This window comes from Brucella sp. (assembly GCF_032066345.1).
Classification (GTDB): Bacteria; Pseudomonadota; Alphaproteobacteria; order Rhizobiales; family Rhizobiaceae; genus Brucella; species Brucella pseudogrignonensis.
The window spans coordinates 57,672-173,014 of the sequence record NZ_DAMBKZ010000008.1 but is presented as its reverse complement, the minus strand read 5'-3'; the positions used below and the strand labels follow the sequence as shown (position 1 = coordinate 173,014).

Here is a 115,343-nt window from a genome sequence, read left to right as displayed (position 1 = left end):
TGGAAATCAAGGCCGCTGATGCCCGGCAAACGGACGTCGAGGAGAATGCAGCCGGGTCTTTCCATTCGTGATTGATCCGGGAATTTGGCCATGAAGGCTGCGGCTGTTTCAAATGCTTCCGCATCAAACTGCATGGATAAAAACAGATCGGCCAGCGATTCCCGCATCGACGGATCGTCATCGATGATGAAGACCACCGGCTTGTCGTTTGGTTGCTTTTGGGGCTTGCGTATCTCAGGCATCCTGCACTTCCCAATTGATCGGCAGGCGCATTTCAAATTCCGCGCCACCTGTTTCGTGGTTGGTCCCGGTCAGGGTTCCACCGCTTGCTTCAACCGTGCTGCGGCAGATCGAAAGCCCCATGCCCATACCGGAAGCCTTGGTTGTATGAAACGGCATGAACAGCCGTTTGAGCGTATCCTGATCTATTCCCGGTCCGCTGTCACGAATGCTAATTACGGCATGGTCATTGTCGGTGCGTCCGATGGTGATCACAATTGAACGCGAACGGGTTCTGGATGCTTCCATCGCTTGAATGGCGTTGGTCACAAGATTGATAATCACTTGCTGAAGCTCAATCCGCACGCCCTCAATCACGGGCGAACGCCAGTTCTGTGCCATGCGTACCTGCGTGCTGCTGCGTTGCAGCTCATGTTCCATGAGCGCAATGGTTTCGCGAACCAACATGGTGAGATCGATGGATTCCACCCGCCGCTTGGCCTGGCTCAGCATATTGCGCGTGTTCTGGATAATCTCGCTTGCGCGGTCACTGTCGCGAATGATCCGTTCCGCAGAGCGTCGCACGGCGGTCAGGTCCGGCGGATCGCGGTCGAGCCAGCGCAGCACTGTCTGCGCATTGAGCATGATGGCGCCAAGCGGCTGGTTGAGTTCATGGGCAAGCGAGGCAGACAAGGCACCGACGGTTGCGGCCCGCGAGGCTTTGGTCAGTTCGGCTTGTGCTTCCACCAGCGCCTTCTGCGCCAGTTCACGCTGAGTAATATCGACCATACTCAGCACAACGCGATTGAAAGCAGCAGGATCGCTCGGGAAGCTAATGCTCAGCAGCGCCAGCCGTTCTTCACCACTTTGGGTGTGAAACTCGACTTTGTTCTCAAAATAGCGCTGTTCATCGAGCAGCGCTTGCAACACATGCACGAATTGGTCATCGCGTGGAACGAAGAGACTGCCAAGTCGATGCGCCTGCCCCAGATCAACCCCTAAAAGTTCATAGGCTGCTTCATTGGCTGCGACCGTATCGGTCATGCCAATGCATTTATGGACGAAATCCGGATGCGTGCGGGCGTAGTCTTCGATGTCAGTGATGCCTTGCGTCTTCAACTGAATCAGATGCTGGCGAAGCCGTGAATAATCGCGCTCGCAAAGGGCAACGCGAGTGCGGTCAAAAATCGAGCGATAGCGCGCTTCGCTATCTTTGAGCGCTGCGTGGGAGGCGAGCAATTCCTGCTGCCCCATTTTGTTTCTCAGAATGAGAACCGCTGTGACCACAACTGCAGCAACAGCGACTGCCAGTCGAATGGTTGTCTGGAAATCCGGCTCCGGCCCATGGGTCGCATAATAGGATGTGATGGTGAGGATGAAGCAGCCAATGCCGCTCAGGATAATGCCTGTGCGCCCTGTTACTTCGGCTGCCAGCAGCAGCACAATGGCGTAGAGAACGGCAATAGCGCCTTCAATATCGGTGAAGGTATCGACGTAAAAGACAGCAAGCGCCAGCGCCAGTGCGACAAAGCCGACCGCCAGTTCACTGCCTCGCTTATGCACGCCCTCTGCATATTTAGACATCGTTTGTCGTTCCCCAGATTCGACTGCGCGAAACCATAGAGCAATTTAAGTGGTTGCGAACCTATACCTAGGTTTGGGTCCCAACTCTGCTCGCCAATAGACCTAAGTATCTGAACACTATCCGTTCATCTGATTGAGCTGCCTTGCTGCGCTGCCTAACCTTGGAGCGCATTGAAGCTGCAAAGGAGTTCGATCATGCCCGGCGATAATCCCTCACACGCACTCGCTGCAGGCACTGTTGCGCCTGCGTTCACTTTACCTGCAACGGCGGATCAGACGGTATCGCTCAGCGATCTGCGTGGCGCTCCGGTGATACTCGCATTTTACCCGGCTGACTGGAGTCCGGTCTGCAGCGATCAGATGGGACTTTATAACGAAATTCTGCCGGAATTTCACCATGCGAAGGCGCAGCTGCTCGGCATATCGGTAGATGGTGTGTGGTGCCATGCCGCCTTTGAAGCAGAGCGCAAATTGCATTTCCCGCTTCTCGCAGATTTTGAACCCAAGGGTGAAGTCGCCCGGAGCTATGGCGTCTATCGCCAAAAGGATGGCGTGGCAGAGCGTGCGCTGTTCGTCATCGATGCCGATGGCATTATCCGATGGAGCTATGTTTCTCCGCTGGGCATCAACCCTGGCGCCGATGGCATTCTTGAAGCCCTCGACATGCTTGAGGCCAAACCAACCACTAAGGAGCTGCAATCATGAGCAAGTTGAGCATTCCGGTTAGTAAACAGGATCACATCCAGGGATATGAGACAGCCGCTGTAACCCTTGTCGAATATGGCGACTATGAATGCCCATATTGCGGCGAAGCTTATTACGTTCTCAAAGCAGCGCAGCAGGCAATGGGTGAGGATCTCCGCTTCGTGTTCCGTAATTTCCCGCTTGCCGAAATGCATCCCCATGCGCTTCACGCAGCGGAATTTGCTGAAATGGCCGCTACACAAGGCCTGTTCTGGCAAGCCCATGATCTTCTTTACAAAAACCAAAGCGCGCTGACCGATCATGATCTTCACGAATATGCGACAGCTCTCGGCATAGCGCCAGTAACCCTCGCAACCGCCTTCGACGGTCGTTTTCAGGAGCGCATTGAAACAGATTTTCGCGGTGGATTGCGAAGCGGCGTCAATGGCACACCCACGCTTTTCATCAACGGCACGCGATATGACGGTCCGCGCGACGCAGCAAGTCTGGTTACTGTCCTGCGAGAAGTGAAGGATTTGCTTGTCTGAAATCATGACTGATAGATGCATAATCGCCTCGGGGACCAGCGCCCCGAAGCTTCATCTTTCTAAGGTAGGATATCCGTCTTTGCCGTTCTGATATTTGGCTCTTCTGGCTTCATGTAAAGAGCTCTGTCGCCGCCAACTTCAAGCATCAAACTCCGCTCAATTGCGGCCACATAATCCGCAGATGACGCGACCTGCAAACGCCTGCCCGATCCCTGATCATGGAGGACATCTTTCCGCACTGTAATGATGTTGGTTATATCGGCATTTGTGTGGGAAATATTCGCCGGACCACCATCATAAGTCGATACATTTACAATGAGCCTGTTCGCACTCCATGTGACCATTTTCACATCAGCCAAAGCCGCATTGATTGCCGTCAGCATTGTGCCGGCCTCGCCCTTAATACCGTCATAGCGATAAAGTGCTATCGCTGTAGCCGCAGCTTCAGCATCGCCTTCATCGCAGATGCGCGTCCATGGCAGAACAGATTCAGACTGGCTGTCACCCGACCACTCGATATAGGCAATTGCCACACACTGGTTCGGGCCGCTGGTCATAACGCGGTGCAAAGAACGCAGTGCCGCCATATGCCCCTCGCGCACCATCTGGACGTCATCGACATCTGGCAACGATGACCGATCGACAGCAAAGACAACAGCTGCATCAACTCTGTCCGACGGTAAAGCCTCACCCGCGAGTGCCTTCTCGTTCGGAAACAAAAGCGACCCCAGCAATAGCACCAGAACTGAGATCAGAACTGACCGCCCGTCTTCACCAAAATTTGCGTATTTGCCAAACATGGTCGCCGCCCCGTTTTACCGCCGACGATCCGTCAGCGGATTGGAGGGGACCATATTCTCCTGATGCAACTGCTAAAATACGACAGGTGCCGTATTTCATGCTGCCCGCCTAGTTGGTAGCTTTTGGTCAACAGCAGCACATGCGCTTACATTCAAGCAAGCCATTGCTTGAATGGCGGTTCTGGCAGTTGGGGTGGCTTCTGCCAGAGCCGCGACCGCAATATTATGCCGAAGGCAATCCAAGACGCACCGCATAGGCCGTCAGCTCGGCACTGCTATGGAGATCGAGTTTGCGCATGAGGTTTTCGCGATGCTTGCGGGCGGTGAAAACGCTGATACCGAGCCTGTCCGCTATTTCCCGTGTCGTCGTACCCTTTGGGATCAATGCCAAAAACTGCAGCTCACGTCTTGTAAGCGGCACGGGCGACAAGACATCGATATTGGGTTCAGGCTCATGGCCACTCGGACGGTTGATCGCGGCACCAATATGAGTTGCGCCATTGCTGTGACCGTTTTTCAGATTGGTGATGGTGGCAAGCAATTCGCTCGGATCGCCATCTTTCGTCAGATAACCATTGGCACCAGCATCAAGTGCTGCACGGATCGAGCGGGATTCACTGTTTGCAGACAGAATGAGAATTTTCAACTTTGGATAGGTCGTTCGCAATTGTTCTATGAACTGAAAGCTGTGAAATCCCGGCATACCAAGATCAAGCAAGACCATATCGCAAGGCGTCTGAGCCAGAAGCCCCAACAAAGAAGAACAATCACCGACCTCTCCAACCACAACTGTTTCGCTTAAAGTAGAAAGAAGTAGTTTAAGTCCCTCGCGGACGATATTGTGATCGTCAGCCAAGATTACCCGGTAGTTTTCCCTCATCGATAAGATGCCCCTCAAGCCCAAAAGCGAATACAGGATAGCATTATGGTGGCATTAGCGCTCTCTGAAAAACACAAAAAATCTATGAGAGTTAATCCAATAGACGAGACGCGGATCAAGCAGGCGCTGATTAATACGCTCTACAAACATTCGGCGGGCGTGCTGCTGACCAATATCTTCGTGCCGATCCCCTCGCTTCTGATATTCTGGGGCAAAGTGCCCAATGTGTGGCTCATTGCATGGTGTGTTTCGGTTTATTTGCTGACAATCCTTCGCATGATCGTCACCCGTGCGTTTTTCCGCCATCCGAAAACACCGGACAGCTATCTGAAATGGGCCTGGACAGCGGCTGGCTTCTCGTGGCTATCGGGTATGAACTGGGGACTACTGGGTTTGATCGGTTTTCTCTCGGGCGAACCACACCTTCTTTCCTTCGCAATGATCGTCATGACTGGTCTGACCTGTGGGTCCGTACCCACTTCGTCGGCATTTCTTCCGGTCCTCGTCGGATCGCTGTTCACAACCGTTCTGCCAAGCACGATCTATTGCCTCATGAGTGAGGGTGAGATTTACAACGCCTATCTGTTTTTGATTGCCTGTCTGGTTATCATCAACGTGCATCATGGACGTGTGACCCACCGGGATCTGGCCGAAACAATCCGATTGCGCTTTGAAAATGAGACGCTCGTTGATCAGCTCAAAAGTGAACGGGACAGAGTGGCAGCTGCCGATCGCGCAAAGACGCGCTTCCTCGCAGCTGCAAGTCACGATCTCCGGCAGCCGGTACATGCACTTGGCCTCTTCAATTCGACCCTGGCAGCACTCGCAGGCAGAGGAAATGTCAATGGCGCCGACGCCGCTAATATTGCTGGAAAGATCAGAAACGTCGTCGCCAATCTAAGCTATCTGCTCAACGCATTGCTCGATGTTTCACGCCTCGACGCTCAGATTGTGACACCCAATCGCGAAACCATCTCGATTGGCGAATTACAGGATAATCTTCGCAGCGAATTTGCGGGCCTTGCCGAAAGCAAAGGTCTTCGATGGAGAATGGTCCGATGTGACCTTCATACAGACAGCGACCCCATGATGCTGCGGCAGATAATAGCCAATCTGATCGCCAACGCCATTCGCTACACGACAAGCGGAGGCATACTCTTTGGCTGTCGTCTCAGAGGCAGCAATATCGAAATTCAGGTCTATGACACCGGGCTCGGTATCGCCGAAAACCAGCACGAAACAGTGTTTGAAGAATTCGTGCAGCTGCATAATCCTGAACGCGACCGCGACAAAGGACTGGGACTCGGCCTGTCAATTGTGAAACGCACAGCAGAGCTGCTCAACCATCCGATCCGGCTTTGCTCGCAACCCGGCAAAGGATCGATGTTTTCAATCGTCGTACCGCTTGTCGTTGACCAGCGCCAACCGAAGAAGCCTGCCAGAAGCCCGCTTCAGACGGGTGGAAACATTTTCATTATTGATGATGAAAGCACCGTCCTTGATGCACTCACGGGGCTTGTCGACGTTTGGGGGTACCGAGCCTATGCGGGGCGCAACGCTGACGAAACATATGCCGCCTGGCTGGCCGATAAAACAGCGAAACCCTCTCAAACTGACCTTGTCATCGTGGATTATCGCCTTGAAGGCGGCATGATAGGAACACAGGCCGCACGCAGATTGTTCGATAAGATTGGATACGAGCTGCCAGTGATCATCCTCACAGGCGATACATCGCCTGAAAGGCTGCGTGAAGCCTCCGCGAGCGGTTATATGCTGCTTCATAAGCCGATTGATCCCGCCGAATTGCTGCAGGCTATCCAGAAGCCGGTATAAAACAGCGTTCTTTCAACCTTTAATCCGTGAGACTGCTCTATCGCACGAAAAATAATCAGAGCCTGGCTTGAAACCGCAAAATCGTTTCCTAAGTGATAGCCAGTGGACCGGGCCCCTCTGGCGGTTTTTCCAAACCGTGATGTCGGCCACTTCGAGCAAGCTCGAGGTCAGCCCGGTAAACCCCAGCCGACCTTGTTAGATTTGAACAGAGGTCGGATATGGAAATCTTTACTTCACTCTTCATGGGAACACCGGTCTGGATGTGGCTGGTGTTTATCGGCATCGTTCTGGCTTTGCTGGTGCTCGATCTTGGCGTCTTCAACAAGGAAGACCATGAGATCGAAATCGGTGAAAGCCTGAAAATGTCGGCTTTCTACATCACACTCGGACTGGCCTTTTCCGGCTTTGTCTGGTGGCAGATGAGCAGCGAGGCCACGGCGCAATATCTCACCGCATTCGTGGTCGAGAAAACGCTGGCTCTCGACAATATCTTCGTTATTGCGCTGATATTCAGCTTCTTCGCAATCCCGCGCAAGTATCAGCACCGCGTCCTTTTCTGGGGTATTCTCGGTGTTATCGTGTTGCGCGGCATCATGATCGGCCTCGGCGCCACAATCGTCGCAAACTACCACTGGGTTCTGTATCTCTTTGCGGTCTTCCTCATCATCACCGGCATCAAGATGCTGTTTTCGGGTGAAGATGATGAACCGGATATGAGCCGAAACCCGCTGCTGCGCTTTGCCCGTAAGCACATGCGTGTCACGGATGAACTGCACGGCAATGCCTTCTTCGTACGGTTGAAAGACAGTGCGACCGGCAAGATGGTACGCTTCGCAACGCCACTATTCCTGGCGCTCATCATGATCGAAGTGGCGGATCTGATCTTCGCTGTAGACTCCGTTCCGGCAGTCTTCACGATCACCACCGATCCCTTCATCGTTTACACATCGAATATCTTCGCAATTCTTGGCCTGAGAGCGCTCTTCTTTGCCCTGTCAGCCATCCTGCATCGCTTCGCCTATCTTAAATATGCGCTGTCGATCCTGCTGATCTTCATCGGCTCCAAGATGTTCATTGCGGATCTGATGGGCTGGGAAAAATTCCCACCGTCCTGGTCGCTCGGCATTACGTTTGCGATCCTTGGTGCAGGCATTGTCATATCGCTTGTAAAAACCAAAGACGCGGACAAGTCCGTCAGCCACCATCAGTCATAAGACTGCCAAACCAACATATCAGCCCGGCCCTCTGGTCCGGGCTGATTTCAAGATCAATAAATGATCTCCACCCCTGCTCTTTCCAGCGCTGCATAAACCGCACTGGGTGGTGGCTGATCCGTGATCACCAGATCAATGCCCGATGTTGGCAGGATCGAAAACTTGTCCGATCTTTGCAGCGCCGTATGGCTCGCCAGTACGACGAATTTTCTTGTCTGGCGGCGCACCACTTGCGCAAGCTGAAGATGCCTGTCCGACGGCCCAAGCAATCCACGCTGCACATCAAAGCCGCTCGCTCCCATGAAGGCGATATCGAAAACACGGCGCGAAATGATTTCCATCGCCTCAAAACCGAAGGAAGCACGGGAATGCTTGTCGAATTGCCCGCCGCAAAGCGTAAGATCAGTCTGCCCGCCCATAGACAGGACAATCATGATATCGACCATCAGCGATGTGGCGATGATCGGTGGCTCATGACGCGCCTCCCAAGCGGTGGCCAAGGCGGTTGAACCACCGCTGAAAAATACCGACATGCCCGGTTTGAGCAGTCCATGGGCAAGCCGGGCAATTCGCTCCTTGGCTTCACGATCGGCGCCGATACGCAAGTCAATATGCGGCAGTCCCTTTGCCGTGACGGCACGCGCCCCGCCATGAACGCGCATCGCTTGCCCCCTCTCCTCCAAAGAAGCAAGGTCTCGTCTGATGGTTTCTTCTGAAACCGAGAATATACCCGCCAGTTCCGTGCAGGTGGTGTCGCCCTGTCTGATGAGACGATCACGGATTCGATCCTGCCGATCCGAGGGCCGAAGAGGTCTTTGTGCCATTTTAAGGTCATGCCATTGTTACGTCGCGGCAGACCTAACGAACTTACCTCACAGGAATACGACAAAATCTCACCAAAACGGTCATTAAACGGGCAAATAGCGCAAGAGCCGGTCGAAACTCACAATTCGCATGTCATTCACGCCCGATAGTTTGTGCCCAAATCGGACACAGGAGTGACGGACATGGTTGAACTTTCAAGGCGCAGTTTTCTGACAGCCTCCGCTGCATTGGCAGCCACAAGCACCTTTGGTATTTCTTCGGCTTTTTCCGCCGATGCCAAAATTGAAATCTCCAGCATCTGGGGACCGGACAAGCCATTTCAGAAAGTCGTAGACGCTTTCAACGCGCTGAAGACCGGCGTCACCGTCACCAACCGCTTTGATGGCGATTATGAAACAGCCACTGCCAAGGCACTCGCCGGTATCGCTGCAGGCAAGCCGCCAGCAATCATGGTAACGGGCTGGAAGTTCGGCTATTTCGCACGCCGCACCCTTGGTGCCCGTGATCTCAACGAAATCGATTCAACCAAGGCAAAGGCCATCATTGCGAATTTCGTTCCTTCGCTGATGCCGCTGGTCACCATCGACGATGCCGTGATTGGCCTGCCATGGGCAATGTCCACACCAATCACCTTCATCAACAGCGCTCTTTGGGCGGAAGCCGGTCTTGATCCAAACCTTCCGGAATATCCGGATACAGATTGGCTCTATAAAGCTGCGCGCACGCTTGATGAAAAACTCAAAGGTAAACATGCCACCTACCGGTCGGCACTTGCTCTTTCCAACAATGAATGGACCAGCCAGTCCTTCATTCAGAATGCCGGTGGCTACATCATCGACCCCGAAGGCAAGCTTGCGCTTAACAGCGATGAGGCTGCAAAGGGCATGGAACTTTTCTGCCAGCCAGCCCATCAGGGGCTCTGGACTCCCGTCAGCGGCAAAGAGCAGGATGCCGCTTTTGAAGCTGGCGCGCTTGCGATCTGCACCACAAGTTCGACACGCGCTGCCAGCTTCCCGTTTGGGAGTGCCAAGGCGATCACCGCTCGCTTCCCCGGCATTCCGGGCCATGCCCGCAACATGAACAGCGGCGGAAACTTCCTCGCGGTCTATGCAAAGAATGACGAACAGGCCAAGGCTTCGCTTGCGTTTCTTGAATTCTGCGCCTCGCCTGAAGGTCAGAAGATCTGGTCGGAAGTTGGCTATCTCAACACATCCGTTCACGATATTCCGCTGATTAACGACTTCATGAAACCTGCTGCGGGTCAGCTTACCGATGGTTTGACTGCCGAAACCATCTGGCCGGGCAAGCGCGGTCTTGAAGGCCAGAACATCTGGCGCAAATGGGTATCACGCATGTTGCTGAAAGAAACGGATATCAAATCCGGCCTCAAATCAGCTCATGACGAACTTGCAACCGTGCTGGTGGATGCCTGACGCGAAATGTCGAAACCTCTGTTTGCAAAGCTGGCTCCGTGGATTTTCGCGGGGCCAGCCGTCCTTTCCGTCATTGTTTTCCTTTATGGCCCGATCATCGCTTCGGCGGTTCTGTCGGTTGTTGACTGGAACCTGCTTTCAACCGATGTCAGCTTTGTTGGGCTCGACAATTACAAAAGCTTATTTGCTGATGCCGATTTCCGGCTCGCAGCCTGGAACACGGTGCTTTACTGCATCATTCTCGTTCCGGCGCAGATTATTCTACCGCTGATTATCGCAGTGATGATCCATGCGGTGCAGGGCTCCAGGCTCGAACGCATCTATCGCGGCGCTTTCTTCCTGCCGACCATCCTCGCCTATTCTGTCGCAGGCGTTGCATGGTCATGGCTGCTTAATCCGGTCAACGGGCTTTTCAACGAAGTTCTCGTCTGGTTCGGATTGCCAACATCCATGTGGCACCTCGATCCGGATCTCGCACTCTTATCTGTATCGGTCGTCACGTTCTGGAAAAGCTTCGGCCTCAACATGCTGTTATGGATCGCAGCGCTTGCCAATGTTCCGCAGTCTTTGCGCGAAGCGTCGCGACTGGATGGTGCTGGCGCATGGCGGCGCTTTTTCACCATCGAACTGCCGCTGATTACACCGACCGCCTTCTTCATTTCGGTCACAACCGTATTTTCGGTGCTTGACGATATTGTGGGCGTCGTTGACGTTCTGACGGGTGGCGGACCAGCGGGCAGAAGCTCCAATCTGCTTTATTTCCTCTGGCAGCAGGGCCTGCAGTTCTTCCAGTTCGGCAGAGCAAGTGCAGTCGCCATGATTATCATCGTGGCAGTCCTTCTCATCACCTGGGCGCAGTTCCGCTTCGGCGAAAAGCGGGTGCATTATCAATGACTGTAAATTCTCTCAGCGCCACGCTCCAGCGTGGTACACTCCATATTCTTCTCATTGTGCTGTCGCTCATCACGCTGTTTCCACTGTTGTGGATGGTGACATCTGCATTCACACCAAACGAACTGATTGCGCAAAAGGCGCTGCGGTTCTGGCCCGAGCAGATCACCTTGTCGAACTTCCAGCTTGCAGCGGATCGTTATCCGATCTGGTGGTGGCTGTTTAACTCCGTGGTGACATCGGCTGCCATCACACTGGGCAAACTCATCATCAGCCTGCCCGCAGGCTATGCTTTTGCCCGAATGGAATTTCGCGGCAAACAGTTCCTGTTCTGGGTGGTGATTGCCACCATGTCCTTTCCGACGGTTCTCGCGATCATTCCCACCTACATCGCGGTGGTGAAGATACAGGCCTTCGATACCTATTGGGCCATGATCATCCCTTCGATCCCCTATATCGGCTTTTATGTCTTCTATTTCAGACAGTCGTTCCGCTCGCTTCCCGACGAAATGTTCGAAGCAGCGCGCATCGATGGTTGCGGAATCTGGAAACAGTTCAAGGATGTGGCCATACCCAACGTGCTGCCAGCCATTGCAGCCCTTTCCGTGATTTCTTTCATGGGCGCGTGGAACATCTATCTTTGGGGACAACTCGTCCTCGAAGACACCGGTCGAAAGACACTCACCACGGGCATTGCCATGTTTGCGGATGTGGACGGCGCTGAAACCCCATGGGGACCACTGATGGCGACCAGCCTTCTCTCCGTATTACCCGTACTCGGCATGTTTCTTCTGGCGCAACGTTACATCGTTGAAGCATTCTCGGCCGGCACAGGAGAGAAATAATGGCGCGTGTTCTGGTAATCGCACATCTCAACCATGATCGGATCTGGGAGCTTGACGGGCCACTCAAATCCGGCTCCCGCGTTTCGTGGGGAAAGCGTGAGACAAGGCTCGGTGGCGGTGGGTATTTCACCGGCTCACCATTTCTGGCACTGGGGCATGAGGTAGCGCTGGTCAGCTCGCTTGGCAATGATGCGCTTGGTGAAACAGCCCGCTCTGAGCTCTCAGAACTCGGCTTCGACATGCAGCATGTTTGCAGGCGAGATAGTGGCACTCACATCACCGATATTTTGCTTGAGCCTTCAGGCGAACGCACGATTTTAACACCGAGCCAGGGACCGATGCGATTGTTCCGGCTTGATGGCGATGTCAAAGCAGATGCTGCCTATATCAATTGCTTCAACCCAGATGCGACGATCCTTAAAGCGCTCGATTCAATCAGTTTGGTGGCGTCTCAGTTTCCCTTGTCTGAAAGCTCCGTGCCGCGACCAGCGGATCTCATGATCGGCTCAAAAGGCGATTTTCCGGAGTTGGATGACGATGCGCTCTGGCGCAAAGCACAGCATTTCTGCGGTTCCCGCCTGAAGCATCTCGTGATGACCGACGGTGCGCGCGCCATCACCATTCATGATGGCGAGCAAATAAGGAATGTCACCCCCATAAAACGCGCTGTCGTCAAAAACACCATCGGCGCGGGCGACCATTTCAGCGCCAATCTCGTATCCGCGCTGCTTGCGGGAACAGCGATTGAAGATGCCGCGCGCAATGCCAGCAAAGCAACCGCCGATTGGCTGGAACAGCGGGATCAGGAAAAATATTAAGCGCTTTGGTCCTGTGTTGAAATCTCAAATTTGAAGATGCAAAGCGCATGACATTTCGCTTTGCGGAAATGGAGAAAAATGGCCGGTATCATCATGAAGGACCTCAAGAAGGTCTATGCTGGCGGAGTGGAAGCCGTGAAAGGCGTATCCATCGATATCCGTGCAGGTGAATTTATCGTCCTGGTGGGTCCGTCAGGCTGCGGAAAATCAACGCTGCTGCGTATGGTTGCTGGTCTTGAAGACATTTCAAGTGGTGAAGTCAGCATTGGCGGACGCATCGTCAACGAGGTTGAACCTGCTGATCGTGACATCGCAATGGTGTTCCAGAACTATGCGCTCTATCCGCATATGAGCGTCTATAACAATATGGCCTATGGCTTGCGCAACCGCAAAACACCAAAGGCCGAAATCGAAACACGCGTGGCGGAAGCCGCCCGTATGCTGGAGATCGAACCGTTTCTTGATCGCAAACCGAAGGCATTGTCTGGCGGTCAGCGCCAGCGCGTTGCCATGGGGCGCGCAATCGTGCGCAAGCCTTCCGTCTTCCTTTTTGACGAACCACTATCCAATCTCGATGCCAAATTGCGCGTCACCATGCGCGGCGAAATCAAGCGATTGCAAAGGCGGCTGGGCACGACCTCGCTCTATGTAACGCATGACCAGCTCGAAGCCATGACCCTCGCGCATCGTCTTGTCGTGTTGAACAAGGGCAGTATCGAGCAGATCGGAACCCCGCTTGAGGTTTATCACAATCCGGCCTCGACTTTTGTCGCGAGCTTTATCGGCTCACCAGCTATGAACCTTCTTAATGCCCGGCTCGCCGGCAACCGTCTGATGATCGATGACGCTACCTTGCAGCTTTCAGGCAGTCTTCCCTCATCCGGTCCGCTCACAGTGGGGATCAGACCGGAGGATCTCGTTCTGGCGCAGAACGGTGTGAATGCACTTAGTTTCACACTCGATCATGTCGAAGAACTCGGCGCCCAGCGCCTCGTTCATGGTATGGTTGGCGAGCAGCGGATAACTGCAGCCTTTCCGCCTCACATCCCGATCAGCGATCATATGCAATTGACGGCAGGCACCGATAAGCTGCATTTTTTCAGCGCAGACACCGGCAAGCGGCTGGTTACAGCCCAAAGTCCGATTGTTTCGCAGAAAACATCAGGCCTGTCGCTCGTCTGAGGTCAGATGTGCAAACAGGCTCCTTGCTAAAGGCGTTAACGTCGTTTCATCTCGCACACAGACTGCCAGCTGGCGTGTTGCCCAACTGTCGGAGAGCTTGATGATCGCTATCGAAGAAGATCGCCGGAAACGCCGCGCCGCCGTTTCCGGTATGATGGCAACGCCCACGCCCTCGCCCGCCATCCGGCAGATACCCTCAAAGGTCCGCAACCTGATACGCGTTTTAAGCCGCAGGCCGATTTTCAGAGCCTGTGCATCGATGTGATCCTGTAATGCGCCTGTACCGAGCGCGATAAAGTGCTGGTCAAGCAATTCGTCGAGCCGGACGCCGTTGCGTAGGGCAAGCGGATGATCCCGCGCGCTGACCAGCACCAGCCGATCAATGGCAAAGGGTTGCAGATGCAATCCGCTGGTATCGACCGCATCGGACAGAATACCGATTTCAGCAAAACCTCCGGCGATACTTCTGGCAATTTGAATGCTCTGGCGCTCTTTCAGGTCGATATCGGCCTGAGCGTTGCGTGCGAGCCAGGGAGCAAGCCGCGCCGGAAGAAACTCCGTCATCGCAGCAGTATTGGCCAGAACGCGGATTGTCCCGCGCAGGCCTTTTGCATATTCGCCAAGCTCGCCCCGCATCTGCGCGATCTGATGCAAGATCGCGCGCGCATGATGGACCAGCGCATCGCCAGCTTCGGTCGTCGTGATGCCGCGTCGTCCGCGTTCAAGCAACATCACTTCGCTGAGCGTTTCCATATCGCGCAGCCTCTCACTGGCCGCCGCCAGCGAAAGGCCAACATCGGCGGCACCATGGGTGATACTGCCGGCATCTACCACAGCGAGAAACAAGCGAAGGTCAGTCAGGTCAAAGCGCATAAGGCAAGACTATCGCATAATTAGGCTTCGGACCAGCCGAAGCCATGTTGCGGAACTTCCACATTGTTCCAGTGCCTGAGATGGTCCATGCAAAGCCATGTTTGATTTATCAACGACACTGATATTGACGATTGCAGCCACGTTCTTTGCTGCCGGTATTGTCAAAGGCATTACCGGCATGGGCTTGCCGACACTGGCGATGGGCGTGCTGGGCAGCCTGATCTCACCACTGGCAGCGGCAAGCCTGCTGCTGGTGCCGTCTTTCACGACCAATGTCTGGCAGATGATTGCCGGACCAAATTCGGTCGCGCTGGTCAAACGGTTATGGCCGATGATGCTCGCAATCATTGTCGGCACAATGCTCGGTGTTTCCTGGCTGACGAAGGGTGATACCACTATCACGACCGGTACACTGGGTGCCTGTCTCAGCCTCTATGCAGCCTTCACACTGCTGGCACATCCCTTCAAGGTCCCTCAGAAGCTTGAGACCTGGTTGTCACCGGTCGTAGGCGCGATCACAGGCTTTATTGCCGGAGCGACCGGCGTGTTTGTGATTCCGGCAGTGCCTTATCTGCAAGCACTTGGACTTGAAAAAGACGAACTCGTTCAAGCGCTCGGCCTGTCCTTCACCATATCGACAATCGCTTTGGCATTAGGGCTCGGGGTTCAAGGAGCGCTGGTTTTTGATCAACTCGCAATCTCCACTATGGCGATTGTTCCGGCACTCGCTGGAATGTGGGCCGGACAAGTCATTCGCAGGAAAATCAGTCCCGTCATGTTCAGACGCGGCTTTCTGATCTGTCTGCTGCTGCTTGGTTTGGAAATGTTGCTGCGGCCACTTTTTTAGATCATGAACGCAAAGCAGATGCCGGGCTCATGCGCAGCGTCATCAACGCCGGAACCAGTGAAACCACCGCTGCAACAGCAATAAAGCCAATAGCAAGCCAGACATCGCTCATCGCAAATTCCACCGGCATCCTGACTGCTGTTGTTGCGGTGAGCCATGATGTGATGGCCCGCGCTGCCGCATAGCCGATTGCCAGTCCAAGAAAGATTCCAAGCAGCAGCAGGAAAAACAATTCGCCCCAGACAATCGCCATGATGGAGCGCACCGGCGCACCAAGCGCCCGCAGCGCACCGATCTGACGTTTTCGCGCGCCGATATGCATGACCGCAACCAACAACAAGGCGAAGACCACAATCACCTGCGTACCGATGGCGATACCAAGCAGCAGGCTGCGTGCATCTCCCAATGTTGAATAGAGCCTTGTGAGAACCTCTGCCGGGAAGATCGCCAATGTGCGATCAGAGCGATATTCCTGCCGTAGCCGATAGGCATCCGCAATCGTCTTTGGTTTTACAAGAATAGCGGGAACACCGGGGCTATCGGCATCGAAAGTCTCGTCAAGCGGCGCATTGACGTCGATTTCGTGATCATGGTCATGCGGCTTTTCATTGATAAGCACACCAAATCCGTTACCCGGCTTTTCAGCATGGTCGTCATGCTCGTGTTCTTCATGAGCTTCCATGCCATGCAGCTGCCAGACAGTGCGAATGGGAACCAGAATGGACCGATCCCATGCAGTGCCGGTCGGAGCCATTTTGCCAGCTACATGATAGCTGACCTCGGTATGTGCATGGCCGCCGGTCTCAACAGTGCCGTGCATTGGATTGACTTTAGCACCGACAGCTAGATCGACTGCCGAACCGATAATTGCCTCGCCCAGACGTGCGAACATCGTGCCTTCGGCAAGCTGCGGTGACAGGGCGGAAACAAGCTCGGTTGTCGTGCCGACAATGGGAAAGCCCATCGCGCTATCGCCAAAGCCTATGGGTGCTGCGAAGGCCACGCGCTTGTCATTGGCAAGTTTGCCCAGCATCGCACCCGACATCAGCGGCAGAGGCGACGGCTGCAAAAAGACCGACGAAAGTGTGAGCTGCGTGTCACTTCCTGCAGCACCGATCACAAGGTCAAACTTGTCAGATGCCCGCGCCGTCCCAAGCCGCACAGCCCGTTCCTGCAAGGTTACGACTGAACTTAATGCAACCGACAAAGCCAGCAGAACGATGATGGCGACGGCCCCACTCCAGAAACGGCGCAGATCGGCAAGAATGAATGCGATCATGACAATTCCATCTCCGCGCTGTCGCTTGCAATTTTTCCGCCTTCAAGGCGAATGCGGCGCTGCAAATATTGCATCAGCTGCGGATCATGCGTGACGACCACCAATGTCGCCTTTTCTTCGGTCGCAAGCCGCACCAGAAGCTCGGCAACATCGGCACCGGTTTTCTGATCAAGACTTGCAGTCGGTTCATCGGCCACGATCACGCCGGGCTTAGAAAGGAGCGCACGCGCGATAGCCACGCGCTGCATCTCACCGCGCGACAGCGTTTCGATATGTTGGTCCGGGCGGGTTATTCCGACTGTTTGAAGCAATTGAAGCGCGCGTGCGCGATCATCAGCCTTCACCCCAAAACTCAATTTGAGCGGCAACAGCACATTGGACAGTGCGGAAAGGCCGGGAAACAAGTGAAAATCCTGCATCACCAGACCAATGTTGCGCGCACGAAACGCATCGCGCCTGAAAGAAGACAGGCTGCTGATTGCCGTTTCGCCCCAAACTACTTTGCCGGCTTTCACAGGTTCGAGACCCGTTATAGCGTTGACCAGCGTACTTTTCCCCGAGCCGGAGGCACCGGTAATTGCCAGATGACCACCAGCAACCAGACTAAACTTTTCAATGGAAAGCACAGGGAGAGCCAACCCCGGAAAGCGCACTTCCAGATCGGTAATATCGAGCGACAGGCCCGATGGCTTGGCAAGCATCATCATCAGACCGTTTTGAAAGAAGCGTCACGCAGACGAAGCTGACTGACGAAGCCCGTTTCAGGGTCTGTCCATGAACCATATTCCAGCGTGCCGCGCGTCAGAATTGGCGCATTGAACTGCACGAATGTCTGTTTGGATGCCAGATAAACAACCATGATATTGTCGGGCCAATCGGAATCCGACGAGCAGAATGGGCAGATCGACATCGGAATTTCAGTCAGAACGAAGAAATTGGCTTCAGCCTTGAGTGGCGGTGCCATGAACCCGCTGATTGCCACTTCCTTGCCGGAAGCATTTTTGACCTGATCAGAAAACTCCAGACCCAGCACGCCAAAACTTTTATACAGATTGTCAAAGCCAAGCTGCTCTGCGGCTTGTGCCCTGTTTGCAATGCACATCAAAGGCGCAGCTGCCAATGCACCAAGCATGAGTTGCCTGCGATTGAAATGCGGTCCTGTGCGCATCTTGCCCTCCTGAAGAGAAGTGGACAGGCGGAAAACCCGCCTGTCCTTGATCAAACGAAGATTACTCAGACTTTGCCTTGCCGAGCGCAAAGGTGTCAGCAAGCACACGGTAAACATCGCTCTGTTCCATATAGCCGCGCAGACCCTCGGAACCTGGACCCGTTGCCTGAAGAACAACGTCATCGACCGCGTGAACGCCGGTGTCATCTTCCTTAGGGATGTTGCCCTGAACGAAGACTGCGCCCGGAACATCCTTGTAAGCCTCATTGGCTACATATTCGCCCTTCTCGTTCTTAACGGCTGGCACGAAGGCGCCATCCATCTTTGGACGGAAGGTTTCGTAATGATCCGGGCCGTTATTGGCGGCGAGGAACAGACGACGCGAAACATCGATGCGATCCGGATAACCGTCGCCATTGGTGTCTTCGTAATTCGGGAATCCGGCGGCATCGTAAGTGCCAACCTTTTCGCGCATTTCATCGCCTGGCTTTTCATCATCGACTGTACCAATGATGGCGACGCCATGGGTATGATCGCCGGTGACGATAATCATCGTGTCCGGGTTCTTTTCGGCAAATTCGCGGGCAACGCCAACGGCCTTGTCGAACTCGATGGTTTCGACCAGCGCGCGATCCCAATCAAGCGGATGGCTCATCTTATCAACCGATGCGCCTTCAACCATCAGGAAGAAGCCTTCCGGATTCTTGGAGAGCTTTTCGAGTGCCGTCTTGGTCATTTCCACCAGACCCGGCTGGTTCGGGAACTTGTCAACCGTGCCTTTCTTGAGGAACTCACGATCAAGCGTCACATCGAGGTTGCCGGTATGGAATAGACCGAGCAGCTTGTCCTGATTGGACTCACCCGATGCAGCAAGCTCGTCCTTGCTTGTGACCAGCGCATAGCCGGCATCCTTGAACAGCTGGATATAATCCTTGTCGTCCTTGCGCTTGGAACCCGGAACGTCCTTGGCGAGGAAGTAAGCAGAACCGCCGCCAAGAATAACGTCAGGCTTCACATCATACATCATGCCGACAATATCAGCCTTGTCGGAACGCTTGCGCGTATGTGCGACCAGCGCGGCTGGTGTCGCGTCCTGAAGTTCGGATGTCGAAACAATGCCGATGGACTTCTTGGTTTCACGACGCATTGCTTCTGCAATGGTTTCAACCTTCGGGTCGTCCTGGCTGTCAGGTGTACGATCGGCATAAACGCCAAGTGCATTCACGCGTGACTTATGGCCCGTCATATAAGCCGACATGGTGTTGGCACTGTCGGTCGCAATCGAATGGGTCGACGACGTGCCGATGAAAGCAACAGGTGGAATATCATCCATGTTGAGGCGGCCATTGGCCTTACCCTCAGTCATGCCCTTTGACATGATGCGTGCGCCGGTGCGGTGCGCGACCGATAGACCGTCAGCGATCAGGAAGATGATGTTCTTGGCTTTGGCTTCATTGCCGGTCGCATAGACATCCCAATTGACAGACTTGGTTTCGTCGCCAGCAGAAACTTCAACCTTGTAATCGCCAGCCTTACCGATTTTCAGTCCGCGCAGAATAAGAGCAGAGCCCAGAACCTTGTCTTCTGCGCCCTTTTCTTCAGCGGTAAACTCGGCTTTGCTGCCAAATACAGCTTCATAGTCCTGTCCATTGACGGTGACTTTCACGTCCTCTGGCTTAACGACCTTATCGAACTCAACCTTGAAATCGAATGGCGAATTGACAAGGATTGTCGCCCGGTCAATCGGATAGACGGTTGCAGCACCAGCCGCAGTCGTCAGCATGGTTGCTGAGGCGAGAGCAAGAAGCAGTTTGCGCATATCAGAAATCCCCACTGTGTAATGCGTGTGAGGGTCAGATAAGAAAGCTAGATGACACTGGTATAACAGTTTGCCGATTAATTGGTAAAACTTGCTTTGCCGGCTATTGAGAGGGCAACTCTCCTTTTGAATAAAGATTTTGCGGCTCACAAGAAGAACTTATTTGATCCATCTCATTGTTTATAAATAATAATTTTCAAAATATCTGGTATTCATGCGGGTGTAAAAAACTTGGGCTAATTGTCTGCGGATCAATCAGACAGGTGACCTATGATAAGCAAAACGCTCTCGATCATTCCATTGACCGCACTTCTGCTCAGCACAGCCCTGCCTGTCTTTGCGCAAGACAAAGTGCCCGCTTTGGTCGGCGAGTTTGTTCTGCCCACCGGCCTGAAACTCAATGGCGTTGAGTTTGGCGGCATTTCCGGCCTTGATTACGATCCGGCCCAAAATGTCTATTATGCGATTTCCGATGACCGTTCAGAGAAGGCACCTGCCCGTTTCTACAAGCTTAAACTTGATATCGACGCATCCGGAATTCACGGGCTGGATATTCTGGAAACCAACACCCTGCTTGATGCCGAGGGAAAGCCTTTCGCAATCAAGGATGTCGATGCGGAAAGCATTCGCTTCAACCCTGAAAGCCAGACGCTTTACTGGTCCAGCGAAGGCGACCGCAAAGGCAAGCCTTCTGTTCGTGAAATGAAGCTCGATGGAAGCTTTGTTCGTGAATTCAAACTGCCGGAAGCCTATTTGCCGGATGAGAATAAAACGCGCGGCACGCGAAACAACCTGGCTTTTGAAAGTCTCGCCATCACAGCCGACGGCAAGACGCTGCTTGCAGGCACTGAAAATGCTCTGGCTCAGGATGGTGAGATTGCCACGCTTGATAAAGGCAGCAAGTCACGCATCATCTCCTTCGATATCGCATCGGGCGAAGTAACCGCCGAGCATGTCTATGAAACTGATCCGGTTTTCGCAAAGGCAACGCTACCGCCTTTCTGGAACGACAATGGATTAAGCGAGTTCATGACGGATGGGCCGAATCTTCTCACTGTGGAGCGAAGCTACGCTCACGGTGTGGGTAACCGCATCAGCATTTATCGCGCATCCTTCGATGGTGCGACTGATGTGAACGGCAAATCATCGCTTGAGGGGATCGCAGCCACACCGTTGAAGAAAGAACTCTTGCTGCGTCTTGATGAAGGTACGTTCGGCCTCGATATCGACAATATCGAATCCATCACATGGGGTCCGGAAATCGATGGTGCGAAAACGCTGGTGATCGCGTCCGACAATAATTTTAATGCCGACCAGTTTACCCAGTTCGTCGTCATCAAGCTTCCATAGCAGCTGTCATCAAACCTTAATCGTGATGATAATCACCCGTCACAGGGCCCCTTTAAGGACCATTGCGTTTGTTTTCGCAATTTAGGGGGTCCCTTATGCGCCTTGGTTATCTTCTCGCTTCCATTGCCACGATTGCTATGACGTCTTCGGCCATGGCTGAAGAGACATTCACCGCTAAACTGGCAGGTCACGCCTATCTGCCAGCTCTGACGCTGATAACACCGCCTGCCGATGCACCCCGCGACGCCTGGGTTTCCGGCAAATTCACCGGCAAGGCACGCAATGACAAGCCAATGAGCGTCATGGGCGATGTTGGCAAGGCCTATGGCAGCCACACCACCGGTATCTCGCTTCCCTTCATCGGCCAGCCGGTACAGGGCATGTCAGGTTTCGCGATGAACCGCGCAGCCGATGGCAGCATTTTCACACTGACCGACAACGGTTTTGGCACCAAGGCCAACAGCCCGGATGCACTGCTGTTCTTCCACCGCATGAAGCCTGATTTTGAAACCGGCAAGGTTGAGCGCGTGGAATCGGTATTTCTGCGCGATCCCGACAAGAAAGTGCCGTTCCGCATCGCTTATGAAGGCACCGATGGCCGTTACCTGACGGGTGCGGATTTTGATCCGGAAAGCATTCAGTATCTCAATGACGAAATCTGGATTGGTGATGAGTTTGGCCCTTACATCATTCGCGCTGGTCTCGATGGTCGCGTGAAAGCCGTCTATCCAACCATGCTCGATGGTAAGCAGCTGACAGGACCGGATACACCGGGCATCGTCGTGCCAGCCGTTGCCGGCAAGGATTATCGCGTTCAGCGTTCGGGCGGTTATGAAGGCATGGCATTGCAACCAAAGACCAACCAGCTCTGGGCCATGCTTGAAAAGCCGCTTTTCGACGACAGCGGCAAGCCGGAAGGCGATTTCCTGCGCGTCATCACTTTCGACACCGGCAAGGGCGAATGGACCGGCAATAGCTACCGCTTCCGTTTGGCTGAAGGCGCAACCGCTATCGGCGATTTCAACTTTATCGACGACACCCGTGCGCTGGTCATCGAGCGTGACAATGGCGAAGGCGATCCAAGCCTTGAATGCAAGACCGACGATCTTTCGGCCTGCTACCCGCTGCCAGCCAAGGTCAAGAACATCGTTCTCGTCGATACATCTAAAATCGACGCTGACGGCTACATCCATCGTATCGGTCATATCAATCTGATGGACATTCAGGACCCTGACAACAAGGCAATCCTGAAGACCGCAGCAGCACGCGACCTCAAGGGCAAGTTTACCTTCCCGTTCTTCACCATTGAAGACGTGATGCGCGTTGACGATACGCATATCCTGATCGCCAATGACAACAACCTGCCATTCTCGGGCGGTCGCCAGATCGGCGAAGCTGCCAATAACGAGTTTATCCTGCTCGAAGTCGCAGATTTCCTAAACGCCAAGTAAGTCTCGTTCTGAACCACTGGCGGGCACTGCATAGTGCAGTGCCCGCTTGCGCATTCTGCAAAATAAAGACATTGCTCACCTCCATAGTCGGCAGACAGCGAAGAGCAGAGAAGCAGAATGACCGTTAGAGAGATCGTCAAATTTCCGGATGCAGCTTTGCGTGCAGCAGCAGCACCTGTCACCGTCTTTGATAATGATCTGCGTCTTCTCGCACAGGATCTGCTCGACACGCTGCGCGCAGCACCCGGCATCGGCATCACAGCTCCGCATATCGGCGTTCTGACGCGTGTTGTGGTGCTTGAGCTTTCCGGCCCCGGCAGCGCCAAGACCTATATCAATCCCGAAATCACATGGGCTTCCGATGAGAAAATCCGCCATCAGGAAGGGAGCGTCTCCATGCCAGGTGTGGTGGACGATGTTGAAAGACATGCCCGCATTCATCTGCGTTATCAGGATATCGATGGCAAGGAGCTGACTGAAGAATCCGATGGCTTGCTCTCTGTGTGCCATCAACACGAGATTGACCAGCTCGACGGCATTTTCTGGCTTCAGCGCCTTTCAAAACTCAAGCGCGATCGCCTTATCAAGCGCTATCAAAAGCTTTCAAAGTAAAAACGAAAATCAGCAATTCAGCGAAAGTTTTCGCAGCTGCCTGGCCGGAATAGGTGAAGTTCCTCAATCTGAAACGCTGATCCGGAACACGAGAAGCGTGTTGCGGTTGATTGTATCCGCTGCGCTCGTTCTATCTCTTTGTTCTTGCGCATGTCGTTATCGGATCGTAGCGGGATTAAGAAATCAGTCCAGTGGACTGATTTCTCCGCGAAGGCGGTTCCCATTTTTCAGCGAGCCTGTTGCTCGCGCCGATATCTCAGGCAGCGTTAGCCACCTGGCTGGCAGTTCATGTTAGTGAATGCTGTGAGTTCGTTCTTGTTCTCACTGAAGCCGAAAGCTTTGACGGTGAGCTTGCCAATCATCGTATCGTTGCACAGCATGATTGAGGTCGGCTTTTTACCTGCAAGCGTCATATCGCAAATACCACCGAAGCTTTCATTTCCGTTATCGTTCTGCGTTCCGATTAAGAGATCGCATTTCAGCTTTGCAGCAATACCCAGCTGGGTCAGATCTTTCGCAAATTCATCGCTGCGTTCTGATATCTCTTTTGCATCAGTGATATCGCGCACCTTTATTGTTTCGGCAGCCACTGGCGCAGTCAAAAAAATCAAACCGGCAGTCATTAAGCTCGCCAATCGGAAATACATGTTTTCGTCTCCTAAGCTGTAATCAGAACTGAATTCGCAGAACAGTTTATCAATACAATCACTTTGCCCGCGTCCAGCCCCTATATGAATTATGGTGAACCCAACGGGCAAGGTTATATCTCATCAGCGCTTACCCAAGCTTGCGGTAAGCAGGAAGCCACCAGCTGTTGCAAAGGACAAGATACGGTTTTTCGTTCCGTTACGCCTACGAAACGGAACATTTTACCAGCGCTCTATCTCTTTGAAAAAGATGGCACTATGTCGATTTAATAAACCTAAAGGAGACTATTGTTTAGCGACTCTGATGGTCGCGGGAGAGGTCTTTTTCCTCTTCCGGATGAGTGATGGAGTATTTGAATCAGCACGTCCTCACTGTCAGGCACTATAGGGCGATTTGGTTAAGAATGTCTACGTCTAACCGCAGAAAAGCGCTCAACGCCTATTTCAACCGCTGAATCATCAGGCAGCCGTTTCACGACTGACTACCTCTGCCTTAAGCCTCCCCGAGCCATCCTGTAGAAATCGAGCCAGCACAGCAATGTTTGCCGAGCACACAACACGTTTGCTTTCCACATAACGTTTCAAGATTAAGTCTGCCCCGCTCCCAACCGTCGGCAAGGCACAGCAATCGCTTTTAAAGCTGAACTTTCAGAAGCGATTGCAGATATGAGAGACAGCTGATCTCGGCGCAGCTTGAGAGCGGAACCAGTCGTTCAAGAAACTCTGAATGCGCAGTGTCCTTATTCTGCCAAATCAAATGATGTCTGTCGGCCAGCTTTGTGAATCTACCCCGTTCTCCGACACGCGAGCGACCAGCGCACCGCATCAGCCAACATGAGGTTTTACTGCCAGGAAGATAGAAGACCGATTCTCCCACAAGTATTGTTACTCTCTTCAGCAATCTTGCTTGAATGCGAGAGGGAATCTCATAATTTCAGACCACAAGCCTGAATAGACTGCCGTCTATTATCCTTAATTCTCTTTATATTCAGGCAGATAGGATGTTTTCGATTCGTCTGGACTATGATTCCGGATAGGCAAACCTGGGACGCTAACCATTTGTTAATATACGCCCCTTGCAGCAAAATAAGAATCGGACATAATGACGGTATTTAGACGGTATTAGTTCCAGTGCCGTCACTAGGGATCCCAAGTCTATGAATATCGCAAATAAAGCAGAGCAAGTGTCGTTCGACGACATGATATTGACGCAAGGGCGAGAGATCTCGCGCAAGCTCAATCTGCTGCGTCATGAAAACTTCCCGCCAGATGCGCGCAAGAACTTGCGTCAGTTTTCCATGGCCGAAGCTGCTTACTTCCTTGGTGTATCTCCGAGCAATCTCAAGAAGCTTCATCTGGAAGGTAAGGGCGTTGAGCCGATCATCCTTTCGGGTGGTCGTCGCGCTTATACTATCGAGCAGCTGCAGGAACTGCGCCAGTGGCTCGATCAAAACGGTCGTGCTGAGGTGAAGCGCTATGTTCCACATCGCCGTGGCAATGATAAATTGCAGGTTATCGGCGTTGTGAATTTCAAAGGCGGTTCCGGCAAGACAACGACTGCCGCACATTTGGCGCAGCATCTCGCCCTCACCGGCCATCGCGTGCTTGCCATCGATCTTGATCCTCAGGCGTCACTCTCAGCTCTGCACGGTATTCAGCCTGAGCTTGATGAATTTCCATCGCTCTATGAAGCTGTTCGCTATGACGAACAACGCAAGTCGATCCGCGAAATCATTCGCAAGACCAATTTCCCCGGTCTCGACATCATCCCTGCGATGCTGGAGCTGCAGGAATATGAATATGACACCCCGCTTGCAATGCAGAATGGTGGCGAAGGCAAAACCTTCTGGAACCGCATTGCGGTTGCTCTTGCTGAGGTGGATGCCGATTATGATGTTGTCGTCATTGATTGCCCGCCGCAGCTTGGCTATCTGACGCTGACCGCCCTTTCTGCCGCTACATCGGTTCTCATCACGGTTCATCCGCAGATGCTCGATCTTATGTCGATGTCGCAGTTCCTGCTTATGCTGGGCGATATTCTCAAGACAGTTCGTCAGGCTGGCGGCGCAGTTCAGCTCGATTGGTTCCGCTATCTGATCACGCGCTACGAACCGACCGATGTTCCTCAGGCGCAGATGGTTGGCTTCATGCAAAGCATGTTGGCATCGCACATGCTCAAGCATCAGATGCTGAAATCAACCGCCATATCGGATGCGGGTCTTACCAAGCAGACACTGTATGAAGTTGAGCGCTCTTCCATGAACCGCGGAACTTATGATCGCGCTATGGAAGCCTTGGAAGGCGTTAATTCGGAAATTCGTGGGCTTATTCATGAGGCCTGGGGTCGTTAGACGGCAGTCTAATTCGGAAAATATGGAATAAAATCAGGCTTATGACTGGTTTAAGGATAAGAGAATGGCACGGAAAAACATTTTTCAGAGCGTAATGCAGACCGAAGAAGCGGAAGAAAAGTCCGTTTCGCCGGTCGAAAATGTTTCGCGCCGTTTTGGTGCTGCAAAGTCTTTGTCTGCATCTATCGATGAACTTGCCAAGCAGGCTTCTCAGAAGCTCGATGGTGAAACCATCATTGAACTTGATCCTGCCGTTCTTGATGCATCTTTCATCGCTGATCGCCTGCCTGAAGCGGATGATCAGGAATATGCCGAGCTGCTGGAAGCTGTTCGCGAACGTGGACAGGATAGTCCTATTCTCGTCCGCCCTCACCCGGAGACCAGCGGTCGCTATATGATCGTCTTTGGTCATCGCCGTGCAAAGGTTGCTCGTGAGCTTGGCATCAAGGTCAAGGCTGTCATCAAGCCATTGGCTGATCTTGAGCATATTCTGAGCCAGGGTCAGGAAAACTCTGCGCGCGCCAATCTCAGCTTCATAGAGCGTGTTCTGTTTGCCGCTCGGCTTGAGGAACTGCAATATAGCCGCGAAGCCATTCAGGCTGCTCTTTCTATCGATTATCAGACATTGTCGAAGATGTTGACCATTCCACGCGCTATCTCGGAAGAGATGCTCGTGGCTATCGGACCGGCAAAAGGCATTGGTCGTGATCGCTGGCTTGAACTGCGCAAGCTGATTGAGATGCCTGGCAAAGCAGATGCTGCGCGCGAACTGATGGATACTGATGCATTCAAGGCAGCACAGTCGAGCACGCGCTTTGAACAGCTTTATGGATACCTGAAAGGTTCAAACCAGAAGAAGCCGGTTACGAAGGCCGCTTCGCGTACTGGTTCGACCTGGAATGCCGCTGATAAGAGCGTCAGCGCAACCATCAAACAGAATGGCAAGACAGCAACGCTGGCGCTCGGTGCAGCCAATGGACCGCGTTTTGCCGAATGGATTTCGCGTAATCTGGATACGCTTTATGCGTCATTCAGCAACGACGAGAAGGAGTAAGCGTACTGGGTGAGGGAACTTATCCTCGCCTGTCCTGCGTAACGTATAAAAGTGGAAGAGTGCAGGTGGTGGTCATCTGCATAATTTGACGAAGAGGAAACAGCAGCAAAAGAAAAAGGCCCCCAAACGTCGCCGCGTGGAAGCCCTTCTCATTGGTTTAGCAGCTAGAGAATCGCAAATTCACGAATCACTGTCAAGTGTATTTAGCGTCATTTTGGCGGGTGGATTTCTTTTGCCTTGTGGAAGGTGAAAGAAAATGGAGTCTCAATTCGGCCTGACGCCATTTGGCAGTCAGCGGATGACGCATGCCTTGTTGGCAGTGCATCAAAAAGCGAGAGAAATCCCTCAGGGAGCAGCCGCAGATAAGTGGCAGCTTCATCGTTGGCTGTGTGAAGGCAAGAATATCATTGGCATCAGTGATCGTTCTTTGGCTGTACTATCAGCCTTGCTGTCATTCTATCCTGAAAATACGCTGGTCGAATCCGGCGCTCTGGTCGTGTTTCCATCAAACAAGCAGCTGGCCTTGCGTGCGCATGGTATGGCCGATGCAACATTGCGTCGTCATCTCGCAGCGCTGGTAGAAGCTGGTATTATTACCCGTCAGGACAGCCCGAACGGCAAACGCTATGCCCGTCGCAGCAAAAGCGGTGAGTTAAAGGTTGCATTTGGTTTCTCTCTCGCGCCGCTTCTTATCCGTGCGTCCGAGTTTGAAGCTGCATCTGAACAAGTCAAAGCCGAAAAGGCTGCTCTGCGTGAGATCCGCGAACAGCTCACTTTGCTGCGCCGCGACATTTCAAAGCTGCTCGAATTTGCAATCGAAGCATCGCTTCCTGGTCCTTGGGATGAACTCAAAGTCGAGTTCCGTGCAGTTGTCGACAGCATTCCACGTCGTGCAGAGATGCAGGAACTGGCTATATTGGTCGCAAAACTGCAGGATATTCATGCTTCTGTTGATAAGGCTTTGAATAATAATCAAAAAGTTCAAAATCTGAGCGACAATGAATCCCAAAATGAGCGGCAGCTTAATGAATCAAAACCAGATTCCCATTTTGATAACGACGTTGCAAATTCGAACAACAGCGCGACTACAACACTGACGAACAGCGCTTACGAAACGCACGAAACCACTATTTCTCTCGATCTGGTTCTCAGAGCATGTCCAGAGATTGGTGCTTACGCATCAGCTCCTATCAGCCATTGGGAACATTTGATCGCAACAGCAGAGAAAGTAAGAGGTTTTATCGGTATCGATACCAAACTCTATGAGATGGCTCTGAAGATGCTTGGAAGACAGAATACGGCTATCACAATTGCCTATCTGCTCCAGCGTTATAACGATATTCGCTCTGTAAGTGGCTATCTTCGGATTCTCACGGAAAAGGCTGCTGAAGACGCGTTTTCTGTAAAAGCTCTCATGATCAGCGCCCTGCATATTCAGCAAAGACAACGACAACTCTCCTGATGACCTCGTGAAACAAGGCTTTTGAAGGAATGAGGCACAGTCAGTCCGTTGAAACTTAACAAAGGGTTAACTTTCGTAAACGGGTCATGGCGGCATAAACGAGGGTTGATCGGGCAATTCGAAGACAGGCGTGTGCAAAGCTTTTGACGAAATGAAACCTAAAAAGCGCAGGAAACTCAATTCCATACGCTCTGAAGGCTTAAGGCAGTTTTCTTCACTCAAGGCTACTCCACCAACTCGGCATAGACGAGATAACGAAGTGGGCCTTGTGTAACGGCATCAAAGGGATAACAGGTCGCTAGAACCAGGTTTGAGCCGGAAGCGTGAATATCGATCTGGGCTTCATCCCAGCGGGCGACAGTCATCTGAGTGGCGCGATAAGTGAATATCTTACCGTCATCCCGGGTGATGCGAATGAGATCGCCTTTCTCGACGTCTTTGAGAAAAGCAAAATGTGTGTCGCGATGTGCTGCATAGACGGCTGTTCCGGTCTCACCAGCCTTTGGTGTGTTCTGTAAATGGCCGGGACCAAAAGCGAGAGCCTGTCCGCTTGCGCCATTAAGAGCAATTGCTGATGCAGCCAGTCGTGGCGCTTCGATACGGGCTACCGGCCAGGTATCGGCCCAGCTCCACGGTTTGACCTTGTCGCCTGATGCGATGCTTTGCGTGAAAGCCCGCTCCAGAAGGATTTGTGCTGCATAGGCTTTTGCGTGAATCCAAAGACCCTGGCCGAAAATAACAAGACCACAGACCATCACGGCAACAGACAGAAGGGTGATGGGGGAGCGCAACAAGGCGCGCTCCTTTATCTTTGTATTTTGAGCGATAACGATACTCATCATGCATTCCCCCTGCGGCGTGAGAACCAGAAGATCAGGAAACCGATGAAAAGAACGCCCAGACCTTGCAGCATATTAAGTGTTGCCGGTGTTGCGGTTTGCGGCAGAGGCGTTGCAGGTGCCGGAACGCTCGGCATATTGACACGCTCTTGAGTGCGAACCTTGATCTGGTCCTGCCCGGCATCCGCATGGTCAAGCACGCTGCGTTCTGCACGAATGCCAAACAAAGTCTCGAAATCCCATGCGGCAGGAAGTTCCAAAGGAATATCAGCACGGGTAAGGGGTGTGTTTGCAGGACGTGCTGGCGTCTGATCGACAGCGACAAGACTTGTGAGACGTGTCACCAGATGGTGTTCCAATGCCAGATTGAGGATACGCGTGTCGGCTGCCAAGACTGAAATCTTGCCGAGCTTCATGTCCACTTCCGCATCATCGATTTTGCGACGAGCCCAAATTTTCGAAATGCCTTCCGCGGGGCTTGCTGCATCAAGTGACAGGGTGATCGTCCAGGGACGGCTTCCAACTGTACCTTGAACTGTAATGGTGCCAGTTGCATTTTTTGTACGGGCAGCAATCACCAACGGTTCGCCATGATAGATATCCGGTAGAATGCCGGGTGTCAGATTGGCGCCTTCCTGTGAGAAATTGACCTTTAGATCGGTGACAGCGGGATTCTGCAGCTTATCAAAGAGTTCACGCATACGCTGTTCCAGCTCTTCAGAAGAACCGATATGTGTGAAGGTGCCACGACCAAGTTCCGATGCCTTGCTCATCAGGTAAGTATTGGGTGCTGACCCGATGCCGACCATGAAGAGGCGCGAGCGGTCACGGCGCGATGCGATGACATCGAACATCTGCTGTTCGTTGCTGATTTCGCCATCAGTCAGGAACACGATCTGGCGCAAACCATCTTTCTGGTGGCTGTCATCAAGAGCCGCGTGCAGTGCGGGCAGCATTTCTGTTCCGCCGACAGCTTCGAGGCTGGCAACATACTGGCGGGCATCATTGATATTCTGTTGTGTGGCATCGACGGAATCCTCAAAGAATTTGGTCAGCGTGTCGTCAAAGCGAATGACGTTGAAACGGTCGCCGGGATTGAGATGCGAGAGGCCATAATCGAGACTGGCTTTGGCCTGTGTCATCGATGTGCCACCCATCGAACCTGAATTATCGATGACGAAGACGATCTCACGCGATTGCGCTGCATTGGTTTTGGCAAGCGGAGGGGTCACATATGCAAGCACATAGTCCTCATTGCCGACCCGTTCACGAAACAGCCCGACATTCGGCATGTCCGTTTGGGCTGCTTGCCATTCGAGGACGAAATCGCGATCCGCTGTGGCTTTTCCATCGAGAACGATTTTGGCGGTCTGCTCGTTCTGTCGGTCAATTCGCACAGGATGATAAAGGCTCTTGATATCGGATGCGGGGAAACCGGGTTTGAGATCGACCGTGATCGTTACCGGATTGATGCGCTCCTCACTGGGCATGATGAGCGGTGTTTCAATTGCGCTGTTGTCCGGGCCGGGCGCTGGTCGCGTTTTAGGCTGTCCCCAACCACCGGAAAGATCGGCGCTTTGTTCGATCGGATCGCTATTTTCAGGATTATAGCGCGGCGCCACAACAAGCGGCAGGCGCAGAGAAAAGCGATTGTCGCTGAGACGCACAGCCTGCTGATATTCAATCTGGATGACGACTTTCTCGTGCGGACCCAGATTGGCGACAGCATTGGTGAAGATGTTTGGCCGCTGCTGCTCGATGAGCGCAGCCTTCTTGCCTTCGCTTTTGGCTTTCTCGTAGATTTCGCGTGCAGCCTGCTTTTCCTTGATGTCGGCAACGATAACCCGGTCGCCCACGATCATTTTCAGGGAATAGACCGCGCTGTCTTCTGGCAGCGGGAAAACATAGAGCCCTTCAACCCAGCCATTGGTCGGATTTTCAAAAATCTGGCTGAGGCGGGCGCGGGCGGTTGGGCCGCTGACATCGATATTGTAGTCAGTGCTGATGCGTGGGGCTTCGACATATTGACCTTCTTTGCTGCCTTGCAGCAGAAGGCTTCCGCTTTGTACTGCATTCGGCGTCAGATAGGCCGGCGTCTCAGCACGGGCTGAAGCCACGTTGAGAAGCGAAAGAACAACAGCAAGGATTGGCAGTATCAGCATGTTCACAAACCAGATGAGTTTGCAGAACTGCGAGAGGCTGATTGCCCTTCCGCTGCGATGAGAGTGTCTGATGGCAGGCGACATGATGCGCTCCTGTATCTATCGGATAACTGGAGACAATTTTTGCCAGAGTGGTGTTTTAGTGCCAGCGTAAGCTTTCCCAAGTTTTATCCGGACTTTGCCGCAAGCCACCTTGCCGGTTCCGCTTATGTGTGGAATTGTGAAGAGAAGTACGGATTCAGGAAGTTCTCATGTCTCAGCAAGATGCGGTTTTGCCCGATCAGATGAATAGCCGTGTCGCTGAACGTGTGCGTGAGGAGATCGCGCGGCGCAGAATTTCCCGTCAGCATCTGGCGGATGAGGCGCGCATCAGCCTATCGACGCTTGAAAAAGCATTGTCAGGACATCGACCTTTCACGCTTGCCACCATCATCCGGCTTGAGCAGGCCATGGGGTTTGAACTGCGCGATCAGCTGGAAACAGAGAAGCCAAAGCCAGCCGCTCCCCATGGACATGCTGCAGAAGAACTGGGTGCTTATTCGCGTGCTGCCGTCTCATGGCTTGAAGGGACCTTCCTCACGCTTCGTCCTTCCTTCGGCAATCAATCCGATATTTTCGCTTATTGTACAGATATCAGCTGGGATGCCGAAAATACCCATCTGAAGTTTGAAGAGCGCGAGCGCACCGATACGTCTTTTTCGCAGCATGGACGTGTTTCTGTTCCGCATCTCTCAGGCCATGTTTATCTTGTAACCAATACGTCTGGCCAATACCGGATGGCGGTTCTGTCGCGCCCAAGCATCGCAGGTGAAATGTACGGCATTCTCACGACATTGCGGGCAGGGCAGGGCGCGCAACTGACACCTGTATCGGTGCCTCTGGCGCTTATACCGATGAAGGTTTTTGAAACGCCAGTCTTTGGGCGGGTCACAGCTGCAGATCAGGCCTATGACCAATATTCGCGCTTTATCAGCAAGACTCTTGGCGATGGTTATGCAAGTTTTGTGACATCGGAATAGATGAATAAAAAGTCTTACTTTATCTATTCTATTTACTACTAAATATGTCTGATTTAACAGCGTGATTTGCGTCTATTTCTCTTAAAATATTGAAATAGCAACAAATTATAGAGAGAATATTTCCTTAATTATGTTCAAATAACCGCCTTGCCTAATATATAAAATACCTCATTATTATTTTGCTGCCGCTGGCTGCAAAATGGAGAGGGATAATGAAGCATCGCGTAATTGGTCCTGCCTTTGTAACGTTTCTTTCAAGTACAGCCATTATTACAATCAGTAGTTTTATACTGAAAGCAGACCCGGCCTTGGCGGCCTGTTCATTTTCTCCCACACTTGGCGACGATACCTATATTTGCGATAGCGGCACATCTGCGACCGGGCTGACCGATATAAATGGCAATAACACTTTGCTGTTGCCAGCAGGCGGAACGGGTACAGTCAACGGCAACGTGACCTTCGGCGCAGGCACGGACCGGATCGAAGTTCATTCAGGCACGATCGCAGGCAATGTGGTTCAGGGTGACGGAGCAGATGCATTCGTCATTTCGGGCGGCACCGTCACCGGCAATATCCAGCAGGGCAGCGGCATTGATGATTTCCGCATGACGGGCGGCGAGATCGGATCACTCAATCAGGGTGATGCGCTTGATACGTTCTTCATGTCGGGGGGCCGGATTGTCGATGCCTTCGACGATGGCGATTACGCCGTCATGACCGACGGCCGTATCGGTCGCGTCAACATGAAGCTCGACAACAATTACTTCAATATGTCCGGCGGCACCATCGATCGCAATCTGGTGGCCGGTTTCGGTGATGATACGATCATCCTCTCCAATGGCATGATCGGCGGCAATATCAGCGTCAGCGGCGGCACCGATAGCGTGACGATTACCGGCGGTACCGTTGCAGGCGATATTCTTATGAGCTTCGGCAATGATCAGTTTAACTGGAATGGCGGCGGGATCGTCTATGGAAATATTGATCTGGGGGCCGACAACGATACTGCGGTTCTCACCAATCTGACAGACGCCAATATCGGCGCGACCAAGCGCCTGACAGGCGGCGAGGGCGTTGATGCACTGACTTTCAACAATGTCAAAACCGGCAAGGTTGCCCGCTTTGACAGTTGGGAGACGATCAACCTCACCAATGATACGCGGCTGACTTTTGACACGACCCTGACGCTTGGCGACGCCGGGACAGGCACCGGAACGCTGAATGTCGATGCCAGCAGCACGATCTATGGCGGTTCGGCACAAAGTGGCATCAATGCCTTTTCGGCCAGCCAGCTCGCTTCTGTCGTCAATGCCGGTCGTATCGATCTGACCAATGGTGGCTCAAGCACGAGCGACACATTTACGATCAAGGGCAACTATACCGGCCAGAACGGTCTTCTCTTCGTCGATACTGTGCTTGGCGCGGATGCTTCACCATCAGACAAGCTGGTCATCGATACGGGAAATGCGTCCGGCTCGACCGGTATCGTCGTCAACAATGTGGGCGGGGCGGGCGCTTCGACCGTTTCAGATGGCATTATGGTTGTGCAGGCGCTTAACGGTGCCACGACCGCAAACGGTGCCTTTGCGCTTAATGGCCGCGTTGCAGCTGGTGCTTACGAGTATTTCCTCTTCAGAGGCGGCGTGTCTGCCAATACGAATGAAAACTGGTATCTGCGTTCGACGCTGGTCAGCGGCAGTCAGCCTGCGCCTGTGGTTCCCGACCAGAATCTGACACCGGAAGCGCCGGAAAATACGGCTCCGCCGCCAGCACTGGAGCAGCCGCCGGCGACCCTGCCGGTCGATCCGAACGATCCCGACCCGGAAGATACGTCTTCTCCTGTGACGGAAAATTCGCCTGAGCCTGAAGCGCCACCTGCACCGCCAGCTGCAGAAGCGGCCAATCCGCCCGCCAGTTCCAGCGGACAATCTGCAATCCCGCAAATAGGCTTTGAAGGTGCTGTACCCCCATCACCGGGTGCCACGCGCGTCGAGGGCGATGTCGTTCCGCTTTATCGTGTCGAGGTGCCGGTCTATTCGGCTTTGCCGCCTGTCGCTCATCATCTGGCATTGACCACGCTCGGTACATTCCACGAGCGTCGTGGCGAGCAGGATCTCCTGAAAAGCGGCGGTTATCTGCCTGCGACCTGGGCTCGTCTGTTCGGTCAGGACATTGATATGAAGTGGCGCGGCACGGTTGCGCCGGGCCTTGATGGAAGACTCTTTGGCATTCAGGCAGGTCAGGACCTATGGGGCCGCGAAACGGAGAGCGGCCATTCCGACCGCTTTGGCCTCTTCTTTGGCTATGCGCGGGTAACGGGTGATATTACGGGCCAGGCCTTGGGCTGGAATGATCTGGCCGTCGGCGATCTTGAAGTGACCGGCACCAGCTTCGGCGGCTACTGGACACATATCGGCCCGCAAGGCTGGTATCTCGATGCCGTGCTGATGGGCACATGGTATGGCGGCGATGCCAATTCCAATGAAGGGCAGGGCATCGATGTTGATGGCCATGGTGTTACGGCTTCGCTGGAAGGTGGCTATCCGATTGCGCTAAGCGAAAGCTGGACATTGGAGCCACAGGCGCAGCTTATCTGGCAGAGCCTTTCGCTGGATGATCAGGCGGACCGGTACTCTTCGATTTCCTTCGATTCCGATAATGCCTGGACAGGGCGCATCGGTATGCGACTGCAAGGGGCCGAGGACACATCTATCGGCAAGCTGCGTCCATATCTGAAAGCCAATCTGTGGCAGAATTTTTCCTCCGATCAGACTGTGCGCTTTGCGACCGATCCGATTGTTACCGACCTGAAAGGCACTTCGCTGGAGGTTGGCGGCGGGCTGACCCTCGATATAACCGAAAAGGCCAGCCTTTATGCGACTGCCGATTACACCACCAATCTAGGTGGTGAGCGCAGCCGTATCTGGGAAGGTAATATCGGTTTGAATGTGAAGTGGTGAAATTTCAGTAGCCACCATTTCTGAACTGGTGTGTGCAGCATTGTTAACCGACTTGCTGCGGTCACATCCGCGTGATAATTGCGTCTCCTGCCAATTCTAAAGCATGTCACCCAAAAGTGGGAACCGGTTTTGGGATAATGACATGCTTGAAAATAGAGACTTAAAGCGTGTCGCATGGACCAGATATAATATGTCACGCTTTAGGAGTACGCCGTGGAACGACTGATCGAACGCAGCCTTTTCGCCAGTCGCTGGCTGATGGCACCCATGTATATTGGCCTTGCTATGGCGCTGGTCATTCTGGTCTGGGTTTTCATCGTTGAGTTATGGCGCTTTGCCATGATCGTCCCGTCAATGACGGTCAATGATGCGGTTCTTGGCGTGCTGGCGCTGATCGATCTCAGCCTTGCTGCCAATCTTCTGATGATCGTGATCTTTGCAGGCTACGAAAACTTCGTCAGCCGCATGGATCTCGCCGATCACAAGGATCGTCCTGATTGGCAGGGTGAAGTCGATTTCTCGGCACTCAAGCTCAAGCTCGTCGCCTCCATCGTGGCGATTTCCGGTATTCATCTTCTCAAAGTGTTTATGGACGTCGCCAAATACTCCGCCGATCACATCAAATGGATGGTGATAATTCATCTGGTTTTCGTGATTTCTGGCGTGCTTCTGGCCGCAATGGACTGGATTGCCAATCACGGCAAGACGCTTAAAAAGTCCAAGGCATCGAAAGCCCAAGCCTAATCATGCAGTGATTGCGTCGGCTTCGCGCAGGCGATAGCCGACTCCTGTTTCCGTCAGAATATAATGCGGCTGATCGGGAGATTTCTCGATTTTCTGGCGCAGCTGGCGGACATAGATGCGCAGATATTGCACATCGGCCACCGGTCCCCACACATGGCTCAGAATATATTGATGCGTCAGCACCTTGCCGGCGTGCTGAACAAGCAGACGCAGGATTTCATATTCCTTGGGCGAGAGCTTTATCTCCGCATCATCAAGTTTCACGATGCGCCTGACCAGATCGACCGATAAACCATCGCTCTGAAAAACCGGCTTCTCGCCCTGCTGGTGCAGTTTATGGCGCAGCGCCACCCGCGTTCTTGCAGCCAGTTCCTTCATGCCAAAAGGCTTGGCTACATAATCGTCCGCACCGGCTTCTAGGGCGCGCACAATGCCTGCCTCATCGGTACGGCTTGAAAGGATGAGAACTGGCAACGTCTGTCCCCGTTCGCGCCACAGACGCAGAAGTTCGTGGCCGTCCGTATCGGGCAAGCCAAGGTCAAGCAGAACGAGATCGGGCTTTTCACTCTCAAGCAACAGGTCTGCTTCGCGCGCATTGGCCGCTTCAATGATCGTATAGCCTTCGGTCGTAAGCCCCACCCGCAGCAATTTGCGAATGGGTGGCTCGTCATCGACGACCAGAATTTTCGGCTTTGGATCGTTCATGAGTTCCTGTCTATCTCTTGAAGCGGCAGCGGTATGGTTATCGTAAAACGGGCGCCGGAACCCTCAGCCCGGTTTCCGGCCCGAATAGTTCCGCCCATTGCTTCTGTGAAGCCGCGGGCAATGGAAAGGCCCAAGCCCGTTCCTGCCTGTACGTGATCACCCTTGCGAACGCGATAGAATGTATCGAAAACCCGTTCAAGATCGATCTCGGGAATACCGGGACCATGATCGCTGATTTCAAGCACCACATGACCACGCTCGACATGCGCTTCAAGCGCGATTTCTGATCCCTGCGGCGCATATTTTGCGGCGTTATCGAGAAGATTGAACAATACCTGCTCAAACAAGACCGCATCAAGCCGCAGCATGGGAAGATCGGCTGCGACCGCCACCTGAAGCTTGTGATGCGCGAGAATCTTGACCGCGCGATGCAGCGCTGCTCCCACAATATCGCCGAGATAATGTAGCGACAGATTGGGTTCCATGGCACCTGATTCAATGCGTGTCATATCAAGCAGATTGGCGATGAAGCGGTTCAGCCGTTCGGATTGCTCGACAATGGTCGATAGCAATTCGGTGCGGTCGCTTTCGGGCAGCGAAACGGAATAGTCGCGCAATGTGGTGGCGGCCCCCATGATGCCCGCAAGTGGTGTTTTAAGATCGTGCGATATGGAGGTGAGAAGCGCCGAGCGGAGCTTGTCTGCCTCTGCGGCAAGCTTGGCGCGTTCAACATCGCCCACAAGCTGCACACGCTCGATGGCAATGGCTGCCTGATCACTGAGCGCTTCAAAAAGTCTCTGCTGTTCGGGTGTCAGGATTGGCCCCTGCCGATCATTATCGAGCCCGATCACGCCGACAGACGTGCGCGCTGTCTTGAGCGGCAGATAAAGCCGCTTGGCGCCAGGCAGCGTATCCGCACCCCGACCGGCTGGCAGTTCATGTTCCCAAGCCCAGTGAGCTGCAGCAATATCGGCATCGACAAGACTGTCATCGGGCGGGTAGCCTGCGCGAACTGCAATGCTTTCACCTTCGGGAAGCAGGATGACAACGCGCACTTTCAGCATGGAAGCGATCTGAAAGGCGGTTGCCCAGAGCACATCATCGAGCGAACCAGTTCCCGCCAGCTTCTTGCTGAAAAGATAAAGATCCTCAGTCATGTTTGCGCGCTGCCGTGCCGCTGCTGCCTGACGCTGCACGCGGCTTGCCAGATTACTGGCGACAAAGCTGACAAGCAGAAAGAACGAAAGCGCCACCACGCTTTCTGGGTCTGCGATAGACAGCGTGTAGAGCGGCGAGAGGAAGAAGAAGTTATAGGCAAAAGCGCTTAACACCGACACGAACAGCGCTGGCCAAAGACCGAGCGTGACCGCAACGCCAAGAACGCCTACAACGAAAACCAGAGCGATGCTTCGCACATCCAAAAACTGGTCGAGCAGAAGCCCGACACCAAGCGCGCAGGCCGTGACCAGTGAGGCGGCGAGATAAGGCTTGATGTTGAAGGCGCTCGGTTGACTTGCGGTTTTGACACCACGCGTCGTCCCCGCCTTGTCGCGGTCGGCAGTCGAGGTGATATGAACATCGATCGCGCCTGAATGGCGGATAAGATCATGCCCGACAGAGCCTTCGATTGCCTCGCGCCAGCGCGACTTTGCCGATTTTCCGGCAACGATATGCGTGTAATTATGTGTTGAGGCGTAACGCACCAGATCTTCGGCAATATTCTGGCCGGGAATAATCACGGTTTCGCCGCCAAGCCTTTCGGCCAGGCGCATGGTTGCCGAAATCCGGTCTTTTGCTTCATCGGACAGATTAGCCGAACGCGGCGTTTCAATGTGAATGGCAGCCCAGGGCGCCCGCATCCGATCGGCAAGCCGCCGCGCATAGCGCACCAATGAAGCACTGCTTGTGCGCTGGTCGATGGCAACCAGAACACGATCACCCGCAGCCCATGGCCCTTCAATGGCATGTGCCCGCATATGGGTTAGCAATTGTTCGTCAACCCGCTGTGCGGTGCGGCGAAGTGCAAGTTCGCGCAGGGCAGTCAGATTGCCGGGAGAAAAATAGTTGCGGATCGCACGCTTGGCGGTTTTCGGCAGATAGATCTTGCCCTGGTCAAGCCGCTTGATGAGATCGTCCGGCGTGAGATCAATCAGCTCGATATCATCGGCCCGGTCGATAATACTGTCGGGCACGGTTTCGCGCACGCGGATGCGGGTAATCTGCGCCACCACATCATTGAGGCTTTCCACATGCTGAATATTGAGCGTGGTATAAACATCGATCCCGCGCGCCAGAATTTCCTCGACATCCTGATAGCGCTTGGGATGACGGCTACCCGGTGCATTGGTGTGGGCCAGCTCATCCACCAGAACCAGTTGCGGCTGTCTTTTTAGGATGGCATCGATATCCATCTCATCGAGCTGGTGGCCATGATAGGACACCGGCTTGCGGTCGATGATTTCAAGCCCATCGACAAGCGCTTCCGTTTCCTGTCGCCCATGCGTCTCGACAATGCCAATCACCACATCAATGCCGTCCGCTTTGCGCGCACGTCCCGACATCAGCATTTCATAGGTCTTGCCGACGCCGGGTGCTGCTCCCAGAAATATCTTGAGACGGCCGCGCGTTTCGCGCTCTGCCTGTTCAAGCAGCGCATCGGGGGAAGGCCTCATATCGCCAAGGCGAAGATCGTCCGATACCAAGCGTCGTTCCTCAAAATGAGAAGGCAGCGGGCAAGCCCGCCGGTAGAGCGGTTTCATTTTTAGCAGAATCGTTGAAACCGCTCTATTTCTTTGTTTTCACGCATTATCCAACACAAAACCGCGATGCACTTTTGCTGGAAATGCTTTGATCTACTCTAGTTAATCCCGGTTCTGTCCAGAACAAGATTAAGCTTGAGCACATTGACCACGGGCTCACCAAGAAAACCAAGCTCGCGCTGCTCGATCTGCTGTTCGACGATGCCGCGAAGGCTCGCTTCATCAAGCCCGCGCGCTTTGGCAACGCGAGGCACCTGAAAAAGAGCAGCTTGCGGTGAGATATGCGGATCAAGCCCGCTTGCCGATGTTGTGACGAGATCAATCGGCACTTCGGCATTGGGTGTACCCTGTCGCAATGCATCGGCATCGGCTTTGATGCGTGCAATCAGTGCCGGATTGGTTGGTCCAAGATTGGAGCCACCCGAGCTTGCAGCATCATAACCTTCTTTGCCTGCCGCAGAAGGGCGGCCATGGAAATAGCGCTCGCCTGCAAATTTCTGGCCGATCAGTTCAGAACCGATCACCTTGCCATCCTTTTCGACGAGGCTGCCATTGGCCTGTTGCGGAAAGATGGCTTGTGCAAGGCCGGTCATGCCAAGCGGATAAATCAGCCCTGTGATGACAGTAAGAGCAACGATCATGACGAGTGCTGGACGCAGTTGTTTCAACATTCTCTTGTTCCTTAAACCAGGCCGAGGGCGACAATGGCCATATCAATGGCCTTAATGCCGATGAACGGAACGATGACGCCGCCGAGGCCGTAGATCAGAAGATTGCGCGACAGCAGCGCGCCTGCGCCAACAGGCTTATAAGCAACACCCTTCAGCGAAAGCGGGATCAGCGCGACAATGATGAGTGCGTTGAAGATGATCGCCGAGAGGATCGCGCTTTGTGGGGTTGCAAGCCCCATGATGTTGAGCGCGCCAAGCTGCGGATAAAAGGCGAGAAACATCGCGGGAATGATCGCAAAATACTTGGCAATGTCATTGGCAATCGAGAAGGTCGTGAGTGCGCCGCGCGTCATCAGCAATTGCTTGCCGATCTCAACAATCTCAATGAGCTTGGTTGGATCACTATCGAGATCGACCATATTCCCGGCCTCGCGTGCGGCAACCGTACCCGTATTCATGGCAACGCCGACATCGGCCTGCGCCAAGGCTGGCGCGTCATTGGTGCCGTCGCCGCACATCGCCACAAGCTTGCCCTTGGCCTGTTCCTGCCGGATAAGCTCAAGCTTGTTTTCTGGCGTTGCCTGCGCCAGAAAATCATCGACGCCTGCTTCTGCAGCAATCGCCGCCGCCGTCATCGGATTATCGCCAGTAATCATCACTGTGCGGATACCCATGCGGCGCAATTCAGTGAAACGCTCGCGGATGCCGCCCTTGACGATATCCTTGAGGTGAATGACGCCAAGCAGGCGTCCATCCTTGCTGACTGCCAAAGGCGTTCCGCCGGTTTTGGCGATTGTGTCGGCAATGGCTTGCAGTTCATGGACGGTCTTTTCATCCGATGTTGCATGTTTGAGCACGGCATCAACCGCGCCCTTGCGGATTGACGACCCGTCAACATCGACACCGCTCATCCGGCTTTGCGCCGTGAAAGGCACGAAGATCGCATTCAGGCTCTGCATATCGCGGCCGCGCATGTCGTATTTTTCCTTGGCAAGAACGACGATGGAGCGGCCTTCTGGCGTTTCGTCGGCAAGCGAGGCCAATTGTGCGGCATCGGCAAGGGCCAGTTCATTCACGCCGCTAACCGGCATGAAGGCTGTGGCCTGACGATTGCCGAGCGTGATTGTGCCGGTCTTGTCGAGCAAAAGCGTGTCAACATCACCGGCAGCTTCCACCGCACGACCAGACATCGCAAGCACATTGAAGCGCACCAGACGGTCCATACCGGCGATGCCGATTGCCGACAAAAGTGCGCCGATTGTGGTCGGGATCAGGGTCACGAAAAGGGCAACCAGCACGATGACGGGAATATAACCGCCCGCATAGGAGGCAAAGCTCGGAATTGTCACCACAGCCAGAACGAAGATCAGCGTCATGCCTGCAAGCAGGATGTTGAGCGCGATTTCATTTGGCGTCTTCTGGCGTTCAGCCCCTTCGACAAGGCTGATCATCTTGTCGATGAAAGTCGAGCCCTGAGCCGCTGTGATGCGGACCTTGATCCAGTCAGACAGAACCTGCGTACCGCCGGTGACAGCAGAGCGGTCGCCGCCCGATTCACGAATGACCGGAGCGGATTCACCTGTGATGGCTGCTTCATTGACGGAAGCCACACCTTCGATGACTTCGCCGTCGGATGGAATGATATCGCCTGCTTCAACGATCACCACATCGCCGACCTTGAGACTTGTGCCAGGTACGGTCGTAAAGTCTTTCTGGCCTATATCACGGAGCAGTTTGGCCTGGGTTTCCGTGCGGGTGCGGCGCAGGGATTCCGCCTGTGCCTTGCCACGACCTTCGGCAACAGCTTCGGCAAAATTGGCAAACAGCACTGTGAACCAGAGCCACAGCACGATCTGGAACGAAAAGCCGATATCGGCTCCGCTGGTCGCAACATCCTTCAACAGAAGAACAGTTGTAAGCATGGAGACCACAGCCACCACGAACATCACCGGATTGCGTGCAAGGCTTTTGGGATTAAGCTTGCGAAAAGCGTCACCAATGGCGGGAATGAGGATGCGCGCATCAAGGATGCTGGCCTTAACGACTTTGGCGGATTGGGACTTGCTCATAGGGAACTCCAGAAAAGCGGACCCAGAAATTCTGCAGCAAGTACGATCATCAGCACTGCTGCAAGAATGAGGAGAATGAGGTTTGATGGCCTAAAACTCCGTGCATCCGAATGGATGCAAAAAGGAGTTATTAACTTGCTGAATATGTGCATTAGAATGTTTGCCCGTTGATCAGCGCGAGATGTTCAGCCACAGGTCCGAGCGCCAGTGCGGGGAAGAAGATCAGACCACCCACAACGAGAATGACACCGATCAGCAGACCGACGAAAAGCGGTCCGTGGGTCGGGAATGTCCCGGCGGATTCGGGTGCTGCCTTCTTGGCAACCAGTGAGCCTGCAATTGCCAGTGCCGGTACGATGACCAGAAAGCGGCCCATCAGCATCGCAAGACCGATGGTGATATTGTACCAGGGCGTGTTGCCCGAGAGACCGCCAAAGGCAGAACCGTTATTGGCGGTGCCCGACGTATAGGCATAAAGGATTTCCGAAAAGCCATGCGGCCCGGGATTGGCAATCGAGCTTAGACCTGCCGGAATGACTGTGGCGATTGCCGTAAAGCCAAGGATCGAAAGCGGCAGGCAGAGAACGGCGAGCATGGCCATCTTCACCTCTTTTGCCTCGATTTTCTTGCCCAGATATTCCGGTGTGCGTCCGACCATCAGACCAGCCACGAAGATTGCCACGACAACAAACAGGATGATGCCGTAGAAGCCTGCGCCCACGCCGCCGATAATGATTTCACCCAGCATCATGTTGATCATGGGGATCATGCCGCCAAGCGCCATCATGCTGTCATGCATGGCAATGACTGCGCCACAGGAGGCGGCTGTCGTCACCACTGCAAATAGCGCCGACATGGTAATGCCGAAGCGGGTTTCCTTGCCTTCCATATTGCCGCCATCAATGCCAAGCGCGTGGATCAGCGGATTGCCCGCAGCTTCTGCCCAGTAGCAAATGGCAACACCGGCCACAAAGAGCACGCCCATCGCAGCGAAAATCGCCCAGCCCTGCTTTTCATTGCCGACCATGCGGCCAAACACATTGGTAAGGCCTGCACCGATGGCAAAAATCGCTACCATCTGGATCATGTTCGAAATGGCATCGGGATTTTCAAATGGATGCGCGGAATTGGCATTGAAGAAGCCGCCGCCATTGGTGCCGAGCATCTTGATGGCAAGCTGGGAAGCGACCGGACCAAGCGCTATGACCTGACGCGCGCCTTCAAGCGTGGTGGCTTCGACATAAGAGCCGAGCGTCTGCGGTACACCGAGCGCCACAAAAGCGAGTGTCATGACCACACAAATGGGCAGCAGGATATAGAGCGTGCAGCGTGTGAGGTCATACCAGAAATTGCCCAGCGTCTTCATCGATTTGCGCGAGAAGGCGCGGATAAGCGCAATGGCAATGGCCACACCCGTTGCAGCCGAAACGAAGTTCTGGACCGTAAGACCTGCCATCTGGGTGAGATAGGACATGGTGCTTTCGCCACCATAGTTCTGCCAGTTGGTGTTGGTCACAAAACTTGTTGCCGTGTTGAAGGCGAGATCGGCAGGCACATTGCTCATGCCCATCGGGTTGAAAGGCAAGGAACCTTGCGCGCGCTGCAGAAAATAAAGCAGCATAAAGCCTGCAAGATTGAACAGCAGCATGGCGGCTGCATAGCTCGTCCAGTGCTGCTCCTCACGCTCACTTGTTCCTGCCAGACGATAAAGTCCCCGTTCGATGGGAACGAGGACAGGCGAAAGAAACGTGCGCTCGCCATTGAAAACGCGCGTCATATAGCTGCCAAGCGGCTTTATGAGCGCGATGATGATCCCGCAAAAGATGAGGATCTGTATCCATCCATTGATTGTCATGGTTTTTCCCAAGCCTGATTAGAGCGCGTTTCGATCTGATTGAAACAGATCCGCGCTCTAAATCTTTGGTTTAACGCGCAGCGTATCCGAAATTGGCTTCCCACTTTTCGGGATGCGCTCTAGGCTCAAATCGGCTGCTTATTCAGAACCGTTCCGGACGAATGAGCGCGTAAAGAAGGTAGGCGGCAACGAAAGCCGCAACCAAGGCGCCTGCGATATATTCAATCAGCATGGCGGGTTCCTCAAAGCCTCTCGCAAAGGCGCAAATAGCCAAACAGCATTGCGAAGAAAGCGATGCCGATACCAAGAACGGCAATATCCATTGTCATTTTGAATGCCCTGTCGCGATTGCCTCATGGGCCGAATGCCTATGGGGCTCTCTGTTTCCACAGCAGGGATTATGCTGCCGCAGCCCATAGGGTTTCGAGAGAGGGGAAAAGGCTGAAAAATAAAAAAGTCATATATGTTTTGACGTCAGGCAGGTGACAACAAAAAAACGCGCCGCTGGTCGCGACGCGTTTGGCTTTCAATTTTGCGATGTATCTTATGGGTTCAGATCATCAAAGGCCCGGGTAATCGCATCTTTTGGGCTTTTGCTGGCAATCAGGCTTGCCAGAAGGATCCGCGCCTGACCGGGACGCAAAGTCTGCGAATGCACGGCACCGGCTGCAACCAGATCATGGCCGCCACCGCCGCCGCCATAACCCGGCACCAGAACGCCGGTTGGAACGCGGCTTGAAACCACCACCGGGATATTGTTTTTCGTACACTCTTTCACGGCTGCAACGATTGTTGCATTGGCATTGCCAGAACCGAGAGCTGCCAGCACAATGCCGTGGCTTTGAGCCTGAATGCTCGCCCGAAGATGCAGGTCGTCGCAACCCGGATGAATGGCAACAATATCGACCCGTGTTGCGCTGATAGATGCGGGCAGGTGGATAGCATCCGGTCTTTCCAGATCGCGCACTTCCCGAAATGCATCGGCGTGGTCACTGCTGAACTTGAATGCGCCCCATGCAGGCACGATCCTGCCGCCGAAGGCGATCAAGACGCCTTTTTTGACATTGGCCGGGTCTGTTGCAAGATTGATTGCAGTCGTCAGATTGTGTGGACCATCCGCATCGGGATGATCGGCAGTGAACTGCGCGCCGGTTAAAATCACCGGTTTGGAAAGGTGGTGTTGCAGATGAACGAGCAGGGCCGTTTCTTCCATGGCATCCGTGCCATGCAGCACGACAACACCATGAATTTCGGGATCTGCAATCTGCGCTGCAACCGCATCGGAGATAGTCTGCATATCGATCAGTGTCAGGCTGGATGAATCCTTAGCCATCAGATCGATGGGGCGCAGCTGCGCCCCGACATCGCCAAGGGTCGCAAGCAGATCGTCACCATTGAGCGTCGGCGTGGCTGCGCCATCTTCCCCGCGCTTGCTTGCAATAGTTCCACCGGTGGCGATAACCGCCACCAATGGTTTGAATTGCGAATTACTCACTCTGCCCCTCAATCAGCTGTTTTTTGCGTCTCAGCTGCGCGTTCTGCCGCCAGACGATAGATTCGGTCACGCAGACCATACCAGCCAATAACCAGTGCGGGTACAATGATAATCAGCGAGCCGATGGTGTAGGAGCCGACCGGATAGTCTGCCGCCATTAGAACCAGAACGCCAAACAGGAAGAACAGCGTCAGGATGCCGGTATATGGCGCGCCGAACATACGGAATTCCGGACGGGCGATCTCGCCTTTGCGCGCGAGATACCACAGCTTGAGCTGGCACAGGATGATCACGCCCCAGGCGGTGATGATGCCCAGCGAAGCAAGGTTCAGCGCGATTTCAAAAGCTGCGGCAGGCACAACAGCATTCAGTGCAACGCCAATTGCGGTGACGACTGCAGTAACAGCAATACCGCCATAAGGAACGCCGCTCTTGTTCATCTTGGCAAGTGCCGCCGGAGCAGAACCCGAAACAGCCATCGAGTGCAGAATGCGTCCGGTCGAATAAAGACCGGCATTCAGCGATGACAAAACCGCAGTCAGCACGACGAGGTTCATGATGATATCTGCACCCTGAACGCCGATCTTGCTGAAGAAGGTCACAAACGGGCTTTCACCAGCCGAATAGAGCGTATGCGGCAGCAGAAGGGTGAGCAGCAGAACCGAGCCGACATAAAAGACCAGCAGGCGGAAGACGACTGTTTTAATCGCGCCCGGCATGATCTTGCGTGGGTCTTCGGTTTCACCAGCCGTGGTGCCGATCAGCTCGATCGAAGCATAGGCGAAGACCACGCCTTGTATGATTACAAGGGCGGGCAGGATACCGTTCGGGAAGAAACCGCCGCTTTCACGAATGAGATGGAAACCCGGCTGATGGCCATCGATCGGGGTGCCGGACACGACAAAATAAATGCCGACAGCAAGGAAAATTACCAGCGACAGCACTTTGATAAGGCTGAACCAGAATTCCAGTTCGCCAAAAACCTTGACCGAGAGCAGGTTCATCGACAGCACGAGGACGAGCGCGGTCATCGCAAACATCCACTGGTCGATCCCTTCGAGCCAGGGCACATAATGCTTGAAGAAATTCATGTAGAGGGCGACAGCAGTCACGTCTGCAATCGATGTCATTGCCCAGTTGAGCCAGTACATCCAGCCAGCCGCAAAGGCCATTTTCTCGCCGTAAAATTCACGGGCATAGGAGACGAAGGAGCCGGAGCTCGGGCGATGCATAATCAGCTCGCCAAGGGCGCGCAGCACCAGAAATGCGAAAAAGCCACAGACGGCATAAACGAACACAAGCGACGGGCCAGCCTGAACCAGACGTCCGCCTGCACCCAGAAACAGACCCGTTCCGATTGCTCCCCCGATGGCAATCATCTGGATCTGACGCGGCTTCAGCGCTTTGTGATAGCCGCGGTCTTCTTCTGTGAAGACTTCGCGTTCTGCCGGTGTGGCTTTGATAAATTCCGTTGTCATCGCTCCTCCCTGAGAGCTCAGTTTTGAATAAAGGCTATAGCTTTACGCAGTACCCGCAACGAAGAACGGCATTTTTGAAACAGTCAGATACATGGAGCTCGTGCACGGCCCGGCAATGCATCTTTTGTTTTAATTGAAAGCATTGTTGAGAAAAGAAACCTCACCACCCTAAGGGTGAGCAGGCTTCCGAACATGCTTCAATTCGTTCCCATTGCATTTTCTGTAAAGCTGCATGACAGATTTAATTGCGGCTTTAACGCATATCAGAAAACACGAGTCAAGTTCACAAGTGTGTTGACGCTTGTCTCAAGGAGGAGTAACCGAATTAAATCTGTCATGCTGTCAGACAGATTTAACGTTTCGAGTTCAGGAGGACAAAGTGGTCGGAACGCGCGTTGAACATGATCTGCTTGGTGCAAAGGAGGTGCCTGCAGATGCTTACTGGGGCGTCCATACGGCGCGAGCAGTGGATAATTTTCAGATTACAGGCGTCAGCATCGGACGCTATCCCTATCTCGTGCGCGGCCTGACTTTCGTCAAAGAAGCCGCAGCGCTGGCCAATCATGAACTCGGCCTGTTGAGCCGCCAGCATCTGGATGCGATTGTGAGTGCCTGTCGCGAAATCCGTGATGGCGCACTGCACGATCAGTTCGTGGTCGATGTCATTCAGGGCGGTGCGGGCACATCCACCAACATGAATGCAAACGAGGTTATCGCCAATCGTGCGCTGGAATTGCTTGGGCATAAAAAGGGCGATTACGCGCATCTGCATCCCAACGATCATGTCAATCTCAGCCAGTCGACCAATGATGCCTATCCGACCGCAATTAATGTCGGTCTGATTGAAGCCATTGATGAGCTGGCTGATTGCATGGAAATTCTTCAGGCATCGTTTGAGCGTAAAGCGCGCGAATTCGACAAGATGCTGAAGGTCGGGCGCACACAGCTTCAGGATGCGGTTCCGATGACACTGGGGCAGGAGTTTCGCACCTTTGCAGTGATGCTTGGCGAAGATCGCCTGCGGCTGCTTGAATCGGCAAAGCTTCTGCATGAAATCAATTTAGGCGCCACGGCAATCGGCACCGGGCTTAATGCGCCGAAAGGCTATGCAGCGCTTGCCTGTGAGCACCTTTCGCGTCTGACAGGTCGCCCGCTGGTCACGGCCAGCGATCTGATTGAAGCAACGCAGGATCCGGGTGCTTTCGTGCATCTTTCAGGCGTTTTGAAGCGCGTTGCGGTCAAGCTTTCCAAGACCTGTAACGATCTGCGGCTTTTGTCGTCCGGTCCGCGTGCCGGTATCGGCGAAATCAACCTGCCAGCCGTTCAGGCAGGCTCCAGCATCATGCCGGGCAAGATCAATCCGGTGATCCCGGAAGTGGTCAATCAGGTGGCTTTTGCGGTCATCGGCAGCGACATCACGATCACCATGGCAGCCGAAGGCGGTCAGTTGCAGTTGAATGCTTTTGAGCCGATCATCGTGCGCTCACTGTCGGAAAGCATCAGCCATCTGGGTGCTGCCTGCCGCATTCTTGCAGAACGTTGTGTGGATGGCATAACCGCCAATTCAGAAATCATGGCGCGGCGTGTGGAGGAATCCATCGGTCTTGCCACAGCACTTAATCCGCTGATCGGCTATTATGCTGCGACCAAAGTTGCGCAGGAAGCGCTTGCCACCGGTCAGACGGTGCCGGAGGTCGTGCTCGCGCAGGGCCATATGACAGCGGAACAATTGCAGCAGGCGCTCAAGCCTGAGCACCTTGCCAATCTGGCGATTGAAGCCTGAGAATGAAGCGCATCGGACATTCAGTCTGATGCGCTTTTTTCTTTCGCCATAATGGTGGTGACGGCCAGCTTCACCTGACCGAGATGGCTCTGCATGGCCAGACGCGCCTGTTCTTCCGAGCCACTCTTTATCGCTTCGGCAATCTGGCGATGCTCGATGTTGGAAGCCTCGCGGCGACCGGCCATGAGATTGACGAGTTCCGACTGGCGCGAAAGCGCCACGCGGGCATCAGCAACGATTTTTGCAAACATGGCATTGCCGGAAGCAGACGCTATCATGCTGTGAAATTCGGTGTCGAGCAGCACCCATTTATGCGGATCGGTCTGCTTTTCCATGCGATCGCAGAGATCAATGAGTTTTGCCATCTGATCATCTGTGTGGCGGATTGCGGCCCATCCGGCTGCTGGCACTTCGATGAATGGGCGGGCCTCGATCAGATCGCGCGCCGAATAGCCGCCATAGCTCAGTTCCGGGCCGGGAGATGTTTTAAGCACATAAGTCCCGCTTCCGGTGCGGGTATGGGTGAGGCCAAGCGTTTGCAGCGAGCGCAATGCCTCGCGCACGATCGGGCGACTGACGCTATATTTTTCAGCGAGCTGAGCTTCCGAGGGCAGGCGTGTTCCGACCGAAAGTCGACCGCTTGCTATGGCTGAGCGAATATCTTCAAAGACGATTTCCGCAGCACTTTTCCGGCTTACCGGACTGGAATCTGCTAGCCATTCAGTGACCACCCAAAACTCTCCCGCTTTTTAGCAACCTGTCTAACAGCTAGGCAATTTATGACGGCAGGGCAACAGCTGTTTCGTACAAGACCGGGTTTAAGCAGAACTTAGAGCATGTCTCCAAAAACTGGGAACCCGTTTTGGGCGCCATGCTAGCGTTTGATGGCGTGATAACGACCGTGATGATAGACGAGCGGTTCACCTTCGCCGCTGACAATCCTGAGCGCACGACCGATGATGATGGCGTGGGTATGACGCTCAATGATCTCTTCAACTTCGCAATCGATGGAAGCAAGCGCGCCTTTCAGGGCCAGCGCGCCGCTTTCAAGCGAATACCATTCCGCACCCTCATAGCGCGCCGCACCCTTCTCGCCATTCCGGCCTGCAAAACGGTCGGCCACAGCCTGCTGCTCGCCCGAAAGAATATTGAGGCAGAAACGGCGTTCGGCATTGATTGTCGGCCAGACCGAGGCAGTCAGATTGATATTGACGATGATTGTCGGCGGTTCGACCGAAAGAGCAGTCGCAGAAGTTACGGTTGCGCCGGTTCTGGCGTCGCCGGTTCCTGTCGTGAGGACGCTGATGCCGGCAGCAAGCTGTCGCATCGCAGCTTTCAATTCATCCGCCGTGGTCGTGTTGGGGATTAAATCGAGCGCTGCAGAGTTCAGTCTGTTGGGATGTGCCATCAATCATGCCAACCGGAAACCTTGGGAGCGCTTCCGGCCTTTTGTTTGGGGGATATAAATATTGCAGCCGCACCGTATGCTTGGGGGAGGAGGGCGATGCGGCTACTGTCTTTATGTATGCTTTATTTCAGGCCGAGCAATATTGAGATGATCACGTAATGTCGAGCCCGTATATTCTGACTGTTGATTGAGCCGATGCTAAAAGAAGTCTTGTCTGATCAGGTTTGTCCTGTATCAGAGTCTATTCGGAAGTTCAGATACGAATCCAGCTATCCAGTTTTGGATAAATTGGTAAGTTCTGATCTGGAGAGCGTGCGGGTCCGGGTCGACGACAACCGCGCGGGATGAGGGACAACTACAGAAGAGTGACACTCATGTCTGATCGGTTTAATCGGCTGATACTGGCCTTTACGACTGCGTTCTGCCTTGCGACATCATTCGGATCGTCCTCCGGGGCCAATGCCGCCGAAACACGGCGCATCGAGACAACACAGGATGCAGATTATTTCGGCTTCGATCTGAGAACCGAAAAGAATGTCTCGCTTGAGCAATGCAAAAGCGTTTGCCTCGGCGATAATTCCTGTCTGGCCTTCACTTATAATCCCAAGGTCAAATGGTGCTTTCTGAAAGCCGATTTCAACAAGCTCAATGAGTCTGTCGGCTCCATTGCCGGCAAGGTTGTGACGGAAGCAAAGGCTGCCAAGGGCAAAGATCTTGGCGCTGCACCTGCTATCTCGTTCTTTGCCGCCAATCTGGTTGACGAAGCCCGTCGTCTCAAGCGCGAAATCGGCGGCCTTGAAAGCTCCGACAGCCTGCGCGATCTGCGCAATGAAGCGGGCGCTGCTGGCATGAATGGCGATCCGCGCACGGCAATGGAAAAATTCCGACTAGCTGCCAGCATGTCACCGGACGAAAGCGAAATCTGGGCCGGATATGCGCTGTCAGCGCTTGCGACCGAGCCGTCCAATGGTCAGGAACGCTCCAAGTTCCAGCGCGATGCGACGTCGGCCTCGTGGTTTGCCTACCAGACCTCACGCACCAAGGATGAGCGCGCGCAAGCGCTTGCCGTCATGGCGCAGGCACTCGAAAAGCGCGATGCATCGCGCCCGGCCTTGCAGGCTTATGAAGCGAGCCTTGATCTCGTCAATTCCGCATCCGTTCGTGACGCCTATGAAGATCTGAAGGCCCGCAAAGGCTTCCGCATCGTCAATAATACGGTCGATAATGATAATGCCGCGCCGCGCATCTGCGCGCAGTTCTCGGAAGAACTGGTGAAAAGCGGTGTCGATTATTCGAGCTTCGTTACACTCGATAATGGCGCGCCAAAAGCTGTTGACGCCAAGGACCGCCAGATTTGCGTCGAGGGTCTGGAACATGGCCGCAATTATACGGTGACGTTCCGTCAGGGCCTGCCTTCGGCTGTTGGCGAAGTGCTGCCTGCTCCGGTCAATCTTTCGATCTATGTGCAGGACCGCGCGCCATCGGTGCGCTTTACCGGCGACAGCTTTGTGCTGCCTGCGAAAGCCCGTCGCGGCATTCCGCTGGTCAGCGTCAATCTGAGTACCGCCAAGGTCAAGCTCTACCGCGTCGGCGACCGTTCGCTGGCACAGCTTCTCTCCGGCTATCAGTTCCTGCGCCAGTTGGACAGCTACGACATCAGCACGGTTTCCGATCAGATGGGTGCGCCTGTCTGGGAGGGTGAGATCGAGGTTGCAGGCAATGAGCTGAACAAGGAAGCAACGACCAGTTTCCCGGTTGATGAAGCACTGCCGGAACGCAAGCCTGGCGTCTATGTGCTGACCGCCGAGCCGCTGGTTCAGAAGTCCGATGATGAATATGGCACCAAGGCAACGCAGTGGTTTGTCGTTTCCGACATCGGCCTTTCGACCTATACCGGACAGGACGGCATCAACGTGTTTGCCCGTTCGCTGGAAAGCGCAGAGCCGCTTAAAGGCGTGAAGCTGACGCTGCTTGCACGCAACAATGAAGTGCTGGGCGAAGCGACCACCGACAGCGATGGCCGTGCGACGTTTACGCCGGGACTGACACGCGGCACAGACGGCATGGTGCCAGCGGTGCTGATGGCAAGTAGCGATGATGAGGATTTCACATTCCTCGATATGGCGCGCGCCGGTTTCGATCTTTCCGATCGTGGTGTGACGGGCCGTGCCGTGCCGAAAGCGCTTGATCTTTATGCATGGACAGAGCGCGGTATCTACCGCGCGGGCGAAGTTGTGCATGTAGGCGCGCTTGCGCGTGACGACACAGCAACCGCAATCGATGATCTGCCGCTCACCTTCATCTTTACGCGTCCCGATGGCGTGGAAGATCGCCGTCTTGTTTCCGACAGCAAACTGGCCGGTGGTCATGCCATCGACCTGACCTTGCCGTCGAACGCCATGCGCGGCACCTGGAATGTTTCGGTCTATACCGATCCCAAGCAGCCAGCGATTGCCACGCAGATGTTCCTGGTTGAAGATTTTGTGCCGGACCGGATCGAGTTCGATCTGACGTCTGACAAGCCGGAAATCGCTGTTGGCGAAACCGCCAATATCACCGTGGACGGTCGTTTCCTCTATGGTGCGCCTGCCGCCGGTCTTGCGCTTGAAGGCGAAGTCACGCTTTCGACCAAGCGTCAGTGGGACCGCTTCAAGGGCTATTATTTCGGCCTCGCCGATGAAGAACAGGGCGAAGCCACACGCCTGCCGCTCGATGGCCTGTCAAAAGTCGATGACAATGGCAAAGCGACCTTCCCGGTTACAGTCGATGAAATGCCGTCAACGACGCGTCTCGTAAATGCAGCCGTGACCGTTCGTATGCGCGAAACCGGTGGTCGTGCGGTTGAGCGTAAGATCGATGTGGCCATTCAGCCGGAAACCGATCTCATCGGCATTCGCCCGGATTTCGCTGGCGATGAAGTTCCGCAGGGCGGAACTGCAAAGTTCAGCCTGATCGCCTCTGACAGCAAGGGTGATCGCAAGGCGCTTGATGGCGCACAATGGTCGCTGGTCAAGATCGAGCGTAATTATCAGTGGTATCGCAGTGGCAACAGCTGGAACTACGAACCAGTGACTTTCACCAAGGCGATTGCCAACGGCAAGATTAACCTTACAACCGATAGCGAGGCTGAAATCAGTCTGCCGGTCGATTGGGGCCGTTACCGTCTGGAAATCGAAACAGCTGATGCTTCGGGCCCGGCCACAAGCTATGAATTCGATGCAGGCTGGTTTGTCAGCTCAACCTCGACCGAAACGCCGGACGGGCTCGAAATCGCGCTTGACAAGGAACATTATGCGGCAGGTGACACGGCAGAACTGAAAATCTCCCCGCGTTTTGCCGGTGAGTTGCTCATCACCATTGGTGCGGAGAAGCTGCTTAAGACAATCACCGCAAGCGTGCCGGAAGGTGGCACGACCATCGATATTCCGGTGGGTGAGGATTGGGGTGCGGGCGCCTATGTTACGGCAACGCTGTTCCGTCCGGGTGAGGCTATTGAAAGCCGTATGCCAGCGCGTGCGATTGGTCTTAAATGGCTGAAGGTCGATCCTGCCGACAAGCAGCTTGCAGTCAAGCTGACCCCGCCTGAAAAGATCACGCCGCGTTCCACACTTTCCATCCCGGTTTCGGTTGAAAATGCGGGTGGCGAACAGGCCTATGTCATGGTCGCGGCAGTCGATGTCGGCATTCTCAATCTGACACGCTATCAGCCGCCGAACCCTGAAAACTGGTTCTTCGGCCAGCGTCAGCTAGGCCTTGAAATGCGCGATATGTATGGTCGCCTGATCGATGGTTCGCTCGGCGTCACCGGCAAGCTGCGCACAGGTGGCGATGGTGGCAATATGGCAGCGGAAGGCAGCCCGCCCACCGAAAAGCTGGTTGCGCTGTTCTCCGGTCCGGTTGAACTGGATAGCGACGGTAAGGCAACTATCACTTTCGACATACCGCAGTTCAACGGCACCGCGCGCGTCATGGCGGTTGCATGGACCAAGAAGGCTGTTGGCCATGCGGTAACCGATGTCATCATCCGCGATCCTGTGGTCATCACCGCTGGTCTGCCACGCTTCATGGCCCCTGGCGATCAGGCCAATATCCGCTTCGATATTGCCAATACGGATGCACCGGACGGCGATTATCGTGTGAGCCTTGAGACCACTGATAATCTCGGTGTTGAGGTTGGCTCCTATCCTGAAAGCATCGCGCTTAAAGGTGGCAAACGGCAGTCGATCACCGTTCCACTCAATGCTGTGGCCACGGGTGCGGGCGGTGTGACGATCCGGCTTTCCAACGATGCAGGCCTCAATGTTGAACAGGCTTTGGCATTGCCGGTGCGTCCGGTCGATCTGCCGGTCACGAGCCGCCATGTCGTCAATCTCACGGCCAATGGCGGAAGTGTGAGAGTCGATGGCGGCCTTCTGTCTGAAAGCCTGCTTGATGGTGCTTTTGTCAGCGTTGGTGTAACGCGAAGTGCCGCATTTGATGTGCCAGCATTGTTGATGGCGCTCGACCGCTATCCTTATGGCTGCACAGAGCAGACCACCAGCCGCGCACTGCCGCTGCTTTATTTGAGCGAAATGGCTGCAGGTACGGAAGCGGCAGCGGGTCTGGAAAGTCAGGAAGAACTTAAGAAGCGCGTACAGGATTCCATCTTCCGCGTGCTCAACAACCAGTCTTCGAGTGGTTCGTTTGGCCTCTGGTCGCCGGGATCGGGTGATCTCTGGATGGACGCCTATGTGACCGACTTCCTGACGCGTGCCCGCGAAAAGGGCTATGACGTGCCGCAGCAGGCGATGCTGTCTGCACTTTCTAATCTGCAAAATGCGCTCGGCTATACCACCGACGTCAAGGAACGTGGCAACGACATTGCCTATGCGCTCTATGTTCTGGCACGCAACAAGAAGGCTTCTGTTGGCGATCTGCGTTACTTTGCCGATACCCAGCTTGAAAACTTTGCAAGCCCGATGGCCGTTGCCCAGCTCGGTGCAGCATTAGCGCTTTATGGTGATCAGCCGCGTTCGGAACGCGTGTTCAATGCGTCGCTCCAGCTCGCAACCAGCCAGTCCAGCTATGACTATAATCGCTCCGATTATGGTTCGCCGCTGCGTGATGGCGCGGCAATGCTGGCTCTTGCGTCGGAAACCAAGCCTGCGCCGAAAGTGCTGCCATCGCTGATTACGCTGGTCGAGTTCCAGCGCGAAAAGGCACGTTATCTCAGCACGCAGGATCAGGCATGGATGCTGCTTGCAGCACGCGGGCTTCAGGATGACAATGGCGCAATCAGCCTCGACATCAATGGCACAGCGCATGAGGGCGCGTTCTCCGAGCGTCTCAATGGGGCAGCCCTTGAAACGCAGCCGCTAGTCGTCACAAACAAGGGGCAGGGTTCGGTTGATGCGGTCGTCACGGCTGTTGCAGCACCCGCTCAGTCACTGCCTGCGGGTGGAGAAGGTTTCAACATCGAGCGCACTTATTATACGCTTGATGGGGGAGCTGCCAATGTCACCGGGGTCAATCAGAATGAGCGCTATGTTGTTGTTCTGAAAATCGACGATCTGCAGGAATGGCAGTCGCGTCTGCTTGTGACCGATCTGCTGCCAGCTGGTTTCGAGATCGACAATCCGGGTCTTGTTTCCAGTGCCGATCTTGGCAATTTCCCATGGCTGGAAAGCACACAGGCAGCGCATCTCGAATTCCGCAATGATCGTTTTGTGGCCGCTTTCGACCGCTCTGCAGGCGAGAAGAAGCCGATTACGCTGGCTTATGTGGTGCGTGCGGTGACGCCGGGTCTTTACACCCATCCGGCAGCAACGGTTGAGGATATGTATCGTCCGCAATTTGCAGCGCGCACGGCGACAAGCATGATGGAGGTGGCGGCACCGTAAGCCATGATCCCGAAAAGTGGGAACCGGTTTCCGGACAAGATCATGGCCAAACAAATGAAAAGGCGTTGGAAAATAGCGATTGGCGGTGCCGCGTTTCTCGGCATCGCTGGACTCGGAACCGTGGTCGGGCTTGACTGGCTCGACCGCGCCTATCCTCCGCCTTTGCCGGAACGGCTGACCATTTCCACCGAAGTTATGGATCGTGACGGCGCTTTGCTGCGCGCCTATGCAACACCGGACGGCTATTGGCGCTTGAATACCCGCATCGAAGATGTCGATCCGAAATTCGTGAAGATGCTGATCGCCTATGAGGACAAGCGTTTTTACGATCATGGCGGCATTGATTTCACAGCACTTCTTCGGGCCGCGTATCAGCTTGCAGGGAGCGGCCGTATTGTTTCCGGCGGTTCCACACTTTCCATGCAGCTTGCCCGCCTTATCGAGCCGCGCGAAAGCCGCAGCTTCGGCTCCAAGTTTCGGCAGCTGGCGCGTGCAGTTCAAATTGAGCGACGGCTGAGCAAGTCTGAAATTCTCGAACGTTATCTGACACTCGCGCCCTATGGCGGCAATCTGGAAGGTGTGAGGTCGGCATCGTTAGCCTATTTTGGCAAGGAGCCGCTGCGCCTCACCATATCGGAAGCAGCGCTTCTTGTGGCTTTGCCGCAATTGCCGGAGCGCCGCCGCCCGGATCGCGAGATGGAGAATGCGGTTGCTGCGCGGGATCGCGTTCTAAAACGCATGGTTTCGTCTGATGTTTTCACGAGCGAAGAAGCCGAACGCGCATCGCGTGAGCGCATATCCGCGACGCGTCATCCCTTGCCTTCATTGGCCGCTCACTTTGCCGATCTCGCTTTGAAACAGGCACCGACCGAGGCCCGGCATCAGCTGACGCTTAAGAAGTCGGTGCAGGCTGGGCTTGAAGTTGTGGCACGCGAAGCTGCTGCGAAGCTTGGGCCAAGAGTATCGGTCGCCATGGTGCTGGCCGACAGTCGCAACGGCAATATCTTAGGCGAAGTCGGCTCCGCTGATTATTTCGATGGCAAGCGGCAGGGCTGGATCGATATGACCCGGGCCGTGCGCTCGCCCGGTTCAACGCTCAAGCCTTTCATCTATGGGCTGGCCTTCGAGCAGGGACTGATTGCGCAGGAAACCATCATCGAGGACCGCCCGCAGGATTTTGCGGGTTATCGTCCGCGCAATTTCGATATGAGCTATCAGGGCGATGTCAGCATCCGTCAGGCGCTGCAAATGTCGCTGAATGTGCCGACCATCAGCCTGCTCGATGCAATTGGCCCTGCACGGCTCACCACGCGTATTCGACAGGCGGCGGTCAATTTGCAATTGCCGAAAGGTGAAGCGCCGGGACTGGCCATCGGCCTTGGTGGCGCGGGCATCAGCCTGCGCGATCTGGTGCAGCTCTATACTGGCCTTGCCAATGGCGGGCGAGGAGCAGCCCTTCGTGACGGCACCGAAGGTACAGAACCTGTTCAGCCATCGGCTCCTATTCTGAGCGAGCAGGCATCGTGGCAGATTGGCGATATTCTGGCTGGTGTCGTGCCGCCGCAAGGCGCGAAACGCCTCGGCCTCGCTTACAAGACCGGCACGTCCTATGGCTATCGTGATGCTTGGTCGGTCGGATATGACGGGCGTTATGTGCTGGGTGTCTGGGTCGGGCGTGCCGATGGCGGCTCGGTGCCGGGCCTTGCCGGTTATGTTTCGGCAGCGCCCATCCTGTTTGAAGCCTTTGTACGTTCAGGTGTTGCTTCCGTACCGTTGCCGCGTGCGCCTGCTGGCGCATTTCGCACAGCACGCGCCGATCTTCCTGTGACGCAGATACGCTTTTCATCGAGCAGCGATCCGCTGCCGGTTCTCAAAGCCACGATTGAGCCTGCACCGCGCATCGTGTTTCCGCCTGATGGCGCGCATGTCGAATTGAAAGCCCTGACCGATAATGCCTCGCCACTGGTGCTGAAATTACAGGGCGGACGCGCACCGTTTCGCTGGCTTGCCAATGGCAAACCCATTGCCGAACCCAACCGCCGCCGCACGGCCACATGGCTGCCGGATGGCACCGGCTATTCCACACTGACCGTTGTTGATGCAGGCGGACGCGCTGCCAGTGTCAAGGTTTTCATTGAGTGAGGCTGCCACACAGTCTGCTCTGGGCAGAATAATTGATAGTTGGAGATTTTAATGCGTTTTCGTCCTTTTCTGCTGGCTTTCGCTCTTTCCTTGCCAGTGCTGTCTCAAACTGCTCCGGCACAAGCCGCCGACAAGTGCGTTGCCGATGCGATCATAAAGGCAAAGCAGCTCCTGCTTCTGCACAGCGACAATGACGATCGTGCAGAAATCGATGAACCTACTTTCAAGAAAACCGGTACGATCAAAGCTCTGCGCGGCAAAGGCAAATTCGATGTCATCGAAGGTCTCGGCTATGTCTATAAGGGCGAGTATCGCCTGCGCCTTTATTATGCGGACATCGGCGGCGATTGTGTTTTGATGGGGCAGGAAGTGCTCGAATATTCTGATCCGTTTTCCTGATTTTTGTGGGGGATCCATTTATGAAAAAGCCTTTCATAACAGCACTTTCGATTGTTCTCGCCTCCGCATCCATGTCTTTTGCTGCAGGCAATCAGGCAGAAGCTCCAGCAGGTGCCACGTCATGCGCGTTCAGTGCATGGACAAACGGTGAAAAGCCCTTAATTGAAGTCCGCGAAGCGCCATCTGCCGATGCCAAAATTTTGGGCCATATACCGACCGGCTCCAAAGCCGGAGACGCGGAATATGCCTACAGCATCGACTTTGATGTGCTTGAAGCCAGCGATGGCTGGCTTAAGATCGCCAATGCAAGCGATGCCTATAATGAAGAAAGCGACGATTACGTCCCGCGTGAGGTCTACAAGGGCGAAGGCTGGATCAAATCGGACGAAGCGAAAGTCGGCATTCAGTCGGCCCGCGGCTTTCTGAAACCCGACCCTCAAAGTGAGCGGCTGCTTGATATTGGCAGTGACTGGCTGACTGAAATGGGCAGGATCAACAACATCCTCGCCTGCCACGAGGATTGGGTGCTGTTGGATTACACGGTGCTGCGCAAGCGCATGGCCGGCGAAGAGCTGGAAGACCTTGCCAGCAATGACCAACGCACCGGACGCGCCTGGTTCAGAGGCCTGTGTTCCAATGCAGAAACCACCTGCGATATGAAATCGGTCGATCAGTAGCACTTATTGCGTAATCTCTGGTAGTTCTCTGAACCAACGCGACAGCTTGTGCAGGCCAGTCGCGTTGGAACCTTTGATCAGCAATGTATCACCCGGCAGCAGTCCCGCGATCAATTCAGCTTTCAGCGTATCAAGGGCAGGACTTTTTGATGCGCGTTGCTCAGTTCGAATCTCATTCCAAAAGCCGCTATAGGCGTCTGAGTAGAGCAGGAAAATCTGGTCGATATTATTATCGCGCACCGTATGTGCAAGCTCGGTGTGATAGTCTTTCGATTTATCGCCCAGTTCTGCCATTTCGCTCAGCACGGCAATGCGGCGTCCTGTTGTTTTCAGTGCAGCCAGTTCACGCAGTGCCGTGGTCATTGATGCAGGATTGGCGTTATAGGCATCATCGATGAGCTGAATCTGCCCGTCTTTCCAGGCAATATCGACCACCGCTCCACGGCCTGCAAGCGGCGTCCAGCCATCAATTGCAAGGGCCGCATCATGCGTTGTAACGCCTTCAGCAATCAGGGCTGCAATCACGCTTAACCCGTTTATGACAAAGGCATCGCGCGAAATGTTGAATGGCAGTGACATATGCGTGCCAAAAATGCTGATCTCAATATGATCCTCGGCATCTCGTCCCAGCCATTTGATATCGGCATCCTCATGGCGGCCGAAAGTCAGGAGGCGTACCGATGTTGGGATTTCTTGCTTGATAATGTCGAACTGCTCAGTGTCACGATTGACAATCGCAGTGCCCATGGGACTAAGCCCTTTAAAAGCTGCGGCTTTTATACGCGCTGCACGTTCTATCGTACCCATTTTGTCCATGTGGGCCGGTGTAATGGCTGTCAAAATGCAAATGTCTGGCTTGATGATGCGAGCCGAAGTGAGACCGATTGGCTCTTTGTCCGGTGCCGTTGCCCCTGCAATTTCAAACACGAGGCAATCCCGATTAAGTGGCATGGTTGCCATACCTGTCGCCACATATTCAGGAATATTGCCAGCGCCGTTGACACCAACGACCTTACCCAAACGTCGCAGTGCATGAGCTAAAAGATGGGCTGTGCTGGTCTTGCCAACACTGCCACCAACAGAAAAAACGGAACCTTTAAATTCTGCGCGGCGCGATGCAGCTGCGTTGAACAGCCCTTCACGCAAAGAGCGTGTTCTAAAATAAGGAACATCATCAAATGGCGGTGTAGCACTTTCGCCTATAATGGCCAGCAGGCGATCTTTGCCTTTCTCAAGTGCTGTTTTGCTCGCTCCTATTACATCTCCCGATGCATAAAGCAGGCCCACGCTGTTTTTTGCGGGAAGGGCATTGTCGATGGCAAGGTTTGCCACGGAAATGGCCGCATTGCTGTTTGAAACCGGCTCGCCCGTGAAAGCGGTAACAACATCTGAAAGAGCAGGGACATCGCTGTCGGATTTAACAGGCGTGCCATTAACTTGTGATGCTAGATGTTTGAGATAGCCGACCCTGATCAGCGCCTCATCAAATTCAAAAAACTTAGTGCCGGGACAGCTGTTTACCTCGAAAAGCCATGGTTGACCGCCTTCGTCCAATCCCAGATCAAGCCCCATTGCATCAATAGGCTTATCATAAAGGTGTTGAAATTTCTCCGGAAATTCCTGGGCGATATTGAGTAGTCTGCTCCAGACTTCATCGGCGCGGGGGCCAAATTGCCCATGAACAAATATGCGCCCATCGGCGATGCTGCCGCCGCCTGCAATATTGGAGGTAATGGTCTTTCCCTGACCAATACGCGCGTAGATTTTTGTGGTTTTCCAGTTGCCACCCTCGCCGCGTTGAAGGTGTAAGCGGATGTCGAAAGGCAGGCCTGATGGCGTCTGCGAGTGAATGTATTTCTGCGCGAGATAACGGTGTGCCGGAAATGTTTGACTGAGAAACGCTTTTATATCCTCTGCCGATACGATCTGCTTTTCTGCACCAAGCTGGATGCTGTAGGCTCCGTTTTCAGCCCGAATGAGGGAGACGGAGTTACCCTGTGCGCCTCTGACCGGCTTGAAGACAACTTCGCGATGCTGTTCAATGAAAGCGAGGGCTGCATCGGGATCACTGACACGCAGATCAGGAATGATGATATCAGTGAAGAGGTTAGCATCACGGAGCTTTTGAAGCGTTATTGCCTTGCCGCCAAGCATGATCGTGGTCATCTTGCTCTGGCGCTCCAGTGCCTTCCATATATCAGCGGATGACCGGGAACTTTCGTCATTATCAATGATATGCGGAACGCCAATGCGTTGTCTGATCCACTGACCGTGCTCGAACTTCAGCGCATTGATTGCATTTTCCGTAATGTTCACATCTGACGGCGTGAAGAAGTAAAGTGTGATGCCTTGAGTGGCAGCAACATGCGCAGTCGCCAAACTTCGTGGTCCCGGTCTGCCCTTTGCACGCATCAAGCCGATCAACGGGCGTTCGAGCTGCAACGCTGCTGGCAGAGCCACGCGGCGTTCTTCGGCCTGTTGTTGGGCAAGCCGGTATTTACGGTAAGCCACAAATCCGGAGAGATAGTGCTCCACATCATCGATCCGTATGCGAAATGCGTGATGGCGAATGAAGAAGCTGCCGGTAATTTTTTCGGGGTTGGCATAAAACATCGCAAGTTCCGGCCAGAAATGGCCGTTCAGCAGATGATGCGCGCGGCGCTCCAGCGCGAAATAGAACTTTTTCAGATCAACCCCGGCCAGCAATGGCGCGAGCTTCGGATCAGCTTCGATCCGGCTGACCATTTGCTGCGCTGCCATCATCAGTTCGAGCAGTGTCGGGAATGTCGTGATGCGGTTGCTGACGAAATCCAGATAATCCGCAAAGTTACGAATGCCGAATTCGTAATATTTCTGTTCCGGTCGATAACGGGTCAATTCATTGACGGCATAGGAAAGCCAATGGTCATGCGCCTCCCAGTGATCGGCTTCGATGAAATGGTGAAACGCCTTTTCCACCGCTTCCAGCCAGCGTGCATCGCGGGTCAGCGAATATAGCCGCATCAGCCCGAACGCGGCCTCCCCATCATAATAGATGATGCGGAAGGGCTCCTTGATGCTCAGCGACGGATAATTGAGCACATGGTTGAATTTGCCGCTCTGCTGATCCTGCATATGCACGATGCCGAGTGCGAGTTTCTCCAGCAAAGGCAGGTATCGGTCGGTGCCGGTCAATTCGCTATATTTAACCAGTGCCAGCAGGCAGACGGCGTTGCCGCCCAGCTTGATTTCACCATTCTTTTCCGTCAGGAACGCCAGATCTTTGCCGTCCTGATTTACAGTCTTGATGAGCTTGTCGGTGAGATGTTGAAGCCCGCGCTCAATCGCATCTATCAACGCTTGATCTTTGGTGACTTCCCAGGATTCAAGCATCGCATAAAGCGTGCTTGTGTGGCGGAGCGTGTTGTAGGTTTTGATTTCATTGTCGAAGCACGGATGCCAGCCATAGATAAAGCGCCCGTCCTCGCCCACCTGCGTTTCGAGAAAATGGCTGCCGCGTTCAATCAGCCCGTCAATGTCAGCGATACTCAACATTTCGATCGTTCTGCGACCGGTGTTCGGACCGGCTCCGGGTATCGAATGGACCTCATCATCGTCGTCGGTGGTAAAAAGCGCCTGCGTCGAGAAGACATGAAATTTCTCAACATCGGCAACCGAAATTTTGTCGAACCCACGCGAGCGCTTTGCATAGCGGTTGAAGTTCGCTTCGTTGAGAGTTGCGGTGGTAACTGACGGGCCGCCATAGAGCATCGCATTGCCATTCAGTTCTGTTTCAAGAAACGCTGTTTGAAAACGTTCATCAAGGGAGATGCCATAACGGAAATAGTTCCGTTTGACCTGCTGTAGACGCCTGATGAGCTCCGCTTTATCGATTTCTTCGGTGCTTTCCACCCAATCGACCCGCAACCATTTGGGTTCCATCCCTGATTTGGTGATGGTTTGCTGTAGCTTCTCCAGCCCTGCGTTCCAGCAGTCTTTAAAGCTTCCCGCGGTGACGGTCAGTGTTTGCGCGCGTGATTGCGTGTCTGTGAAAGAAAAGAAAAGAATAAAGGGCGGAGTTTTTCCGATCAGCGGCTGGATATCTCGTTCAAGGACCTGATGAACACGCGAAATCATGTTCTGCAGCTTGTCTGATACCATGCCGAAACCTCCCAATGTGTTTCACATCACTCCCAGATCTTATTTATGCTCGGGCAAAGTATTGATGGTCAAGCTTGATAAGTGGGCGTTTCACTCCGGTTTTCCGTATTTGTGTATGGTGTGCTCGGTGGCATGGAAGTTTCCTGCAACCGACGCTATGTTCGGCGGCAATTGCAATCGTGGAGAACTCCATTGAAGATTTTCATTTTCGGCAGCGTGAACGTCGATGTCAGCGCCCGTATGGCAGCACTGCCGCGTCCCGGCCAGACACTGAACGCGTCCGGCTACGGCATTGGTCTTGGTGGCAAAGGTGCCAATCAGGCGGTTGCTGCGGCAAAGCTTGGCGGCGATATTCGTTTCGTCGGTGCGGTCGGCAACGATGCCTTTGGCCAACTCGCTGTCAAGGAAATGCAGCAGTTCGGTCTTAACACCGCTGGTGTTAAAATGATTGATGGTGTCGATACCGGCATTGCAATCATTCAGGTCGAAGAAGCCGGGCAGAACACGATTGTTGTTTGCGCCGGTGCCAATGCAAATTGGGCGGCATCCGATATTGATGCCTATGCGTCTGATATTGCGAAAGCCAAAATCACGTTGTTGCAGCGTGAAGTCCCGCATGAAGCCAATCTTGCTGTTGCAAAGGCTGTGAAAGCTGCTGGCGGCACCGTGCTGCTCGATCCGGCTCCGGTTGGCGATGCAAGCCGCATGGCCGATCTGATTTCATTGAGCGAGATCATTTCGCCCAACGAAACCGAAGCTGCTGAAATCACCGGCATTGAACCAACCGATATTACATCTGCGGAAGCTGCTGCCCGCAAACTTCTCGAACGCGGTCCGAAGATCGTTATCGTCAAGCTTGGTGGTCGCGGCTCATTGCTTGTGACGGCTGATGAGGTCAAGCACTTTGAACCGTTCAAGGTGAATGTTGTCGATACGGTTGCCGCTGGCGACAGTTTCAATGGTGGCTTTGCCGTTGCTTATTCGCAGGGGCAGTCGCTGCATGATTGCGTCCGTTTCGCGTCGGCTTCCGGAGCGATTGCGGTGACGCGCGTTGGCGCCGGATCTGCTGCGCCGACCGCTCACGAAGTGGCGCAACTTTTGCAGAATAATCAGTAAGACTGCAAAAAATCCAATAAAACGCTGAGGTAAAAAAGCCGCAAGATTGTGAATCCTGCGGCTTTTTTGTGGCGATTATGTGATTTTGAGCTTGTTTAGAGCGTTGCGAGACGCTCAGTCAGCAGCGTGAAGAAACCATCCGCATCAACATCCTTGATGAAGAGTGCGTTCTTTGGACGATCGGTAACTTCCCACCAATCGACGACTGTTTCACCGATGGTCAGTTCCGAATTGATCTCGATTTCCACGTTGCAATGACGGCCTGAATAAAGTTCAGGCTTCAGCAGATAGGCGATGACGTTCGGGTCATGCAGCGGACCACCATCGGTGCCGTATTTTGCTTCATCATAGCGCTCGAAGAATTCAAGCCATGCAGCAACAACTTCGCCGACATGCGTGCCGAGGCCACGAATGGCTGCGATGCGCTTCTCGGTGGTCAGTACCTTGTGCGTGACATCGAGCGGCATCATGGTGATTTGAATGCCTGATTTGAACACAACTGCGGCTGCATGTGGATCGACATAGATGTTGAACTCAGCCGATGGCGTGATGTTGCCGCCCTCGAAATAGCCGCCGCCCATCAGCACGATTTCTTTGACGCGTTCAGCGATCTTCGGCTCGCGGATGAGTGCTGAGGCAATGTTTGTGAGAGGGCCGAGCGGGCAGAGAGTGACGGTGCCAGCTTCTTCCTTCATCAGTGTTTCGATAATGAAATCAACGCCATGCTGCGCCTGAAGCGGCATAGTGGGGGCAGGCAGATCATAACCATCAAGGCCGGTTTTGCCGTGGACGTTTTCAGCCGTCACGAGCGGGCGCACCAGCGGACGGATAGAGCCTGCAAATACTTTTGTGTCCGGCTTTTTCGCAACTTCACAGATGGTGCGGGTATTGATTTCAGTGCGAGCCAGCGGGCCGTTGCCAGCAACGGCGGTGATGCCGAGAATATCGAGCTCAGGGCTTGCGAGTGCCAGAAGAATGGCGACTGCATCGTCCTGACCGGGATCGGTATCGATAATAATTTTACGGGCCATGATGAGTTCCTAATAGGGGATTTTAAAGAGCGTTGCGCGCTGCACTAACCGTCTGATCGACAAGCGCATCGAATGAGATTTTCGCCGGGCGGCGCATATAGGTGACGATATCGTCGGCGAGGAGTGGCTTTGACCAGCGTTCTGCAATAATGCCGGGGCCGTGCTGGATGGCGATCATGCTCAGAATCTGCGCGGCATTGCAGTCAACGTCATGGCCGATGCCGCAGACGATTTCCAGCGTCTGGTCGAAGTCGCCTTCGCCAAACCACAGCGCCACAACTTGTGCCGCGGCATTTGGCGTGACGTGAATCCAGTTATACTCGGCATATTCAGCGTCGCATTTTGCCCAGGCGTCCTGCCATTTTTCTGTTGTATTACAGGCATCAAGCGCGAAAGCGAGAACCGCACCATACTCCGTGTCAGTTGAGAAAAGCTCTGCGGTTGAGACCAGCAATTCGCGTGTGTTTTGAACCGCAAAGGCGCGTGCCGCCATGACGGCATTGAAAACTTCGCCCAGGATTCCGTTTCCGGCGTGGGAGATTTCCGCATCCATCCAGGCAAGGCGGGCAGCTTCACGCGCACGTCCCGGCACGACCATGCCGCAGATTGTGCCGCGCATCTGAGCGCCGATCCATTCATCGAACGGATTGTCGGAGGAGCCGGTTTCAGGCGCCGTGAGGCCGCGACGCATATTGGAAAGGGCGATTGCCTCCGCCGACCAGCCAAGCGGGATCAGCGACGTCCAGCGTTCGGCAATGTCGGCGCTGGTCACAGAAGAACCCTTCTCGCCAAAGGCTTCCAGAAAGGCGATCTCAAATGTGATGTCGTCATTATAGGTGTTGGGCTCGCGCACATAATCGCGGATCGGACCGAAAACCTCCATGATGTTCTCAGCCGTATAGCCCTCAAGTGCTGTGCCAGCAGCAGCGCCCACCAACTGCGCCATCCATGCGCCCGCGGTACGGTCGCGGAAATCATCAGACTGGATAGGATAAGCCACATCTTCCGGCCACTTCACGCTCGCGTCAAACGCTTCCCATGATGCAAAGCGGATGGTTTTCTGCGATGGATGCTCGGGATCGGGCTTTGCCGCGCGCATGAGTATGCGCAAACGCATATCGATGCGATAAAGCGTTTCAAAATCAGAGCGCTCCAGTGCTGCGAGCCCGTCGCGCAGAAGCTCTGCATAGGGTGCCAGCACATAGCCCTTGTTTTCAAGCGATTGCAGCGCACCGGCCATCAGGCATTCGGGTGCTGCTGAACCCGGCACATTGCTTTTCCAGAACATGGCCATGAGATCGTCCTGCGCCTTCATGACGGCGCTTGCGTCCCATGTCTGCTCTTCTGCCGTGCGTATAACAGGCTTTGTGTCGCGCAGCAGATCGCGTGTCAGCTCCCAGGCTTTCATGTTTTTCTCGTTTTCATGCATTTCAGGATTTCTTCAACTGTCTTGCACGCCGCTGTCTTCTTGCGGCATGTACCGTCAGCACCACAACGGGCACGAGATAAGGGATCATCTGCATCAGCTCGAACGGCAGTCCAAGGCTTTGCAGGGTGATTGCCAGCGATTCCGCTGCAGCCAGCACAAGACTTGCGACCAGCGTTCCCCAAGCCGTTCCTTGTCCCATCACTTCGGCTGCAATGGCGATGAAGCCACGACCAGCGGTCATGTTCTGGCCGAACCATGTGACATAGCCGAGCGAGAGATAGGCGCCTGCCGCACCGCCAAAGATGCCAGAAAGTATGAGCGCCTGCATCTGAACGCGTCCGGTGTGAATGCCTGCAGCGCGCGCGGATTTGGGATCAACACCGGTTGCGCGCAGATGAAGGCCGAACCGCGTCCGCATCATCAGAAGGCTGACGGCCGGAACAGCCAGCAATGCGACAAAGCTCAGGATATGGATATTGCCGATATAAGGAATGCTGAGGCTTGGTAGCGCCCCGCTTTTCAACGCGCCCGACATGCCCTTGTCGCCGGTGGCAACGAAAAGCCCCAGTGTGGTGCCTGCTGCCGCGGCAATATTGAGTGCGATGCCGGTCATGATGAGATCGGTGCCGAGCTTGTTGACAGACAGCGACATCAGCCAGCCCAGAAAGGCGCCGACTATAAGGGCGGCAAGGAGACCGATGGCCGGGCTTCCCGTCGCCGCACTTGCGAGAACCGCAATCAGCGCTGCAATCAGCATCATGCCTTCCATGCCGATATTCAGCACGCCTGCACGGTCAGAAATCATCACGCCGAGCGCTGCCAGCAAAAGTGGCGTGCCGACACGCAGAATGGTGGCGATGAACGCTGGATCGAGGATTTGTGCGAGAACTGCGCTCATGACTGCTCTCCTTCACGATTGCGCAGGTTTCGGATCACACGCAGCACGGTTGGATGGTTGTGAATGACGCTTGCCGTGGCACCAACCATGATAGCTGCGGTGACAAGGCCCACAACTTCGGTCGGGATATTCATGTTGCGGGCGAGAAGATCGCCGCCAACCTGAACAAACCCAAGGAACAAAGCTGCCGGAATGAGCAGGAATGGGTTTTCGCGGCCAAGGATTGCAACCACCAGCCCCGTCCAGCCGTAACCGGGCAGGTCGAGCCATGCGAAGCGGTTATGCAGGCCCAGAACTTCGAGCGCACCGGCCATGCCTGCCACCAGACCACCTACAATCTGCGCGCGCATGATGATGCCCTTCAGCGGCAGGCCCAGATGATTTGCAAATCCGGGACTGGAGCCTGCAATGCGGATATTGAGGCCGGAACGTGTCCAGTAAAGCCAGATGCCACCTGCGATACAGGCGAGAATGGCAATGATCGAACCGCTGTTAAGCCGCGTGCCTGCCAGAAGCCGGTCGAGCTTCGCTTCGGGTGGAATGCGCATGGACATCATGCCGCCCGCAGCCGGGTCGCGAATGACATAATTGAGCACGAACAGCCCAAGAAACAGGAAGGCGTAGTTGAGAACCAGAGACGTTACCATTTCAGATGCGCCGAAACGCAGGCGCAGCGCTGCGGGGATCGTGCAGGCAAAGCTGCCTGCAACCGCACCGCACAAAATAGCGACCGGCAGCGAGAACCAGCCAAGCGACGGCAGCAGAACGGCTCCAGCAACAGCACCCAATCCACCAAGATAGAAACCGCTTTCAGCACCCAGATTAAACAGGCCGGAGCGGAAAAGAATGGTGATGGCAAGGCCCGTCAGCATGATCGGGGTTGCAGCTTCCACCACATTGCCCATATGGCGAATGCTGCCAAATGGTCCGAGGAAGAAGGTCTTGAGCACACCTGCCGGATTATCCTGCATCAAGGCCAATGGCACGAGCAGCAGCGCCATGATGACGCCGATCACCAGCACGGTCAGAAAGAAGGGAATAAGATAGGATATAAATCTACGCATCAGGCTGCATCTCGCGTGCCCAGCATATAAGGTCCAAGGACCGCTGGAGTAATATCGGGTCCGTTTCTGAGAACGGCAACTATGCGACCATTGAAGAACACGACGATGCGATCGCTCAACCGCAGCAATTCATCAAGATCGGCGCTGACGAGAAGCACAGCACAACCACCTTGCGCCACTTCATCGATGCGTCGATGCAGGAAGGCTGCTGCTGAAACATCAATGCCGCGTGTTGGCTGATCGGCGATCAGGAATTTCGGTTTGGTGGCAAGTTCGCGCGCAGCGATAAGCTTCTGCGCATTGCCGCCCGACAGCGAGTCGAGCCTTTCGGTGATCGCACCTGCACGCACCGAATATTGTTTAATCATGCCGCTGACACGCGCTTTGATCGCGCTCCATCGCAGGAAAGGGCCGAAATCAGTGTCGCGGTTTCCGTCCGTGCCGGCAATCGTGTTTTCAGCCAGAGACAGGCCCGGCGCACCGCCTTGTGAAAAGCGGTCGGCAGGCAGATAGGCCAGGCCTTTTTTGCGCCAGCTGGCCGTGTCGGCAGTACCCATATCTGCGCCGTTAAGGGTGATTGCACCTTGAGATGCGCGCATCAGACCAGACAATGCGGAAACGAGTCCGCGCTGGCCACTGCCATCAACACCGGCTACACCGACGATTTCGCCTTCGCCAATGGTGAGGTTTACATCGCGGATACGGTCGGCAGGGTCGAGGGCTTCAATGGTGACGCCCTTCATTTCAAGGACTGTTTGCGTCGCATTCAGCTTGTGCGCGCGTTCCGGAATTTCGACCGCGTGGCCCATAACCATCTGCATGATGGCATCGTCCGGCACATCAGCGAGCTTTTCGGTTCCTGCAACTGCGCCTGCGCGCAAGACCGTGACGCTTTCAGCCAGCTCGCGCACTTCATTGAGCTTATGAGAAATGAAGAGAATGGTGATGCCTTCATCGCGCAGCGCTTTCAGCCTGCGCATCAGCTCTTCAATTTCGGGCGGCGAAAGAACGGCGGTCGGCTCATCCAGGATCAAGAGCCGTGTGCGACGCGCCAGCGCCTTGAGGATTTCGATCTTCTGCTGGGCTGCAACCGAAAGCGTACCAGTGATCGCATCCGGATCGGCGTGCAGATCATAATGCTGCATCAGCTCTTCGACCGATTTACGCGCGCTCACACGGTCGATAAACCCGCCTTTTACAGGTTCGTGGCCGAGAATGATATTTTCGGTGACGGTCAGTGTCGGCACCAGCGAGAAATGCTGATGCACCATGCCGATACCCCGGGCGCTGGCATCTTCCGGCGACCATGATGAGATCGCCTGGCCGTCGATCACGATCTCGCCTGCGGTGGCATTTTCGATGCCGAACAGGATTTTCATGAGCGTGGATTTGCCTGCACCGTTCTCGCCGCAAATGGCGTGGATCGAACCGGCGCGGATCGAAAACGACACATCGCGCAGTGCAACCGTTCCGTTCGGATAGACCTTGCTCACATCTCGGAAGGCGACGATTGCATCGCCGCCTTCAATGTTTTCAGCTTGTTTTTCCACGATTATGGACGAACCTTGTTGCGGATCGCATTGAGATCTTCGGTGCTCATGCCAAATGCGGTTGGGACCGTGACCTTGCCTTCGGAGATTTCATCGGAAGCCTTCTTGATGGCGTCCTTCATTTCCTGCGTGGCCATGGAAGCCATGTTGCCATCCTGCACGATGCCGACAGCGCCTTCCTTCAGGCCGAGCGCTTCAGCCTTGCCGAATGGAAGATTGCCTTCCTTGAAACGGTCATAGGCTTGCAGAAGGCTGACATCGACGTTCTTCAACACGGAGCTGACGACCTGCTTGGCCATTGCCGGATCACTGTCCTTGAAGATGGCTTCCTGATCGGAATCGACGCCCAGAACGTACTTGCCGGTTTCTTTTGCAGCCGAAAGCTGACCAAGGCCGGTCTGCGAGGCAACGACGAAGCCGAGCGATACACCCGAACGATACTGCGCGAGGCCAAGTTCCTTGCCCTTTGCCGCATCCATGAAGGAGCCTGCATAGGAGATCGCGATTTTGGTGTCCGGCTCAATTGCCTGCACGCCAGCAATATAGCCAACGAGGAAGTCGTTGATGACCGGAATATCCATGCCGCCAAGGAAGCCGAGATTCTTTCCGGTATCGCCGAGCTTGCCATCTTTCAGGAGCGAGGCCGCCAGCATCCCACCGAGGTAGGAACCTTCGTTCTGCTTGTACTGGATCGAATAAACGTTGTCGTAGCCGCCTTCTTCATAAGGCACGCTTGCATCATAGAGGACGTATTTCTTGTCCGGATATTGCTGCGCAACGGAGCCTACGGTTTCCGACATCTGGTAGGTGCCGCCGATGATCAAATCCCAGTCCTGTTCGGATGCATCGAGGAAGACCGGTTCCCACTTGGTCGGATCATCACCGATTTCGAGAATCTTGGTTTCGACGTCGTCGCCATATTTGTCCTTGATCATCTTCATGCCATTGGCAGCGGAATCGAAGAAGGATTTATCGCCGAGCGCGCCATTGATGATGAGCAGGATCTTGTCCTGAGCCTGAGCTGCCGTGGTGGCAACTGTGCCCATCGCCGTGGATCCGGCGAGAGCGAGAGCAAGATGAAACATTCCCCGTCTGGTGAACTTGAACACAACAGAACTCCATTTTTACATCAATAAAGAGATGGAATTTCTGCTTTGGGCTTTTCGCCTCGTTCTACAGATCCCCCACACTTGCCCGATCAAACGATGCTGGCAAGTGCAAGTCAATCTCCAATTTCGGGGGCATCTGTGGACAAGATAAGGCTATTGCGTGGAATGCTGTTAAAGCGTTCGATTATTTCACGAATGCCTGACTGGGGTGACGTAAAGCCGGGTCAAAAGGGTTGAGTTTCTCGGAAATAGCGGCTGCTTCACGCTGCAAAAGTTCTGTGATCGTGTGCTGACGTTTTTCTGTTAATCGTGAGGCCAGTGTGCCGATGCTGAGTGCCGCCACCGCTTCGCCGCTGCGATTAAGCACCGGAACACCCAAGCCCGCCATGCCATCAATCATGTTGAAGTTGAAGGTGGATGCGCCGGTTTCGCGCACTTCCGCAATCATGATGCGAAGATCAACCTCGTCAATGGTGGCCTTATCCAGAATGCGGGGCATGTTGAAACGGATGATCGCCTCGCGCTCTTCTTCCGGCAGAAAGGACAGAATGGCAAGGCTGCCCTGGCCGATGCCAAGCGGCACTTTACCGCCGATATCGCCAGTATAGGAGCGGATCGGAAACGGCCCTTCCACGCGATCAAGACAGACCGCATCGAAATTGCTGCGCACGAGCAGGAAGACCGTATCATTGAAGGTGGTTGAAAGTCGCAAGAGGGAAGGGCGGGCGAGGCTCAGGATTCCATCGCGCTGACGTGCTTGCGCTGCCATGGCGAAAAACTCCAGCGACAGACGATAGGCTTTCTTGTCGGGAAGCTGCTCGACAAGGTTTTCCGCAATCAGCGTCTTGAGCAAACGATGGGCCGAAGGCTGGCTTAACTCAAGCTCGCGCGCCAGATCGATTAACCGCACGCCGTCATCCGTGCTGGCTGCCAGACCTTTCAGAATATGAATTGCCTTCACCAGACTTGAGTTAAGCGCGGCACCAGATTTCATATTTTCTGATATATCATCCATAAAATTGCTTCCAAATTCTGCATTTTGAAAGAAATATATAATTTCTTCCGAAATTGAAAATTATAATTTGTAATCGTTCAAAATTTTCTGCCATTTAAAATCCGTCGCCAATGGGAAGGTCCGGCAAGGTATCCAGAGGATGCCGTAAGCGGGTCGGCGGTTTTAACTTGAAGTAAGGGGAACGCCACGGTTGCATCAGTGACCGGACAAACACGCGTTCAAACGATCCAAGTCTGACCAGCGCTTGATGCGCGGTCGAGCCGCTCCCGCCAGCTAGCCCTATCGAAGAGGCGACGTGAGACAACATCACGGCGCTTCCGCTCCCCCGCAAATTCAGGCGGAAGTCATGCCGAGAGGGAGATGCAATGAGCTTTTTGACCCTTTCCGGAATTTCCCGCCACTACGGCAAGTTCGCGGCTGTCGACAATTTCAATCTGACGATTGAAAAGGGCGAGTTCATTTCGCTTCTCGGCCCTTCTGGCTGTGGCAAGACCACGACCTTGCAGATGATCGCCGGTCTGGTGCCGCCAACGGCGGGCACGATCACCCTTGATGGCCGCGAAATTACGCGCCTTGCGCCAGCCAAGCGCGAATTGGGCGTCGTTTTCCAGAGCTATGCACTGTTCCCGCATATGACGGTTGCGCAGAATGTGAGCTTCGGCCTTGAAATGCGCAATGTTCCAAAGGCAGAGCGCGAAAAGCGCGTTCGCGACGTGCTGGAACTGGTGCATTTGGGCGCACTTGCGGATCGTTATCCGCGTGAAATGTCGGGCGGTCAGCGTCAGCGTGTGGCCATTGCGCGTGCGCTGGTCATCAATCCGCCGGTTCTGCTGCTCGATGAGCCGCTCTCCAATCTTGATGCGCAGCTGCGTGAAGAAATGCAGTTTGAACTGCGCCGCATCCAGCGCACTGTCGGTATCACCACCATCATGGTAACGCATGATCAGGCCGAAGCGCTTTCGATCAGCGACCGCATCGTGGTCATGGAAAAGGGCCTGATTACACAGGTCGATGCGCCATATAAGCTCTATGAGCACCCGCATAACCACTTCATTTCCAACTTCGTCGGCAAGTCGAACTTCCTGAAAGCGCGCGCCGAGGGCGATGTCATTTCGCTGGCCGATACGGCCATCCGATTTCCGGCTCCAGCGCAGGAAGGTGGAAAGAAGGTATCGGGCGAGCTGTCCGTCTTCATCCGTCCTGAAAAGGTGCAGCTTGTTGCAGCAGACGAAGGCCATATCGCAGGTGAAGTCTCGACCCGCTATTTCATGGGTGCGCAATGGTTGCTCGGTGTTACAACGCCAGCAGGCCAGCTTTCGGTCGCCCTGCCTAATCTCGGCAACCCGCCGCCGGCTGAAGGCACAGCAGTTGGTCTGAGCTGGAACCATGACGATTGCCGCATCCTCACCGCAGGGGTGAACTGAGCATGTCGGCTGTCACCTCACAGGATCAAAACGCTTCAGCCAAAGAGCGGCGCAATCTGCTCCCGCTTTTTCTGGTCGGGCCTTCGACGCTTCTCTTTTTCGCGCTGGTGCTGCTGCCGCTCGGTCTCACCGTGCTGCTCTCGTTCAATAGCTATAGCTACGACAAGGGCATCGAAGACGTTTACACGCTTGCCAATTATACGCAGGTTCTCAAAGACCCGTATTATCTCGCAATCTTCTGGCGCACGCTCAAACTGGCATTGATCACAACTGTCATCACGGTGCTGATCGGTGTGCCCGAGGCCTATATTCTTTCGAACATGCGCAAGCCATGGCGCTCGATCTTCCTGCTGGTGATCATTGGCCCGCTTCTGGTCTCGGTCGTGGTCCGCACATTCGGCTGGAGCATGTTGCTGGGGCGCAATGGCCTTGTAAACAGCGTGCTCGACATGGTCGGTCTGCCGACCACGCAGATCCTTTACAGCGAAACAGCCATTGTCATCGGTCTGGTGCATATCATGCTGCCATTCATGGTGATCCCGGTCTGGACTGTGCTGCAGAAGCTCGACCCGTCGGTTGAAGCAGCAGCGCTGACGCTTGGTGCATCGCGCCTGACAGCGCTTCGCCGCGTGGTGTTTCCGCAGGCAGTTTTAGGCATCCTGTCGGGGAGCCTCATCGTGTTTGCGCTTTCGGCCAGCTCCTTTGCCATTCCGGGTCTGCTTGGCGGACGTCGTCTGAAAATGGCGGCAACCGTCGTCTATGACGAATTCCTGATCGAGCTGAACTGGCCGCTGGGTGCTGCCATCGCCATCATCGTTCTGGTCGCCAACCTTGTGATCATGATCGCCTATAATCGCATGCTCGAAGGGCAAGCGAAAAAGAAGCTGGGGTAACGGCCATGGTCAAGAACGGTCCTTTCGCTCTATTCTTCCACACGCTGATCGTCATCTTCATGCTGGCGCCAATGGTGGTGGTGTGTCTGGTGGCTTTCACGCCGGAAAACACGCTGTCCATGCCGTGGAACGGTCTTTCGCTTCGCTGGTTCCAGGCGGTTTTCGCGCATAACGACTTCATGACGGCTTTTGGCAACAGTCTGAAGCTTGCTCTGTTCTCGGCAACCCTTTCAACGGCGCTGGCCGTGCCGTCAGGCCTTGCAATCGCACAATATGCGTTCCGTGGCCGTGATGCGCTCAACGCGCTGTTTCTGTCGCCACTGATTATCCCGCATCTGGTTCTGGGCGTTGCGTTCCTGCGTCTTTTCACGCTGATGGGCTTCACCGGCACATTTGGCTGGCTGGTGGCTGCACATACGATTGTCGTCACGCCTTATGCGCTGCGCCTTATCCTTGCTTCGCTTGGCAGCATGGATCGCAATGCGGAAAACGCGGCACGCACTCTGGGTGCTGGCGAATGGACTGTGTTCCGTCGCATCACCCTGCCACTGTTGCTGCCGGGTCTGTCGGGTGGCTGGCTGCTCGCCTTCATCAATTCGTTTGACGAATTGACCATGTCGATCTTCGTCACGTCGCCGTCCACGGTTACGCTGCCGGTCCGCATGTATATGTATGCAAGTGAATCCATCGATCCGATGATGGCGGCTGTGTCGGCCCTAATGATCCTCGTTGCCACCGTGACCATGATTATTATCGATCGCATGTTCGGTCTCGACCGACTGCTGGTGGGTAAAGGCTAAGCAGGCAGATCATGACATTCCCGGTTTCGCCTGCCGCGGCTCAGTTCCGCAGACGGTATCGGCTGACTGAGCAGCCGATCAGCTTCTCGCTCGACGGCGTACCTTTTGAGGGCCGCCGTGGCGATACCGTGTTGACCGCCATTCTCTCGGTGCAGGGAAAGGTGCGTCATACCGAATTTACCGGAGAACCGCGTGCGGGCTTTTGCCTGATCGGCGCGTGTCAGGATTGTCATGTGATGACTGCCGAGGGCTATAAGCTTCGTGCCTGCACCACGCTTCTGGAAGACGGCATGGCATTTGTAACGGAGCCAGCACTATGAGCGCGTTGCGCAATCCGGTTATTGTTGGCGCTGGTCCCGCAGGCATTCGCGCTGCCGAAACGCTGGTCAAAGCGGGTCTTAAGCCCATCGTGCTTGATGAAGGCTTTCGTTCAGGTGGCCAGATTTATCGCCGACCGCCTTTCGATGATGGCCGCAGCTATAAAGCGCGCTATGGATCGGAAGCGCATAAGGCCGAAGCGCTGCACAAGACGTTTGACACGTTGCGCGGCGCAATCGATTATCGCCCGGAAACGCTCGTCTGGAATATCACGCGCGGCGAGGGCGATCGTCTTGATCTACTGACCAACGGCTCGCATAGCCAGCTGGCCTATAGCCATCTCATCCTCGCAACCGGCGCGACCGACCGTGTTCTGCCGTTTAAAGGCTGGACCAAGCCGGGCGTCTACACGCTTGGTGCATCGCAAACGGCGCTCAAAGCGCAAGGCTGTACGGTTGGCGAACGCGTGGTGTTCATGGGTTCAGGCCCGCTGCTTTATCTGGTGGCCTGGCAGTATCATCATGCAGGTGCGAAGGTCGTAGCAGTTCTCGACACGGCACCCTTCACCTCCAAGTTTCATCTGGCACATCTTGCGCTTTATGCGCCGCGCATTGTGGCGCTCGGTGCTTATTATGGTCTGCGTCTCAAGCTTGGTGGCGTGCCGATCCATTATAATGTCCGGCCTGATGAGGTTCTTGGCGAAGGCCATGTCGAAGGCATTCGCTTTCGCACGGGCAAGCGCGTTCGCGAGGCTCAGTGTGATGCGCTGGCTTATGGTTTTGCGCTGCGCCCAGAAACCCAGCTTGCCGATCTCGCCGGTTGCGAATTCTGCTTTGAAGAACGCGACCGCGCATGGCTTCCTGCAGCCGACCGGCTTGGCCGTTCAAGCCGCGAAGGTGTTTATGTAGCGGGTGACGGTGCAGGTATTGCTGGTGCCGATGCTGCTGAAATTCGAGGATCATTGGCCGCGATTGCTTTGCTGCGCGACATGGGCCTGCCGTTTGACGAAGACACGGAACGCGGGCTTCTCACAAAGCTCGATCATATCTATCGCGAGCGCCTGATCGTCGAAAAAGCCTTCCCGTTCCCGCGCGACTGGTTCGACACGATTGCAGGCGATGTCACGCTTTGCCGTTGTGAAGAAATTGCGGTGCGTGATGCGAAGGCAGTCATCGGGCAAGGTGATACGCGTGAGATCAACCGGCTCAAAGCGCTTACCCGTGTCGGCATGGGCCGCTGTCAGGGGCGCATGTGTACCGCTGCCGCCGCAGAACTTCTGGCGTCGATGCAGGACAAGACGCCTGCAGAATTCGGGCGCGTCCGTGCTCAGGCACCGGTCAAGCCGATCCCGCTCGGCTTTGGCGCTCCGGCCAAGGAAGGCGCTTCATCATGACCAGAAACCTTCAGGCGGATGCGGTGATTATTGGCGGCGGGATTGTCGGCGGATCGGCGGCGCTTTTCATGCGTCAGGCCGGATTGTCGGTCATTCTGCTCGACAAGGGCTTTTGCGGTGCGCAGGCAAGCGGCGTCAATTATGGCGGCGTTCGCAGGCAGGGCCGCGCGCCGGAACAGCTGCCGCTTGCGCAGCGTTCGCACAAATTGTGGGCGCGTCTGCCGGAACTGATCGGTATCGATGGCGAATATAACCGCAGCGGACATCTGAAGCTTGCCCGCACTGAAGCGCATTTCGCCAAGCTTGAAGCCTATGCAGAAAAAGTCAGGCCGCTCGGCCTCGATGTTGAGCTGATCGGCGGCAATGCCGTGCGCGAACGTTTCCCTTGGCTTCCGGGCGATGTCGCAGGTGCTTCGCTTTGTGCGGAAGATGGCAATGCCAATCCGCGTCTGGTGTCGCCTGCTTTTACCCGCGCCGCACAGGCTGCAGGTGCCACCGTGCTGGAAAACACACCGGTCATCGAAGCGCATGAAACCGGCGATGGTTTTGCCATTCTGGCCGGCGAGGGCATCGAAATCCGCTCGCGCCTTCTGTTCAATTGCGCGGGTGCCTGGTCGGATCAGTTTGCGGCTTCGTTCGGTGAGCCGGTTCCGTTGACGCGGATTTATCCCACAATGGTTGTGACCGAGCCGATGCCGTTTCGCTTGCCGATGAGCCTTGGCGAAGAAGGCGGTGGTTTCTACGGCCGTCAGGTCACGCGCGGCAATTATGTCATGGGTGGCGGACGCGGTACGCCGCTTGAAAACCCGGATTTTTCGCGGCCTTCGGTCAATGCGGCATCCTCGGTAATGCTGCGAGCAATCGAATTGTTTCCGCATCTCCAACATGCACAGGTGATCCGTTTCTGGTCAGGAACGGAAGCTGAAATGCCAGATGATAATCCGGTGATCGGGCCAAGCAGCCGGGTCAAGAACCTTTATCACGCCTTTGGTTTTAATGGCGCCGGTTTCCAGACCGGACCGGCAGTCGGCGCGGTCCTCGCAGACCTTGCGCTCAAGGGCGAGACAGAAACACCGATCGATGCATTTTCGATCAACCGTTTTACTTCAACCAATACCAATCTTAACATGGAAGGGAACTAAGCATGAAAAATCAACATATTACCGCCATGGCGGCAATGGCACTCGGCCTGTCTACAGCTTTTGTATCGGGCGCGTCGGCTGAAACCAAGACGCTCTATATCGGCATGAATGGCGGCAACATGGAGCGCGCCTATACCGAGCACGTTCTGCCGGAATTTGAAAAAGCCAACAACGTCAAGGTTGTCGTGGTACCGGGCACTTCGGCTGATATTCTGGCCAAGGCAACTGCGCAGAAAGACAAGCCACAGATGCATGTCATGCTGCTCGATGACGGCGTCATGGTGCGTGCGATCAATGGCGGTCTTTGCCAGAAAATTTCTGATGATCCGGTTCTTGCCGACATTCAGCCAGCTGCACGTCTGAAGGACGATATGGCAATCGGCGTCGATATGGGCATGACCGGCATTGCCTATAACAAAAAGCTGTTCGACGAAAAGGGCTGGGCAGCTCCAACGTCGTGGATGGATTTCGCTGACGAAAAATATGCGAATGCCGTCGTGTTCCAGTCGGCTTCCGCCTCGACTTTCGGTCTCCATGCATTCCTGATGTTCAACCGCATTCAGGGTGGTGACGACAAGAACCTCGAACCAGGTTTTGAAAAGTTCCCGGACACCATCGGCAAGAACGTTCTGGAATTCATCCCGTCATCGGCCAAGATTTCGGAAATGGTTCAGACCGGCGAAGCAGCGATCTTCCCGCTGACCCCAACCGGTGTAAACAACCTGAAGGACAAGGGCATTCCGGTTGAATATGCACAGCCAAAGGAAGGCTCCGTCATTCTCGCAGTGACCGAATGCGTTCTCGCAGGCAACAGCGAACCTGAACTGAGCCAGAAGCTCGCCCATTACCTGCTTTCCGCTGATGCGCAGAGCAAGGCGCTTGATCATGGCAATGTCATTCCATCGAACCTGAAGGCAAAAGCCGGTTCGCCAGATGCACAGGCCAAGCTCGACGCATTTAATGGCTACATGAAGACAGCCAACACGCTTGACTGGGATGCTGTCAACGAAGGCCGTCAGCAGCTCAACAGCCGCTGGAACCGCACAATCGAAAAGTAAGATTGTTTTCTGATTGAAAGAAAAGCCGCAGAGTGATCTGCGGCTTTTTTTTATGCCGCGGCTTTTGCTTTCTGCGTTCGAGCAGATTGCCAGACCAACGGCACAAGAATGAGAGCGACAGCCGGGAAGATCAGCCAGTTGATGGTCTCCCAACCAGATGAATGCAGCAGCGATCCGGCGAAGAAGGATGCGCAGGCAACCGTTCCGAAGACGAAGAAGTCGTTCGCGCCCTGTGCTTTGCCGCGTTCTTCCGGCGTGTGACAATCGGCAACCATCGCGGTTGCGCCGATGAAGCCAAAATTCCACCCGATGCCGAGCAGGATCAGCGAGACCCAGAAATGGGTGAGATCAAGGCCCGAGAGCGCAACGATTGCCGACAAGCCAATAATCAGCAAGCCCATAGCGGTCACGCGTTCCTTGCCGAAACGGGTGATCAACATGCCGGTGAAAAAGCTTGGCGCAAACATTGCCAGCACATGCCACTGGATACCCAGTGCTGCATGATCGACCGAATGGCCGTGACCAACCATGGCGATAGGGGCGGCTGTCATCACAAATGTCATCAGACCATAGGAGACGACACCAGCAGCCAAAGCCAGCATGTATCGCCGGTTCAGCAATATTTCTTTGAGCGGGCGGCCATGATCGGCGGCATTACTGGATTTCGCAGCCTTTGGTGACCGGAACAACATGAGCACGGGAATTGCCAGCAGGGCAAGGACTGCCTGGCTCAGGAAGCTGCCCGCATAGGGCGTCGCCGGCAATGCGTCTCGTGTCCAGATAACAAGCTGCGGTCCTATGATTGCGGCGATCAGGCCACCAACCATGACCCATGAAATAGCGCGTGCTTTAAGTGCGCCTGTCGCGGCATCGGTTGCGGCAAAACGATAGCTCTGAACATAAGCGGCATAAAAGCCGGCAATGAATGTACCAAAACAGAAGATGACGAAAGACGCCGAAAAAATGCCAAGGGCCGCAACGAGGCCTGCAGCCATGCCGAAACATGCGCCCAGCAGATAGCCGTTGCGACGACCAAAGGACCGCATGACAAAGGCTGCAGGCAGGGTGCCTGCTGCAAGGCCAAGATTGAACAGGCTGACCGGCAGCGTAACCAGCGCCGGATCGGAAGAAAGCTGCTGGCCGACCAGACCGCCCAGCGAAATGATAATCGGCGGGCTTGCTGCACCCAGCGCCTGCGCGGCAGTCAGCACAAAGATATTGCGTCTGGCGATAGTCTGGTCGGTCATGTCCTGTACTTCTTCATCGTCGCTTATGCAGTTGCCTTCAGTATCCAGCTAATCAACCACTGGTATCTGAAAATGTTTGCAGATCACCGCCATCACCTGCTTCGCTATATCGCTTTCCACACGATACCAGATCGTCTGCCCGTCACGGCGTCCGGCAATAATGCCCTCGCGTCGTAACAAAGCCAGATGTTGTGAGACTGTGGAATCCCGCAAGCCGATCAGCTCGGCAAGCTGTCCCACAGACTTCTCACCTCCGTGCAACCGGCAAAGGATCATGAGCCGGTGATTGTTGGCGATTGATTTGAGGAATTCACTTGCCTCGTCGGCCGCGAGGTGGGTTTTTACGCCCGGGTCGATTGGGTCAGTTTTGTTCATAACTACGTATCTACGAAACTATGAAGATATAGTCAATAATGCTCGAAGAGATGCAAATCGGGGAATTTCGTTCCGCTTCCCAGGTTCGTTCTCACCGATATCGAAAGGGCTTCTGCTCGCCATCATCATATTGTAGCCTGTGCCCATTGTGTTGGCTGGTTGGGCTTGGAGTCGTCGTGCGCATAGCTGTATTAAGTGTTGTTTTCGGTTTTCTATTTTCGGGCGCGGCTTTTACAGAACAAGCCCATGCAGAAGACGACTGGAAAGCCGTTGAAACCATAAAGCCTTATGCGATTTCTGGCCGCACCGGTCCGCAGCTTTATGAATCCATCGGCGAGCGTGGCCCAAAGGCGGGAAATTCCCGCGTGATTGCGCACACGACCTTTGTTCTGACCTGGGATCGCAAATTCGACAATTCCAACAATGGCTGCACGATTGTTTCGGCAAAGCCAAAACTGAAAATCACCTACACGCTGCCAAAGCCTTCGCAGAAGCTTTCCTCTCCAGTGAAGGAAAACTGGGAGCGCTTTTATGATGGCATCTACAAGCATGAACTTGTGCATGGCGATACGGCCAAGGACATGACGCGCGAGATTGTCCGCACAACGGTCGGGCTTTCCATTCCGAACGATCCGAAATGCCAGAAAATGCGGCGCGAGCTGATTAACCGTATCAATGCGCTGGTCGCTGTTCAGCGTCAGCAGGGCCGTGATTTCGACCGTGTTGAAATGGGATCGGGCGGCAATGTCGAACAGCTTATTCTAGCGCTCGTAAACGGCGGATAGCTCAGGCCGGTTTCCCGCGACAGGCTTTACGCAGCGCTGTCGCCATCATGTTGACGAGGGCAGGACGCACCTCGTCCCAATTGCGGGTTTTCAGATCGCAATCGGATTTAACCATAGCCGGTATCGGAAAGCTGTCTGAGGGCAAGCCACTAAAAATCAGCCATCTCACCGACATGGGGTAAATGCCACTCCATCCTATATTACATAAAGAAATATTTATGTGTTTATATAGAAATTTGCCCGCACCTATTTGTTAGTCGAAAGTACTAAGTGCATAAAACCAAGATCGGATGGCTTGTTTAAGAGAAATCGAATAAAAACAGATAATTAAGGGGTCATAGCGTAATCTTCGTGATTGCGTGCAATGTCAATTGATATGGCTCTGCGGGGGGACTCATGTTAACGGTGCGACTATTGGGCTGGTTAAACGGTCGGATATCTGAGCTAGATATCTGATTTCACTGATAAAAAAGAGTTGGGTTTAGCCGAATCCTCAACGGCGATTATTCGCATTCTCGCCTTGAGGGGGCAGGATATGTTCGTATGAGTTTCAGATATCCATGGCAGAGACTGGCTTTATTACCGCGCTTCGGTAAGCAGATTATTCTTCTGTTTAGCGACTGCATCTTGCTGTTGCTGAGTGCCTATCTCGCCTTTGTCATGCGTCTTGGTTTCGTTTTCGTCCCGACGCAAACACAGATTTTCCTGATTGCCATTGCTCCGGCTCTGGCGATACCTGTTTTCATTCGTTTTGGTCTTTATCGGGCAATTATACGATATCTGGCTGAGCGCGCTATCTGGCCGATTTTTCAGGCAACAGCCATTGCCGCGCTCTTCTGGGTGGCGCTGGTGTTCCTTATGGAATCTTATGGCGGCGCTGGTCTGCCGCGTTCAGTCCCGCTTCTTTATTGGCTGCTGAGCACGGTTCTCATTTCTGCAAGCCGGTTCGGTGCCAAATGGCTGTTGCGCAGCGCTGAATCAAATAAAACCTATTCAAGCACGGCCCTCATCATCGGTATAGGTGAACCTGGGCGCCAGCTGGCAACCGCACTTAGAAGCCACAGTGATACGCATGTCATTGGCTTCGTCGATCCTACCGGCAATCTCAGCGGCATGGATATCATTGGCCTTCGTGTTTACGACATTGCGGCAATACCACGTTTAATCGAGAATTTCGGCGTTCGTCAGGTCGTCATATCCGAACCGGAAATCGATCAAAAGCAACGCCAGGAACTGGCGCGTCTGCTCGGTCGCCTTCCGGTAAGCACCCGCATCCTCCCGCCTATTGCCGATCTGACGGCAGGCAAGTATCTGGTCAGTGCGTTGCGCAATGTCGAAATCGACGATCTGCTTGGTCGTTCGCCTGTGCCGCCTGATGTCGATCTTCTGCGTGTGGTTGTTGAAGGCCGACGCATTATGGTGACAGGTGCAGGTGGCTCGATCGGCAGCCAGCTGTGCCGCACGATTGCACAATGGAATCCCAGCTGCATTGTGTTGTTTGAATCGAGTGAATTTGCGCTTTATCAGATTGAGCGACAGTTACGGCAGATCGCGCAATGCGATGTCATTCCGGTGCTCGGCACGGTCGCAAATCAGCAGTGCGTTGAAAAAGCTATCCGCATTCATGCCGTTGATACGGTCTATCATTGTGCGGCCTATAAGCATGTTCCGCTGGTCGAGCAGAACCCGCTTATCGGCATCTATAACAATGTATTTGGCACGTTGAACGTTGCCGCAGCAGCCTTTGAGACAGATGTTGAGCGCATGGTGCTGATATCGTCTGACAAGGCTGTGCGCCCGACGAATGTCATGGGCGCGACCAAGCGCTGGGCCGAGCTGGTGGTCTATTATTACGGGACGCTTGCTGAAAAGGCCGGGCGCAATAAGACATTCTATTCAGTGCGCTTCGGCAATGTCTTGGGCTCCAACGGTTCGGTTGTGCCGCTTTTCCGCGAACAGATCGCCAATGGCGGACCCGTAACGCTCACGCATGAAGATATGACCCGCTATTTCATGTCGATTAAAGAGGCTGCGGAACTGATTGTGCAGTCCGGAGCGATTGCTAAATCCGGCGATACAGTTCTTCTTGAGATGGGTGATCCGGTCAAGGTTCGCGATCTGGCAGAAAATATGATCCTGCTCGCTGGCCTTACTGTGCGTAACGCCGATAATCCTGATGGTGATATTGCGATCGAGGTCACAGGCATTCGTGAAGGCGAGAAGATGTATGAAGAGCTCTTCTACGATCCTTCGCAGGCTCAAACCACGCGTCATCCAAAGATCATGCGTGCGCCAAAGGGCCAGAAAGTTGCCGTGGACGTTCCGAAAAGTCTGGATGCTTTGAGGGCTTCGATGGAGACCGAAGATGTGGCCGCAGTTCGCAAAGTGCTTTTTGAAGTTATAACTTTCTGAACCGGCCGCGGAAATCAAGCAGCAGCAATAGAACGGCGACTACAGCGACGAGCAGAAATATGATCTGCGAAAGCGCGTGATCGAAAACCATGATTGCGGCCGCGCAGCCTATCAGGATGACATTGAGCATCATCACATGGCTCACCACTTTAAGCACGCTCCAGCCTGCGCGCTTGGCAACCTGATAGGCGTGTTTTGAATGCGCCTTCAGAATGTTCTCGCCTGCCAGGCCTCGCAAAATGATCGTGGTCCCAGTATCCAGTACGTAATAGAGCGGCGGGATGAGTGCGACAATGATATGTGTTTCGCGTGCCAATAATAACAGCACGGTTCCCGCAATCAGCCCGAGGGGAAAACTCCCAGAATCGCCCAGAAAAATACTTGCTGGTGGGCGATTGAAGAAGGCGAAGCCCAGAAGACCACCGGCCGCTATCGCAGCAATTGAGCCGCTTTCCATACCTGAGAGCCGAAAAGCTGTCAGCAGCGCGATTCCCGCGAGAGGCACACCGATGCCTGCAACGGTCATCCAATCGAGACCGTCCATGAAATTCGTGACATTGATGGCGGCTACAAGCGTGATGACGATCAGCATCATTTCCAGCCAATGCGGCAGCAGATCAGGAAGCAGTCGGAAGTCTGCACCCAGACCATAAGCGACGAGGCAGGCGGCAACGAACTGTGAGCCAAACCGCGTTGAAACGGAAAGATCGAAACGGTCGTCCAGCCCGCCGATGATCCAGAGCAACAAGCACGCTCCAGACAGACACAGAACGAGATCGATGGTCAGTCCCAGATCCGTGCCAAACATCAAAAGCGAGATCAGGATGGCCGGGATGAGAGCAAGGCCACCGATCTGCCGTGCAGCCACGCTGTGGTTTGAACGCGCATTAAAGCCTGCTGCGAGAAAACCCGCAGGCAACAGTTTCGACAGAAGATAGAGGCCCACGCCGCAAAGAATGGCGCTTGCAAGGAAGGAAACGAGCAGCAGGATCATTGCGACAACCGATCAATGTGGAATTCTCCCATCCGATTACCAGCTTTCAGGGCTTGCGCAAATCCCGCCTGTGCCCGAATTGGGCAGACGCCCCGGCATTTATCCCCAGCCCTTATGCAGCATGTTGTAAAGCCTGACAGAATCCGTCAATAGACGATTGCACTTGGCGCGGGGAGCGGCTATAAGCCCGCGCAATCGATCTCTTTGATCCGATTTGTTGGGGCGTAGCCAAGCGGTAAGGCACCGGTTTTTGGTACCGGCATTCCCTGGTTCGAATCCAGGCGCCCCAGCCATCAATGCAGAGACAAATCATATATATATTGGTTTTTTGTGCTTCCCTCTGGCTGGTTCTACGGCTTCTCCAGAAAATTTGGCACCGGCCCGCTCTGCTCCAAAGTGACGAAGTCAAGGCTGACATTTCCCTAAGCCGTCGAATGTACCCATTAGGCTTTATCAGGGAATTCTTACGACTTATCGTGGCGAACGCGCCGCGTCAGCAAGGGGATTCGACGGGGGGGGGCTGAAAGGGTACAGTTCGTCCTATTCCTTCCTGAATCTCGAGAACGCCAAGGGCGCATATTTTTAGGAGTATGGACGAAAATCTGGGCTATTCCTGTTCGTGCGATGTTGGCTATAGGGAGTGTGAGGAATCACTTGGGTCAACGAAGCAGCAAATGAAAGAACAGGACGTTCACGATATGCAGACGCATTGAATAACGTCGGCGCTTCAAAGCCCGGATTAGAGCGGAAAGGCTTTGCTTAAAGAGCTCGGCACATTTAGGTCACCATTGTCACTCAGTCCCGAGACTCCTACCACCATGAAATGTAAGAACCATTTAACGAAAGTGCGAGAAGTTAAATAATTAGAGCGCTATCTCCAAAGGCCGCAAAGCTGCATCCGACAGCCGCCGCATGACGTGGACCTTTTGAAAGACAAAAATGAACATCAAAAAATCTAGGCGTAGGTCTAGAACTTCTGAATAATTGGGAGAAGACATTGTGGGTTGGTGCCCTCAAAGTTATTTCTGCTACCCGATCTGTTTACGCAGTCGGACTCGTCATGCAGCACACAATTTCATCATCGAGCTATTATGATGATGTCAGATAACCACCTCACTATTTGAGCGGGCCATGTACTGTTTTGATACTCTCGTGGAAATGTATACTGGGATTGCATCATGCTACGACCTATTACCTCAGCTGAGACCGGTAATGCCGAGCGAGAGGCTCGTTACAGGGCTAAGCCGAGGGGATCATGTCGACACGACACGACAAGACACGTAGCCGCAGCCGTCGTGGTTCTGGTTGTTGCAAAGAATGTGGCTTTAGATAGGGCTGTTTTGCACACAGTTGTGCGTGGAGCGCCCACGATGCCGAAAGAAGACGGTTTTGATGAGGAAAAGACTGTTTCTGTTCTTCATAGGCGTATTTCCAAGGTGGTCCATCGCGAATTTGCTAATAACCTTAAGTCAAACCAGATTGTGATCGCAATGGCATCATACTACTTAACTTGCTTAAGAAAGCTTATCTTTCTTAAGCAAGTTAAGTCAGAGGCGGAGCCGGAACATTAGGACCTTTCTTTGGTGCTATGGATTTCAATTGCTGCGTCGCCTCTGAAGGTCGAGACGACAGCCTTTGCATGCGATGCCGCTTCGCAGGACTCCAACGACGTCCTCTAGGTTAAATAGGATTACGTCGGAGTACGCAGCGTGGTCGTTAGGCCTCATTCTGTTTCGGGGCAAGCTGTTCAACGATAATTGCCAAATTGGTTACATGCTTCTGATCACAGTCTTCGCTTTTGCGGTAGCAAGTATGCTTTAGGGTAGAAGCTCGTTTAGCGCTTATGTGGGAGGTTCACGCGCCGGAGTTTTATGGCGACAGCAACTATTATTTACCTCATGAATACACAAGGTGGATGCATCGGCGTTGGTGGAAATAAGGCTATCTTCACGTTTGTGGTTAATGTAGCAGCTATTTGAGCTAACATTCCTGTTGCTATGACACTTCGTCATGGCGCTCAATAACCGATATTAGGGCTCGTAGCCGCCGTGGCTGCTCTCTCTACCCTCGAAGTGGGTGGGCTAGGAAATGTCGTCTGCAAACGGTTTGCTGGTATGGTCGAGTATTACGACAGAGGCCACAGTTTCAGTGGGAAGATTGAGTTTCGGCGGATATCTGGGGCGCCGTTTGGAAGAGTGCCACAAAAAACATTGAGCAAAACCCGATAGCGGATGTCGGTTCTTATTCGAAAGTGGGCATTGTCTGCGTGCAGGCAAACGAAACCGTCTCACTTTTAGCAGAATTCAGCGTGTACAAATACAGCCCTTGATGGACCAATGAATGAGGGCCATAGGCCTGGTTCTTGTGTTTGCAGCCTTTCTCTCAAGTTTTGTTCATCTTGGTGCAACTCCGTTAGTTGGGCTATGAGGCAGAGGCTAATCTACTTTGTAGCGATACGTGCGCGTTATGGAATGCAGAATACCCCACTGCTACATTAAGCGATGAATTCATCGGTGGTTCTCTTGATTGCAGTTCTTAAATTTACAGCCTATAGTTGCATTTTGGCGCTAAAATTCAGGTAGCCGTCCATATCTCGGTAAACGGGTGCGGGAGGATACGTATCACTTTCTAGATTTCTAAAATAACATGATTAAAGCTCGGACTTAAATATCGGTCTTCTGTGGATATAGCCGATGCTTATCAAGTCATATATGCCTGTTTCCAGTTTAATGCGGAGCGAAGGAATAAAAATAAATACCTAAGCTTCTTTTCGGGAAACATGACAGCGGTGCGAGACTGGTGAAACCAAGTAGCAAGCACTGAGCTAGTCAAGCAACATGGTTTTACCGCCAGACGGCTACACACAGTTGGACGTGACTTAAAAGTCTGCATCGCAAAAACCGGTTGTGCTTCTGATTGACAATAAAATTACCAGCCGCAGTTAAATATTTTGTCCCAAAGAGCCTGTTCCAAAAAAGGTTGGGCGATTTCAGCAGTTTATGGCTCAACCAGATATCTGACTTATGATGGAGATCAAGATGGTTTGGACATAAACCGCTCGCCGACATTATGAGCGTCGCAATTCGCGTTATGCAAGCGATCTAACGGATGCGGAATCGTGACGCGATTCTTTACATAGTCTCTTCAGGCGGCACCTAGCGGCTTCTGCCAATAGATTTTCCACCGTTTTCCACGGTGCAGAAATACTTTTATCGATGGCGGATGAAGGAAAACTGAGCCCAATCAACAACACGCTTGTTATGGTAGCGCGTGAGCTGGTGGATAAGCAGCCTAGCCCTACAGCTGGCGTGATCTATAGCCAGTCGGTGAAAACCACGAAAGTGGCAGAATACGTGGCTTTCATGCGGGGAGGAAGATCAACGGATGCAAGTGCCACATAGTTGCTGATACACTAGGTTTGTGGGTTGGCCTTGTGATCCATTCGGCGGGCATTCAAAACGGAGACGGCGTGCCGGATGTCTTGAAACCATCCTCAAACGTTGGCCATGGTTGCGGCATATCTTTGCTGACGACGGATACGCAGGACCAAAGCTCAAAGGCAAGTTGGAAAAGGTTGGTAAGTTTACACTAGAAATCGTCAAGCGGTCCGATCACGCTGAAGGTTTCGCACTAATCCCGCGTCGGTGGGTCGTTGAGTGCACATTGGCCTGGCTGGGAAGGTGTCGCAGATTGGCCAAAGACTTCGAGAAAACCATCACTTCTTCCGAAGCGTGGATCTACATTGCGAAAACCCGCTTCCTCACGCGGCGCACCGCAACGGAATGATATCGTTACCTTCAATATGATGCAGGCTCTAACTCACTTGAAAAAACTCTGCTCGGCTTTGTTAGCTTGGATACCATTTACGCCGATACTTGACCGGTTTCAAAACGAGAAGGGAACGAACAAGCCCTAAATGTGCCGCATTAACTGGTCACGACGGAGTTGACTTAGTGGGTATATTTCTTCAATGACGCTAAAAGGAACTTATGAATTTATTCGTTAAAGTAGTAGCGGTGACAAAAAGAAGATTGGTCTAGGTATAATCATGAGAACCGAAATTTCAAGTGCCGTTGCACCCCATGAACCTGTAACGGCAGCGCCGACCAAAGGAGCTCAGGTCGCCATTGGTGACATTTTGGAAGCTTTATACAAATATCGCTTGGCGTTGATTTTTGGCTGGCAAGATGTAGCACAGCGTTACCGCCGTTCTCGTGTAGGTGCCTTTTGGCTGACGCTAAATATGGCGGTCTTTATCGGTGCGTTAGGTTTGATTTTTGGGACGCTCTTCAAATCAGATATGAGCGATTTTCTACCTCACCTTTGCGCCGGGATCATCATGTGGGGTTTAATATCAACTTCCTTGTCGGACGGTTGCACTGCGTTCAGCTCATCTGAAGGTATAATCTTGCAGGTTCGCATGCCTTTATTTACGCATGTAATGCGAGCTCTATGGAGAAATATAATTATATTTTTTCATAACATAGTTATATTTCCTGTACTCCTGCTGATAATCGGAAGGAGTTTAAATTATTACGCGATTCTGGCGATTCCTGGTTTGTTACTTGTTATTTTGAACTTGTCTTGGATGATGTTAGTCTTAGCAGTTTTGTGTGCTAGATTTCGCGACATGACCCAGGTAGTCGCGAACGTACTGCAGATTTTGCTTTATGCAACACCGATCATGTGGATGGTTAAGACGCTACCAGAGCATGTTCCGCACGCTCTCATTTACTGGAACCCGTTTTATCATTTTATCGAGCTGGTTCGGGCTCCATTGTTTGGACAAGCTCCTACATTAATGAGTTGGTATGTAGTTTCTGGCCTCGCTGTTTTTGGTTGGTGCGTTGCAATTGCATTCTTCGGAAAATATCGTTCACGTATAGCTTATTGGTTATAACAACATGAGCCTAATTCAGTTACAAAATGCGAGCGTCGAGTTTCCCGTATTTAATTCGTCCAGTCGGTCATTGAAGAACCGCGTGTTAAACATAGCTACGGGCGGAAAAATTGAACGGAAAACGGATAGTCTGGTAGTTATAAAGGGTCTCAGCGATATATCTGTCACTATTAGTGATGGGCAACGCGTGGGCCTTATTGGGCATAATGGCTCTGGAAAAACCACGATGTTAAGAGTTTTTTCTGGAATTTACACTCCCACCCAAGGGCATGCAATTGTGAGTGGCGAGTGTATATCGTTGATTAATATTAATCTTGGTATAGATCCTGACGCGACTGGGCGAGAAAACATACGCCTGCGCTCCGCAATAATGGGCCTGGATCCGAAAGAAACAGCAGCCAAGGTAGAAGAAATAGCTGAGTTTTCCGGTCTGGGAGACTTTCTAGATATGCCTTTCAGGACATATTCTTCAGGTATGCAACTTAGATTGGCATTTGCAACCTCCACCGCGGTTAGACCAGAAATTCTGATCATGGACGAGTGGTTGTCAACGGGAGATGAAGATTTTAAAGCGCGCGCTAACCAACGTATGCACGAATTGGTCAATACTACTAAAATTCTGATATTGGCCTCGCACTCTCGAGAACTTCTCGAAAAAAACTGCAATAGAATTATCTGGCTGGAACATGGGCGTGTACGAATGGATGGCAGCGTTGATGAGGTGTTGCCTGCATATTTCGGTTAGTTTGTATGATTTAAACGGTATCGTGGGGTGCAAAAATACGATCTGTGATTTTGTGGAAGTGGTTAGCGGCAATTCCCCATTTTCTGCCCGCTGTACGTCTATTGAAATAGCGGCTATTTCCAAGAGGGTAAGGAATAAATGAAAAGAGCTGCCGTCGCATTTTTTTACGATGAACATGGTGTTGTCGACGACTACATGCTTCATTTGTTAAAATCGTTCAAGCCATTTGTTGATGAGCTTATTTTCGTTTCAAACGGCCCTCTTTCGAAGTACTCGGAAAAAGATGTATCTGTTGTAGTTGACCACTTAATCGTTCGCGAAAACATAGGCTTTGATGTTTGGGCTTACAAAGAGGGCTTGAAATTTATAGGTTTTGACAAACTGTCATACTATGATGAAATCTTACTCTTCAATCATACTTTCTATGGTCCGATTTTTCCGCTGTCGGAGTTGTTCGGTGCTATGGAGAATAAGCCCGTCGACTTCTGGGGAATTTCTGTACATGCTGAAGTGAAACCAAATCCTTTCACTCGTGAGGGTACTCTTCCAGAGCATATCAACTCGCATTTCATCGCAATACGCCAGCCAATGCTTTCTTCTGCGGCGTTTAAATTATATTGGGAGACAATGCCTAAGATTGAGTCTTACATCGACTCGGTTTTGAAACACGAATCCCGTTTCACTAAACATTTTAAAGAGCTGGGATATGATTACGACGCTTACATTATGCCTAAGGATTATGGCTCGGATTATCCGATATTCATCGATGTTGCAGAGACTATTCAGAATAGATCTCCCATCTTAAAAAGACGTAGTTTTTTTCATACCCATTTGTTCCATGATGAGAATGGAATTGATCTTCCTAGGGCGATGCGTTTAATCGGCGAAACTAGCGATTATGACGTAAGTCTCATTTGGAAAAATTTAGGGCGCACATCTAAACCTCGCGAGGTTTATACGAATGCAGCTCTACTAAAGATCATTGGAAATGAATATGAATACACAGAAATAGAAAACAAAAATATCGCTATATGTGCCCATATCTACTATGTAGATCTTCTGGAAGAAATTCTATCATTCAGCAATAATATCCCTCTGAAGTATGACTTTTTATGTACGACCGATTCTGAAAAGAAGAAAAAGGAAATCGAGTCGCTGTTGTCAGAAGTAGATAATATCAAATTTTATGATGTGCGCGTAGTAGAACAAAATCGTGGACGTGATATGTCTGCTCTCTTTATATCGTTTAGGGATGTTTTTCTAACGGACAAATATGATTTAGTGTGTAGGCTGCATACGAAAAAATCGCCGCAAGTAGGCCAAGCCCGAGGTTTGGTCTTCAAGAGGCATCTTTTGGAAAACCTTTTGTACTCGAAGGCTTATGTCCGCGGTGTTTTAAGACTTTTTGAGGATAATAAATCAATAGGTTTGGCGTTCCCGCCAGCTGTTCATAACGGTTATGCAACCTTGGGTCATGGCTGGTGGGCTAATCGCGCGTGGGTGAAGAAAATCCACGAGCGATTGGTGCTGAGGACTCCACTAGATGATGATACTCCTGTAGCACCTTATGGCACAATGTTCTGGTTTCGACCGCCAGCGCTGCGAAAGCTATTTGAACACGAGTGGAAATGGACTGATTTCAACAAGGAGCCGGATCACGTTGATGGCGGTTTAGCGCATGGGCTCGAACGTTCTATGTCCTACGTTGCTGGTGATGCGGGCTATATCACCATGCAGGTAATGAATTCAGAGAGCGCCGCATATAATTATTCGTCTCTCGAATATAAATATCAGACGCTTATGGCAAAGCTGCCAGCGGGCACTGTTTCGTATGTCGCGTCGGTCATAGAGAGTTCGAGTATGTCTGGTACTGTTCGAGAATCTTTTCGACGCCTACTTTTTGCTATTAAAAGATCTTTGTTATATAGGTCGCCTAAATTATTCAAAGTGATGAGACCATTTTACCGGACGGCCCGATATTTTACAAATCCCCTTCGGAAGAAGTAGGTCTTGGTAAGATGAGTTTCGCCACAACAATGTGTAAGGACGCGGCATGAAAGTTTTGGTTAGTGGGGCGAATGGCTACATAGGGCGATATGTAGTGAGTTCGTTAGTCGACAGAGGCCACGATGTGGTGGTAGCTGTGCGCGGCCAAAAGGATCCTGCATTTCAGTGCGAAGTGTTTAACGGAGACATATTAGCGTCAACACCAGATATTTATGAGCGAACAGGTCGGCCAGATGTATTGGTTCACATGGCATGGGAAGATGGATTTCTCCACCGAAGCGAAAGCCATCTTGCCAATGTCCAGAATCACGTAAGATTTGTCGAGAATATGCTTAAAGGCGGGTTGCCTCAGATCGTTACAGCTGGCACGGCACATGAAATTGGCTACCATGTAGGAGCGGTTGATGAATTGACTCCTACACGGCCGATGCATCCATATGGAATTGCAAAGAATTATTTGCGGCAAGCGCAGGCTTACCTTTGTGAGGTACACGGCGCGATCAATCAATGGACGCGATGCTACTATATATGGGGAGATGACGTCAGGAATAGCTCTATTTTCACTAAGCTATTGGAAGCTGAAGCCAGCGGGCAGGAAACATTCCCGTTGAACCACGGCGAGCTGCTTTACGACTTCATTAATGTGAAAGACCTCGGAGAAATGATTGCTCGAGTTGCACTTCAAACAGAAGTCACCGGAATAATTAATTGCTCATCTGGGGAGCCTGTTTCGTTGAAGACTATGGTTCTGCAGTTTATTGAAGCGAATAATTTGAAGATTGTTCCTGTCTGGGGAGAATTTCCCATCCGCTCTTATGATTCACGCGCGATTTGGGGAGATAATCAAAAGATTAAACAAGTAATGGACAATAAACCGTAATTTGGTTGGCTTAATATTGTGAGTTTTCCAACACTCATAGAATGCCAACAGCAACCCGGACCTGCTTTATCAATGACAGTTTTTCAGGGGTCCCCTTTGCCTCAAGTTCCGAAATGATCTCTTTGAGGTGCCCCTCAGATCCAGTTTCTTCAAGTATATGCTGGATCTCGTGAATTGAGAATTGCAGTCTGTATAGGAGGTCTCTTTTCATAATCGGACATTTTAGGTACTTCCTGTAAAGAAAAGCGCCAGTATGTACTTGCGACCTTATAGATACCTTTTGTGCAAAGGCTGGCGGAATATCATTTGGTAGAATAGAATTTAAACTGGGAGTATCAAATCTTATTTTTCGCGGAAGAAGTGAATTTAGCTCATTACGTTGCTCGTTAGGAACTTTTGATAAAGGTTCGATCAAGTCGTCGGGTCGAAAAATGACTTCGACTTTGTTTGCGAGCGGCACCATCATTTTCGATAGTGCAATTTCTCCTTGTTGAATAGCCCATAGCCTCGAGTTGACGGGAAGATAGCTCTCCCAGAATTTCTGAAAAGACTCTTTGCTGAATAAATGGCCACTTACAGAAAAGCAGAATGATTGAATATGATAGCAATGTTCATAATTTTCAAACGTTCCGCAGATATCCGCTTCAGTAGAAGAAAGTCTTTTAAATATGGAATTTAGCCCGCTCGCGAAGTAGTAGACACTATCATTCATGTATATTACGCGTTTTGGCCTTACGATAGAATTCAAGTATAAAGTTGCATCTCTGTATCCCCCAATATCAAGCCCTGTATTGTCGCGCTCTATTATTAGATACGATTTCTCTCTAAGCAAAAAGATTTGCTCGTGGCTCAATTTGTGATTGGCAACGACAATTACGTTTATGCCGTTAGCATTGAGCGCCTTTAATGCGTTCTGAATGTACCAACGTAAGTTCGATGGTTGCCATATTAGAAATATCGCATAGATGCTACCTGGATGGTGTTGATTGCCATCATGGGTGGAGAGAATTGATAATTTTTTAAGAGAGTCGCGCTTTAGGTAGGCGGCTGCGACCTTAGTGTCATGATAAAATAGCTTCACCACACGTTTAGCGGTTCCAAGTAGGGTACGTTTAAAGAAGGAAGAATAAGCCATGAAATATCCGCTTTAAAAGTTGGGTATGTCCGAAGTGATCACGATTACCTTTCCGCAAGGTTTTCTCTTAGAACAACTTTATTCCATGCGTTCTGAAAAACAAAAGTGCCGAAAGACCAAATTGTCTTATATGCCACCAGCCTTTTTTGGCTGCATCGCCGCCACTGTGGATGATCTGGACGTCAGGCACATAGGCTATGTCTGCCGTTCGGCGGGTGCGTATTGAAATGTCAAAATCCTCGAAGTAAAGCAAGTAACGTTCATCAAATCCTTTTAATGCACTAAAGACGCTGCCGCGGAATACCATAAAGCATCCGCTAACTATTGGAGGATTCCAATAAACAGCGTTGCCAGTTTCTTCTCGCATCTCATAAACATCCAGCCGTTTCTGAAACAATCTTGATACGAATTGAGGTGCAAATCCTCTCAGCAATAAATTAAAAATACTTGGATATTGTTTGCATAAATATTGCTTCCTTCCACTGGGATAAATTGCGGCAGGGGAAATTAAACCGCATTTCGGGTTTTCAAGCATAAAGTGCAGGGCATTTTTTAGTGCAAAAGGGTTCATTTCAACATCTGGATTAAGAACCAAGTGGAAACTACCAACACCATCATCAAAAATGAAATTATTCGCTCTTGCAAAGCCGACGTTACCGTGACCCTGGACCAATTTTGTGGGTAGAGTGAGAAACAAGGGATGAAATCCGCTATCGATAGATGCGTCAGGGGAATTATCGATAATCAGAATTCGCTTTTCGATGGCGTTCTCGATATTTTCCAGCGCGTTCTGTAGCGATGACAAGGTATTATATAGTTCGGTCAAATTTGGATTAAATATAACGATACAGACTGTGAGAATGTCCATGTTTCTTACCACTATAAGGAGCTATTACGAGTTTTGGTCTAATCGTCCCATGCGATTCAGTATCCCGTGATAGATTCCAAGCGACATCATGCTCAGGTGCTTTAGTCGCGGCTTGGTTATCAAACTGTAGAAGACAAATTTTCGGCCGAGACGGTAAGCATCTACGACTTTCCATTCGCTTCGCAGCCAGTCCTGCTTATACAGCCAAACCGCATTCCTGAAATGATAGTAATGTCGCAATGGATTATGCACAGGGACATGACGGCCAAAGAACAAGAGTGGTTCTTCGCCCAATTGGTGCTTCATTAACGCTGAGCAAACCCCAAAAGACTGAAATCCATTTTTCTGCGCTCGCAATCCCCATTCAATATCTACATAATCAATAAATAGGTCCTCATTCATGCCGCCGATCTGGTTAATCGTGTCGATGGGTATTAGACTTCCAGAAGCAATGAGGTAATCGACGTTTACGACGTCGTTTTCGACGGAGCAGCTTTGTCGTTGGACGCGATAGCCCGCAATTCGAATAAAGGGTATTGCATTATGCTGACGTGGGTCGTCATAACGCGGTCCTAAACATGCAACCGCTATACCATTCATTTGCTTTTCAATAGCTGCAGCTTTCAACGTTTCGACCATTCCAGCACCAGGGATGCTGTCTTGATCTAGGAGTAGCACATACTCCGAGCCGTATTTCTTGGCTCGACTGATCCCTACATTCTGAGCTTTAGCGATGCCAAAATTATCGCCCAGAGATATGTATTCAATGCTTTCGCTCTGCATTGAAAGCCACTTTTGTATATTTTCCTCGTTGCCGTTATTGACCACGATTAACCGGTCCACTTGGGGTAAAACGGCGGCGATGACTTTTTCAAGAGTTTCCAGATCGGGCCGATATGTTACGATTATCCCGCTAATCTGTCGTTGGCGAGGGGCGGAGGCTCTTTGATTGGCAATTGATGACATGGTAGCGGTCCACTTGCGGCAATTGAAGCCGTTTTAGTAATAATGTTCCATGGCCTAGTTGAAAACAATCACTGTCGCAAGTTTTCTCACAAGGGCGGTCGCCAAATGCTGGCCATAATGTTAAAGCAAACCAACACCCGAATGGCTTATTTTAAGGAAGTTGCGATGAAGGGAATAATTCTTGCTGGCGGTAGCGGCACACGTCTCTATCCTCTGACGATTGCTGTATCAAAACAAATACTGCCAATCTATGATAAGCCCATGATCTATTATCCGCTTAGCGTGTTAATGTTGGCAGGTATTCAGGATATACTGATAATCTCCACGCCACACGACTTGCCACTTTTCCAGAAGCTACTTAGTGACGGCAGTGAATATGGGCTAAATCTTTCTTACGCAGAGCAGCCTCACCCGAACGGCCTGGCCGAGGCATTCATTATTGGTCGTGAATTCATTGGGAATGACAGTGTCGCAATGATTCTGGGTGACAACATCTATTTTGGGGACGGCTTGTCGCGCCTTTGCCAGATTTCATCCGAAGTTCAGAAGGGTGGTACTGTCTTTGCTTACCACGTGGAGGATCCGGAACGATACGGGGTGGTCGAGTTCGACAAAAAAACGGGTTTGGCGATTTCGATCGAAGAAAAACCTAAAGTAGCTAAATCGAATTGGGCAGTAACAGGCCTTTATTTTTACGACAATGACGTGGTTAATATTGCTTCATCTATAAAGCCATCTGAACGTGGCGAGTTGGAAATCACAACGGTTAATAATATTTACTTACAACGTGGCGAGTTGAGTGTCCGCCAACTCGGACGAGGGTATGCTTGGTTGGATACCGGAACCCATGACAGTCTTCACGAGGCTTCGTCGTTCGTCCGTACTATAGAAAAGCGACAAGGGATCAAGATTGCTTGTCCGGAAGAAATCGGATTAGAAAAGGGTTGGATAACTCAAGACGCTGTTCTTGAAAGAGCGGCCAAGCTAGGTAAAACCGAATATGCTGCCTATCTACGTCGGCGAGTTGCGGAAATAGGGAGTAGTAAGTAATGGAAATACGTCCGTTAGGTCTGGATGGAGTGTTTGAAATCATCCCTCGCAAGTTTGGCGATGATCGAGGCTTTTTTTCCGAGACATACAATGCCAATTCTCTGAAAGAAGCTGGAATTGAGCTGGATTTCATTCAGGATAACCAATCATATTCTGCAGCAAAGGGTGTATTGCGCGGACTGCATTACCAAACAGCTCCTAAAGCGCAGGATAAGCTTGTACGTGTGATCTCTGGGGCAATTCTAGATGTAGTTGTCGATATACGAAAAAGCTCACCCACATTTGGAAAATGGGTGTCGCTGAAGGTTTCGGCGGAAAAATGGAATCAGATACTCGTTCCTAAAGGCTTTGCACACGGTTTTTTGACGCTTACTCAAGATACTGAGGTTATCTACAAAGTAACGGACTACTATTCGCCAGCGCATGACAGGTCAATTAGATTTGACGATCCGATAATTGGTATTGAATGGCCAGCACTAGGTACTGAATTTCAGTTATCTGAAAAAGACCGTAATGCATCGCTTTTGTCCGATGCTGATGTTTTTGGCTGAGAAGGGCAAGCTAATGAATATTTTGGTTACAGGCGGAGCGGGTTTTATAGGTTCCGCAGTTTGCAGATATCTCGCAACTGATCCAAATATTAATGTGATTAATTTCGACAAGCTAACTTATGCAGGTAATTTAGCGTCGTTACGCCAGATTGAGAATCGGCCAAATTATAGTTTTTTGCAGGCTGACGTATGCGATGATAATAGCGTATTAGAAGCTTTGCGCGAGAACGAAATCGACATTGTGATGCATTTGGCGGCAGAAAGTCATGTTGACCGTTCTATTGATGGTCCAGGCGCTTTCATTGAAACTAATATTGTTGGTACGTTCCGTCTTCTCAACGCTGCTCTTGCTTATTGGCGCGAATTGCCTGAATCGCGCAAGTCAGGGTTTCGCTTTCATCACATTTCGACTGACGAAGTTTTTGGTGATCTTCCGTTCGATAGCGGAATTTTTACAGAAGAAACGCCATATAAGCCTTCGTCACCATATTCCGCTTCAAAGGCGGCGTCAGATCACCTGGTGCGTGCTTGGCACGAGACGTACGGTTTGCCTGTAGTTCTTTCGAACTGCTCCAATAATTACGGACCGTTCCATTTTCCTGAAAAACTGATTCCGCTTGTTATTCTCAATGCGTTGGATGAAAGGCCGCTTCCTGTTTATGGCGCAGGTGCGAATGTTCGCGACTGGCTTTTTGTAGAAGACCATGCCCGTGCTCTGGCATTGGTTGCCACCAAGGGCAAGCTGGGCGAAAGCTACAATATTGGTGGGCGTGAAGAACGTACGAATCTCAATGTGGTGGAAACGATCTGCGGCATTCTTGATAAAAAGCGACCGCGTGCTAACGGCAAAAGCTACGCGGAGTTGATCACCTTCGTAACCGATCGTCCTGGCCATGATCGTCGCTATGCGATCGACGCCTCAAAAATTGAACGTGAATTGGGGTGGCAACCGCAAGAGACCTTCGAGACGGGCCTAGATAAGACAATCCAATGGTATCTAGATAATGATTGGTGGTGGGAACCGATTCGTGAGGGCCACTATGCCGGTCAACGTTTGGGGGGCAGTGCTATCCCTACGAATAAGGGCAATGCATGAAGGTTTTAGTTACAGGGCGTGACGGTCAAATTGTGCGCAGCCTTATGCAAAAGGCTGCGGTACGAACCGACATTGAACTTATTGCGGTAGGCAGACCTGAACTGGATTTAGAGCAGCCGGATACGGTTCGGCGAGCTATTGCTTCTATTAATCCTGATTTAGTTATTTCCGCCGCGGCGTACACCGCTGTCGATAAGGCTGAGTCCGAGAGTGAAATTGCATACAAAATAAATACCATCGGGGCTGGAGCTGTCGCGGAGGCAGCTGCAGCCTTTGGGGCACCTATTATACATTGGTCGACAGATTATGTTTTTGCGGGCGACACTATGAGGCCCTACTCGGAAGCCGATACGCCCAGTCCTTGTAATGTTTATGGACAAAGCAAGCTTGATGGGGAAAGAATGGTTGCCGGTGCTCATGCACAGCACATCATCCTAAGGACCTCCTCCGTTTACAGCCCATACGGTTCAAATTTTGTAAAGACAATGTTGAGGTTAGCAGAAACTCGTGATCAGATATCAGTTGTTTCAGACCAGTGGGTAAACCCCAGTAGTGCAACGGATCTTGCTGAAGCCACTTTTAAGATAATTGATGTGTTTCTCAGCAATAATTATTTTTCAAATTATGGTCTCTATCATTTAGTAGGTTCGGATAAAACTAATTGGAGTGGCTTTGCTCGAAAAATTTTCTCGGAAAGTGCAAAATTCGGCGGTCCGTCGCCGGAGGTGGTTGACATAGTAACGAGCGAATATCTCACAGCCGCAAGGAGACCTTATAATTCAACTTTAAACTCAGAGAAATTTGTTAGTGTTTTTGGTTGGAGGATGCCTGCGTGGGAATTATCACTGCGTTCTGTTATTAGTGATTTGCTAAAGCGTTAGTTTTATCGACTAAGTTCATTTGGCTAGACCGGCGATTTTCTGTATTCCATGACTTTAGGTCAACTCAAAATTGAATATTCAACACCTATCAATCGATTTGATTTTTTTGGGTTAACTGAAGGGGTTTGATGAAGAAAAGTAATAATCACCCTAGCCTGCCCCATGGGTGAGGTCCTTGGTTTTGGTGGTCCGGGCAGGCTGTTAAAATCCAGCAGCAATTTTGGTCTGCCCATTCTGGCACAGGGCTGATATTTCGGCAAATTCTGTCGGTGTTTTTCCATTGTAAGCCATGTGGGGCCGACGATCATTATCGTCGCGCTTCCAGGCCTCAGTGAGCTGCCGGGCCTCCATGACAGAATTGATCCAGTTCACATTCAAAAACTCATCACGCAATCTTCCATTGAAGGATTCAATATGAGCATTGTCGGTTGGTGCTCCAGGCTGCGAGAAGTCCAGTCTGACCTAGTGCGTGTAAGCCCATTGATTAACGATCTACAGGTAAATTCGGCGCCATTGTCACAAAATGCTGCCTTTGGCACACCACGCAAATTGATAAGACCGTTCAGCACAGCTGCCACATGTTCACCTCGAAGTCTGGGCCCGACTTCGATCGCTAGTGCTTCTCTGGCGAATACATCGATCACCGTGAGGAGACGCAGTTTCGAACCACTTGCCAACCGGTCATGGACAAAATCCATACTCCAAGCTTCGTTGGGCCGGGTTGATGATAGCGTGCCTGCCGGCGCATCGCCATTTTGCCGCGACGCGGGGTCTTTTGCTTCGTAAACACAGGCCTTCTTCGAGATGCAGCCGATAAATGACATTCTTGCCAGCCTTCGCGTTTTAGCAGGATATGGACACGCCGATAACCAAATCGAAGACGTGTCAGGACAATCTCATGCATGCGCTGACGCAGTGCCGCGCGTGGATCCAGTCTGAGAACCTTGCGTTGTGTGGAACGATGCTGCTGCGTCAACGACAGGCCCGGCGCTGGCTGTAACCGTGGACGCTGATCACATAGTCTACAACCTATTTCATGAGCGCCGGTCGGGAAATATTTTTGAAGAACATCCTGTAAAACAGCCTTATAGAGGCTGAGTTCAGCCACCAGTTTCTTCAACCAAGCGTTATCCTCCACGACCTGCCTCAACTGCCGAACCTGATCAGACTCAGGGCCAGCATATTGCTTTTTCCCATCGATGATAAGTCATCTCGGATATGCCGAGCTGACGGATCAGATCTACTACAGGCGATCCCTGCTCTACCTACTTCAACGCTGCGACGATCTGCTCCGTCGAGTACCGTCTCTTCTTCATGGCAAATTCTCCTTCTTAAATCGGGAAAATCCGCCGGAAAAATAACATTAAATCCAGACCATTTTAACTGGGGCACGTCACTTCTGAGGCTCATCAGCGTTACTGCATAACGAATGATTTTTCAGGGGCAGTCCAGTCACTGACTGTGGATCACGCTCGCTATAGTCTAGCCTGTTTGCTCACATATCGCGCGCAGTCATTATAAGCATGTCGTTGATCTCGCCATAGATGGACGCATTGCTCCATTGTGGGGAACCGTGGAAAGTCCCGGAGCCGGAACGGCGCCACTGACAATCCGTTGACCCGCTATACAAAAGGGCATATCATATCTAGAAGGTCAGCTTTGTGTAGGCGACTAGCTGTTTTGATGACGGCAGGAGTGCCGAAATCAAAGATCACTCTTCATCCGTAACATCGCATACATAAAGTAGGTTGTGTCGCCCATAACGACACCGAGTGATCTCCATCGAACCTAAGCAATCCGATTAAATCATAACTAACTGAAATAACTTAACTCATTTTGGTAAGGACACTAAGCAATCAAAAATGAGTCTAAAATAGTTGCAACTCATTTATAAGTTTTCCCTTGATTGTACATGTGGGGAAAGATATGCCCTTTCGAGTTGAAGCAATTGCGAGGCTTCATTTTCATCATTTTGGTGAAGCGTGGGCGTACATCTCTCTAGATAAAAATTAGATGTAAACAAAACTCTGAAATATGCGTATGTGACTCATGTTTCTAGAAAGAGCAGCTATGAGAAGCTCATTTTTTTGAAAAATTAGCAGTACGATTAGGGCTCAAAAAATCAAATGTATCTCCTAAATGGTAAACATTGAGGGGGCATTATTGCTATAAGGTTGGGTACGTGAAAAGGCTGGGGATTGCATTCTTTTTCGACAAAGATGGCATAGTCGACGATTATTTCCTTACATTTTTGGAAAGTATGGCGGCATTTTCAGAGCGGAATATACTTGTCTGTAATGGGCCGCTATCAAAAGATAGTGAGATTAAAATAAAACAACTAGTCGATGACTTAATCGTACGTGATAACGTTGGTTTTGACGTGTGGGCCTATAAATCAGCAATTGAATTTATAGGCTATGACCAATTGTCATTGTACGACGAGGTTTTATTCTACAATCATACAAATTATGGCCCGATCTTTCCGTTCTCGGAAATGTTCGATCATATGGCGGGAGCCGAATGTGATTTTTGGGGAATAACCGACCATGACGAGATGTCTCCCAATCCTTTTACCAATACAGGTATCTTGCCTTACCACTTGAACAGTCATTTCATTGCTGTACGGCGGTCGATGTTAAGTTCTGAATCATTCAGACATTATTGGGCAACTATGCCTAACATTGATAGTTACACAGATTCAATTATTTCTCATGAAAGTCGTTTTACAAGCCACTTTAATAATCTTGGATATAAGTCAGCCGTTTATCGCTCGTGTAAGGATCTAAATTCGATCTATCCGCTGATGCTCAAGCCGGATGAAATGTTGCTGCAGCGGTGCCCTATTGTAAAGCGCCGAATGTTCTTTGGTGACACCGATTACCTTGAGGTTAATGCTTCTGACACGACTAGAGCAATCGACATTATAAGAGCTGAATCTAGCTATGATGAGACGCTAATCTGGAAAAATGCTCTACGTACCAGCAAACTCCGCACCCTCAATGTCAATTCGACATTGATGTCAATTTACCCTGATAAGCCAATCAAGAAGCAATTGCCTTACGGCAATATCGCATTATGTTGTCATGTTTATTATACTGAAATGCTTTCGGAAATAGATAGTTATGCCAAAAATATACCTGTAGAATTTGATTTTATAGCAACTACAGATAGCGAAAAAAAGAAAGCGGAGATAGAAAAATTTCTTATTAATAAAAAGTACATATCCAATGTTATCGTGAGGATTGTTGAGCACAACCGCGGGAGAGATATGTCTTCTCTCTTTATCACTTGTAGAGATCTCTTTTTGGGAAACAATTATGATTTTGTTTGCCGTATTCATACAAAAAAGACGCCACAGGTTGATAGTGGGCGCGGGGACTTTTTCAAGCGGCATATGATGCGGAATCTTCTCGATAGCAAAGGATATGTTATCAACTTGCTAAATGAAATGGTCGAGAAGCCATGGATCGGTATTTCGTTGCCCCCGATCATTCACTATTCATTTTGGACGATTGGCCATTCTTGGTATAACAATCGACCAGGTGTCGAAAACGTTTTGAAACTGCTGGATATAAATGTAAGTATAGATGACGATACGCCTGTTGCGCCGTACGGCACTATGTTCTGGTTCCGTCCTAAGGCACTCGAGAAGCTGTTTTTGTATGAGTGGAAATGGGATCAGTTTGATCCCGAGCCAAACCATAGAGATGGAAGTTTAGCTCACTCCCTCGAGCGCGCGATTTGCTATGTTTCGCAGGACGCTGGATACGCCGTCAAACATGTATCGACTACCAGATTGGCGGCTCAAGGCTACACGCATCTCGAGCATAAGCTGGCGTCGCTTTCGTCATCACTTCCCTTAATGTCGACACTGGGACAACGCCATTATGTTCTTCACCTGCAGAATGAAAATAGCAGAATGACGCAGCAATTAGCCAATCAAAATTCGAATATTGATATATTCGTTCCTTCGACTATTAAAGTTTCTTTCAAAGGCTTTTTGGGTGCGATCAAACGATCATTTCAATTTCGGTTTCTTGGCAAGAGAACCTGGTAAATATTACAAGAACCTGTACAATTAAGGTGGCTCGAGAAAATTCTACAGTTAAGATCAGTGGAGTTTCTACCTGATTTCTGTTTAGGCGCAGAGAGCAGAAGGTGTCGTGACGAGAAGACAGCACCGGAACCGATGAATTGAGCCCCTGAACTTCCTCGATATTCAGGTGGAATTCTCCAACTACTATAAAGTGCTCGCCAATTTTAATACTGAGATCTAGAATTTTCCAGATTTAGGGCTCCGATCTTGTTCCAAAAAGGGTTGAGCGGTTTCAGCAGGTTATGATTCAATCGGATTTCTGACATACGATGGAGATCACGATGGCCTGGACTGAAACCGCTCGCCGACAGTATGAACGCCGGAATTCATGTTACGCAAGTGATTTAACAGATGCTGAATGGTCCATCATCGAACCATAGATGCCAGCCCCCAGACGGCTTGGATGTCCTCGAAAGACAGACCTGCGTGAGGTAGTTAACGCACTTCTTTATATTGCTCCTTCGGGTGGTGCGTGGCGGCTTTTGCCGACGGACTTTCCACCGTTTTCCACGGTGCAGAAATACTTCTATCGGTGGAGGGATGAAGGCACGTTGCGCGCCCTCAACAACACGCTTGTTATGGCTGCGCGCGAGCTGGCCGGAAAGCAGTCCAGCCCGACCGCTGGCGTGATCGATAGCCAGTCGGTGAAAACCACCGAAAGTGGCGGAATACGAGGCTTTGATGCGGGGAAGAAGATCAACGGTCGCAAGCGCCACATCGTTGTTGACACACTCGATTTGATGGTTGGCCTGGTGATCCATTCCGCGGGTATTCAGGACAGAGACGGTGCGCTGGGTATCTTGAAAACCATTCTCAAACGTTGGCCGTGGTTGCGACATATCTTTGCTGAAGGTGGCTACGCAGGACCAAAGCTCAAAGGCAGGCTGGAAAAGGTTGGTAAGTTTACACTGGAAATCGTCAAGCGGTCCGATCACGCTGAAGGTTTCGAATTACTCCCACGCCGATGGGGTGTCGAGCGCACATTTGCATGGCTGGGACGGTGTCGCAGACTGGCCAAAGACTTCGAGAAAACCATCTCTTCCTCCGAAGCGTGGATCTACATCGCAAGTATCCGATTCCTCACGAGAAGGATCGCAAGAGCCTGATATCGTTACGTTCATTATGATTCAGGCTCTAAGAAATCCGTTTAAAGTTTGAAGGTAATTTTCTTGAGAAAGAAACGATCCGGCAAATTTAAACTAACCAGCCGAGCGCTGCGTTCTGCGACTTAACAAGTTTATCCCCTTGATACTTGCGAGGCAGAGAAGTATAAATTATGCTGAAATTTAAGTTTCTGTGCGGTTATGATACTGCAGACGTCCATTTGAGTTGTTCGTTGTTATAGATCGGGAATCGTCGTTTAGTGAATTTTTGAGCTTCTTCTATAATTTCAATGAAGTGCTGGTAGAGCCAATCGTGTCGTACAGTTCGGTTATAGCGTTCGACATATGCATTTCTAGTGCGGCTTTCATGTTTTCATTACCTATCCTTATGGAATACGGTTTGCTGCGCCATTCAACGATCTGGTTCAGACAACGAATGGCGCACTCTGTCGGTAGTGAAAAATCTATTTCGATGGCGAGACCCTCTCGATCGAAGTCATCCAAAACATTCTGCAGCTGGAATTGCCTGCCATCATCAAAACGATCTGCAACAAACCCATCGACCAGACCATATTGGAATGGCCAGGTATTGACGGTGCATTAGGCATGTTCTGCTCTTCAAAAGCTCTGTCTGCATCCTCATCTTCCAAAGCCTTCATCTGGCGGAGCATGGGGGCATCCCTGACGCTACATTTGCGCACCACTTGTTAAACGAAGGATTGCTCATTCCTATTCGCCACATAATTCCGGTACTGGAACACCACCTTCTGACTGACGCAGGATCGCAAGAATTTGAGGTTTACCAGATTGTTTGACTTCATCGAAATTTCTTCGATCATACTGCCGAGAATATTCAATTATTGAAGCCGATAGTTGCAGACGGGATTACCCTGTGACGGTGGTCGATTGGTGTCAGTTGGAACGTGACGGTTAATAAGCTTATTTGGCTGCGGATCTAGTCGCCCCAGCCATTTCTCCAGAATCTTTTGCCAGCATTACATATTATCGTTGCCTGTTTTAGGTGTTGCAAAATTGCTTCTGCTACACCTTCAAAATTTCAACTCCTGTTAGCAACGCCCCGAAATCGTTGAAACAATTTGTAAATAATATATTGAGCGATTCACTCAACTTTTAGCCAGCAAGTCCCAATAGGCAAGCCAGCGAACATGCAACGCCTATTTCGGGGATACTATGCTGGGGACTCTATCTTTCCAAAACATGATCAACCATCGTTGGTTGAAAGCTCTTGCCGCCTCTGTTGCGCTGTTGGCTGTGATGCCGGCTCACGCACAGACTTCGCCTGAAAAGAATGCCGTAAAGCAGAGCCAGAACACCGAGGGCGAAAGCGCTGAAGTGATACGGCTGCAGACAATCACACTTTCAGCGGAACGCGCGGCCAAAAACCTGCTTGATGTTCCAATGTCCATCAGCGTGATTGATCGTGACACGCTCGACCGCCATCAGGTGCGTGATATTCAGGATATGGTGCGCTATGAGCCGGGCGTAAGTGTTGATCGTCAGACATCGCTCACTAATCCTTTTGGACAGCTCAACAGTTTCAATATTCGCGGTGTCGGCGGCAATCGTGTGCAAATTCTGGTCGATGGTGCGCGTGTTCAGGAGCGTACCACCGATGGTAGCCGTGATTTTGTCGATCCGTTTAATATGAAATCGGTTGAGATCACGCGCGGACCGAACTCGGTTCTATGGGGTGCAGATGCGTTGGGCGGCGTCGTGTTTTTCAGGACGCTTGATGCCGACGATCTTCTGGATGGTACCAAGCCATGGGCTGTCGAAACCAAGTTCAGCTATGACAGCTTCGACAAATCGTTCCGCAAACAGATCACCGGTGCGGCCGAAGCCGGAGACTTTAAGGTTCTCGGCAGTTTCGGACATATGAGCTCGTCCGAGCCCGATATGCGTAAGGCACGGGCCGATGGCGGGAGCTGGGGTTGTCCGCGTGAGTCTATCTGGCCTTGCAACAAAGCATTTCCGATGGATACCGACGCTTATAACGGCTTGATGAAACTGCAGTGGAATCCGTCTGCCGATCATGAATTCAAGCTGACGGGCGAGTGGTTTGAGCGGAATACCGATGTCGATCAGAAGTATGATTCCGGTGCTGCCAATCCGCTTTATGCAAGCATGCCCGCTTATTACAGTTTCTATTATCAAAACGAGAGCTGGGATCGTTCGCTGAAAATGCAGCGCGCTCGCTTTGCTTTGGATCATCGCTGGACCGTCGGCGCGTCCTGGCTGGATGAGGTGAAGTGGAACATTTCCTATTCACCGCAGAAGCGCGATACGACCAGCACTCAGATCCGCAATTACTCGCTTCTGGCAACGCCGCGACGTGAAAAGCGCATTCAGATCCGCAATTATAGCGAGGATTTTCTACAGGCTGACGTTCAGCTGACATCGTCATTTGATCTTGGTCAGACCAGCCATAAAGTCATCTATGGTTTTGCGGGCGACATCACCAAAAGCAATTATGATGGTGATAATATCACCACCAATCTCAACACGGGTGTAACGACGGTTACGCCGCGGCAGGGTTTCAATTTCCCCAAAGTCGATACAATTCGTGCGGACTTTTATGTTCAGGACGAAATCAAGCTGCTGGATGAACGTTTGACGCTGACACCTGGCTTGCGTCTAGCGACCTATTCCCTCGATCCGACCAAGGATGATGGCTATGTTTCGCTTGATGGGTTTGAGCCGGAAAAGATGGATGAAACCCGTCTGATCAAGCGTCTCGGTGCGATTTATAAGCTCGACGATACCTATTCGGTATTCGCCTCCTATGGCGAGGGCTTCAAAATGCCAACGGCTCAGCAGCTCTTTGTTTCGTCCACCTCTATCGGTGCAACGAGCATGGTTGAGGTCATTCCAAACCCGAACCTGAAGCCGGAATTTGTGCGTAGCTATGAAGCTGGTCTGCGTGGCGAATTTAATCGAGGCTATTTCAGCGCGTCCACATTCTATTCGGACTACAAGGACTTTATCCGTGGCTTGCAGCGCGTTCCGGGGGAAGCAGATAAATACACCTCCGACAACGTGGAAAGCGTGAAGGTCTGGGGTATCGAGTTCGGGGGCGAATACGAGGTTTACAACAACGTTTTCGCCAATGCGGCGCTTTCTTATATGCGTGGCGATCAGCGCGTGGACGCCGGATCTGAGAAGACGCCGTTTGATGGTGCGTCGCCACTCACAACCGTTCTAGGCCTGCGTTACATCATTCCAGACTGGAACCTTGAAACCGAGTTTGTTGGAACTTTTGCATCTGGTGTGAAGCGCCGTGCCGACGAAGATGCCTTCAAACCGTCGAGCTACACGGTGTTTGATGCCTATGCGAAATGGTCGCCAACCAAACATATTGATGTGAATTTCGGTGTCGAGAACATCTTCGACAAGCGCTATTTCCCAAATACGCTGACAGGTTATGCCAATTCGCCAGAGACGTCCTCGGTTGCCAATGTCAATCCGCTTGAGATGCAGGTTGCGCCAGGCCGCACCTTCAAGGTTGGCGCCACGATGCGTTTCTGATCGCCATTGATGATCAACATGCCGGGGCAGGTTTAAAGCTGCTCCGGCTTTCTCATGTCATTATCGGTTGATTATGTTCACTGTGCTTAAACAATTTTGGCAGCTGCTCAAATATTGCAATTCCGGCGAGGGGAAAGTCCTCGGCTGGCTGCTTCTGGCTTTGATATTCGCACTGGAGCTGGTTGGTATCTATACAGGTCTGTGGCTCATCAAATGGACTGCAGATTTTTATAACGCTCTTGAGCAACGCAATGTTTCGGATGCCGTCAATCAAATCGGGGTTTTCTGGCTCATCGTCCTGACTAATACGTGTCTCGGCCTTAGTGGCGAATATCTTCAGGGCACATTGAAAATCCGCTGGCGTGAGAAGCTTACGGAGACAGTTATTTCTGCTTGGATGGTGAATAAAGCTTATTGGCATCTGGCGATCCGCAAAGATGGACAGAAGCCTGATAATCCGGATCAGCGTATTGCCGAGGATTGCGAGCTGTTTGTTAAGCACATATTGACGGAAGGTATGGGGCTTATCACCACAATAATAGCCCTGTTTTCTTATGTTGCCGTGCTGTGGGGACTCTCAACTTATGTGCTGAGCTTTAGTCTCTTCGGCATTGATATAGCCATTCCACGTTACATGCTCTGGGCAGCCTTTCTCTATGTTTTCATTTCATCATTTGTGACTCACTTCTGTGGGCGTCGTCTGAAAGCAACCTTCGTTCAGCAACAGAAGAAAGAAGCAGACTTTCGCTTTGCTATGGCGCATGTGCGGCAACATGCTGGTGACATCGCTATCATGAATGGCGAAGGCCGTGAGAAGCAGATCCTGGCAGATAAATTTTCTGCTGTCCGTGAGAACTGGTACCGATTGGTCTTCCGTCAGGTGCAGCTTGGCGTGTTCACATTCCCCTATCGCCACAGCATTTTCCGAATTCCAACCTTCCTTGGTTTACCGGCATATTTTGCGGGCACAGTAACATTTGGCGGACTGATGCAGCTCGGGCAAGCCTTCTCGCATGTTTCTACCAACCTGTCGTGGTTCATATTCAAGTATAAAACATTGGCTGAACTCGTATCGGCAGTCTCCCGCCTGTCTGGATTCTTAAATGCGATTCAAACTGTTGGTAGTGAAGGACAATTATCGGTTGCAAGGTCTTCACATTCATCGCTCCAGTTGCGTGATGTCGCGCTGAAGACACCAGAGGGGCAGGATCTGTTGAAAATTTCGGATCTCGATATCGAACCGGGTAAAACTGTCTGGTTGCGAGGTCGTTCGGGGTTGGGAAAAACGACATTGCTTCGGCTTATTGCCGGCGCGTGGAATTTTGCGAGCGGCACGCTCCACCGCCCTGACGCGACAATGCTGGTGCTTTCACAAAAGCCCTATATGCCGAATGCACCTCTCCACGATGCGGTAGCCTATCCGCTTTTTGCGGAAAAGTTTGATCAGGCCGAAATTGCGACGGCCCTGGAAAAGGTCGGCTTGCCGAAACTGTCTCTTCCCGCAGCATCGACGCAGCAAATTGCGCCGGGAACGCTATCTGGCGGCGAGATGCAAAGGCTTGCCCTTGCTCGCGCCTTGTTAATGAAGCCAGACTGGCTCTTTCTCGATGAGGCGACGAGTGCGCTGGATAAGCCTTCTGAAACCGAGTTGCTCGATCTCCTGCGACGTGAGCTTCCCAATTCGACCATTGTTATTCTGGCTCACCGGGAGCCGGGCAATCTTTCAATCGACAGCGTGATCGATCTTGAAGCGTTTGGCGCGGCCCAAACGCGCAAGCAAGCACCTGTCCCACAAACTGCATGAGGAAATTATGAGCGAACAACCGATCCGCGTGAAACTTTTGGCCGATGCGGCTGATATTCTGAAGACGCTGCCCTCAATGGGCAAGCTTATGATCAACTCCAAAAGTGGCGGCGCGACACATGAGCGTATCGGTGTCGTGGAGCAGGTTGAGGTTCGTGACGGCTGGATTTATTTCTCAGGTAGCGAGCATCATTCGCGCATCGATCTTTCGGCAATTGCCTCGCTGATTGCAGATCGTAGCAGTGTAATGCAGGAGAAGGTCTATCCCCGTATCGATCTTCTTGCTGAAGATGAGAGTGTGGTCGGCAGCGTGATCGGCTTTGATGGTGCGGAACCGTTCGATCAGGCTCTGAACGGCGTTGCGTTCTCGGCTCTTCCACCCAAAGACAAAGATCGCGGTACCGGCGAAGCGCTGGAAGTCGGTGATGATGAACCCGGTTTGAAGCCTTTTGCGGCAGCTCAGCGCAATAAGGCGGAGGTGCGCATTGCGCTCGACTTGCCAGCCTTCAAGCAGGAATGGTCGGGCGAAATGCCGGACGTGCGTCCGTCCCGCGGCTTTATCAATGTGATGAAACCGGACTTTTATCTGCATCTCAAAGCGGGCCACGTTGCTTCGTGGCATGAGGTAGAAGAAGGGGATGAGTATCGCTTCTACGCTCTCAATGAGGCGGGTCAGCAAACGGGTCTCGTCGTGTCGGGGAAAAAGGATGCGTTTCGATGAGCTTAGAGCCTTTATCGGTACAAGCTGGGCAATGGATTGATTCAAAATCGCCAGAAGTTCGCACGCATCGGTCAGTCATGCATGAAATGGCCAAGAAGCGCGTTGTGCTTCTCGGCGAACAGCATGATCGGCACGATATTCATCGCTGGCAGGTGAATGTTTCTGCGTCTCTTCTTGCCCTTCGCGATGAGCTTGCCGTCGGCTTTGAGATGTTTCCGAGAAGAATTCAGCCAGTGCTTGATGAATGGGTGGCAGGCAAGCTCGAGGCCGAGCAGTTTCTGGAGAAAGCCGAATGGAGCAAGGTCTGGGGCTTTGATGCAGATCTTTATTGGCCGCTTTTCCACTTCTGCCGTGAGTTTAACGTCAAGATGCTGGCGCTTAATTGTCGCCGCGATCTCGTGACCCGTGTAGGCAAAGAAGGCTGGGAAGCGATTGCGGAAGAAGATCGTGATGGCCTGACCCCGGCACGTCCGGCGAGCCTTGCGCATCGCAAACATCTTTTGCGTCTGACCAATGGCGGGCCGCCAATCATGCAGGGAAAACCTGCCGACGCACCTGAGTTTGACCGCTTTGTTCGTGCACAGCAAACCTGGGATCGGGCCTTTGCCTGCAACATCGCGACATATCTCGAAGAAAAGCCCGAAGCGCTTGTCGTCGGCATCATTGGGCGTGGGCATATGGAATATGGCTTCGGCACACCAGATCAGCTTGATGATCTGGGTATCGGAGAAGTTGGCGTTCTCTTGACCGAATATGTTGGTGAGACGTTTGAAAAGGTAAGCCAATCCGATATTGCTGACGCGGTTTTCGGATTGCAGGGATAGTTATAACGTCTTTCCCGGTCACGCGGCTGATAAGAATGATCGGTGCTTTCAAGGGTAAAAGATCTAACATTGAGGATCATGAAAATGAAAAATCAAACGAGTTTGCGGCTGTTCATGATGCTTGGTTCTTTGCTGACCGCGACGTCCTACAGTTTGCCATCCGTTGCACAGACAGGGCCTCGTGTTACGGCACCAGCCGCACCATCTGAGGCGGAAGCGCCTCAGATTACCAATCAGGCTGAATGGCAAAGCGCTGTCGTCCGCATCCTCCGACGTTATGGGGTTCTTCTGTCGCGCGAACTGCGCCCTCTTGAGCTGGATGGTGTTTTCAAACCGAAGATCAGCTTTTATCTGGCGCCGGATGGAACCGTCTCTGATGTCGAGCTCGTGGAAAGTTCAGGCGACGATCTCGTCGATGCTGCAGCATTGAAAGTTCCGACCGCTGGTGCAGCTTTTCCACCTTTCACGCCAGATATGCCAAGCGACAAGCCCAAGAAGCTCATTGCTCCATTTGAAGTGCATCTGAGCAAGCCGGAACCCGAAGAGCCTAAAACCAGTGATCCGGCCAAGCCGCAATAAGCGTCAAGCCACCTTTAATTCTCCGATTGGCAGACCGGTGTCGGTCATTTTGTTATCGACACCATTTTCATCGAGAAACTGCTTCATTTCGGCGTAGGTCTCAAACCAGGCGCGGTTGTATTTGTCGAATAATGACTGGTCCCAGTAATCTTCCAAACGGAATTGCTTGTCACTGAAAACATCATAGCTTGGGATTTTATAGGTTTCGGCAAATTCCGCTGTTCGGCTGTCATAAGTGAAATAGATCGATGGAATGCCGTTAGCGAGCGCCATCAGATTTCCGTGCAGGCGATAGCCCAGAACCAATTGCTGCTTGCGCACCAATTCCTCGTAGTCGGCAACAACATCCGAATAGAACATGCGATGCCGATAAAGATTTTCGATTGTGTCATCGAAATACCAGTCAGCGGTCCAGCGATGCGCCTTGAGGGCGGCGATAGCCTCTTCTTTTTGTTCAGCCGTGCCGAACACCATCTTTTTTTCTTCAATCTCGCCCTGTGCCATGAGCGTTATGTCAAAGCGTGCGGCCATTGTGCGGATCAGATCGCGATGCCGGGTCAGATATTGCTCAATATCCTGCGCGTAAGCCGGTGAAACCTCGCGCCGCACGGTAACACCAACCTGGCTCACTTCCTCAAGCGGCGGCAGTTTGATGCGCAGATGCTGATTGTTACGGCGAAACGCCGTCGGGCAACCGATGATACGGACATTCTGAATTCCGATATCGTTGAGAACCTGAGCCGTATAAGCCCCACGCACGCCAACAGAGACGGTTGAATCGGCGATCATGCGCAGCACCGCCTTTGTTTCCTCTGACAGCTGAATTTCACCGCGCACCGGTGCTTGTGCGCCAACACCAAAAGCGATGACGGGCAGCTTTAGTCGCTGCAAAACAGGGATCGTATCGCGCCAGTTCATATCCTTGTTTATGTAGTTCGAGCCACGCAGGATCACATAATCATATTCTTCCCGCAGCTGATCGATTTTCTCCGGTGAGAAATTGGTGATCGGCAGCTCGGAAGCTTTCTCGTAATTCATCAGCTTCAGCGAAGATTCAAAAACAAAGGCGTCGCCGATATTGTGATAGTGATTGATGCTGCCCTGCACGTCGGTATGACGATACCAGCGGACATTGTCGTGATCGTACACTTCTCCTGCGGGGATCATGACGAGGGCGCGTGCCATAGGCTATTCCTTCTTTTGTAACAGATACAGGCGAGCCAGGCTCAGCTGGCCTGTGAAAGTACGGTTGTATCCACGGTAGGCTTTAGCCTGCGCGGATGGGCTTCCCGCAACTGGTGATAAAGATCGAGGTGCTCTCTTGCACAATCGACATAATGAACAGGCTTGCGAATGGATTGATGAAGACGGTTCCAGATATTCGGATCGCTCAGCACTTCAGTAAAACGATCAGCCAGATCTTCGGCGCTTCGCACGCGAAAATGCAGGCCGTCCTCGCCATCACGAATTTTTTCGGCCATGCCGCCAATGTTCGAGCAAATGACAGGGCGGCGATGATGCAATGCTTCCTGAATGACGATCGGTGAATTTTCCCACCAGATCGAAGGCATCACAACCCAGTCCACCGACTGCATAAGCCGCGGCATTTCAGCATTCTGATAGGCGCCGTAAAAGCGGACACGCGGTCCTGCTTCTTCAATGAGCTTCTGCATTCGTGCCTGAAA

General features: G+C 52.5%; 88 protein-coding genes, 1 tRNA gene and 4 pseudogenes (2 of these 93 cut by a window edge). 51 read left to right on the top strand and 42 right to left on the bottom strand.

Going from position 1 to position 115,343, the window contains the following annotated elements:
* Both RT142_RS12445 and RT142_RS12440 read right to left on the bottom strand, forming a co-directional pair.
* A protein-coding gene (locus tag RT142_RS12445) for a response regulator transcription factor (protein WP_079213340.1) crosses the window boundary here: on the bottom strand, positions 1 to 242 show its beginning. It extends 418 nt beyond the left edge of the window; 242 of the gene's 660 nt are visible here — the first part of the coding sequence; the start codon lies at positions 240 to 242; its stop codon lies beyond the left edge, outside the window.
* Positions 235 to 1,803, bottom strand: a complete 1,569-nt coding sequence (locus RT142_RS12440) for a sensor histidine kinase (protein ID WP_113159710.1) — start codon at positions 1,801 to 1,803, stop codon at positions 235 to 237. Before RT142_RS12440 ends, RT142_RS12445 begins: the two co-directional genes overlap by 8 nt.
* Before the next feature lie 195 nt (positions 1,804 to 1,998).
* Here RT142_RS12440 and RT142_RS12435 point away from each other — a divergent pair, with 195 nt between their 5' ends.
* Together RT142_RS12435 and RT142_RS12430 are read left to right on the top strand one after the other, a co-directional pair.
* A complete protein-coding gene (locus tag RT142_RS12435; protein WP_105520075.1) occupies positions 1,999 to 2,508 on the top strand; it encodes a peroxiredoxin in 510 nt (169 codons plus the stop codon).
* Positions 2,505 to 3,035 (top strand): DsbA family protein, encoded by a 531-nt coding sequence (locus RT142_RS12430; protein WP_113159709.1) that lies wholly within the window; start codon positions 2,505 to 2,507, stop codon positions 3,033 to 3,035. Before RT142_RS12435 ends, RT142_RS12430 begins: the two co-directional genes overlap by 4 nt.
* Positions 3,036 to 3,094: 59 nt before the next feature.
* On the opposite strand, the gene RT142_RS12425 is transcribed toward RT142_RS12430, so the two are convergent.
* Both RT142_RS12425 and RT142_RS12420 read right to left on the bottom strand, forming a co-directional pair.
* Complete coding sequence (locus RT142_RS12425) at positions 3,095 to 3,835, bottom strand: DUF1194 domain-containing protein (protein ID WP_313028892.1); 741 nt, start codon at positions 3,833 to 3,835, stop codon at positions 3,095 to 3,097.
* 223 nt (positions 3,836 to 4,058) lie between these two features.
* Positions 4,059 to 4,691, bottom strand: coding sequence for a response regulator (locus RT142_RS12420; protein WP_231193316.1), 633 nt, complete (start codon positions 4,689 to 4,691; stop codon positions 4,059 to 4,061).
* A 108-nt stretch (positions 4,692 to 4,799) separates the two neighbouring features.
* Between RT142_RS12420 and RT142_RS12415 the strand changes: the two genes are divergently transcribed.
* Complete coding sequence (locus RT142_RS12415; protein ID WP_313028887.1) at positions 4,800 to 6,548, top strand: hybrid sensor histidine kinase/response regulator; 1,749 nt, start codon at positions 4,800 to 4,802, stop codon at positions 6,546 to 6,548.
* A gap of 218 nt (positions 6,549 to 6,766) precedes the next feature.
* Positions 6,767 to 7,762 (top strand): TerC family protein, encoded by a 996-nt coding sequence (locus tag RT142_RS12410; RefSeq protein WP_313028884.1) that lies wholly within the window; start codon positions 6,767 to 6,769, stop codon positions 7,760 to 7,762.
* A gap of 53 nt (positions 7,763 to 7,815) precedes the next feature.
* Here RT142_RS12410 and RT142_RS12405 read toward each other — a convergent pair whose 3' ends face one another.
* Entirely contained in the window at positions 7,816 to 8,586 is a 771-nt protein-coding gene (locus RT142_RS12405) for a DeoR/GlpR family DNA-binding transcription regulator (protein WP_094544480.1), read from the bottom strand.
* A gap of 183 nt (positions 8,587 to 8,769) precedes the next feature.
* On the opposite strand from RT142_RS12405, the gene RT142_RS12400 reads away from it, so the two are divergent.
* The 5 genes from RT142_RS12400 to RT142_RS12380 all read left to right on the top strand — a co-directional run bounded on the left by RT142_RS12400 (position 8,770) and on the right by RT142_RS12380 (position 13,756).
* Entirely contained in the window at positions 8,770 to 10,020 is a 1,251-nt protein-coding gene (locus RT142_RS12400) for an extracellular solute-binding protein (RefSeq protein ID WP_313028881.1), read from the top strand.
* Positions 10,021 to 10,026: 6 nt separating this feature from the next.
* Positions 10,027 to 10,914 carry a carbohydrate ABC transporter permease gene (locus RT142_RS12395; RefSeq protein WP_313028878.1) on the top strand — a complete coding sequence of 296 codons (888 nt, stop codon included), beginning with the start codon at positions 10,027 to 10,029 and terminating at the stop codon, positions 10,912 to 10,914.
* A complete protein-coding gene (locus RT142_RS12390) occupies positions 10,911 to 11,756 on the top strand; it encodes a carbohydrate ABC transporter permease (RefSeq protein WP_313028876.1) in 846 nt (281 codons plus the stop codon). The genes RT142_RS12395 and RT142_RS12390 overlap by 4 nt, the downstream gene beginning before the upstream one ends.
* Complete coding sequence (locus tag RT142_RS12385) at positions 11,756 to 12,574, top strand: PfkB family carbohydrate kinase (protein WP_313028873.1); 819 nt, start codon at positions 11,756 to 11,758, stop codon at positions 12,572 to 12,574. Before RT142_RS12390 ends, RT142_RS12385 begins: the two co-directional genes overlap by 1 nt.
* 78 nt (positions 12,575 to 12,652) lie before the next feature.
* The gene (locus RT142_RS12380) at positions 12,653 to 13,756 is read left to right on the top strand and encodes a sn-glycerol-3-phosphate import ATP-binding protein UgpC (protein ID WP_313028870.1); all 1,104 of its coding nucleotides are present in this window, start codon (positions 12,653 to 12,655) and stop codon (positions 13,754 to 13,756) included.
* Here RT142_RS12380 and RT142_RS12375 read toward each other — a convergent pair.
* On the bottom strand, positions 13,736 to 14,629 hold the full coding sequence (locus RT142_RS12375) for a LysR family transcriptional regulator (protein ID WP_313028868.1): 894 nt from the start codon (positions 14,627 to 14,629) through the stop codon (positions 13,736 to 13,738). The genes RT142_RS12380 and RT142_RS12375 overlap by 21 nt on opposite strands.
* A gap of 97 nt (positions 14,630 to 14,726) precedes the next feature.
* Between RT142_RS12375 and RT142_RS12370 the strand changes: the two genes are divergently transcribed.
* On the top strand, positions 14,727 to 15,476 hold the full coding sequence (locus RT142_RS12370) for a sulfite exporter TauE/SafE family protein (protein ID WP_079213327.1): 750 nt from the start codon (positions 14,727 to 14,729) through the stop codon (positions 15,474 to 15,476).
* A 1-nt stretch (position 15,477) separates the two neighbouring features.
* Here RT142_RS12370 and RT142_RS12365 read toward each other — a convergent pair whose 3' ends face one another.
* The 4 genes from RT142_RS12365 to RT142_RS12350 all read right to left on the bottom strand — a co-directional run bounded on the left by RT142_RS12365 (position 15,478) and on the right by RT142_RS12350 (position 19,742).
* A complete protein-coding gene (locus tag RT142_RS12365) occupies positions 15,478 to 16,755 on the bottom strand; it encodes an ABC transporter permease (RefSeq protein WP_113159701.1) in 1,278 nt (425 codons plus the stop codon).
* A complete protein-coding gene (locus RT142_RS12360) occupies positions 16,752 to 17,462 on the bottom strand; it encodes an ABC transporter ATP-binding protein (protein WP_313028862.1) in 711 nt (236 codons plus the stop codon). Before RT142_RS12360 ends, RT142_RS12365 begins: the two co-directional genes overlap by 4 nt.
* Complete coding sequence (locus tag RT142_RS12355; protein ID WP_112812643.1) at positions 17,462 to 17,923, bottom strand: hypothetical protein; 462 nt, start codon at positions 17,921 to 17,923, stop codon at positions 17,462 to 17,464. Before RT142_RS12355 ends, RT142_RS12360 begins: the two co-directional genes overlap by 1 nt.
* Positions 17,924 to 17,984: 61 nt before the next feature.
* A complete protein-coding gene (locus tag RT142_RS12350; RefSeq protein ID WP_007877488.1) occupies positions 17,985 to 19,742 on the bottom strand; it encodes an alkaline phosphatase in 1,758 nt (585 codons plus the stop codon).
* 270 nt (positions 19,743 to 20,012) lie between these two features.
* Between RT142_RS12350 and RT142_RS12345 the strand changes: the two genes are divergently transcribed.
* The 3 genes from RT142_RS12345 (at position 20,013) to RT142_RS12335 (ending at position 23,155) form a co-directional block, all read left to right on the top strand.
* The gene (locus tag RT142_RS12345; protein WP_313028858.1) at positions 20,013 to 21,092 is read left to right on the top strand and encodes an esterase-like activity of phytase family protein; all 1,080 of its coding nucleotides are present in this window, start codon (positions 20,013 to 20,015) and stop codon (positions 21,090 to 21,092) included.
* Between the two features lie 95 nt (positions 21,093 to 21,187).
* Positions 21,188 to 22,543 (top strand): esterase-like activity of phytase family protein, encoded by a 1,356-nt coding sequence (locus RT142_RS12340; RefSeq protein WP_064321327.1) that lies wholly within the window; start codon positions 21,188 to 21,190, stop codon positions 22,541 to 22,543.
* Positions 22,544 to 22,660: 117 nt separating this feature from the next.
* Positions 22,661 to 23,155: a peptide deformylase gene (locus RT142_RS12335; protein ID WP_151563938.1), complete on the top strand. Its 495-nt coding sequence runs from the start codon at positions 22,661 to 22,663 to the stop codon at positions 23,153 to 23,155.
* 266 nt (positions 23,156 to 23,421) lie between these two features.
* Here RT142_RS12335 and RT142_RS12330 read toward each other — a convergent pair whose 3' ends face one another.
* Complete coding sequence (locus RT142_RS12330; protein ID WP_313028853.1) at positions 23,422 to 23,913, bottom strand: hypothetical protein; 492 nt, start codon at positions 23,911 to 23,913, stop codon at positions 23,422 to 23,424.
* Between the two features lie 1,046 nt (positions 23,914 to 24,959).
* Here RT142_RS12330 and repA point away from each other — a divergent pair.
* The 3 genes from repA to repC all read left to right on the top strand — a co-directional run bounded on the left by repA (position 24,960) and on the right by repC (position 28,669).
* Positions 24,960 to 26,153 carry a plasmid partitioning protein RepA gene (gene repA, locus RT142_RS12325; protein WP_007877477.1) on the top strand — a complete coding sequence of 398 codons (1,194 nt, stop codon included), beginning with the start codon at positions 24,960 to 24,962 and terminating at the stop codon, positions 26,151 to 26,153.
* A 64-nt stretch (positions 26,154 to 26,217) separates the two neighbouring features.
* Positions 26,218 to 27,207, top strand: coding sequence for a plasmid partitioning protein RepB (repB, locus tag RT142_RS12320; protein WP_313028851.1), 990 nt, complete (start codon positions 26,218 to 26,220; stop codon positions 27,205 to 27,207).
* 256 nt (positions 27,208 to 27,463) lie between these two features.
* On the top strand, positions 27,464 to 28,669 hold the full coding sequence (gene repC, locus RT142_RS12315; protein WP_313028849.1) for a plasmid replication protein RepC: 1,206 nt from the start codon (positions 27,464 to 27,466) through the stop codon (positions 28,667 to 28,669).
* A 224-nt stretch (positions 28,670 to 28,893) separates the two neighbouring features.
* Here the strand turns inward: repC and RT142_RS12310 are convergent, their stop codons facing one another.
* Complete coding sequence (locus RT142_RS12310) at positions 28,894 to 29,508, bottom strand: class GN sortase (protein ID WP_313028983.1); 615 nt, start codon at positions 29,506 to 29,508, stop codon at positions 28,894 to 28,896.
* Positions 29,508 to 31,754 carry a marine proteobacterial sortase target protein gene (locus tag RT142_RS12305; RefSeq protein WP_313028846.1) on the bottom strand — a complete coding sequence of 749 codons (2,247 nt, stop codon included), beginning with the start codon at positions 31,752 to 31,754 and terminating at the stop codon, positions 29,508 to 29,510. Before RT142_RS12305 ends, RT142_RS12310 begins: the two co-directional genes overlap by 1 nt.
* A 167-nt stretch (positions 31,755 to 31,921) precedes the next feature.
* Between RT142_RS12305 and RT142_RS12300 the strand changes: the two genes are divergently transcribed.
* From RT142_RS12300 to RT142_RS12290, 3 genes are all read left to right on the top strand, one after another.
* Positions 31,922 to 32,689, top strand: a complete 768-nt coding sequence (locus RT142_RS12300; protein ID WP_112804356.1) for a multiprotein-bridging factor 1 family protein — start codon at positions 31,922 to 31,924, stop codon at positions 32,687 to 32,689.
* Positions 32,690 to 32,901: 212 nt separating this feature from the next.
* Entirely contained in the window at positions 32,902 to 35,649 is a 2,748-nt protein-coding gene (locus tag RT142_RS12295) for an autotransporter outer membrane beta-barrel domain-containing protein (RefSeq protein WP_313028844.1), read from the top strand.
* Positions 35,650 to 35,862: 213 nt separating this feature from the next.
* Entirely contained in the window at positions 35,863 to 36,393 is a 531-nt protein-coding gene (locus RT142_RS12290; protein ID WP_079213316.1) for a TIGR00645 family protein, read from the top strand.
* Here RT142_RS12290 and RT142_RS12285 read toward each other — a convergent pair whose 3' ends face one another.
* The 8 genes from RT142_RS12285 to RT142_RS12250 all read right to left on the bottom strand — a co-directional run bounded on the left by RT142_RS12285 (position 36,394) and on the right by RT142_RS12250 (position 47,425).
* Positions 36,394 to 37,098, bottom strand: a complete 705-nt coding sequence (locus RT142_RS12285) for a response regulator transcription factor (protein WP_313028841.1) — start codon at positions 37,096 to 37,098, stop codon at positions 36,394 to 36,396. It lies immediately after the preceding gene.
* A complete protein-coding gene (locus RT142_RS12280; protein ID WP_313028981.1) occupies positions 37,095 to 39,770 on the bottom strand; it encodes a sensor histidine kinase KdpD in 2,676 nt (891 codons plus the stop codon). The genes RT142_RS12285 and RT142_RS12280 overlap by 4 nt, the downstream gene beginning before the upstream one ends.
* A 185-nt stretch (positions 39,771 to 39,955) precedes the next feature.
* Entirely contained in the window at positions 39,956 to 40,528 is a 573-nt protein-coding gene (gene kdpC / locus RT142_RS12275; protein WP_313028839.1) for a potassium-transporting ATPase subunit KdpC, read from the bottom strand.
* Between the two features lie 11 nt (positions 40,529 to 40,539).
* Complete coding sequence (kdpB, locus tag RT142_RS12270; protein WP_105519216.1) at positions 40,540 to 42,597, bottom strand: potassium-transporting ATPase subunit KdpB; 2,058 nt, start codon at positions 42,595 to 42,597, stop codon at positions 40,540 to 40,542.
* A 151-nt stretch (positions 42,598 to 42,748) separates the two neighbouring features.
* On the bottom strand, positions 42,749 to 44,452 hold the full coding sequence (gene kdpA, locus RT142_RS12265) for a potassium-transporting ATPase subunit KdpA (RefSeq protein ID WP_313028835.1): 1,704 nt from the start codon (positions 44,450 to 44,452) through the stop codon (positions 42,749 to 42,751).
* Between the two features lie 142 nt (positions 44,453 to 44,594).
* Positions 44,595 to 44,684, bottom strand: coding sequence for a K(+)-transporting ATPase subunit F (gene kdpF / locus RT142_RS12260; RefSeq protein WP_036567035.1), 90 nt, complete (start codon positions 44,682 to 44,684; stop codon positions 44,595 to 44,597).
* A gap of 312 nt (positions 44,685 to 44,996) precedes the next feature.
* Entirely contained in the window at positions 44,997 to 45,947 is a 951-nt protein-coding gene (locus RT142_RS12255) for an asparaginase (RefSeq protein WP_313028833.1), read from the bottom strand.
* A gap of 8 nt (positions 45,948 to 45,955) precedes the next feature.
* Positions 45,956 to 47,425 carry an amino acid permease gene (locus RT142_RS12250; RefSeq protein ID WP_064321345.1) on the bottom strand — a complete coding sequence of 490 codons (1,470 nt, stop codon included), beginning with the start codon at positions 47,423 to 47,425 and terminating at the stop codon, positions 45,956 to 45,958.
* A gap of 379 nt (positions 47,426 to 47,804) precedes the next feature.
* Here RT142_RS12250 and aspA point away from each other — a divergent pair, with 379 nt between their 5' ends.
* Positions 47,805 to 49,208 carry an aspartate ammonia-lyase gene (gene aspA, locus RT142_RS12245; protein ID WP_313028830.1) on the top strand — a complete coding sequence of 468 codons (1,404 nt, stop codon included), beginning with the start codon at positions 47,805 to 47,807 and terminating at the stop codon, positions 49,206 to 49,208.
* Positions 49,209 to 49,228: 20 nt separating this feature from the next.
* On the opposite strand, the gene RT142_RS12240 is transcribed toward aspA, so the two are convergent.
* Together RT142_RS12240 and RT142_RS12235 are read right to left on the bottom strand one after the other, a co-directional pair.
* On the bottom strand, positions 49,229 to 49,939 hold the full coding sequence (locus RT142_RS12240; protein WP_007877439.1) for a FadR/GntR family transcriptional regulator: 711 nt from the start codon (positions 49,937 to 49,939) through the stop codon (positions 49,229 to 49,231).
* A 143-nt stretch (positions 49,940 to 50,082) separates the two neighbouring features.
* The gene (locus tag RT142_RS12235; protein WP_313028826.1) at positions 50,083 to 50,616 is read right to left on the bottom strand and encodes a flavin reductase family protein; all 534 of its coding nucleotides are present in this window, start codon (positions 50,614 to 50,616) and stop codon (positions 50,083 to 50,085) included.
* A gap of 374 nt (positions 50,617 to 50,990) precedes the next feature.
* Here RT142_RS12235 and RT142_RS12230 point away from each other — a divergent pair, with 374 nt between their 5' ends.
* Genes RT142_RS12230 through RT142_RS12215 form a run of 4 tightly spaced genes read left to right on the top strand, consistent with a single transcriptional unit; the run spans position 50,991 to position 59,713 of the window.
* On the top strand, positions 50,991 to 56,495 hold the full coding sequence (locus tag RT142_RS12230) for an alpha-2-macroglobulin family protein (protein WP_313028823.1): 5,505 nt from the start codon (positions 50,991 to 50,993) through the stop codon (positions 56,493 to 56,495).
* A gap of 42 nt (positions 56,496 to 56,537) precedes the next feature.
* On the top strand, positions 56,538 to 58,637 hold the full coding sequence (pbpC, locus tag RT142_RS12225; protein WP_313028821.1) for a penicillin-binding protein 1C: 2,100 nt from the start codon (positions 56,538 to 56,540) through the stop codon (positions 58,635 to 58,637).
* A gap of 51 nt (positions 58,638 to 58,688) precedes the next feature.
* A complete protein-coding gene (locus RT142_RS12220; RefSeq protein ID WP_113159685.1) occupies positions 58,689 to 59,036 on the top strand; it encodes a hypothetical protein in 348 nt (115 codons plus the stop codon).
* Positions 59,037 to 59,056: 20 nt separating this feature from the next.
* Entirely contained in the window at positions 59,057 to 59,713 is a 657-nt protein-coding gene (locus RT142_RS12215; protein ID WP_231193341.1) for a hypothetical protein, read from the top strand.
* Positions 59,714 to 59,716: 3 nt separating this feature from the next.
* Here the strand turns inward: RT142_RS12215 and RT142_RS12210 are convergent, their stop codons facing one another.
* Positions 59,717 to 63,853 carry a YheC/YheD family protein gene (locus RT142_RS12210; RefSeq protein ID WP_313028812.1) on the bottom strand — a complete coding sequence of 1,379 codons (4,137 nt, stop codon included), beginning with the start codon at positions 63,851 to 63,853 and terminating at the stop codon, positions 59,717 to 59,719.
* Positions 63,854 to 63,985: 132 nt separating this feature from the next.
* On the opposite strand from RT142_RS12210, the gene rbsK reads away from it, so the two are divergent.
* A complete protein-coding gene (gene rbsK / locus RT142_RS12205; RefSeq protein ID WP_313028978.1) occupies positions 63,986 to 64,969 on the top strand; it encodes a ribokinase in 984 nt (327 codons plus the stop codon).
* A 95-nt stretch (positions 64,970 to 65,064) separates the two neighbouring features.
* Here the strand turns inward: rbsK and RT142_RS12200 are convergent, their stop codons facing one another.
* The 7 genes from RT142_RS12200 to RT142_RS12170 form a co-directional block, all read right to left on the bottom strand.
* Positions 65,065 to 66,000: a nucleoside hydrolase gene (locus RT142_RS12200; RefSeq protein WP_105519224.1), complete on the bottom strand. Its 936-nt coding sequence runs from the start codon at positions 65,998 to 66,000 to the stop codon at positions 65,065 to 65,067.
* Between the two features lie 22 nt (positions 66,001 to 66,022).
* The gene (locus RT142_RS12195; protein ID WP_313028809.1) at positions 66,023 to 67,408 is read right to left on the bottom strand and encodes an ADP-ribosylglycohydrolase family protein; all 1,386 of its coding nucleotides are present in this window, start codon (positions 67,406 to 67,408) and stop codon (positions 66,023 to 66,025) included.
* Positions 67,409 to 67,430: 22 nt separating this feature from the next.
* Positions 67,431 to 68,327: an ABC transporter permease gene (locus tag RT142_RS12190; protein WP_007877405.1), complete on the bottom strand. Its 897-nt coding sequence runs from the start codon at positions 68,325 to 68,327 to the stop codon at positions 67,431 to 67,433.
* Positions 68,324 to 69,391, bottom strand: coding sequence for an ABC transporter permease (locus RT142_RS12185; protein ID WP_094544503.1), 1,068 nt, complete (start codon positions 69,389 to 69,391; stop codon positions 68,324 to 68,326). Before RT142_RS12185 ends, RT142_RS12190 begins: the two co-directional genes overlap by 4 nt.
* Positions 69,391 to 70,941, bottom strand: a complete 1,551-nt coding sequence (locus tag RT142_RS12180; RefSeq protein WP_313028804.1) for an ABC transporter ATP-binding protein — start codon at positions 70,939 to 70,941, stop codon at positions 69,391 to 69,393. The genes RT142_RS12185 and RT142_RS12180 overlap by 1 nt, the downstream gene beginning before the upstream one ends.
* 2 nt (positions 70,942 to 70,943) lie before the next feature.
* On the bottom strand, positions 70,944 to 72,050 hold the full coding sequence (locus tag RT142_RS12175; protein WP_079213293.1) for a BMP family ABC transporter substrate-binding protein: 1,107 nt from the start codon (positions 72,048 to 72,050) through the stop codon (positions 70,944 to 70,946).
* Positions 72,051 to 72,234: 184 nt separating this feature from the next.
* Complete coding sequence (locus RT142_RS12170; RefSeq protein ID WP_007877398.1) at positions 72,235 to 73,065, bottom strand: IclR family transcriptional regulator; 831 nt, start codon at positions 73,063 to 73,065, stop codon at positions 72,235 to 72,237.
* Between the two features lie 365 nt (positions 73,066 to 73,430).
* Between RT142_RS12170 and RT142_RS12165 the strand changes: the two genes are divergently transcribed.
* Genes RT142_RS12165 through RT142_RS12135 form a run of 7 tightly spaced genes read left to right on the top strand, consistent with a single transcriptional unit; the run spans position 73,431 to position 80,093 of the window.
* On the top strand, positions 73,431 to 74,489 hold the full coding sequence (locus RT142_RS12165) for an ABC transporter ATP-binding protein (protein ID WP_094544506.1): 1,059 nt from the start codon (positions 73,431 to 73,433) through the stop codon (positions 74,487 to 74,489).
* Positions 74,490 to 74,491: 2 nt separating this feature from the next.
* Positions 74,492 to 75,382, top strand: coding sequence for an ABC transporter permease (locus tag RT142_RS12160; protein WP_007877396.1), 891 nt, complete (start codon positions 74,492 to 74,494; stop codon positions 75,380 to 75,382).
* Positions 75,383 to 75,387: 5 nt separating this feature from the next.
* Positions 75,388 to 76,182, top strand: a complete 795-nt coding sequence (locus RT142_RS12155) for an ABC transporter permease (RefSeq protein ID WP_007877395.1) — start codon at positions 75,388 to 75,390, stop codon at positions 76,180 to 76,182.
* Positions 76,183 to 76,193: 11 nt separating this feature from the next.
* Entirely contained in the window at positions 76,194 to 76,502 is a 309-nt protein-coding gene (locus RT142_RS12150) for a (2Fe-2S)-binding protein (protein ID WP_064321364.1), read from the top strand.
* On the top strand, positions 76,499 to 77,893 hold the full coding sequence (locus RT142_RS12145) for an FAD/NAD(P)-binding oxidoreductase (RefSeq protein WP_313028791.1): 1,395 nt from the start codon (positions 76,499 to 76,501) through the stop codon (positions 77,891 to 77,893). Before RT142_RS12150 ends, RT142_RS12145 begins: the two co-directional genes overlap by 4 nt.
* Positions 77,890 to 79,035: an FAD-binding oxidoreductase gene (locus RT142_RS12140; protein WP_313028789.1), complete on the top strand. Its 1,146-nt coding sequence runs from the start codon at positions 77,890 to 77,892 to the stop codon at positions 79,033 to 79,035. Before RT142_RS12145 ends, RT142_RS12140 begins: the two co-directional genes overlap by 4 nt.
* A gap of 2 nt (positions 79,036 to 79,037) precedes the next feature.
* Positions 79,038 to 80,093 (top strand): ABC transporter substrate-binding protein, encoded by a 1,056-nt coding sequence (locus tag RT142_RS12135; RefSeq protein WP_064321367.1) that lies wholly within the window; start codon positions 79,038 to 79,040, stop codon positions 80,091 to 80,093.
* Between the two features lie 50 nt (positions 80,094 to 80,143).
* On the opposite strand, the gene RT142_RS12130 is transcribed toward RT142_RS12135, so the two are convergent.
* Both RT142_RS12130 and RT142_RS12125 read right to left on the bottom strand, forming a co-directional pair.
* A complete protein-coding gene (locus RT142_RS12130) occupies positions 80,144 to 81,340 on the bottom strand; it encodes an MFS transporter (protein WP_113496397.1) in 1,197 nt (398 codons plus the stop codon).
* A 48-nt stretch (positions 81,341 to 81,388) separates the two neighbouring features.
* On the bottom strand, positions 81,389 to 81,715 hold the full coding sequence (locus RT142_RS12125) for an ArsR/SmtB family transcription factor (RefSeq protein ID WP_113159676.1): 327 nt from the start codon (positions 81,713 to 81,715) through the stop codon (positions 81,389 to 81,391).
* A 176-nt stretch (positions 81,716 to 81,891) separates the two neighbouring features.
* On the opposite strand from RT142_RS12125, the gene RT142_RS12120 reads away from it, so the two are divergent.
* Positions 81,892 to 82,500 (top strand): DUF922 domain-containing Zn-dependent protease, encoded by a 609-nt coding sequence (locus RT142_RS12120; protein WP_409558581.1) that lies wholly within the window; start codon positions 81,892 to 81,894, stop codon positions 82,498 to 82,500.
* Position 82,501: 1 nt separating this feature from the next.
* Here the strand turns inward: RT142_RS12120 and RT142_RS12115 are convergent, their stop codons facing one another.
* Positions 82,502 to 82,675 carry a hypothetical protein gene (locus RT142_RS12115; protein WP_313028783.1) on the bottom strand — a complete coding sequence of 58 codons (174 nt, stop codon included), beginning with the start codon at positions 82,673 to 82,675 and terminating at the stop codon, positions 82,502 to 82,504.
* Positions 82,676 to 83,043: 368 nt separating this feature from the next.
* On the opposite strand from RT142_RS12115, the gene RT142_RS12110 reads away from it, so the two are divergent.
* Positions 83,044 to 84,912 (top strand): nucleoside-diphosphate sugar epimerase/dehydratase, encoded by a 1,869-nt coding sequence (locus RT142_RS12110; protein WP_313028781.1) that lies wholly within the window; start codon positions 83,044 to 83,046, stop codon positions 84,910 to 84,912.
* Here the strand turns inward: RT142_RS12110 and RT142_RS12105 are convergent.
* The gene (locus tag RT142_RS12105; protein ID WP_313028780.1) at positions 84,899 to 85,906 is read right to left on the bottom strand and encodes a glycosyltransferase family 4 protein; all 1,008 of its coding nucleotides are present in this window, start codon (positions 85,904 to 85,906) and stop codon (positions 84,899 to 84,901) included. The genes RT142_RS12110 and RT142_RS12105 overlap by 14 nt on opposite strands.
* Positions 85,907 to 86,124: 218 nt before the next feature.
* On the opposite strand from RT142_RS12105, the gene RT142_RS12100 reads away from it, so the two are divergent.
* The 6 genes and pseudogenes from RT142_RS12100 to RT142_RS12075 all read left to right on the top strand — a co-directional run bounded on the left by RT142_RS12100 (position 86,125) and on the right by RT142_RS12075 (position 94,438).
* Positions 86,125 to 86,199: transfer RNA gene (locus RT142_RS12100), tRNA-Gln, on the top strand.
* A 2,745-nt stretch (positions 86,200 to 88,944) separates the two neighbouring features.
* Positions 88,945 to 89,692, top strand: a pseudogene (locus RT142_RS12095) (IS5 family transposase).
* A gap of 262 nt (positions 89,693 to 89,954) precedes the next feature.
* The gene (locus RT142_RS12090) at positions 89,955 to 90,806 is read left to right on the top strand and encodes an ABC transporter permease (RefSeq protein ID WP_105519238.1); all 852 of its coding nucleotides are present in this window, start codon (positions 89,955 to 89,957) and stop codon (positions 90,804 to 90,806) included.
* A gap of 4 nt (positions 90,807 to 90,810) precedes the next feature.
* Complete coding sequence (locus RT142_RS12085; RefSeq protein WP_105519239.1) at positions 90,811 to 91,551, top strand: ABC transporter ATP-binding protein; 741 nt, start codon at positions 90,811 to 90,813, stop codon at positions 91,549 to 91,551.
* Positions 91,552 to 91,689: 138 nt separating this feature from the next.
* Positions 91,690 to 93,558: a rhamnan synthesis F family protein gene (locus tag RT142_RS12080; protein WP_105519240.1), complete on the top strand. Its 1,869-nt coding sequence runs from the start codon at positions 91,690 to 91,692 to the stop codon at positions 93,556 to 93,558.
* A gap of 46 nt (positions 93,559 to 93,604) precedes the next feature.
* Positions 93,605 to 94,438 (top strand): NAD-dependent epimerase/dehydratase family protein, encoded by an 834-nt coding sequence (locus RT142_RS12075; protein ID WP_105519241.1) that lies wholly within the window; start codon positions 93,605 to 93,607, stop codon positions 94,436 to 94,438.
* A gap of 34 nt (positions 94,439 to 94,472) precedes the next feature.
* Here RT142_RS12075 and RT142_RS12070 read toward each other — a convergent pair whose 3' ends face one another.
* The 3 genes from RT142_RS12070 to RT142_RS12060 all read right to left on the bottom strand — a co-directional run bounded on the left by RT142_RS12070 (position 94,473) and on the right by RT142_RS12060 (position 97,407).
* Positions 94,473 to 95,573: a rhamnan synthesis F family protein gene (locus tag RT142_RS12070; protein WP_105519242.1), complete on the bottom strand. Its 1,101-nt coding sequence runs from the start codon at positions 95,571 to 95,573 to the stop codon at positions 94,473 to 94,475.
* A gap of 67 nt (positions 95,574 to 95,640) precedes the next feature.
* Entirely contained in the window at positions 95,641 to 96,441 is an 801-nt protein-coding gene (locus RT142_RS12065) for a glycosyltransferase family 2 protein (protein WP_313028777.1), read from the bottom strand.
* Between the two features lie 24 nt (positions 96,442 to 96,465).
* Positions 96,466 to 97,407 (bottom strand): glycosyltransferase family 2 protein, encoded by a 942-nt coding sequence (locus RT142_RS12060; RefSeq protein WP_153223263.1) that lies wholly within the window; start codon positions 97,405 to 97,407, stop codon positions 96,466 to 96,468.
* Positions 97,408 to 97,572: 165 nt separating this feature from the next.
* Between RT142_RS12060 and rfbA the strand changes: the two genes are divergently transcribed.
* Genes rfbA through rfbD form a run of 4 tightly spaced genes read left to right on the top strand, consistent with a single transcriptional unit; the run spans position 97,573 to position 100,985 of the window.
* The gene (gene rfbA, locus RT142_RS12055; protein ID WP_105520093.1) at positions 97,573 to 98,457 is read left to right on the top strand and encodes a glucose-1-phosphate thymidylyltransferase RfbA; all 885 of its coding nucleotides are present in this window, start codon (positions 97,573 to 97,575) and stop codon (positions 98,455 to 98,457) included.
* Complete coding sequence (rfbC, locus tag RT142_RS12050) at positions 98,457 to 99,008, top strand: dTDP-4-dehydrorhamnose 3,5-epimerase (RefSeq protein WP_313028775.1); 552 nt, start codon at positions 98,457 to 98,459, stop codon at positions 99,006 to 99,008. Before rfbA ends, rfbC begins: the two co-directional genes overlap by 1 nt.
* A 13-nt stretch (positions 99,009 to 99,021) precedes the next feature.
* Positions 99,022 to 100,104: a dTDP-glucose 4,6-dehydratase gene (rfbB, locus tag RT142_RS12045; protein ID WP_105520094.1), complete on the top strand. Its 1,083-nt coding sequence runs from the start codon at positions 99,022 to 99,024 to the stop codon at positions 100,102 to 100,104.
* Complete coding sequence (rfbD, locus tag RT142_RS12040) at positions 100,101 to 100,985, top strand: dTDP-4-dehydrorhamnose reductase (protein ID WP_105519245.1); 885 nt, start codon at positions 100,101 to 100,103, stop codon at positions 100,983 to 100,985. The genes rfbB and rfbD overlap by 4 nt, the downstream gene beginning before the upstream one ends.
* A 201-nt stretch (positions 100,986 to 101,186) precedes the next feature.
* Here the strand turns inward: rfbD and RT142_RS12035 are convergent.
* Positions 101,187 to 102,301, bottom strand: a pseudogene (locus RT142_RS12035) (IS3 family transposase).
* Positions 102,302 to 103,167: 866 nt separating this feature from the next.
* Here RT142_RS12035 and RT142_RS12030 point away from each other — a divergent pair.
* Together RT142_RS12030 and RT142_RS12025 are read left to right on the top strand one after the other, a co-directional pair.
* On the top strand, positions 103,168 to 105,042 hold the full coding sequence (locus RT142_RS12030) for a rhamnan synthesis F family protein (protein ID WP_162733841.1): 1,875 nt from the start codon (positions 103,168 to 103,170) through the stop codon (positions 105,040 to 105,042).
* Between the two features lie 320 nt (positions 105,043 to 105,362).
* Positions 105,363 to 106,187 (top strand): annotated as a pseudogene (locus RT142_RS12025) (IS5 family transposase).
* A gap of 131 nt (positions 106,188 to 106,318) precedes the next feature.
* Here RT142_RS12025 and RT142_RS24395 read toward each other — a convergent pair.
* Positions 106,319 to 107,042, bottom strand: a pseudogene (locus RT142_RS24395) (integrase core domain-containing protein).
* A gap of 333 nt (positions 107,043 to 107,375) precedes the next feature.
* Here RT142_RS24395 and RT142_RS12015 point away from each other — a divergent pair.
* The 5 genes from RT142_RS12015 to RT142_RS11995 all read left to right on the top strand — a co-directional run bounded on the left by RT142_RS12015 (position 107,376) and on the right by RT142_RS11995 (position 113,658).
* Entirely contained in the window at positions 107,376 to 109,730 is a 2,355-nt protein-coding gene (locus tag RT142_RS12015; RefSeq protein ID WP_313028772.1) for a TonB-dependent hemoglobin/transferrin/lactoferrin family receptor, read from the top strand.
* Positions 109,731 to 109,812: 82 nt separating this feature from the next.
* Positions 109,813 to 111,534 carry an ABC transporter ATP-binding protein/permease gene (locus RT142_RS12010; RefSeq protein WP_313028771.1) on the top strand — a complete coding sequence of 574 codons (1,722 nt, stop codon included), beginning with the start codon at positions 109,813 to 109,815 and terminating at the stop codon, positions 111,532 to 111,534.
* A gap of 7 nt (positions 111,535 to 111,541) precedes the next feature.
* On the top strand, positions 111,542 to 112,255 hold the full coding sequence (locus RT142_RS12005) for a hypothetical protein (protein ID WP_313028769.1): 714 nt from the start codon (positions 111,542 to 111,544) through the stop codon (positions 112,253 to 112,255).
* Positions 112,252 to 113,079, top strand: coding sequence for a ChaN family lipoprotein (locus RT142_RS12000; protein WP_313028767.1), 828 nt, complete (start codon positions 112,252 to 112,254; stop codon positions 113,077 to 113,079). The genes RT142_RS12005 and RT142_RS12000 overlap by 4 nt, the downstream gene beginning before the upstream one ends.
* An 84-nt stretch (positions 113,080 to 113,163) precedes the next feature.
* Positions 113,164 to 113,658 carry an energy transducer TonB gene (locus tag RT142_RS11995; RefSeq protein ID WP_161492467.1) on the top strand — a complete coding sequence of 165 codons (495 nt, stop codon included), beginning with the start codon at positions 113,164 to 113,166 and terminating at the stop codon, positions 113,656 to 113,658.
* Between the two features lie 3 nt (positions 113,659 to 113,661).
* Here the strand turns inward: RT142_RS11995 and RT142_RS11990 are convergent, their stop codons facing one another.
* A complete protein-coding gene (locus RT142_RS11990) occupies positions 113,662 to 114,843 on the bottom strand; it encodes a polysaccharide pyruvyl transferase family protein (protein ID WP_313028765.1) in 1,182 nt (393 codons plus the stop codon).
* A gap of 41 nt (positions 114,844 to 114,884) precedes the next feature.
* Positions 114,885 to 115,343: the 3' end of a glycosyltransferase family 4 protein gene (locus tag RT142_RS11985; protein WP_313028763.1), read on the bottom strand. Its footprint extends 864 nt past the window's final position; 459 of the gene's 1,323 nt are visible here — the last part of the coding sequence; its start codon lies beyond the right edge, outside the window; the stop codon is at positions 114,885 to 114,887.

What these genes read in the sequence shown, in the direction of transcription:
- RT142_RS12440 (WP_113159710.1), bottom strand. Translation starts at nt 1,803, where the DNA reads ATGTCTAAATATGCAGAGGGCGTGCATAAGCGAGGCAGTGAACTGGCG.
- RT142_RS12435 (WP_105520075.1), top strand. Translation starts at nt 1,999, where the DNA reads ATGCCCGGCGATAATCCCTCACACGCACTCGCTGCAGGCACTGTTGCG.
- RT142_RS12430 (WP_113159709.1), top strand. Translation starts at nt 2,505, where the DNA reads ATGAGCAAGTTGAGCATTCCGGTTAGTAAACAGGATCACATCCAGGGA.
- RT142_RS12425 (WP_313028892.1), bottom strand. Translation starts at nt 3,835, where the DNA reads ATGTTTGGCAAATACGCAAATTTTGGTGAAGACGGGCGGTCAGTTCTG.
- RT142_RS12415 (WP_313028887.1), top strand. Translation starts at nt 4,800, where the DNA reads ATGAGAGTTAATCCAATAGACGAGACGCGGATCAAGCAGGCGCTGATT.
- RT142_RS12410 (WP_313028884.1), top strand. Translation starts at nt 6,767, where the DNA reads ATGGAAATCTTTACTTCACTCTTCATGGGAACACCGGTCTGGATGTGG.
- RT142_RS12405 (WP_094544480.1), bottom strand. Translation starts at nt 8,586, where the DNA reads ATGGCACAAAGACCTCTTCGGCCCTCGGATCGGCAGGATCGAATCCGT.
- RT142_RS12400 (WP_313028881.1), top strand. Translation starts at nt 8,770, where the DNA reads ATGGTTGAACTTTCAAGGCGCAGTTTTCTGACAGCCTCCGCTGCATTG.
- RT142_RS12395 (WP_313028878.1), top strand. Translation starts at nt 10,027, where the DNA reads ATGTCGAAACCTCTGTTTGCAAAGCTGGCTCCGTGGATTTTCGCGGGG.
- RT142_RS12390 (WP_313028876.1), top strand. Translation starts at nt 10,911, where the DNA reads ATGACTGTAAATTCTCTCAGCGCCACGCTCCAGCGTGGTACACTCCAT.
- RT142_RS12385 (WP_313028873.1), top strand. Translation starts at nt 11,756, where the DNA reads ATGGCGCGTGTTCTGGTAATCGCACATCTCAACCATGATCGGATCTGG.
- RT142_RS12380 (WP_313028870.1), top strand. Translation starts at nt 12,653, where the DNA reads ATGGCCGGTATCATCATGAAGGACCTCAAGAAGGTCTATGCTGGCGGA.
- RT142_RS12375 (WP_313028868.1), bottom strand. Translation starts at nt 14,629, where the DNA reads ATGCGCTTTGACCTGACTGACCTTCGCTTGTTTCTCGCTGTGGTAGAT.
- RT142_RS12370 (WP_079213327.1), top strand. Translation starts at nt 14,727, where the DNA reads ATGTTTGATTTATCAACGACACTGATATTGACGATTGCAGCCACGTTC.
- RT142_RS12365 (WP_113159701.1), bottom strand. Translation starts at nt 16,755, where the DNA reads ATGATCGCATTCATTCTTGCCGATCTGCGCCGTTTCTGGAGTGGGGCC.
- RT142_RS12360 (WP_313028862.1), bottom strand. Translation starts at nt 17,462, where the DNA reads ATGATGATGCTTGCCAAGCCATCGGGCCTGTCGCTCGATATTACCGAT.
- RT142_RS12355 (WP_112812643.1), bottom strand. Translation starts at nt 17,923, where the DNA reads ATGCGCACAGGACCGCATTTCAATCGCAGGCAACTCATGCTTGGTGCA.
- RT142_RS12350 (WP_007877488.1), bottom strand. Translation starts at nt 19,742, where the DNA reads ATGCGCAAACTGCTTCTTGCTCTCGCCTCAGCAACCATGCTGACGACT.
- RT142_RS12345 (WP_313028858.1), top strand. Translation starts at nt 20,013, where the DNA reads ATGATAAGCAAAACGCTCTCGATCATTCCATTGACCGCACTTCTGCTC.
- RT142_RS12340 (WP_064321327.1), top strand. Translation starts at nt 21,188, where the DNA reads ATGCGCCTTGGTTATCTTCTCGCTTCCATTGCCACGATTGCTATGACG.
- RT142_RS12335 (WP_151563938.1), top strand. Translation starts at nt 22,661, where the DNA reads ATGACCGTTAGAGAGATCGTCAAATTTCCGGATGCAGCTTTGCGTGCA.
- repA (WP_007877477.1), top strand. Translation starts at nt 24,960, where the DNA reads ATGAATATCGCAAATAAAGCAGAGCAAGTGTCGTTCGACGACATGATA.
- repB (WP_313028851.1), top strand. Translation starts at nt 26,218, where the DNA reads ATGGCACGGAAAAACATTTTTCAGAGCGTAATGCAGACCGAAGAAGCG.
- repC (WP_313028849.1), top strand. Translation starts at nt 27,464, where the DNA reads ATGGAGTCTCAATTCGGCCTGACGCCATTTGGCAGTCAGCGGATGACG.
- RT142_RS12310 (WP_313028983.1), bottom strand. Translation starts at nt 29,508, where the DNA reads ATGAGTATCGTTATCGCTCAAAATACAAAGATAAAGGAGCGCGCCTTG.
- RT142_RS12305 (WP_313028846.1), bottom strand. Translation starts at nt 31,754, where the DNA reads ATGTCGCCTGCCATCAGACACTCTCATCGCAGCGGAAGGGCAATCAGC.
- RT142_RS12300 (WP_112804356.1), top strand. Translation starts at nt 31,922, where the DNA reads ATGTCTCAGCAAGATGCGGTTTTGCCCGATCAGATGAATAGCCGTGTC.
- RT142_RS12295 (WP_313028844.1), top strand. Translation starts at nt 32,902, where the DNA reads ATGAAGCATCGCGTAATTGGTCCTGCCTTTGTAACGTTTCTTTCAAGT.
- RT142_RS12285 (WP_313028841.1), bottom strand. Translation starts at nt 37,098, where the DNA reads ATGAACGATCCAAAGCCGAAAATTCTGGTCGTCGATGACGAGCCACCC.
- RT142_RS12280 (WP_313028981.1), bottom strand. Translation starts at nt 39,770, where the DNA reads ATGAGGCCTTCCCCCGATGCGCTGCTTGAACAGGCAGAGCGCGAAACG.
- kdpC (WP_313028839.1), bottom strand. Translation starts at nt 40,528, where the DNA reads ATGTTGAAACAACTGCGTCCAGCACTCGTCATGATCGTTGCTCTTACT.
- kdpB (WP_105519216.1), bottom strand. Translation starts at nt 42,597, where the DNA reads ATGAGCAAGTCCCAATCCGCCAAAGTCGTTAAGGCCAGCATCCTTGAT.
- kdpA (WP_313028835.1), bottom strand. Translation starts at nt 44,452, where the DNA reads ATGACAATCAATGGATGGATACAGATCCTCATCTTTTGCGGGATCATC.
- kdpF (WP_036567035.1), bottom strand. Translation starts at nt 44,684, where the DNA reads ATGCTGATTGAATATATCGCAGGCGCCTTGGTTGCGGCTTTCGTTGCC.
- RT142_RS12250 (WP_064321345.1), bottom strand. Translation starts at nt 47,425, where the DNA reads ATGACAACGGAATTTATCAAAGCCACACCGGCAGAACGCGAAGTCTTC.
- RT142_RS12235 (WP_313028826.1), bottom strand. Translation starts at nt 50,616, where the DNA reads ATGGCACATCCCAACAGACTGAACTCTGCAGCGCTCGATTTAATCCCC.
- RT142_RS12230 (WP_313028823.1), top strand. Translation starts at nt 50,991, where the DNA reads ATGTCTGATCGGTTTAATCGGCTGATACTGGCCTTTACGACTGCGTTC.
- pbpC (WP_313028821.1), top strand. Translation starts at nt 56,538, where the DNA reads ATGGCCAAACAAATGAAAAGGCGTTGGAAAATAGCGATTGGCGGTGCC.
- RT142_RS12220 (WP_113159685.1), top strand. Translation starts at nt 58,689, where the DNA reads ATGCGTTTTCGTCCTTTTCTGCTGGCTTTCGCTCTTTCCTTGCCAGTG.
- RT142_RS12215 (WP_231193341.1), top strand. Translation starts at nt 59,057, where the DNA reads ATGAAAAAGCCTTTCATAACAGCACTTTCGATTGTTCTCGCCTCCGCA.
- RT142_RS12210 (WP_313028812.1), bottom strand. Translation starts at nt 63,853, where the DNA reads ATGGTATCAGACAAGCTGCAGAACATGATTTCGCGTGTTCATCAGGTC.
- rbsK (WP_313028978.1), top strand. Translation starts at nt 63,986, where the DNA reads ATGGAAGTTTCCTGCAACCGACGCTATGTTCGGCGGCAATTGCAATCG.
- RT142_RS12200 (WP_105519224.1), bottom strand. Translation starts at nt 66,000, where the DNA reads ATGGCCCGTAAAATTATTATCGATACCGATCCCGGTCAGGACGATGCA.
- RT142_RS12195 (WP_313028809.1), bottom strand. Translation starts at nt 67,408, where the DNA reads ATGAAAGCCTGGGAGCTGACACGCGATCTGCTGCGCGACACAAAGCCT.
- RT142_RS12190 (WP_007877405.1), bottom strand. Translation starts at nt 68,327, where the DNA reads ATGAGCGCAGTTCTCGCACAAATCCTCGATCCAGCGTTCATCGCCACC.
- RT142_RS12185 (WP_094544503.1), bottom strand. Translation starts at nt 69,391, where the DNA reads ATGCGTAGATTTATATCCTATCTTATTCCCTTCTTTCTGACCGTGCTG.
- RT142_RS12170 (WP_007877398.1), bottom strand. Translation starts at nt 73,065, where the DNA reads ATGGATGATATATCAGAAAATATGAAATCTGGTGCCGCGCTTAACTCA.
- RT142_RS12165 (WP_094544506.1), top strand. Translation starts at nt 73,431, where the DNA reads ATGAGCTTTTTGACCCTTTCCGGAATTTCCCGCCACTACGGCAAGTTC.
- RT142_RS12160 (WP_007877396.1), top strand. Translation starts at nt 74,492, where the DNA reads ATGTCGGCTGTCACCTCACAGGATCAAAACGCTTCAGCCAAAGAGCGG.
- RT142_RS12155 (WP_007877395.1), top strand. Translation starts at nt 75,388, where the DNA reads ATGGTCAAGAACGGTCCTTTCGCTCTATTCTTCCACACGCTGATCGTC.
- RT142_RS12150 (WP_064321364.1), top strand. Translation starts at nt 76,194, where the DNA reads ATGACATTCCCGGTTTCGCCTGCCGCGGCTCAGTTCCGCAGACGGTAT.
- RT142_RS12145 (WP_313028791.1), top strand. Translation starts at nt 76,499, where the DNA reads ATGAGCGCGTTGCGCAATCCGGTTATTGTTGGCGCTGGTCCCGCAGGC.
- RT142_RS12140 (WP_313028789.1), top strand. Translation starts at nt 77,890, where the DNA reads ATGACCAGAAACCTTCAGGCGGATGCGGTGATTATTGGCGGCGGGATT.
- RT142_RS12135 (WP_064321367.1), top strand. Translation starts at nt 79,038, where the DNA reads ATGAAAAATCAACATATTACCGCCATGGCGGCAATGGCACTCGGCCTG.
- RT142_RS12130 (WP_113496397.1), bottom strand. Translation starts at nt 81,340, where the DNA reads ATGACCGACCAGACTATCGCCAGACGCAATATCTTTGTGCTGACTGCC.
- RT142_RS12125 (WP_113159676.1), bottom strand. Translation starts at nt 81,715, where the DNA reads ATGAACAAAACTGACCCAATCGACCCGGGCGTAAAAACCCACCTCGCG.
- RT142_RS12115 (WP_313028783.1), bottom strand. Translation starts at nt 82,675, where the DNA reads ATGTCGGTGAGATGGCTGATTTTTAGTGGCTTGCCCTCAGACAGCTTT.
- RT142_RS12110 (WP_313028781.1), top strand. Translation starts at nt 83,044, where the DNA reads ATGAGTTTCAGATATCCATGGCAGAGACTGGCTTTATTACCGCGCTTC.
- RT142_RS12105 (WP_313028780.1), bottom strand. Translation starts at nt 85,906, where the DNA reads ATGATCCTGCTGCTCGTTTCCTTCCTTGCAAGCGCCATTCTTTGCGGC.
- RT142_RS12090 (WP_105519238.1), top strand. Translation starts at nt 89,955, where the DNA reads ATGAGAACCGAAATTTCAAGTGCCGTTGCACCCCATGAACCTGTAACG.
- RT142_RS12085 (WP_105519239.1), top strand. Translation starts at nt 90,811, where the DNA reads ATGAGCCTAATTCAGTTACAAAATGCGAGCGTCGAGTTTCCCGTATTT.
- RT142_RS12080 (WP_105519240.1), top strand. Translation starts at nt 91,690, where the DNA reads ATGAAAAGAGCTGCCGTCGCATTTTTTTACGATGAACATGGTGTTGTC.
- RT142_RS12075 (WP_105519241.1), top strand. Translation starts at nt 93,605, where the DNA reads ATGAAAGTTTTGGTTAGTGGGGCGAATGGCTACATAGGGCGATATGTA.
- RT142_RS12070 (WP_105519242.1), bottom strand. Translation starts at nt 95,573, where the DNA reads ATGGCTTATTCTTCCTTCTTTAAACGTACCCTACTTGGAACCGCTAAA.
- RT142_RS12065 (WP_313028777.1), bottom strand. Translation starts at nt 96,441, where the DNA reads ATGGACATTCTCACAGTCTGTATCGTTATATTTAATCCAAATTTGACC.
- RT142_RS12060 (WP_153223263.1), bottom strand. Translation starts at nt 97,407, where the DNA reads ATGTCATCAATTGCCAATCAAAGAGCCTCCGCCCCTCGCCAACGACAG.
- rfbA (WP_105520093.1), top strand. Translation starts at nt 97,573, where the DNA reads ATGAAGGGAATAATTCTTGCTGGCGGTAGCGGCACACGTCTCTATCCT.
- rfbC (WP_313028775.1), top strand. Translation starts at nt 98,457, where the DNA reads ATGGAAATACGTCCGTTAGGTCTGGATGGAGTGTTTGAAATCATCCCT.
- rfbB (WP_105520094.1), top strand. Translation starts at nt 99,022, where the DNA reads ATGAATATTTTGGTTACAGGCGGAGCGGGTTTTATAGGTTCCGCAGTT.
- rfbD (WP_105519245.1), top strand. Translation starts at nt 100,101, where the DNA reads ATGAAGGTTTTAGTTACAGGGCGTGACGGTCAAATTGTGCGCAGCCTT.
- RT142_RS12015 (WP_313028772.1), top strand. Translation starts at nt 107,376, where the DNA reads ATGCTGGGGACTCTATCTTTCCAAAACATGATCAACCATCGTTGGTTG.
- RT142_RS12005 (WP_313028769.1), top strand. Translation starts at nt 111,542, where the DNA reads ATGAGCGAACAACCGATCCGCGTGAAACTTTTGGCCGATGCGGCTGAT.
- RT142_RS12000 (WP_313028767.1), top strand. Translation starts at nt 112,252, where the DNA reads ATGAGCTTAGAGCCTTTATCGGTACAAGCTGGGCAATGGATTGATTCA.
- RT142_RS11995 (WP_161492467.1), top strand. Translation starts at nt 113,164, where the DNA reads ATGAAAAATCAAACGAGTTTGCGGCTGTTCATGATGCTTGGTTCTTTG.
- RT142_RS11990 (WP_313028765.1), bottom strand. Translation starts at nt 114,843, where the DNA reads ATGGCACGCGCCCTCGTCATGATCCCCGCAGGAGAAGTGTACGATCAC.